General features: G+C 45.7%; 76 protein-coding genes. 48 read left to right on the top strand and 28 right to left on the bottom strand.

Annotated features, from left to right (window positions below; all coding sequences use genetic code 11):
* Positions 1–137 precede the first annotated feature (137 nt).
* Positions 138–1886, top strand: coding sequence for a tetratricopeptide repeat protein (locus tag ACFFJH_RS17985; RefSeq protein ID WP_390214345.1), 1749 nt, complete (start codon positions 138–140; stop codon positions 1884–1886).
* 226 nt (positions 1887–2112) lie between these two features.
* Here the strand turns inward: ACFFJH_RS17985 and ACFFJH_RS17980 are convergent, their stop codons facing one another.
* Positions 2113–3708: a sigma 54-interacting transcriptional regulator gene (locus ACFFJH_RS17980; protein ID WP_390214344.1), complete on the bottom strand. Its 1596-nt coding sequence runs from the start codon at positions 3706–3708 to the stop codon at positions 2113–2115.
* Between the two features lie 538 nt (positions 3709–4246).
* On the opposite strand from ACFFJH_RS17980, the gene ACFFJH_RS17975 reads away from it, so the two are divergent.
* The 5 genes from ACFFJH_RS17975 (at position 4247) to ACFFJH_RS17955 (ending at position 13639) form a co-directional block, all read left to right on the top strand.
* On the top strand, positions 4247–5689 hold the full coding sequence (locus ACFFJH_RS17975) for an NAD(P)/FAD-dependent oxidoreductase (protein ID WP_390214343.1): 1443 nt from the start codon (positions 4247–4249) through the stop codon (positions 5687–5689).
* Positions 5690–6074: 385 nt separating this feature from the next.
* Positions 6075–9506: a DNA polymerase III subunit alpha gene (gene dnaE / locus ACFFJH_RS17970; RefSeq protein WP_390214357.1), complete on the top strand. Its 3432-nt coding sequence runs from the start codon at positions 6075–6077 to the stop codon at positions 9504–9506.
* Positions 9507–9513: 7 nt separating this feature from the next.
* Positions 9514–10806, top strand: a complete 1293-nt coding sequence (locus ACFFJH_RS17965) for an O-antigen ligase family protein (RefSeq protein ID WP_390214342.1) — start codon at positions 9514–9516, stop codon at positions 10804–10806.
* Between the two features lie 32 nt (positions 10807–10838).
* A complete protein-coding gene (gene msbA, locus ACFFJH_RS17960; RefSeq protein WP_390214341.1) occupies positions 10839–12575 on the top strand; it encodes a lipid A export permease/ATP-binding protein MsbA in 1737 nt (578 codons plus the stop codon).
* A gap of 14 nt (positions 12576–12589) precedes the next feature.
* On the top strand, positions 12590–13639 hold the full coding sequence (locus ACFFJH_RS17955) for a M28 family peptidase (RefSeq protein WP_390214340.1): 1050 nt from the start codon (positions 12590–12592) through the stop codon (positions 13637–13639).
* 35 nt (positions 13640–13674) lie between these two features.
* Here ACFFJH_RS17955 and ACFFJH_RS17950 read toward each other — a convergent pair whose 3' ends face one another.
* The 3 genes from ACFFJH_RS17950 to ACFFJH_RS17940 form a co-directional block, all read right to left on the bottom strand.
* Positions 13675–14514, bottom strand: a complete 840-nt coding sequence (locus tag ACFFJH_RS17950; RefSeq protein ID WP_390214339.1) for a substrate-binding periplasmic protein — start codon at positions 14512–14514, stop codon at positions 13675–13677.
* 525 nt (positions 14515–15039) lie between these two features.
* A complete protein-coding gene (locus ACFFJH_RS17945; RefSeq protein WP_390214338.1) occupies positions 15040–15813 on the bottom strand; it encodes a substrate-binding periplasmic protein in 774 nt (257 codons plus the stop codon).
* 161 nt (positions 15814–15974) lie between these two features.
* Positions 15975–17807, bottom strand: coding sequence for a DUF885 domain-containing protein (locus tag ACFFJH_RS17940; protein ID WP_390214336.1), 1833 nt, complete (start codon positions 17805–17807; stop codon positions 15975–15977).
* Positions 17808–18112: 305 nt separating this feature from the next.
* On the opposite strand from ACFFJH_RS17940, the gene ACFFJH_RS17935 reads away from it, so the two are divergent.
* The 5 genes from ACFFJH_RS17935 to ACFFJH_RS17915 all read left to right on the top strand — a co-directional run bounded on the left by ACFFJH_RS17935 (position 18113) and on the right by ACFFJH_RS17915 (position 24926).
* Positions 18113–19318 carry a serine hydrolase gene (locus tag ACFFJH_RS17935; protein ID WP_390214335.1) on the top strand — a complete coding sequence of 402 codons (1206 nt, stop codon included), beginning with the start codon at positions 18113–18115 and terminating at the stop codon, positions 19316–19318.
* A gap of 172 nt (positions 19319–19490) precedes the next feature.
* Complete coding sequence (locus ACFFJH_RS17930; protein WP_390214333.1) at positions 19491–20867, top strand: HlyD family secretion protein; 1377 nt, start codon at positions 19491–19493, stop codon at positions 20865–20867.
* A gap of 189 nt (positions 20868–21056) precedes the next feature.
* Complete coding sequence (locus tag ACFFJH_RS17925) at positions 21057–21431, top strand: hypothetical protein (protein ID WP_390214332.1); 375 nt, start codon at positions 21057–21059, stop codon at positions 21429–21431.
* Between the two features lie 247 nt (positions 21432–21678).
* Entirely contained in the window at positions 21679–22596 is a 918-nt protein-coding gene (locus ACFFJH_RS17920) for a retroviral-like aspartic protease family protein (protein WP_390214331.1), read from the top strand.
* Positions 22597–22802: 206 nt separating this feature from the next.
* On the top strand, positions 22803–24926 hold the full coding sequence (locus tag ACFFJH_RS17915) for a peptidase domain-containing ABC transporter (RefSeq protein ID WP_390214330.1): 2124 nt from the start codon (positions 22803–22805) through the stop codon (positions 24924–24926).
* 43 nt (positions 24927–24969) lie between these two features.
* Here the strand turns inward: ACFFJH_RS17915 and ACFFJH_RS17910 are convergent, their stop codons facing one another.
* The 7 genes from ACFFJH_RS17910 to ACFFJH_RS17880 form a co-directional block, all read right to left on the bottom strand.
* A complete protein-coding gene (locus ACFFJH_RS17910) occupies positions 24970–26430 on the bottom strand; it encodes an N-acyl-D-amino-acid deacylase family protein (protein ID WP_390214329.1) in 1461 nt (486 codons plus the stop codon).
* A gap of 77 nt (positions 26431–26507) precedes the next feature.
* Complete coding sequence (locus tag ACFFJH_RS17905; protein WP_390214328.1) at positions 26508–27812, bottom strand: amino acid deaminase; 1305 nt, start codon at positions 27810–27812, stop codon at positions 26508–26510.
* A gap of 24 nt (positions 27813–27836) precedes the next feature.
* Positions 27837–29153: a sugar MFS transporter gene (locus ACFFJH_RS17900; RefSeq protein ID WP_390214327.1), complete on the bottom strand. Its 1317-nt coding sequence runs from the start codon at positions 29151–29153 to the stop codon at positions 27837–27839.
* Between the two features lie 726 nt (positions 29154–29879).
* On the bottom strand, positions 29880–30653 hold the full coding sequence (locus ACFFJH_RS17895; RefSeq protein ID WP_390214326.1) for an SDR family oxidoreductase: 774 nt from the start codon (positions 30651–30653) through the stop codon (positions 29880–29882).
* A complete protein-coding gene (locus ACFFJH_RS17890; protein ID WP_390214325.1) occupies positions 30654–31838 on the bottom strand; it encodes a hypothetical protein in 1185 nt (394 codons plus the stop codon). It lies immediately after the preceding gene.
* A gap of 187 nt (positions 31839–32025) precedes the next feature.
* Entirely contained in the window at positions 32026–32418 is a 393-nt protein-coding gene (locus ACFFJH_RS17885; protein ID WP_390214323.1) for a RidA family protein, read from the bottom strand.
* Positions 32419–32515: 97 nt separating this feature from the next.
* Positions 32516–33526 carry a 2-dehydro-3-deoxygalactonokinase gene (locus ACFFJH_RS17880; protein ID WP_390214322.1) on the bottom strand — a complete coding sequence of 337 codons (1011 nt, stop codon included), beginning with the start codon at positions 33524–33526 and terminating at the stop codon, positions 32516–32518.
* A 512-nt stretch (positions 33527–34038) separates the two neighbouring features.
* Between ACFFJH_RS17880 and gcvA the strand changes: the two genes are divergently transcribed.
* The 3 genes from gcvA to ACFFJH_RS17865 all read left to right on the top strand — a co-directional run bounded on the left by gcvA (position 34039) and on the right by ACFFJH_RS17865 (position 39124).
* Positions 34039–34923: a transcriptional regulator GcvA gene (gcvA, locus tag ACFFJH_RS17875; protein WP_390214321.1), complete on the top strand. Its 885-nt coding sequence runs from the start codon at positions 34039–34041 to the stop codon at positions 34921–34923.
* Between the two features lie 181 nt (positions 34924–35104).
* Positions 35105–35503 (top strand): hypothetical protein, encoded by a 399-nt coding sequence (locus ACFFJH_RS17870; RefSeq protein WP_390214320.1) that lies wholly within the window; start codon positions 35105–35107, stop codon positions 35501–35503.
* A gap of 228 nt (positions 35504–35731) precedes the next feature.
* On the top strand, positions 35732–39124 hold the full coding sequence (locus ACFFJH_RS17865) for a TIM-barrel domain-containing protein (protein ID WP_390214319.1): 3393 nt from the start codon (positions 35732–35734) through the stop codon (positions 39122–39124).
* A gap of 207 nt (positions 39125–39331) precedes the next feature.
* On the opposite strand, the gene ACFFJH_RS17860 is transcribed toward ACFFJH_RS17865, so the two are convergent.
* Positions 39332–41419: a S9 family peptidase gene (locus ACFFJH_RS17860; RefSeq protein WP_390214318.1), complete on the bottom strand. Its 2088-nt coding sequence runs from the start codon at positions 41417–41419 to the stop codon at positions 39332–39334.
* A 420-nt stretch (positions 41420–41839) separates the two neighbouring features.
* On the opposite strand from ACFFJH_RS17860, the gene ACFFJH_RS17855 reads away from it, so the two are divergent.
* Positions 41840–44656, top strand: a complete 2817-nt coding sequence (locus ACFFJH_RS17855) for a M16 family metallopeptidase (protein ID WP_390214317.1) — start codon at positions 41840–41842, stop codon at positions 44654–44656.
* 115 nt (positions 44657–44771) lie between these two features.
* Here ACFFJH_RS17855 and ACFFJH_RS17850 read toward each other — a convergent pair whose 3' ends face one another.
* Together ACFFJH_RS17850 and ACFFJH_RS17845 are read right to left on the bottom strand one after the other, a co-directional pair.
* Positions 44772–45443: a hypothetical protein gene (locus ACFFJH_RS17850; protein WP_390214316.1), complete on the bottom strand. Its 672-nt coding sequence runs from the start codon at positions 45441–45443 to the stop codon at positions 44772–44774.
* 149 nt (positions 45444–45592) lie between these two features.
* The gene (locus ACFFJH_RS17845; protein ID WP_390214315.1) at positions 45593–46834 is read right to left on the bottom strand and encodes a CaiB/BaiF CoA transferase family protein; all 1242 of its coding nucleotides are present in this window, start codon (positions 46832–46834) and stop codon (positions 45593–45595) included.
* A 42-nt stretch (positions 46835–46876) separates the two neighbouring features.
* On the opposite strand from ACFFJH_RS17845, the gene ugpQ reads away from it, so the two are divergent.
* The 7 genes from ugpQ (at position 46877) to ACFFJH_RS17810 (ending at position 55724) form a co-directional block, all read left to right on the top strand.
* Positions 46877–47629 carry a glycerophosphodiester phosphodiesterase gene (gene ugpQ, locus ACFFJH_RS17840; protein WP_390214314.1) on the top strand — a complete coding sequence of 251 codons (753 nt, stop codon included), beginning with the start codon at positions 46877–46879 and terminating at the stop codon, positions 47627–47629.
* A 191-nt stretch (positions 47630–47820) separates the two neighbouring features.
* Complete coding sequence (locus ACFFJH_RS17835) at positions 47821–48141, top strand: hypothetical protein (RefSeq protein ID WP_390214313.1); 321 nt, start codon at positions 47821–47823, stop codon at positions 48139–48141.
* Between the two features lie 217 nt (positions 48142–48358).
* Complete coding sequence (gene alaS / locus ACFFJH_RS17830) at positions 48359–50971, top strand: alanine--tRNA ligase (RefSeq protein WP_390214312.1); 2613 nt, start codon at positions 48359–48361, stop codon at positions 50969–50971.
* 320 nt (positions 50972–51291) lie between these two features.
* Positions 51292–51519 (top strand): sulfurtransferase TusA family protein, encoded by a 228-nt coding sequence (locus ACFFJH_RS17825; protein ID WP_390214311.1) that lies wholly within the window; start codon positions 51292–51294, stop codon positions 51517–51519.
* 391 nt (positions 51520–51910) lie between these two features.
* Entirely contained in the window at positions 51911–52663 is a 753-nt protein-coding gene (locus ACFFJH_RS17820) for an electron transfer flavoprotein subunit beta/FixA family protein (protein ID WP_390214309.1), read from the top strand.
* 92 nt (positions 52664–52755) lie between these two features.
* On the top strand, positions 52756–53685 hold the full coding sequence (locus ACFFJH_RS17815; RefSeq protein WP_390214308.1) for an electron transfer flavoprotein subunit alpha/FixB family protein: 930 nt from the start codon (positions 52756–52758) through the stop codon (positions 53683–53685).
* A 248-nt stretch (positions 53686–53933) separates the two neighbouring features.
* Positions 53934–55724, top strand: coding sequence for an acyl-CoA dehydrogenase (locus ACFFJH_RS17810; RefSeq protein WP_390214307.1), 1791 nt, complete (start codon positions 53934–53936; stop codon positions 55722–55724).
* A gap of 230 nt (positions 55725–55954) precedes the next feature.
* Here the strand turns inward: ACFFJH_RS17810 and ACFFJH_RS17805 are convergent, their stop codons facing one another.
* The gene (locus ACFFJH_RS17805; RefSeq protein WP_390214306.1) at positions 55955–56374 is read right to left on the bottom strand and encodes an NINE protein; all 420 of its coding nucleotides are present in this window, start codon (positions 56372–56374) and stop codon (positions 55955–55957) included.
* 254 nt (positions 56375–56628) lie between these two features.
* Between ACFFJH_RS17805 and rpsP the strand changes: the two genes are divergently transcribed.
* The 6 genes from rpsP to ACFFJH_RS17775 all read left to right on the top strand — a co-directional run bounded on the left by rpsP (position 56629) and on the right by ACFFJH_RS17775 (position 60658).
* Positions 56629–56880, top strand: a complete 252-nt coding sequence (gene rpsP, locus ACFFJH_RS17800) for a 30S ribosomal protein S16 (RefSeq protein WP_390214304.1) — start codon at positions 56629–56631, stop codon at positions 56878–56880.
* A complete protein-coding gene (rimM, locus tag ACFFJH_RS17795; RefSeq protein ID WP_390214303.1) occupies positions 56881–57483 on the top strand; it encodes a ribosome maturation factor RimM in 603 nt (200 codons plus the stop codon).
* A gap of 50 nt (positions 57484–57533) precedes the next feature.
* Positions 57534–58289, top strand: a complete 756-nt coding sequence (gene trmD / locus ACFFJH_RS17790; protein ID WP_390214302.1) for a tRNA (guanosine(37)-N1)-methyltransferase TrmD — start codon at positions 57534–57536, stop codon at positions 58287–58289.
* 161 nt (positions 58290–58450) lie between these two features.
* Entirely contained in the window at positions 58451–58825 is a 375-nt protein-coding gene (gene rplS, locus ACFFJH_RS17785; RefSeq protein ID WP_390214301.1) for a 50S ribosomal protein L19, read from the top strand.
* 86 nt (positions 58826–58911) lie between these two features.
* Positions 58912–59607 (top strand): CoA pyrophosphatase, encoded by a 696-nt coding sequence (locus ACFFJH_RS17780; protein ID WP_390214300.1) that lies wholly within the window; start codon positions 58912–58914, stop codon positions 59605–59607.
* 91 nt (positions 59608–59698) lie between these two features.
* Positions 59699–60658, top strand: a complete 960-nt coding sequence (locus tag ACFFJH_RS17775) for a CobD/CbiB family protein (RefSeq protein ID WP_390214299.1) — start codon at positions 59699–59701, stop codon at positions 60656–60658.
* A gap of 133 nt (positions 60659–60791) precedes the next feature.
* Here the strand turns inward: ACFFJH_RS17775 and ACFFJH_RS17770 are convergent, their stop codons facing one another.
* From ACFFJH_RS17770 to gloB, 3 genes are all read right to left on the bottom strand, one after another.
* A complete protein-coding gene (locus tag ACFFJH_RS17770) occupies positions 60792–61367 on the bottom strand; it encodes an elongation factor P (protein ID WP_189344834.1) in 576 nt (191 codons plus the stop codon).
* 146 nt (positions 61368–61513) lie between these two features.
* The gene (gene earP / locus ACFFJH_RS17765) at positions 61514–62683 is read right to left on the bottom strand and encodes an elongation factor P maturation arginine rhamnosyltransferase EarP (RefSeq protein WP_390214298.1); all 1170 of its coding nucleotides are present in this window, start codon (positions 62681–62683) and stop codon (positions 61514–61516) included.
* Positions 62684–62859: 176 nt separating this feature from the next.
* On the bottom strand, positions 62860–63681 hold the full coding sequence (gene gloB, locus ACFFJH_RS17760) for a hydroxyacylglutathione hydrolase (RefSeq protein ID WP_390214296.1): 822 nt from the start codon (positions 63679–63681) through the stop codon (positions 62860–62862).
* A gap of 44 nt (positions 63682–63725) precedes the next feature.
* On the opposite strand from gloB, the gene ACFFJH_RS17755 reads away from it, so the two are divergent.
* Positions 63726–64454 (top strand): class I SAM-dependent methyltransferase, encoded by a 729-nt coding sequence (locus ACFFJH_RS17755; protein WP_390214356.1) that lies wholly within the window; start codon positions 63726–63728, stop codon positions 64452–64454.
* On the top strand, positions 64441–64878 hold the full coding sequence (gene rnhA, locus ACFFJH_RS17750; protein WP_390214295.1) for a ribonuclease HI: 438 nt from the start codon (positions 64441–64443) through the stop codon (positions 64876–64878). Before ACFFJH_RS17755 ends, rnhA begins: the two co-directional genes overlap by 14 nt.
* A gap of 214 nt (positions 64879–65092) precedes the next feature.
* Here rnhA and tal read toward each other — a convergent pair whose 3' ends face one another.
* Positions 65093–66028: a transaldolase gene (gene tal, locus ACFFJH_RS17745; RefSeq protein ID WP_390214294.1), complete on the bottom strand. Its 936-nt coding sequence runs from the start codon at positions 66026–66028 to the stop codon at positions 65093–65095.
* A gap of 40 nt (positions 66029–66068) precedes the next feature.
* The gene (gene selD / locus ACFFJH_RS17740; protein WP_390214293.1) at positions 66069–67136 is read right to left on the bottom strand and encodes a selenide, water dikinase SelD; all 1068 of its coding nucleotides are present in this window, start codon (positions 67134–67136) and stop codon (positions 66069–66071) included.
* A 436-nt stretch (positions 67137–67572) separates the two neighbouring features.
* Between selD and ACFFJH_RS17735 the strand changes: the two genes are divergently transcribed.
* The gene (locus ACFFJH_RS17735) at positions 67573–68784 is read left to right on the top strand and encodes a cation:proton antiporter (RefSeq protein WP_390214291.1); all 1212 of its coding nucleotides are present in this window, start codon (positions 67573–67575) and stop codon (positions 68782–68784) included.
* Positions 68785–68865: 81 nt separating this feature from the next.
* On the opposite strand, the gene ACFFJH_RS17730 is transcribed toward ACFFJH_RS17735, so the two are convergent.
* Positions 68866–70302: a DEAD/DEAH box helicase gene (locus ACFFJH_RS17730; protein WP_390214290.1), complete on the bottom strand. Its 1437-nt coding sequence runs from the start codon at positions 70300–70302 to the stop codon at positions 68866–68868.
* A gap of 700 nt (positions 70303–71002) precedes the next feature.
* A complete protein-coding gene (gene fabI, locus ACFFJH_RS17725; RefSeq protein ID WP_390214289.1) occupies positions 71003–71785 on the bottom strand; it encodes an enoyl-ACP reductase FabI in 783 nt (260 codons plus the stop codon).
* 1200 nt (positions 71786–72985) lie between these two features.
* Here fabI and ACFFJH_RS17720 point away from each other — a divergent pair.
* The 5 genes from ACFFJH_RS17720 (at position 72986) to ACFFJH_RS17700 (ending at position 77154) form a co-directional block, all read left to right on the top strand.
* Positions 72986–73654, top strand: a complete 669-nt coding sequence (locus ACFFJH_RS17720) for an energy transducer TonB (protein ID WP_390214287.1) — start codon at positions 72986–72988, stop codon at positions 73652–73654.
* Positions 73655–73746: 92 nt separating this feature from the next.
* A complete protein-coding gene (locus ACFFJH_RS17715) occupies positions 73747–74628 on the top strand; it encodes a MotA/TolQ/ExbB proton channel family protein (RefSeq protein ID WP_390214286.1) in 882 nt (293 codons plus the stop codon).
* 111 nt (positions 74629–74739) lie between these two features.
* Positions 74740–75171: an ExbD/TolR family protein gene (locus tag ACFFJH_RS17710; RefSeq protein ID WP_390214285.1), complete on the top strand. Its 432-nt coding sequence runs from the start codon at positions 74740–74742 to the stop codon at positions 75169–75171.
* A gap of 12 nt (positions 75172–75183) precedes the next feature.
* Entirely contained in the window at positions 75184–75612 is a 429-nt protein-coding gene (locus ACFFJH_RS17705; RefSeq protein ID WP_390214284.1) for an ExbD/TolR family protein, read from the top strand.
* A 291-nt stretch (positions 75613–75903) separates the two neighbouring features.
* Positions 75904–77154 (top strand): hypothetical protein, encoded by a 1251-nt coding sequence (locus ACFFJH_RS17700; RefSeq protein WP_390214283.1) that lies wholly within the window; start codon positions 75904–75906, stop codon positions 77152–77154.
* Between the two features lie 253 nt (positions 77155–77407).
* Here the strand turns inward: ACFFJH_RS17700 and ACFFJH_RS17695 are convergent, their stop codons facing one another.
* Positions 77408–78853 (bottom strand): transglycosylase SLT domain-containing protein, encoded by a 1446-nt coding sequence (locus tag ACFFJH_RS17695; RefSeq protein ID WP_390214282.1) that lies wholly within the window; start codon positions 78851–78853, stop codon positions 77408–77410.
* A 454-nt stretch (positions 78854–79307) separates the two neighbouring features.
* Here ACFFJH_RS17695 and ACFFJH_RS17690 point away from each other — a divergent pair, with 454 nt between their 5' ends.
* Positions 79308–81041 carry an amidohydrolase gene (locus ACFFJH_RS17690; RefSeq protein WP_390214281.1) on the top strand — a complete coding sequence of 578 codons (1734 nt, stop codon included), beginning with the start codon at positions 79308–79310 and terminating at the stop codon, positions 81039–81041.
* Positions 81042–81125: 84 nt separating this feature from the next.
* On the opposite strand, the gene ACFFJH_RS17685 is transcribed toward ACFFJH_RS17690, so the two are convergent.
* The gene (locus ACFFJH_RS17685) at positions 81126–82955 is read right to left on the bottom strand and encodes an ABC transporter transmembrane domain-containing protein (RefSeq protein WP_390214280.1); all 1830 of its coding nucleotides are present in this window, start codon (positions 82953–82955) and stop codon (positions 81126–81128) included.
* A gap of 139 nt (positions 82956–83094) precedes the next feature.
* Positions 83095–85737 (bottom strand): S9 family peptidase, encoded by a 2643-nt coding sequence (locus tag ACFFJH_RS17680; RefSeq protein WP_390214279.1) that lies wholly within the window; start codon positions 85735–85737, stop codon positions 83095–83097.
* Between the two features lie 257 nt (positions 85738–85994).
* Between ACFFJH_RS17680 and ACFFJH_RS17675 the strand changes: the two genes are divergently transcribed.
* From ACFFJH_RS17675 to ACFFJH_RS17665, 3 genes are all read left to right on the top strand, one after another.
* Positions 85995–86948 carry a DUF808 domain-containing protein gene (locus tag ACFFJH_RS17675; RefSeq protein WP_390214278.1) on the top strand — a complete coding sequence of 318 codons (954 nt, stop codon included), beginning with the start codon at positions 85995–85997 and terminating at the stop codon, positions 86946–86948.
* A 230-nt stretch (positions 86949–87178) separates the two neighbouring features.
* Positions 87179–88126 (top strand): ABC transporter ATP-binding protein, encoded by a 948-nt coding sequence (locus tag ACFFJH_RS17670; RefSeq protein ID WP_390214277.1) that lies wholly within the window; start codon positions 87179–87181, stop codon positions 88124–88126.
* Positions 88123–89307: an ABC transporter permease gene (locus ACFFJH_RS17665; RefSeq protein ID WP_390214276.1), complete on the top strand. Its 1185-nt coding sequence runs from the start codon at positions 88123–88125 to the stop codon at positions 89305–89307. Before ACFFJH_RS17670 ends, ACFFJH_RS17665 begins: the two co-directional genes overlap by 4 nt.
* Before the next feature lie 111 nt (positions 89308–89418).
* On the opposite strand, the gene ACFFJH_RS17660 is transcribed toward ACFFJH_RS17665, so the two are convergent.
* From ACFFJH_RS17660 to xseA, 3 genes are all read right to left on the bottom strand, one after another.
* Entirely contained in the window at positions 89419–90336 is a 918-nt protein-coding gene (locus ACFFJH_RS17660) for a M28 family peptidase (protein WP_390214275.1), read from the bottom strand.
* A 190-nt stretch (positions 90337–90526) separates the two neighbouring features.
* Positions 90527–91105, bottom strand: coding sequence for a superoxide dismutase [Fe] (gene sodB / locus ACFFJH_RS17655; protein WP_390214274.1), 579 nt, complete (start codon positions 91103–91105; stop codon positions 90527–90529).
* Between the two features lie 143 nt (positions 91106–91248).
* Positions 91249–92616 carry an exodeoxyribonuclease VII large subunit gene (xseA, locus tag ACFFJH_RS17650; RefSeq protein ID WP_390214273.1) on the bottom strand — a complete coding sequence of 456 codons (1368 nt, stop codon included), beginning with the start codon at positions 92614–92616 and terminating at the stop codon, positions 91249–91251.
* Between the two features lie 921 nt (positions 92617–93537).
* On the opposite strand from xseA, the gene ACFFJH_RS17645 reads away from it, so the two are divergent.
* The 8 genes from ACFFJH_RS17645 to ACFFJH_RS17610 all read left to right on the top strand — a co-directional run bounded on the left by ACFFJH_RS17645 (position 93538) and on the right by ACFFJH_RS17610 (position 100960).
* On the top strand, positions 93538–94143 hold the full coding sequence (locus ACFFJH_RS17645) for a MotA/TolQ/ExbB proton channel family protein (RefSeq protein WP_390214272.1): 606 nt from the start codon (positions 93538–93540) through the stop codon (positions 94141–94143).
* A 4-nt stretch (positions 94144–94147) separates the two neighbouring features.
* The gene (locus ACFFJH_RS17640) at positions 94148–94594 is read left to right on the top strand and encodes an ExbD/TolR family protein (protein ID WP_390214270.1); all 447 of its coding nucleotides are present in this window, start codon (positions 94148–94150) and stop codon (positions 94592–94594) included.
* Positions 94595–94699: 105 nt separating this feature from the next.
* Complete coding sequence (gene lpxK / locus ACFFJH_RS17635; RefSeq protein ID WP_390214268.1) at positions 94700–95743, top strand: tetraacyldisaccharide 4'-kinase; 1044 nt, start codon at positions 94700–94702, stop codon at positions 95741–95743.
* A complete protein-coding gene (locus ACFFJH_RS17630; RefSeq protein WP_390214267.1) occupies positions 95724–95900 on the top strand; it encodes a Trm112 family protein in 177 nt (58 codons plus the stop codon). Before lpxK ends, ACFFJH_RS17630 begins: the two co-directional genes overlap by 20 nt.
* A gap of 14 nt (positions 95901–95914) precedes the next feature.
* Positions 95915–96661 (top strand): 3-deoxy-manno-octulosonate cytidylyltransferase, encoded by a 747-nt coding sequence (gene kdsB, locus ACFFJH_RS17625; protein ID WP_390214265.1) that lies wholly within the window; start codon positions 95915–95917, stop codon positions 96659–96661.
* 210 nt (positions 96662–96871) lie between these two features.
* A complete protein-coding gene (adk, locus tag ACFFJH_RS17620; RefSeq protein ID WP_390214264.1) occupies positions 96872–97528 on the top strand; it encodes an adenylate kinase in 657 nt (218 codons plus the stop codon).
* A 278-nt stretch (positions 97529–97806) separates the two neighbouring features.
* On the top strand, positions 97807–99981 hold the full coding sequence (locus ACFFJH_RS17615; RefSeq protein ID WP_390214263.1) for a sodium-translocating pyrophosphatase: 2175 nt from the start codon (positions 97807–97809) through the stop codon (positions 99979–99981).
* Between the two features lie 223 nt (positions 99982–100204).
* Positions 100205–100960, top strand: a complete 756-nt coding sequence (locus ACFFJH_RS17610) for a 3-hydroxyacyl-CoA dehydrogenase (protein WP_390214262.1) — start codon at positions 100205–100207, stop codon at positions 100958–100960.
* Positions 100961–101035: the final 75 nt, after the last annotated feature.

The following is a 101035-nucleotide window of genomic DNA, read 5'->3' as shown; positions in this document are numbered from 1 at the left end:
AACAGTGCGAACAGGCAAAAGCTATTTGCATAAGCCATCCCCAAACACACGCAAATAAATCGGGCTCGTCCAACAAACGGTTCAGATCGTGGCCGCTTCGCGTCACGATCTAACCTTACTCGTTAGAACCTAGTGGGGTGGTACGCATTTTGGATTTTGGTTTGGCGACACAGGCTGATCGTGATGCCACCACCTCTTTAGTGCAATCTGATCCACAGGGAACGATCGCCTATATGGCGCCGGAACTTCTGACCGGATCGAGTTTGCGTCCTATCTCTGATGTGTATGCAATTGGAGTAATTTTTTATGAAATGCTGACTGGGACGCGACCATTTTCCAAGCTTTCTGGTCTGCCTTTAGCCGCCGCCTTAATGCAGTCGAATTCAGATCAATGGCCTTGGCCCGATCATTTGCCATTTTCCTTGCGACAACTGGTTCGATTAATGACTGCTCGTCAGGTCGATCAACGGATAGCTAGTATGCAAGAGGTGGTGGTGCAATGCAATTACCTAGCAGCCCTAGATCCGCCTTCTTTGAGTTCTATGTCTTTGGATTTGAAATCATTGAAGTTGGCCGCATTGCCAGATCCCAGACCTCGTGAAATTGATTGGCAACAATGGCGTAAGCCAATCAAAAGATTAGCTTTGCTTGCTGCAGTTCTACTTGCTTTGTTTGGCGTTTGGTATTCGCAACCGTATTGGAAGCAAATTAGCGCCAATCTTCAGCCTTATTCTGAAGCACAAGAGATGCAAAATGGTTTGCAAGCTTTGGCTTATGCCGATCAACAAGATCGATTAGATGAGGCGGAACAACACTTTCAGAAGATTTTATCGCGCTCTCCTGAGCACGCGGCAGCGACGGCGAGCTTGTCACTTATTTATAGCTTCCGATATGCGAATGCCGGTCAGGATACCGTTTGGTTACAAAAAGCGGAGGCAAATGCTCAACGAGCATTAAAATTGAACGACTTTTTGGCCTTAGGTCATATTGCTAACGCTAAAGTGTTTTCATTGCGCGATCAGTACTCTCAAGCGTTGGCGGAACTGGAGCGTGGCTTAGCCCTAGACCCTAATAGTTATCTGGCTTGGAATTTAAGAATAGAGGTGCTCATTCGTGCCAAGCGTTTAGATGAGGCATTGCAATTGGCTAGTCAGGCCGCACAACGTTTTCCACAAGAGCGTCTATTCCCTGAGCAGTTAGGTCAAGTGTACGCGTTACAAGGCAATTACAAGGCGGCGCTAGATGCCTATGATTTGAGTATTAAATTAAAACCAGATGCCAGTTCTGCCTACATAGCCAGCGCACAAATTATGGTGAAGCAAAACAGGGTTGATGATGCGGTCAATATTTTGCAGGCTGGCCTCAAGTTGCGTTCAGGAGCAGAATTGGCCACCGCTTTAGGTAATGTGCTGTTTGGGCGAGGTGACTATGTTGGCGCTGTAGCCGCTTTTGAGAGTGCGGTGAGTGGAGATAAAGGCAATCCCAATGATGATGTAGGCTGGGCCAAATTAGCAGACACCTTGTCTTGGTTGCCTGGTCGCAGTGAGGCTGCCAATAAGGCGTATGACAAGGCGCGTGCTTTGCTACAAATTCGTTTGAATCAATCACCAAGCAATGTTGACTTGTTGTCGCGCATGGCTTTATATGCGGCAAAGTTAGGTGATAATACCGAGAGTTTGAGTAAGTTACAAAGAGTCATTGCGCTAGCGCCAGACAACCCAGAAGTGCAATTTCGCGCAGCAGTCAGCTATGAAATATTAGGAAAGCGTAATGAGGCATTATCGGCTTTAGCAAAAGCCAGACATTTAGGTTATTCCAGTAAATTGATTGAAGCTGAGCCCGAACTGTTAGTCTTGCGTCGCGATCCTAAATATTTGCAGCCTTAGTATTAACTTTAATTTGTCGCGTTTTGTGCCAGATAACTTTGAATATGTGGCGCAATTGAAAAAAGCCAGTTATGTGTTATCCATAACTGGCTTTTGTTTTTTGTATGGCGTTCATGGCTTAAAACTTCAGCGACACTTTTATTCGGAGGCTAGCTTTGCGTTAAGCACGATCGTTTGTATTTCGAGCTATTGGTTCAGATTGGCCAGATCGTCTAGGTGGGCCAGATTAAGCAATCCAGCCCAGACCTTTTAAATGACGTCGTAGCGCTTCGCTTGGTGTCTTCAAGCGCGATGCGCAGAGTTCAACGTGTTTATTGGCAAGTTCAAATTGGTTTTGGATTTCTTGCGCAGGTATCTGTTCTATACGACGAATTTGGCTATTATTTTCAATTAATTTATACATAGATGGTCGAGAAATACCCAGATCATCGGCGGCGTATTGTATCGTCCAGTTATGCCTCTCCATCGCGTCCACGACATCCTGCTCGGTCAAATCACGTAATTTCTTGCGCTCGGTAGGCGCATAGTCGCTTGTTGCTTGGTTTAGCTTGCTGGGTGTGACGATGCTTACAGCCGCAGTTGGTGAAGCATGAGGTGCCGTGGGAGCTATAGTTTGTGGTTGGCGCAATTCTACACTTGTGGCCATCGCCATTTTGGGACGCTCAACGATGTTGGCTAGTTGAGGGAATTCTCCCATTTGGATGGAAAGCAGCGCACGTTTAAAAACATTTCCCATTTGACGAATATTGCCAGGCCAATCGAAATTGAGCATGTCGTTGATCAAGGAGTGTGGGATCTGTGTCGCATCAACGCTACTGATAGAGTTATTTTGCAGTAGATGTCGAATCAGTAAACCGATATCTTCGCGACGCGCTCTTAGCGGCGGGATGCGTATGATGAAACTTTCCAAACGACGCAATAAGGCATGATTGAATGAGTCATCGTACAAATCTTGATCGGTTGCGGTAATCAAGCGTGCACTAGAGCGGGCGTCGCGAGTTGCGCCCAAGGGGCGGTACTCTCCATTCTCCAATACTCGTAGCAGCATAGGTTGTACGGTGCTTGGTGTATTGCCTATTTCATCTAAAAATAGTGTTGAATTTTGTGCTTCGCTAAAAAAACCATCGCGTGTGGTTTGTGCACCGGTGTAAGCGCCGCGTGTTGCACCAAATAAATCCGCCGCCGCTAAGGATTCATTTAAGGCCGCCATATTGACCGACACCATTTTATGCGTATTGCGCTTACTTAAATTATGAATACCTTGAGCGGCAACTTCTTTACCTGTTCCTGTCTCACCTAGCAATAAAACGGTATTGTCACTAGTTGCCGCGAGACGGATTAAATCGCGCGTTTGAATGGCACTGCTGCCTACACCCAGAAAGCCATCCACCGGATTGTATTTCGGCAGACATCGCATCCAATGTATGCAAACGAACACGGCCCGTCCTAAACAGAGGATAGCGCCAGCTTCGATTTGCTCGGCACTGAGGTAGGTAATATCTTGAATTTCTTTGCCATTGACTTCGACCACCATGCGGCTATTGGGTGGGCAAATTGTAATGCCATCACTGCCATCGCGCACGATGCGCACAGGGTCTCTTGATATCCCGCCATGGCCTATTGGTAAGGCATCACCATTAATTTGCTGAAAGCTAGGAATAAAACGACTCAGTTCAATAACCCCGGCTTCGGTACCGCCTATATATTGATCGCCAATTCGAGCCAGATCAGGATGCCATGCGATCGTCAGCGCCAATAGGTGGCGATTATTTTGCGTGCTCAACGCAATCGGTGAAGTGATCGTGTAATCAACAGTGCTCATTGCATGTGCTAAATCAATGTTAGTCAGTGGTAGGTAAAAATTTACATGTAAAAAATTTTTTACATGAAAAATATTTTCTCGCCTATTTGGATGAAACTTGTGAATCTGATGTGATGCGATTGCGTATTATGGCTTAAGCATAGGATTTATATAACTGGTTTCTGCAAAAAAAATACTGTGCAGCCTACATTATTCAGAAACCAAGCGCTTAAGCTGATGTCAGGACGATGGCGCACCACTTCGTGGTCGTGTTATGTGTCACATCGACTCCCAATTAGCATTAACAGGTATCAACGCCGAGGTGTTTTGTAAAATACCCACCGTTTTGATATCGCTAAAATCCCATGGTGATAAATTGGTATTCATTTTCATGACACCACATTTTATCCAGATCATAAGCATATTGCATACCATTAGATTAAAAAACGATAACTTTTTACACGAAAACGAGCTGGCACGCGAATTGCTGCTATGAAATTCACAGTTGGTTTTATCGAATGTTGATGCTTTGGTCGGCTTTCGCAGTTAAAGGTTCATCATGGATACTTCTTATTATTCTCACCTAGATAATCTCTCATCGGCTAAACAACTCGATGTGTTAATTCTTGGCGGCGGACCTGCAGGTGCTTCAGCAGGGTTGAATTTATTGAAACGCGGTGACTTGAGTGTAATGATGGTTGAGCGTGGTGATTACACGGAAGCGAAATTTGGTGAGTCATTATCTTCTAGTGTCCGTTCCACTTTGGAGTATCTGGGAGTATGGGACGCATTTTCAGCGACACAAGATTTGGCGCCGTTTTACACTAATGTGAATTGGGGAAGTGGCGTGCAAAGGCAGATCGGCTATATGTTTACGCCGAATGGTGGCGGATGGCGTCTCGATCGTTTGGCCTTAGAGCGTTTATTGGCGGATAATTTTGTCGCTCGTGGTGGTGAGTTATGGTGTGATAGCCAAGTCGTGACTTGTGTACGTCAAGCAGAACGTGGTTGGCAGGTGGAAGTAAAGCGTGGCAATCAAGAAACGCAGACTGTCTTTTGTAAATACATTATTGATGCCTCGGGGCGTCGAGGCGTGATGCGCACCAATTTAAACCTAGCTTTGACTGTGTATGATCGTTTAATTGGAGTAGGTTGTATCGGCGAGCTGTCTACAAGCCGTCCCGCTATTATGACAAATCCAATAGAAAATCAAATTGTGGCTTGTGAGTACGGCTGGTGGTACATCTCACCTATGTCGAATAATCAAGTCTCGGTAGTTTTGATGAGTGATCCCGATATTGTGAACAAGTTACAGGCCTGCCATCCAGATGTTTGGCGCGCGTTGTTAGCTAACGTAAGCAATATTAGTGAATCGATACAAACCGCGAAATTTAGCGAGAAACCACGTTCTTTTCCTTGTTACTCTTCCTACTTAAATGCAGCAGGAGGCAAAGATTGGGTCGCAGTTGGTGATGCGGTTGCCGCTTATGATCCTATTTCTTCCTCAGGTATTCCACGCGCATTAGCGAGCGGCATACATGGTGCATTTATCGCAGTTGATAGCTTGTTCTCTAATGGGGAATTGCTAACTACCTATGCTCAGGCGATAGAGCAAGAATTTAAGCAATATTTGCAAACTCAATGGCAATACTATCAACGAGAAACGCGGTGGACGGAGTCTGTTTTTTGGGCTAGACGTAGAGCGGTCATAGGTATTTCTAAAGAATCCAGCGTGCGCGCAACACATGTTTATGAGCCAAGAATTACTCGTCCTCCTATACATTTAAAAGCGAACGAAGCCTATGATTTGTGGCTGCTCTGCCAAGTTGGAAAGTCTTTACGACAAATTATTACCGAGTTTTCCCGTCATTACATGTACTTGCCAGAGTGTAAAATTATTTTGGGGCTACAAGAATTAATTGAATCCGGCTTCTTAGAAATATTGATCGAAGAGGAAGAAGACTGCGTATTTTTTAATACTGATCGCTTATATTTTAACTAATTTATGCAACACGACTAATTTACCTACAGCACGCTCAGCTGAGACGGCATTTCGCTTGTTTAAGCAGATTTGCTGTGGGACCTCTAAACCTTGTTGATGCGTTGATTCTGGCTCTCCCCCTGAATTTGACTGCATATTGGGTACGAATTGGCTACTAATTGGCCACTTATTGGCTACCTAAGACCAAGTTAGGGTTTTTGTGGTGTCATGTTGCAGCTTTTTATTCAGTGATATCTCACTCGCAGGTTTGCACTCCAAGCCTGCTGCAACACGGTAAAATAGCGGGATGAATACAGAACTCGCTACCAACTCTCAAATTCCCTCCGAGGCAAATAGTAAGCCATCTTCTCCTGCAACTGCCTTCCCCCAGTTTGTACATTTGCGTATGCATTCCGAGTACTCTATCGTGGACGGCTTGGTGCGTATAGATGACGTGGTTAAGGCTGCTGCCAAGGATAAACAGCCGTCATTAGCGTTGACTGATTTGGGTAACTTATTTGGCTTAGTTAAATTTTATAAAACGGCACGTGGTAAAGGTATTAAACCTATTGCAGGATGTGACGTCTGGATTACGAATGACAACGATAGAGATAAGCCATCACGTCTTTTGTTGCTGGTGAAATCGCGCCATGGTTACTTGCGTTTGTGTGAATTATTGGCGCGCGCGTGGCTAGAAAATCAGCATCGTGGTCGTGCCGAGATTAAATTTGAATGGTTACAAGAGTTATTTGAAAACGACAGCGAACAAGGTCTGATCGCTCTCTCTGGAGCGCATTTTGGTGATGTTGGAATTGCGATCGATAATGCGAATTTAGATCTGGCTGAGCGCAATGCGCGGCGGTGGGCAAGTATCTTCCCCAATCATTTCTATATTGAGATTCAACGTGCAGGTCAGCCGAATATGGAGGCACACGTCAAGCAAGCCGTGAAACTTGCACAGCGTTTGAGCTTGCCGGTAGTGGCGACACATCCGATTCAGTTTTTGAATAAAGAAGATTTCACCGCACATGAAGCACGCACCTGTATTGCCGAAGGTGAAATGCTGGCAAATGGGCGACGTGCACGCAAATTCAATGACCAGCAATGTTTTAAGTCGCGTGAAGAGATGTTGGCTTTGTTTGCCGATATTCCGGGCGCATTGGCCAACTCAGTGGAAATTGCCAAACGTTGTAATTTGAAATTAGAGCTTGGTAAACCGAAGCTGCCAGATTTTCCAACGCCAGAAGGCATGACCATTAATGATTTTTTGGTCTGTGAAGCGAAGCGAGGTTTGGAGTATCGCTTAGAAAATTTATTTCCGAATCCAGAAAAGCGCGAGCAAAATCGCGAGCGCTATGAAGCACGTTTGAAGTTTGAAACCGACACCATTATCAAAATGGGTTTCCCCGGCTATTTCTTGATCGTTGCAGACTTTATTCAATGGGCAAAAAATAACGGCGTACCTGTCGGCCCTGGTCGTGGTTCTGGTGCGGGTTCCTTGGTTGCGTATGCGCTATTGATTACCGATCTCGATCCTCTGCAATACAATTTGCTGTTCGAACGTTTCTTGAATCCAGAACGCGTCTCCATGCCCGACTTTGATATTGACTTCTGTCAGGAAGGTCGTGATCGTGTAATTCAATATGTGAAAGATCGTTACGGCAAAGAAGCGGTATCGCAGATTGCCACCTTTGGAACGATGGCGGCTAAGGGCGCGATTCGTGACGTTGGTCGTGTGCTCGATTTTGGTTATATGTTTTGCGATGGTGTCTCAAAACTAATTCCCTTTAAACCGGGCAAACAAGTCACTATCGCAGAAGCCATCGTGGAAGAACCTCTACTGGCTGAACGTCAAGAAAACGAAGAAGAGGTGAAAACCCTGCTTGACTTAGCGCAGCAAGTCGAAGGTATCACGCGTAACATCGGTATGCATGCGGGTGGTGTGTTGATCGCGCCGGGCAAACTCACGGATTTTTGTCCACTCTACACCCAGGGCGGCGATTCTGGCGTGGTCTCGCAATACGATAAAGATGATGTCGAAGCCGTTGGTCTGGTGAAGTTCGACTTTTTGGGTTTGACCACTTTAACGATTTTGGATCGTGCGGTGCGCTATATCAAAATGCTCGATCCAGCGATGGCGGATTTTGATTTATCTAAATTGCCGCTTGACGATAGAGCTTCTTACGAACTTCTCACTAAAGCAAAAACCGTCGCTGTCTTCCAGCTGGAAAGTCGCGGCATGCAAGGCATGTTGAAAGACGCACGTCCCGATCGCTTTGAAGACATTATCGCGCTGGTGGCCTTGTATCGTCCAGGTCCTATGGATTTGATTCCTGACTTCTGTAAGCGTAAGCACGGTGAGAAGTTTGATTATCCCGATCCGCGTACTGAAGGCATTTTGTCCGAAACCTACGGCATTATGGTGTATCAGGAACAGGTTATGCAGATGGCGCAGGTGGTTGGTGGTTACTCACTCGGTGGCGCGGATTTATTGCGTCGTGCGATGGGTAAGAAAAAGGCCGAAGAGATGGCGGAACATCGCCAAATTTTCCGCGATGGTGCGGCCAAAGATGGTCTACCACAAGAAAAAGCCGATGAAATTTTTGACTTGATGGAAAAATTCGCAGGCTATGGTTTTAATAAATCCCATGCTGCGGCTTACGCGCTTTTGTCTTATCACACTGCGTATTTGAAAGCCCATCATCCCGCCGCGTTTATGGCAGCCAATATGTCGCTGGCGATGGATGATACGGATAAGGTTAAGATTTTGGTTGAAGATGCAATTGATGTCTGCAAGCTGAAGATGTTAGCGCCAGATATTAATCTATCCGATTATCGCTTTATGCCAGTGGGCGAGGCGGGTAAGAAAGCCACCCAAATTCGTTATGGTTTGGGTGCCGTCAAAGGCTCTGGACAAAATGCGATTGAGAGTATCGTCGCAGCTCGCAAGAATGGCGGACCGTTCACTGACTTGTTTGATTTCTGTAAGCGCGTTGATAAACGCCAAGTCAATCGCCGCACTATTGAATCATTGATACGCGCTGGTGCGATGGATTGTTTGAAACAAGATCGCGCAGTGCTATTGGCAACGGTGGATTTTGCTTTGACCGTTGCGGAGCAAGCAGAAGCTTCTGCGAATCAAGTTAGTTTATTTGGTGACGACGATGACATGATTCCGCCGCCAGAGTATGTGCAGGCGGAGCATTGGTCTGATCGCCAGCGTTTGCTCGAAGAAAAACAAGCGCTCGGTTTCTATTTATCAGGTCATTTGTTCGATGCGTATGCACCAGAAGTGCGGCAGTTTATTAAAACAACTTTAGCGAAAGTCGAACCTTCACGCGATTTACGTCTGATTGGCGGTGTGATTGCCGGTTTGCGCACTCAGATGACCCAACGTGGTCGTTTGTTGATCGTGACTTTGGATGACGGTACCGCGGTAGTTGAAGTGACCGTGTACGGCGAGATGGCCGAAGAATTCAAAGGCATTTTTAAAGAAGACGAATTTCTTGCGGTGATGGGAAAAGTGTCGGAAGACCGCTTCAATGGTGGCCTGCGTATCACCGCCGAGCGCGTGATGGATATCGGTCGCGCCCGCGTACAATTTTCTCAGGGTTTGCGAGTTAAGCTTGATGCCAGTGCTGATACGAAAAAACTAGCAGAGATTTTGCAGGCACATTTGAATAGCGAGGGTTGTCCAGTCTTGATTGATTATGCCAATCGCACAGCGGCTGCCGAGTTATATTTATCCGATGCTTGGCGCGTGAATCCTGATGATCAATTGCGTAAAAAACTCGGTGATTGGTTGAGCCCAGCCAACGTGAAGATCGAATATAACTAATATGCCCATGCTAAAAAATATCGAGAACCCAGTGTGGCGTCAGCAATTACCGGCGCAGATTTTGAGCTACTTACCACTGACGCTGTTCTTTCAAGTGGGTTTGATGTACGCGGGACTCGTTTTGTTTTTATTTGCTTGGTGTTTATCTGGGGATTGGCAGAATAAGTGGACACGCATAAGATCATCCGCCTTACTTTTGCCAGTCTTTGCCTTAAGTTTGGTATCGGTACTGATCAGTCTGATTCATCCTCATCCTGTTGGTGAATTCGCATCTGCTTTTTCGCACTATCAGACATATTGGTTCGTGTTTCCCATGTTGAGTGTGGGAAGTGGTGTGTGGCAGCAAAAGGCGATCCGGAATTTTTTCTTAGGTGCACTGATCGCGGCGAGTTTGTTTTATCTGAATAGCTTGGGTGCGTTGCCTGATATTAAACTGTTTAAGAGTTATGTTTTGTATGAAGGTAATAAATCCATATTACTGGGTTTGTTATTAGCGATAGCGGCTGCGTGGATGTTGCATGAATGGCGCTTGCGTAAAAATTTTACGCTGTGGCGTGCATTGAGTTTTGGGTATGTGTTAATTGCCTTGGTGTTATGCACCAAATCACGCACGGCGAGCTTGCTGTTCGTATTATTGTGTGGCTTGCTGGTATTTCGTAATTTTAGTTTTCGTTGGTGGCAAATTGGCGCAGTCGCGGGTCTGTTGTTTTTGACGGCTTTTTCTATTTCACGTGTTGCGCAATTACCCGCGCCAGTCACTTGCTTGGCGAAAGAGATGCACGATGTTTATAAGATGAGCGGCGTACAAATTTTGCTGAATCGCGGTATCTGTACCGTGCATCAAGTGCGTGATTTCGGCCAGACCAAGCAGGTGAGCGAAGATGGCATGCGCTTGGAGTTGTATATGAATACTTGGCAAATGATACTGCAAAGTCCATGGACAGGACATGGCGTTGGTAATTGGCTGCCCATGTACCAACAAAAAGCGCAGGGGCAGATAAGTGAAAAAATGACGACACCTCACAATGATTATTTATTGTATTGGTTTGAACTCGGACTCGCTGGTTTGGTGGCGCTGTTAACGATCTGGGGCACACAACTCCGTATCGCTCGTCAGATGTCGGCTAAAGTGCAAAGCGAACATGCAATGTTATTGGCGATGCTCACTTTAGGCATGATGTTTGCCGCCTGTTTTAATGCTATTTTGCGTGACGGCGTGTTTGCGTTTGCGATGTTGATTTTGCTCGCGATACCTCTAGCGAGTATCGACCATCATGCAGTGCGTCGTTCTTCTAATTGAGTTAGAAACGAATAAGAATTAAGTAAAACCACATGGCTAAACTAAACACCTCGATTTTGAAACGGCTTTGGGCTTCTGTGACCCAATATCGTGCTTATTTGGTTCTCACGGTGCTGACCATGTGCGGTACGGCATTGACTGAAGTGGCTTTGCCTTGGGGGCTAGGTAAGTTGCTCGATCATGGCTTCAAAGGAGAGCAAATGGATTTTCCTTTGTGGTACGTTCCAGCGATTTTGCTCGGCATCTTTGTGATCCGCGGTGCTTGTACCTTTACTACCAGTTATTTGATGAGCCGAATTTCGGTCAATCTCTTGAACGAACTACGCGCCAAAGTCTTCGATAAATTATTGCATGTACCTGTCGGCTTTTTTCACGCCGAATCGAGCGGGCGCATTATTAATACGATTATGTTTGAAGCGCAGCAAATCGTCGAAATGGTCAAGGTGTCGATTACCACGCTGTTTCGTGATTCGTTGACGGTCGCTGTGTTAATGGGTTATCTGATTTGGTTAAATTGGAAGTTGACCTTGGTTACCTTGATTCTCATTCCTGGCATGACATTTCTGGTGCGAGGCGTGAGCAAACGCCTGCGTAAGTTGAATCATCAATCTCTAGAAGTCAGTGGAGAACTGACGCAAGTGATAGAAGAGACGACACGCGCCCATCAAGTGATCCGTATTTTTGGCGGACAACAATACGAGCAACAACGCTTTGAAGCTAAGAATAAAAAACTAGGTTCATATACGATGAAGAGTACGGTGGCGGTTTCCTTTACCACACCGTTGACTCAAATACTGGCCTCAGTCGCCGTCGCGATCGTGATCATGCTAGCGCTGGCACAAGCCCGCAAAGACGCCAGCACGGTGGGTGATTTTGTGACTTTCATTACTGCCATGATGATGTTATTGACCCCACTCAAACGTCTGGCTGATTTGAATGGTCCCCTGCAACGCGGCATGGCAGCGGCCGAGTCGGTATACGGCATGGTGGATGCAATTCCTGAAGTGGAGGGCGGTCAGCTGATTCAGGGGCGTGCCACAGGTCAATTGGAATTTAAACACCTGAATTTCACTTACCCAGGACAAGAGCAGCCCGCGTTGACCGATATTAATTTACAAGTGCAGGCTGGCGAAACGATAGCGCTAGTTGGTATGTCGGGTGGCGGTAAGACGTCCTTGGTCAATCTGGTCCCTAGATTTTATGAGCCCGATAGTGGTCAGATTTTGCTAGATCATGTTGCGCTGAGCGATATTTCGCTTCAAAGTTTACGGCAACAGATCGCTATGGTCAGTCAGAATGTGATTTTATTTGACGATACGATCGCTGCCAATATCGCCTATGGTGATCCAACGCCTGATGCTGAGCGTATTGCGTATGCGATTCAGGCGGCGCATTTGCAAGAAGTGGTGGCTGATATGCCGGAAGGCAGTAACACCATGATCGGTGACAATGGTATGCGTTTGTCTGGTGGGCAGCGTCAACGCCTAGCGATCGCCCGCGCTATATATAAAAATGCGCCAGTGTTAATTTTAGATGAGGCGACTTCTGCATTAGATAGCGAATCAGAACGCGCGGTGCAAGCCGCATTAGATGAGTTGATGCAGGGGCGCACCACGCTGGTTATTGCACATCGTTTGTCAACTATTGAACGTGCAAGCCGAATTGTGGTCTTAGTGGAAGGGAAGATTGTTGAAATAGGTACACACGCTGAATTATTGGCGAAAGACGCTGCCTATGCGAATCTTTATCGTTTGCAGTTTGCCGTATAAATTAGGGAGTTTGCATGTTCAAGTCGTCTGGTTCTTGGCTCTTACCATTTTGCACTGCCGCCGTTTTTTCTGTCTCTGCGAACGCGTCCCCGTTCGACAATAATTTGGGCAGCTCAAAAAATCTCGTGCAATCTAGTGTTGTGCAATTCAGTGTTCCGAATATCGCGCATGCGATGCAGCGCTTTACTCGTGCCCCGCATCCAATGGCAAGTAGTGAACAGAAGAAGCTGGCAGCAGAGATTAAAGCGGATTTGGTGAAGCAAGGATGGGACGCGCAGATTCAAAAATTTAAAACAAAAATTCCTAATGTCGCGCACGATAAGTTAGGTGGTAAAGATAAAAATGCCGCACCAGTCAAAGAGGTCGAAGGTGAGAATATCCTTGCGGTCTCTAAAGGCAGTGAGCGTTGCATGCTGGTGATAGGCGGACATTACGATACCAAGATTTATAAAGATTTCAAATTTGTTGGTGCCAATGATGGTGGCTCTTCCACTGCAGCGATGCAGGAGTTAGCACGTGTGATTAGTCAGATTCGTAAGCAAGAATCATCCATGAAAGCGGCGATGCCTGAGAGCGGTCGTTTTCTAGATTGTAGTATCGCTTTAGCTTTTTTTGACGGCGAGGAAGCCACTTTGCCGGAATGGAGTGACGGTGATCGTTTGTTGGGCATACAAGATAATATCCACGGTTCACGCGCATTTGCAGCCACATTAGAACGTAAATTTGATGGCATTAGCTATCAGAATTTACCTGTGAAAGCTGTGTTGGTACTGGATATGATAGGACACAAGAATCAAAATTTATTCATCACCAATGGTTCTCACCCGCTGTTAGCGCAAAAATTATTGTCGCAAAAAACGACTACTAAAATCGCGCTGGCGAATGTGTCGATAGAAGACGATCACCTACCGTTCGCGCAGCTTGGCCTGCCTTTTTTGCACATCATAGATTGGACCAATTTGTCAGAGTGGCATACGCCTAAAGATAGCTTGGACATTATTTCGAATCAGCATATTGCTGATTTCGGCGATATGCTGGTGCGCTTCTTAAAACAAAAACGCTAATAAATCACAGCTTTGGCCTATCCTTATCATAGGGGCTACGATCTCCCTAGATTGAGGATGCGATTGATTTCTCCGTTTTTCTTGCCGCGAGTCAGCGCGATGTTAATCCGTTTTATCAATTCGCCATATTTATGTAAGCTCACTGCAAAATGTAACTCATCAATACGCAGAGGTTTGCTGAGTACCGTAAAATCGGATTCAGAAGCATCCAATACATGTGAGCGATCTACGTTTTGCATATGGTGTAGCAGGGCTTCGACTTCATTTGAATTGCTTTGCCTTGCGCCAAATAACATCGCGTCCATGCGCTTCATTGCGAGCTTTTTTAATCGTGCCACATGTGATGCGGTATCTTCTTCTACGGTAAATACATCGTTCTTCTTTTGGTCAAATTCGTCACCGTAACTGACTCCGCGCATCACACCGATAGTCTTGCCTTTTAAGTCATCGATATTCGAAAATGGAAAAGTATTCGTTTTGCGCGTTACTATCCACACATAGTTCGCATAAATCGGATCGGAAAAGCGCATGGTTTCTAAGCGCTCGCTATTTTTTGAAAGACCAAAGCCGATACCATCCCCGGTTTTGATCTGGTTGATTAGGCGCGCCATGGGATAGTATTCAATCTTAAAACTGACATTCGCTTCGCGTTCTAAAAATAGTAAGAGCTGACGAATATCTTCTTTGATCGGTATCACATCGCCTTTGTCGTTACGTAGTTCGCGTATCAGTAAATTGACTTTTTCAGGCATCGCTGCGCGGCAATCAGCGCTAAGATGAAAAGTGAAGAAGACCAGAAATAGAGAAATCAATAGCCCACAGTACAGTTGTCTGCCTATTCCTTGGTACATCGGTGAGAGAAGGATTTTGTACACAGGCGGCAGTCTTCCTTAGATGGTTTTTTTACGCAGAGTGCATGTCCTAAAAGGATTTGGTCTAATTGCTTGGTGATACCTATTTCTGTAAGAAAAGTATAGCGCTGTTTGAGTAGATGTCCAACGTATTTGCAGTGGCTCGTTAAACACAGATTTTATTGGTGGGTCCCCAATCTTACTTATACGATCTCGATGACGGTAGCTGTTCTCAGCTTGTGCCTTAATGAAAATCAGGATTACTTCAGGGGGAGGGGCAAAATTACTTAGATGCAAAAAAAAAAACGTCATCGCAAGCAAAGCTAGGATGACGAAAAAGGGAGGTTGAAACAATGCCTAGCTGCCTGATAAGGACTTACACTAGTATTGAGACGAGTCTAGTTTGCTTATCTTTCCAGTATTGGGCAATAACTTTGGGACAGACGGCGGTATTTAAGGGCTGAACCGTCGATTTCTTGGATTAAAATTGGGACTTGCTGGTGATGAGCTATAAGTCACAACACTAGTAAGCAGCCAATCGGTCGTTGACTACCTATAGTTATCCAAAACTCTTTGATAGCTGCCGTTGGCGCGAGCTTTTTTTAGACCTTCATTAAATTGGTCTCGCAAGCTAGCTTGATGAAACGCGACTGCATAGCTAGTTTTTGATTTAATTAAATCGTGATAGGTGAGTGGAACGCTGGTATCAAACTCTTTGCTCAATAGATTCTTGTAATGTTCAAAAATGTTTTTGTCGATAATAATTAATTGCACCCGATCAGCCCAAAACATTTTGTTCTGGCTTAATTGATTAAACGCCTGATTATAATTTTTCGGAAAAATACCATTCGCATCTGGACGGTAGTCCATCTCAAAGTCTGGCCCCAAATTGCGCCAGCCGTCTTGCCAGATGATGAAGCTGTAATGTTTTAACTCACTGAGTGACTTGAGTCTAATATCATGCTTTGCTTTGCTAATAACGATGTTTTGAAAATCAAGATAACGATCAGAGAAAAAAAGTTTTTCATCATTGTTTTCTTGTACCGTTGTGGCGCCATCGATTTCTTTCTCTTTGAGCGACTTTAGCATGCGTATCTTAGGTATGTTGACGACTTTGATGGTATGACCAGCATTGCCCATAATAAGCCTGACTAAATCGAGCTCTATGCCTGCATCTTGGCCGTTTTGTCGAAAAAAGTAGGGTGGACGATCACCGGCGAATGCAATCGTTATCTCTCCTGCATGCACATTGTCTGAACTTAGCGCGGCAATGCCAAGCAAAACTAAAACACTGTGTAGTAGATAATGAAAAATCGCTCTCATGTTTTGACCATGTCTGGTGAAGGGAAAACGTAGTGACTGGTTTCGCATTTATGAGTGGACAAGTAATTTGTATAGTGAAATCACTTGTTTTGTCCAAATTCGTCAATGTTTCCGTCACAGCTGCAGCTATAGTTACTACCACCCTAAGTTTTCTTCATCAATTACTTATTTTTTGCAATCCAGTGATCTACTTGCGCTTCTAGTATAGGCATGGGTAAAGTGCCGTCACCAATTATGACTTCATGAAATTTTGCGAGACTGAATTTATTGCCTAAGGCTTGTTCTGCTTTAGCGCGTAATTCCAAAATTTTTCGTGCGCCAATTTTGTAAGCTAAGGCCTGGCCAGGTAACACCATATAGCGTTCGATTTGGTTTTTAGCCCTTGCTTCACTATAGCCTAAATTTTTTTGCATGTAGCTAATTGCCTGCTCGCGTGTCCAGCCTTTGGCATGCATACCCGTATCGACGACCAAGCGCACTGCGCGCAATAATTCGTCATTCAAATGCCCAAAATAGTATTCAGGATTGTCATACAGGCCTAACTCTTTACCCAAAGTTTCAGAGTACAAAGCCCAGCCTTCGGTGAATGCTGCGCTATTGAGATTTTCCGTATTAAATTTTCGGTACAAAGGTAAGTCAATTTCTTTCAAAAGCGCTGCATGTAAATGATGTCCAGGTTGGCCTTCGTGTAAAAACAAAGTTGCCATACCCACTCGGCTGTATTTTTTAGGATCGTTCACTACCGGCCAGAATATACCTGGCACCGAGCCATCCGCGGCGGGCGGTGTGTAGTGATCTGAGGCTGTGGCGCGGCTCAACTCTGGTTCCAACTGTAACTCTAATTTTCCTTTGGGTAGTAAGTTGAATAATTCAGGTAATTTGGCGCGTACTTTGGCATCGATTTGACGATAGGCTTCGAGCACCTCGGCATCACTGTTAAAGGATTTGAATTTGTCTTGCGCTTCGACCCACTGCGGTAAGTCAATCGCCGGTCCTGTATAGCCCAAACGTGGTCCGAGTTCAGTCCATTGTTGTTGGATACGTGCGACTTCTTGTAAGCCCAGTGCGTGAATTTGTTCGGGTTTTAGATCCGTGGTGGTGTGGTCTTTGATACGCATCTGGTACCAAGCTGCACCGTTTGGTAAAGCATTGTAGCCAGTGCTCTCACGTCCCGCTTTTAGGTAATCTGTCTCTAAAAAATGCAGTAATTGGGTCAAGGCAGGATTGAGTTTGGTTTGTATAGTTTGTTGATACGCCTTGGTCAGTCTTTGCTTATCCTCAACCGAAAATTGCGCTGGAAAATGTTTGATAGGCGTGTAGTAAATACTTTGTTCTGCTGTCTTTGCAGCGAGCTGTTGGAATTGCGGCAGCATGGCGCGCGTGATTGATTTGGGATGCACAATGCCGCGTCGTATGCCTTCTTGCATATTGGTTTTGGCTTGCGCTATCCAAGCTGGTAGAAGCTCTAAACGTTTTAAATAGGCATAGTATTGCGCAACCGTCGTCAGTGGCTGTGCGCCATCACCACTGGCAAAATTGGCTAAAGTACTGGGGACGTTATCCATCTGATTGATAGGTAACAGATGTTCAGGGAAGTGTTCAAAATGCAGCGCACTCTCCAATTCAAACGCCAGCAAATCATAATTGAGCTGATCTTTTTCTGCCAAATGATTGCGTTTGATCTGTTTTAGTTGCTTCTGCATTTTATGCATCAAGGCAAATTGTCTAGCGCGATTTTGTGGTGCGATATTGATACCGAGTTGATCGTTGAAGCGGCCATCGCCATTGATGGTAGCGAACTGTAGTGGATCGAATTTAACGCGCGCGGTGTAAAACGCATCAGCCAACTCAGCGAGTTGTTTTTTACTTTTGATGACCTCTTGTACTGGTATGACATCGGCAGCAGTTGCCATATGAGTTTGGGTTAGTAACATACCGCTGGTGACTAAGGCTAGGGTAAGGCTGCTGACGGGTAATATTTTCTTGAATGGCATGGACATTTCCTATGAAATTTTACGTTGCGCTATTTTCCTTGCTTGCCTATTTAATATTTTCTAATTGCAAAGAAATCTGAATCAAGAATACCGTAGTTTATAACGGTCAGGTGTCAAAACCTTCAAATGGAGGAGATTCCTACAACAGCGAGGTTGATATTGATTAATTTATGGAAGTGAATCGTCGTAAGTAGGCGTAAATGGGTGTAAATGAGTGTGTTGCCCTGTAATGATTTGTAAAAAGTTATATTAGACAGCCTTGAGTGATTTAACTTTTAGTGATGTTAACCATTCTTGGATTCATCATGCATACATCAACACGGTCCCAACTCAGCGCCTTTTTGTCCTTCCATTCTGCGAACGTATCACGCACCGCAATCGCTCAAAAACGCCGTAAAGTATTGACCACCATGTTGGGCGCTGGCTTAAGCGCAATTATGTGCAGTGCTTGCGGTGGCAGCTCTAGTGCCAGCCCCAATTCCAGTGCCAGTAATAGTAATGTAAGCGGTGTCGCCACTGGTGGTGTATCAAGTTGTTCTGTCCAACAATTGGAAGCGGATATGAATAATCAGTTGGCGCAATTGTCAACAGATACCGATTTCTCATTCGCCGTAGAACGCGACGATGGTCGTCGTTATGTGTATCAGCGCGGCAGTTCGCGTATGCAGACTTTGTATGAATCGGCATCGACTTCGAAGTTAGTCAGTGCAGTGATTATTTTGCGACTGGTTGAACAAGGCTATTTGAAACTAGAAGATAAACCGCAAGATCGCATCAGCACTTGGCCGATAGCGGCGGGTTCGTCCTTAGCAGCAATGAATCTGGCGAATCTACTCAGCTTCACCTCGGGTCTTACCGAAGAACCACTATGTATCAATGCGGGATTTATGAATTTTGAATCCTGTGTGAATACGATTGCGAACGCCAATGCCAACAATCAAATGTTGCCGGGAACGGGATTTTATTACGCCAGCACACATCTGCAAGTCGCCGGTCTAATGGCGATCAAAGCGCGCGGAGTGGCTTCATGGCAAGAGGTGTTCAGCGAATTTAAGCAGCAGACTGGCTTATTTAAAAATGCGACTTATGATTTACCGTCGCTGAGTAATCCTCGTTTAGCAGGTGGTATGCATTGGACTGGCGACGAGTATTTAGATTTTCTCTCTGCGCTTAAAAAAGGCAAACTTCTCAATCCCAACTCCATGGCGCAATTGTTGACGGATCGTACTGCTGCAGCAAAATTAGTTTACTCACCTGCTGCCGCTTTGGGGGAAGTTTGGCATTATGGATTTGGCTCTTGGCATGAGTGCCAAAGCAGCAGTTTCAATTGCAGCCCCGCAGCCCGCATCTCCAGCCCTGGCGCTTACGGCGCCTATCCATTTTGGGATAGAAATAAATCCTATGTTGGTATCTTAGCGCGGCAAGGCAGCTTAGGCACTTTCACTCAAGGCGTTGCGCTAGAGCGTGCGATACGACCCAAGGTGGAGGCTTGGGTGGCTTGTGGCACATAAGATCGCATTGATGTGCTAAATCCATCTGCCAAATAATATTTATAAATTAATAAATTTAAAGAATATTATATATATTTTCTGTTTGTTGTATTTAAATCTATTTTTCAGCTTGTGCTCGTGCTTTAATTCATAAAATGAAATATTTTTTTGAATTAATTGGGCGGGCAAAAAAATGAGTTTCAAAGAAAACACAGAACCTTCAAGCGAGGTTTGTAGGGGAGATACTAGCCCACTATTTCGCCCAGAAGTCACCGCAGCACTTGGCAGTCAATGGATGGGCGCCATTCGCTTGGCGCAACCAATTTCAGCTTGGTTAATCGCGGGCGTAGCGATGTTAGTCGCCATCGCCCTGATCGCTTTCCTGAGTTTTGGCAGCATGACTAAGAAAGCGCGAGTCACCGGTATCACGGTGCCGACTGCTGGCAACATCAGTATCGCTGCGCCTAACGCAGGTATTTTGACACAAAGCCATGTGAAAGAGGGCGAGGTAGTTAAAACTGGGCAAGTCTTATTCACACTTTCTACCCTAAGACAAAACAGCCAAGGTGAGATTACTGCACTAATCGCTCATCAATTGCGCGCTCGTCAAGACACTTTGATTAGCGAGCAGCGCCTGCGCGAAACTGCAACAAACGACAAAAAAATCGCTCTACAGCAGAGACAGGCCAATCTACAAATCGAATCCGATCAAATCGATCAAGAAATCGATCTCGCCAAACGTCGTTTAAGTTTGTCGCAACAAAGCATAGAGAAATTCCAAACCCTACAAAATAGCGGTTATGTGTCCGCCGCCCAGACCCAACAAAAGCAAGAAGAGAATATCGATCTTGCGACGCGACTAAGCAATCTCCAGCGCAATAAAACCCAGTTGCAAGCAAATCAGGTCAACCTCCAATCCGAAATTAATACGCTAGCCAATACGTTGGCGACCGAACTAGCGCAGCTTGCGCGCGCCAAAGCTGGCTTACAACAAGAGATCGCCGAAAACAATAATCGTCACTCCAGCCAAATCATCGCGCCACAAGCGGGCATGATCACTGCCATTACCAATCAAACCGGACAGAACATCAATGGCGGACAAGTGCTCGCCACCCTCATTCCAGCGGTGGATGTCAGTAATGTGACTAATGCGCAAGATCAACACGCGCTGGAAGTGCATCTGTATGCCCCAAGCAAAACCGCAGGCTTTGTCAGTGCGGGCCAGCAAGTTCTGATTCGCTATAACGCCTACCCGTATCAGAAATTCGGACTGCAATCCGGCACAGTAATCGATGTCAGCAAAACCCCATTCGCCCCCAACGAATTACCACAACACCTAGCCAGCACCATCCTAAGTAATGCCCAACAAAATATCCTAGGTTTTAACAGTAACGAAGCTTTGTATCGCATCAAAGTTCAGCTCAAACAGCAAAGTATCAACGCCTATGGAAAGGCACAAGCGATCAAGCCAGGTATGACCTTAGAAGCCGACGTGGTGCAGGACAGACGCAAGATTTGGGAGTGGATCATAGAGCCAGTGTTGGCGGTAACGAGATCGGCTGCGCCGTAAAGTGAAGATAAAAATCTAGCGTATGAAATGCCAGCCATTGGCGCTAGTAAAGATTTGCAAGTGAGTGAGCATCAGCCCACTCACCGCAAAAAACCGTACACAGGTATTCGACACCTTGTACGGAGGCAGTAAAACTCATCGGTATAGGATCGATGGGTTCAACTTAACCATGTATAGGAGTAACACAAAATGCGTTTAATTTCAAATGAAGAGTTAGTGTTGGTAGGTGGTGGATCGACCAAAACAACTAAAACTCGAGCTGTATATACGCCGATGGGGGATTTTGCAGGTTATGAGGAGTATGACGATGGTGTACAAGAGGTCGAAATAATAGGTAATAGAATGACCGATGCTGAGAAAAGTGCATATGATCTACGTCAGTATTGCGATGCGCTGGCGCGGGAGGGGTTCAACAATATGAATGTCACTTCGGCTGTTCCTAGCGGGGCCTATGGTGGGGAAGCGGGAGGCAAAGTCGCGCTTGGTTCGGTTGAAATTAATTTGAAAGGAACAGGTTCACGAACTATTCCTGGAGCTTCAGCTACGGGACCTTGCAGACCGTAATTAGCATTTTGTTGGAGAACCGAAGGCGACGTCTAGGTTCTCCAGTCGCTTATTGGCATGGCAATTTGAGAAGGTTTGTCTTGCTAGGTTGGTAGATGGGTGCACATAGAAGTCCCAATCCTCTTTTAGTTAAGCGCATGGATACTTGCCGATAAGATGATTTTTATTTGTCACTATAAAGAATTATTTGGCAGGTGTATTCTAAAAATTAATTTGGATAAAGAGATATTTTTTCTCTCAAAATATAATGAAATTATTTAAAATTTTTACTTTATCGGCGATTGCCTTGGTTCTTATGTCAAGGGTGTCTTTCGCGATGGATAGATGCACTTCTGTACCGACACATTCATTGCCTATTAGTTACCAAGATGGCCATTTATTACCTTTGGTCAAGGGGACGATAAATGATAAAGAAGTTACGATGCTTCTTGATACAGGGGCAGCTTGGACTTCGTTTGTACCATCGGGTGTAAAAAAATTATCGTTATTCAGCATGGCGGTTGACCATAAAATAAGAGGCACCGCTGGTGAGTCATCGGCATCTATCACAAAAGTTAAAACATTCGAATTTGCTGGAATAAAAAACGAGAATCCCTATTTTTTTGTCGTACACAATCTAGGATTTGATCCATATTTCGATCTTATTTTAGGCGCGGATTATCTTCTAAAGAAAACTATTGAGATTAATGTTAAAGAGGGAAAAGTGTACTTTTACGATAAATTCGATTGTGATATTAATGTTTTCCGTCGAAAAAAAACAGAGTCATTTGCGGTCAAATTTTTTGGTCTGACTGAAGATAATACCAAACCAAAATTTACCGTTACGATCGGACCGCACACATTTACGGCAATTATTGATACCGGGGCATCTAAGTCAACGATGCTCATTAACACCGCGCGAAAAATTGGCATACCTATTGATTTTAAATCAGCAAAAAATATTGATTGGGTTTCTGGCGTTGGGGGAGACGTTAGAGCGATGTCTATTGGTATAACAGAAGTGAAAATTGACAATCATATTGTCGATCAAAAAGGTTTTTTTGTAAAAGACAATCCTATCTCTCCAGACTCCGATGTGACTGATATTATTCTCGGACTGGATTTCCTTAAGAAATATTCAGTGATTTTTGACGTAAAGGCACAGAGCATTATTTTTGTTAAATAGATTGCTTTGGGATCACACGTCATTGTGTTCTATCGAGTGTTTTATTCTCCGTCAAAATTACTACGAACCATAAATTGCATAAGTGCTCGCCTGCAACTTTGAAAAAATAAATGCATAAATAAGGTCAATGAGATCGGTTCTTTAACGCGTAATGATTTTGACGCACCTACTGTTAGATGCTTGTGCTTCGGAAATAAATAATGGAAATGTCACCAATTCTCCAAACTGAGTCCTCAGAATGCGGCCTAGCTTGTCTCGCCATGATTGCCAGCCATTTCGGTCACCACACCGATCTCGCTGATTTACGTCGTCAATTTTCCATTAGCCTAAAAGGTGCAACGTTGGCGCAATTGATGCGTCATGCCTCGTCTATGCACTTGAATTCTCGTCCACTGCGTTTGGAATTGGATGAACTCAGTGAACTAGCTTTGCCTTGCATTTTGCATTGGAATTTGAATCACTTTGTTGTCCTGAAAACAGTCAAAAAGGATTTGCGTGGTCGCGTGACTTTGATCTTGCTTGACCCAGCGGTGGGGGAGCGTAAGGTATCTTTAGAAGAAGCTTCACAGCACTTTACAGGTGTGGCATTGGAGCTGAGTCCTAATCCTGAATTCAAAGCGAAAGATGAACGCAAACAAGTCAACCTGCGTGATTTGACTGGGCCGATTATTGGTTTGCGGCGGGCGATAGTTCAGGTCTTGGCGTTGGCGTTTGCTTTGGAGATATTTGCGATCGTTGCGCCTTTGTTTAATCAGTTTGTGATTGATGATGTGATTGTCAGTGGAGATAGAGAATTGTTGGTGGTCTTGGTGTTTGGTTTCGCTTTACTGATGGTCACGCAAACCGCAATCGGGCTGGCGCGTAGTTGGTTTCTCATGCGCTGGAGTATGGATGTGAGCATGCAATGGTCGGCGCGCGTGTTGGCGCATTTGGTGCGTTTACCCGTTAGTTATTTTGAGAAGCGTCACTTGGGTGATGTGGTGTCGCGCTTTGGCAGTATCGGTGCGATTCAAGGCACGTTGACCAGTATGTTTTTGGAGACGGCGCTAGACGGATTAATGGTGCTGATGGCGCTAGGCATGATGGTGATGTATAGCGTTAAATTGACTCTGCTGGTGGTGGCTGCGGTGTTTATTTATGCATTATTGCGTTGGGCGTTTTATCAGCCGTTTCGTGAGGCTTCGCAAGAGCGTTTGGTGTTGTCGGCCAAAGAGAGTAGCCATTTCTTAGAGACTATGCGCGCGATTACGCCTTTGAAATTATTTGGCCGCGAAACCGAGCGTTTGGCACGTTGGCAAAATCTGAAAATGGACGTGCAGAATCGCGATATCAAGACGCAAAAAATGTCGATCTTGTTTAGCGTGAGTAATACTTTTATCTTTGGTATTCAAGGACTATTGCTGTTTTACATCGGTGCTGGTTTAGTGATGGAAAACGCATTGACGGTCGGTATGTTGATGGCGTTTTCCAGTTATGCGGGGACTTTTACAGGACGTATTTCTAACTTAATTGGTCTATTCGTCAGCTACAAAATGCTGAGTGTGCACAGTGAACGTTTGGCCGATATCGTCTTGGAAGAAGCTGAAAAAGACGCTGCGATAGAGACCGATGTATCAAGAATACAGGCCAGTATCACGCTGAAGAACGTGAAGTTTCGTTATGCCGATGGCGAGCCTTGGGTATTAAACGGTGTGAATTTGACGATACCTGCAGGACAAAGTATTGTCTTGGTCGGCCCTTCAGGCTGCGGCAAAACGACCTTGTGCAAAATTATTTTGGGCTTGCTTAAACCGACCGAAGGCGAAGTCTTAATCGATCAGATTCCTATCACACAATTGGGACTAAGTGCTTACCGCCGATTAGTAGGAACCGTGATGCAAGAAGATGTTTTACTGGCAGGATCGATCAGTGACAATATCGCTTTTTTTGATAGTCATAGCAATCAAGCCAAAGTCGAACTATGCGCACAAGCTGCGGCTATTCATCAGGATATTGTGGCGATGCCTATGGGCTATCAAACCTTGGTCGGCGATATGGGGAGTAGTTTGTCGGGTGGACAAAAGCAACGCGTCTTATTGGCACGAGCCTTGTACAAACAACCTAAAATCTTAGCCTTGGATGAAGCAACCAGTCATCTAGATATCGAGAATGAGCATAAGGTCAATCAGGCATTGGCGCAATTGTCGCTCACTCGCATTATGGTGGCGCATCGACCCGAGACGATCAACGCAGCCGAGCGTGTCGTGATGTTGAAAGATGGCTTGGCGGTGGAGGTGCGTGCCGCATTGAATTCTCTTGCAAGAAACGATGAGGCTGAATTAGTCGCCTAACTAACTAGTACATACATACAACGGGCTACTAATTCAGCGTCTATTAGACAGCAAAGCGTTCGCTCTCCCTTTCTAAAAAACGCCCAGTTCTGACAGCGTTGACCTTGCCGTCAGCCAAGGCAATCGCACCATTCACCAAGACCCAGCGTATCCCTGTCGCTGCTTGCTTGGGCGAGGCAAAAGTTGCTTGATCGGAGATCGTTTTGGGATCAAATACAACCAAATCTGCCCAGCAGTTGAGTGCAATTCTTCCACGCTGTTTTAAACCAAAATGATCGGCAGAGAGTGTGGTCATGCGCCGTACTGCTTCAGCTAAGGTGAAGAGTTTTTTCTCGCGACCGTAGTGACCTAAGACGCGTGGGAATGCGCCCCATAGGCGGGGATGGGGATGGCTATCGTGCGGCAATCCATCCGAACCTATCATGGTATGGGGATAGCTCAGAACTCTTTCCACGTCGTCTTCACGCATCTGAAAATACACAGCACCAGCGGGATGTAATCGACGTGCAGCTTCTTTTTGATCGACTTGCCATTCATCTGCGATGTCCGCGAGATCGCGGCCTTGCATTTCTGGATGCGGCTGTGAAAAACTGATCATGATACGAATCACACCATCGACATAATCTGGATCGAGAACCGTGGAGCCGGCGGTGTAAGGATAGGCGTCGAGTCCAACTGCTTGGGTTTTGCGACGTTCAGTGACGTAGGCCAAGGTTTCTGTGGTACGCCCCCAATTCGCTGGGCCTGCGCATTTGTGATGAGAAAGAATGACCGGCAATTGTGCCTCTAGACCTGCATCGCAGGCTTCCGCCAAGGCGTCGAGCACGCCATTGTATTCGTCGCGAATATGCGAGGTGTACACACCTCCCGCAGCGGCGCTGATTTTTGCTAATGCAATGACTTCGGCATTGTCAGCGGCTTTGCTGGTTTGATAGAACAAGCCTGAGCTAAATCCCAATGCTCCTGCATGCATGCCTTCCGCTAACAGATCTTGCATGACTTTGATCTCGTCATTGTTTGCGCCGCGTTGTAAGTCCGCGACCGCATTGACGCGTAGAGTTGAATGTCCGATGAGTACACCCACGTTCACCGCTGGCTGCGCTTGTTTGACCGCTCTCGCATAGTCTTGCACGCTAGCGTAGCGGTAGTCTTTTTGAGTACCGATTAAACTCAGTGGCGCTGGTGGTGTTTTATCTGCCAACCATGGTGACAAACTGATGCCGCAATTGCCCGTGATGACAGTCGTTACGCCTTGCGTCAATTTCGGCAACATCGCTGGTGCATCGATGACTTCTCTATCGTCATGGGTATGGACGTCGATGAAACCGGGTGCAACAGCGAGGCCTGTGGCATCCAGAATTTCATCGCCATGCAAACTGAGTGCGGGTGCGATCGCGACGATTTTTTGGTCGGCGATCGCAATGTCGGCACGATACGGCGCGGTGCCGCTGCCATCGATGACGTCGGCATTGCGGATGATGATGTCGTAGCTTGGTGTTTGCATGGTTTTTTTGTAGAGCGGGTGCAACCCGCGCAATGATTAATAAAGTTCGGCGGTGCGGGTTTCAACCGCCCTACAGTTTAGAAAAAAGTATTCACCGCCGATTGCACTTGGTAGTCATCATCCACCACTAAGATCACAGGCCATTTATCAAAAGTTGTACAAGGATGTGAAATGCCACAAGCGACCAAATCACCCACTTGCAGACTGGCGCAGATCGCGCTGTCTCTTGGCAAGCGCAAATATGCGTGTTGGTCATTCATTTTTTCTATCTTGCAGCCAGCGGGTAAATCGCATGGCTGTGACTTGTCACCTGGTCTATGCGTTTTTACTGGGAAAGGTAGATCGATATCGTAAGATGCGTCACGCTTACCCATCATCAAGATTGCCAGATCGGGTTCAGGCCGTGATTGCACTATGCTCCAGACTTCTAACGCGGGGCGTAAATTGTCAGCTTTGACCACACTTTCCCGTGTCTGCATTTCTTGCAATAGATGATGATAAAAGCCATGGTCATGGGTGACATAACAGCCGCTGCGTAGAATGGCTGTGACGGGGCGCGAGAGCTGCATGGTTTGCTCGAAGCCTCGCCCTACTAAATCAAAATAGGCTGAGCCACCAGCCGATAACAAAATCTGCTCGCCAGCAAACAAGCCCTCATTATCTGCTTGTTGGGTGAGGGTGATTAAGTCGTTAATAAAGGCTCTCACCGCGATTAAATCTTGATCGCGGTGCTTACCGACCAATAGGCCTTCGTAACCTTCTATGCCAGCCAGTTGCAAGTAAGGGCTCTGATGAATTGCCCGTGCCACCGCTAATGCTTCGTCTCGGTTGCGACAGCCAGTGCGACCGCCCACAAAACCTAGTTCGACTAACAGAGGGAGAGGGCGATCCAAGCCTGCCGCTTGTACTTGCTCCGCCATGCGCTGTACGCCATCCAGCGAATCAGTCAGTGCGAAAAATTCAAAAGCCGGATCTGCTTGCATTAATGCCAGCACCGCTTGCGTATCACTGCGACTGATCAATTGATTCGCGAGTAGTACACGGCGCACGCCGAAGCGATGCGCGACCAAGGCTTGGTTCACGGTCGCGAGCGTAATTCCCCACGCACCGTTTTTTAATTGCATATCAAATAGCTGCGGCGACATCGTGGTTTTGCCATGCGGCGCGAGTACGACCTGCATGCTGTCACAGAATTTTTTCATCCACTGCAGATTGTGCTGCAAGGCGGATTGTTTTAGTACGGCGACTGGGAAGCTAGTGTCAGCATTCAGCACATTCCAATGTTGTTGGGCGATGTCCTTTTGTTGCAAAGGCTGGGTTAATGCGAGGCCTTTGGTGCCGGGCAAGAGGGTTTGTTGATCTAATGTGCTGAGATTTAACATGATGCTGAGATAGAAAGTGAGAGATTATTTCCAACGACTGATTTTGTGGCCTTTGAGTGCGTAGAACAAGATCATGGCATAACATGGCAACATCACCCAGTAGGCATTTTGTGCACCGCTAGTATCAGAGAAATGTCCGTAAGCCATAGGTAAAATCGCACCACCCGCAATGCCCATGATCAGCAGCGCTGAACCCGCTGCTGTGTACTTGCCCAAACCTTCGAGCGCGAGCGGCCACACCGCAGGCCAGACCAAGGCGTTAGCGAAGCCTAACATCGCGAGGAACATCACTGAGTTGGGAACGACGGGTACGCCAGCCCAGCCGACTAAGGCCTGTGCGATGCTGCTGTCGGTGGACGAACTATTGATTACTCCGAGCGCAAAAAATAGACCGCATACTGCCGATAATACGAGTGCATTTTTTTGCGATAAAAATTGGGGAATCGCGAGTGCGCCGAGCAAATAGCCGAGAACCATAAAAGCCATCGTATAGGATGTCAGTTTTAAGAAATGTGCGACACCCAGATGTTGGCCATATAAACCAATGGTATCGCCTGCGATGACTTCTACGCCGACATAAGCGAATAAGGTGATTGCTCCCAACACCAATTGTGGGAATTGTAAAACACCAAAACGCGTCGTGCTGCTTTGTTCTTCATCTTGTAAGTCCAAATCTGGCAAGGAAGAAAAGTGAATAATCGCCATAAAAATCACTAAACCTATCGCCATCACGATATACGGAGTTACCAGTCGCGTGGCAAGATCTGTACGCAAAGCCTCGCGTGCTACTTGATCCATCGCAGCTAGCGCAGCGGTCGAGGTTGACGATTGATCGATTCCTGACAAAATCAATGCGGTGAATACCATAGGCACAACGATGCCAGCGCCTTTATTAAACAATCCCATAATGCTGATACGCATTGCCGCACTATCGCGCGACCCTATGCAAACGATGTAAGGATTAATCGCGGTTTGCATCAGCGTCATGCCAGTGGCGAGTGTGAATAAAGCGAGTAAAAACAGACCGTAATAACTGGTTTTTGCCGCAGGAATAAACATCAAAGCACCGACCGCCATCACCCCGAGGCTCGCAGTCATGCCGTTTTTATAACCTATGCGACTGAGCACCGCAGCCGAGGGTAATGCCATCACGGTATAGGCGATATAGAACGCGAAGGTGACCCACAGTGCTTGAAAGTCGTTGAGGTTACAGACGATTTTAAGGAAAGGAATCAGCGAACCGTTGAGCCAGGTGACGAAGCCGAGGATGAAGAAGAGTAGGGCGATGAAGAACATGGCGACTACGACTTGTTTTGTTGATTGTGGTGCGTTGTTGGTCATGGGGGTTCCGTTTTTTGTTAACTGCTCTCGGTGGGTTGAGAGTGTCTCTTTTGGTATGTTCGTTTTTGTTTCTATAAATCTTGATTTACTTTTATTTTTTGGATTACTGATCGTTCACAGGTCGGGTGTGGCCCGACAGCCACTTACCTTTTTTGCTTCGCCAAAAAAGGTAAGCCAAAAAAGGCGACCGTAGACTCGCCCCTGCGGGGTGCTTACGCTTCGCTCCAGCATAATTTGTGCATCACAAAAAATGGGAAAGTGTTGAAACTCGCTACGCTCAAACAGCAACACTTTCTTATCCATTTTCTGTGAAGCACAAATTACATCGTCTCAAACGGGGGTAGGTCAAAAGCAGAGTCAAAAGCAAGGTCAAAAACAGAATCAAAAGCAAAAACAACGACCTACAACCGCTATTAGAAAAATGGTCGGCGTTCGGTTCTGTATGTTTTGGTGTTGCTGTTGCATTTGACTTTCATCCACTTCTGACACTGCCAATTGTGCGAGACAGAAAATGGATAAAGAAAGCTTCGTTGTCTGAGCGAAGCGAGTTTCGAAGCTTTCCCATTTTTTGTCTTGCACAATTGGGAACCCGAAGGGCAGTGGCAGCGTGGTCGCCTTCTTTTGCTTACTTTTCTTGGCGAAGCAAGAAAAGTGAGTGGCTGTCGGGCCACACCCGACCTACCGACCGATCAGCAAAACTAAGACAAAAACCAAAAACCCAAAACCCTAAATCTCCTCCTGCGTCAATTCCCGAGCAAACACTTGATTCCCCGCCATCAATCCACCATCGACCGGCAACACCACCCCAGTAATTACCCTAGCCGCATCAGAAGCCAAAAACATCACCGCATCGGCAATATCTTCAGGCGTCGCAAAATCTCGCAACGGATACCATTTCTTCAAATCCTCAAACACTTGCGGATTCTTATCCACACGGGCTTGCCAAGCTTGCGTCTTGACTGTGCCAGGGCAAACCATATTCGCGCGTATGCCAAACTTGCCAAACTCCATCGCCAGTGCTTTGGTATAACTGATCAAGCCCGCTTTCGCTACGCTATACGCTGGATGGCCGAATGAAGTCATGCCATTCACGCTGCCGATGATCACGATATTCCCTTTGCCTGCGCGCTGCATTGCTGGGCGTACCGCTTCGACGGTATGAAAAGTCCCATTTAGATTGAGATCCATATCGAACTTCCAGCTTTCTTCTGTCGTGCTCTGCAAGGTCAGCGCCTGTGCTGCGCCAGCGTTGGCGACTAAGACTTGCACCTCGCCGTGCGTCGCGATGACGGTACTTAAAGCTTGTTTGAGTTCGTTAGCATTCGTGATATCGGCTAATACCGCGCTACATTTATCCGCACCTAGTTGCGCGACTAATTCGCCTAATTGCGCTGCTTCACGGTCTTGCGCAAAGACGTGATCACCGGCATCCACAAATGCCTTGCACAGTGCACGACCGATGCCGCCGCAGGCACCAGTGATGAGAATATTACGTGTCATTTAAGAGCGTTCCTTTAAAGTGCTGGCCAAATGATTGAGCTGATATTGCGGTAGCAAGCCATAGTTGTAAAACGCAAAGTCCTTGACCCCCAATGCTTGTATGCCCGTCATCGCTGCGCCCAACTCTGCGCCTTGGTTGAGGTCAGGTAGCCCTGGTCGCAAAATAGCGCGGATCTTTTCTGGCTTTCCGATTTGGCGCAGGCTTTCCCATGCATCAGCAATCGCGCGATTGGCGTTGGGTTCGTAGAAGGGGATTTCGATATAGTCAGCGACTTCGGAAAGCGCCTTGAGATCGCTGCCTTCGGTCCAGCATGCAGATGTAGGTCTTTGTACCGTTGGGATTACAGCGAGTTCACAAGTAGTAGGAATCGCAGCACGAATCGCAGCGACCAATTGTGTGACGCGGTCTTGACGCATGCTGATGAATGCGAGTAAATCAGCATCGCTCAATAAATCTGATTGCGTCCAACTGGCTGCTTGGTCGGCATTGGCGTCAGCAGGTAGTGCTAGATAGTTTTTAATATTCTCTTGAATGCGCGTTTGCAAGGCATCGACGCGTATGCCTTTTTCTTTCGCCGCAGTTTTGCAGGCATCGCAAAAGCACATGCCCAGCATATTGTCTAACCAAGCATTGCTCGCCACTTGCGCAAATTCATGGTGGTAGCCATGTCCATAAGGCAGCCAGCCCGGTGTTTCTAAGACGATGCTACTCAGTTGATGTTGATGCGTGAGATCAGCGCACAGATTAACGGCGTAGTCGAATACCGCTGCTTGCATAGGGCAGAGACTATAGACGTAGCCGTCACCAAACGCATTTTTCACCGTATATTGCGGAAATGCGGCGCCGAGACGAGTATTGTGCAAGAGCACGGTCCAGCCATGTACCTTGACTCTGCCATCTTGCAATAAAGCCGGAAGGACTGCGCGTATCGCGTCGTCGCTATGGGCTTGTGGTTTGATTTCGCCATAGCGCTCGAAATCAGGATCGAAGTAAGTTACGCCATCTTCTGGAAAAATAACGTAGGGTGGATTTTTTGCATGGGGTCGGATAAATTTACCAGCGTGATAAGCGGTCGCTAGGGTCACATCGGTGATACCCATAGCGAGCACTTCATCAACAAATTGGGTGACGCCGATGTCAGCGATGTCCCATGCGTAGGTGTAGAGTGAGCGGTAAGTCGGCATTGAGATGGCGTCCTCTTGACTAATTGGGGTTCAAACTCCCTTCTCCCGTTTGCGGGAGAAGGGCTGGGGATGAGGGGAATTCAGATTCGGATAAGATTTTTTAGTGCGCTTTACTGCTTCTGAACTACCCTCACCCTAACCCTCTCCCGCTTGCGGGAGAGGGGATGTTGTCGTGTTAATTCTGTTTCTAGATTGGCTTATAAGCCGTAACTTCTATCTCCACCTTACAATCCACCATCATCGCTGATTGCACGCAAGAGCGTGCAGGAGGATTGTCGCCAAAATATTCTGTGTAAATACGATTGAAAGTCCAGAAGTCGCGGGTATCATCTAACCATACGCTCACCTTCACGACGTCGCTGAGTTCACATCCAGCTAAGGCTAGTACTTTTTTCACGTTTTCCATGGTGCGGCGGGTTTGTGACTCGATGCCACCGGTTTCGATTTCGCCGTTCTCTTTCATCGCCACTTGGCCTGAGCAAAATACAAAATCGCCTGCGCGTACTGCGGGTGAAAACGGCAAACGTTGCCCGCCTGCGCCTGATGGAATATTGCCGAAACGTGTGATTTCTTTGGACATGTTGTACTCGTAAAAATGATGGTCTTGGATCTGAAAAATAGCCGGTACAAAGCATACTTGCTTGGCACCGGATAGTCGTATCGGTAAATTTCCTTATTTACGCATTCGACTTAATTAAGCCGCGTGCAGTTGCGACTAATATGGCACCTTGTCCTGCTAGATGTGCCTGAGTTTCATCCGACACGACGGTGATTTTTCCTGAGAAGTAATCGTCGTTCTTAATCAAGATCGCCAAGGCTTCTTTCATAATTGGTTTGCCGCAGATCACGACCGGCGTACCTGGCATCATCTTGATTGCTGTGCTGTTTTTTAGCGTCAATAAATCCGCACCGAGGATCGCGCCGAGTAAAAAATTGGCGCGATCATTGCGTTCGTAAATCGTGAATTGATCTAGCGTGCGGACGTTGAAACAAGTGCGACCGAGGCCGATAGTCTGCGCCGATTGTGCACCTGCCAATAGCATTTCTTCATTGATGGAAGTCGCGAATTGGGAATCCAGCGATTGCGCCAAGATCGTATTGTGTGTGATCACATACATCAGTTCACCAGCCAAGGTGGTGACGCAACCCGTGATGCGATTTTTATCGTCGATACAGACAAATTTGGAATGTGAGCCAGGCATGACCATCATCGCTGGACCGGTAATGTCGAGTTGATCAATCACGCTCATGACTTCGACCTCTTCGCCGCGCATCATGTCCATGGCTTCGCAGTTGTGTAAGCCAATATTCTCGACCACATTGCGCACACCAGGTACAAACCAAATCGGCTTAGCGAACACTTCAGGGATCGTGACTGACACCATGCCGCGCGCTAATTGTTGTAGGCCTGCTGGTGCTAATACATGCGGTAATTCAAATAGGCCGACATTAGAACTGATCATGCCTGAGCCTATCACCAGATCGATTTGCTCAGCACTGACTTGCGCAGCGTCCAATGTTTTATTGATCGTATCGCGCACGCCATTTTGTAGTTTTTCACGATTACCCGTGATGGCGGTATCGCGCACACCAACTTCGCATGCTTGATGCGCGAGTACATCGCCGTCCTGCCACAGCGTGACACGGGTGTTGGTCGTGCCTGTATCGATAGTAATAATATGAGTCATGTCAAATAAGACCTAAGTGAAATTTTGGGTGACGCACGGATGAAGTCAATTTAATGTCATTCGAGTGCATGTTTGCGAACACGGCTTGCCCATTGTTTATTTGCTTGTTTGTTATCTGTGTAAAAAATAAAGCGTGAATGCGCAACAAGAACTCGATTGAACGCTGCGATGCCATTCAACTTCAACTGATTGGTCGCAGCTTAACGGGCTAGGGCGGGCTGAGCAAGCGAGGAATATTTGAGATGTCATTAAAAAATATTTGAGGAGTAAATTTTAATTTACTGATTAGTTTGATAATTGAATCAGGAATTCTTGGGGAAATCTAGGGAAGCCTTGGCAAATTCAGCATCTTTACGTTTAAGAACGATTTTCGAAATCGAAAAATAATGGTCAAAATGTTAGCACTATTAGGCGAAAACAGGGCTGCGTCTGAACAACAATTAAATTTCAAGCTTTCATTAAGTTTTATTAAATGAACTTCTGATATGGTATCGTTTTTCAATGAGGGTACTATGTCCAAACGTCTTCCACCATTAAACGCATTAAAGGTTTTTGAAGTCGCTGCGCGACGCTTGAACTTTACGCGCGCGGCGGAAGAGTTGCATGTGACGAATGCGGCGGTCAGCCATCAGATTAAATTGTTGGAAGATTTTTTAGGTTTGGATTTATTTCAGCGCAGTAATAATGTGTTGAAACTGACCGAAGCGGGTGAGCGTTATTTGCCACGCATACGCGAAGGCTTCAAGATTTTCCAGCAAGCGACAGATACGCTGCTCAATGACAATAATGTTCTATTACGTGTCGGTGTGCCGCCCTCGTTTGGTTCTAAATGGTTGGTGCCACGTCTGTATCGTTTTTTAAACCGTCATCCCCAAGTACGGGTTGAAATTGTCTCGGAAGTGGATCGTAGTTATCGTGATTGTGATATTTCGATTGATTTTCGACGTACCCAATTTGCCGATTTTCGGATCGAACCTTTCATCGTGACCGAAGTGTTTCCCGTCTGCAGTCCTGCGATCGCTAAGACACTGACCACGCCAGCGGACTTGAGTAAGCAAACCTTGCTACACGAAGTCAGTGCGATGAATGATCCTGATTATCCCAGTTGGCAGTCTTGGTTTTCAACGCTAGGAGTGAACGATAAAGATGTGCGCAAAGGGCCGCTGTTTACGCTGGCATTGATGGCATTGCAAGCCGCGATTGATGGGCAGGGCGTCGCACTCGGGCAGTCTTTACTCGTCGAATACGATATTGCTGCAGGCCGCTTGGTCAGACCATTTAATGTCGAAACACCGCTACGTCTCGATTACTACTTAATTTACGCTGCAGATATGAAAGAGAACGCCGCCTTCCTCGCGTTCCATCAATGGCTGATTAGTGAAGCGCAGGCGCGATAATGTAGTTCGTTGCATGCGACGTGAAAACCTCTCAACACAGAGACACGGAGCACAGAGTTAAGAAAAAAAACGAGAAAGGCAAATCAATCAAAGATTTTCCTTGCCCTCTCTGCGCCTTTGCGGTTAGCTCTAAGTCTTTGATTTTAGTTTTTTCTAAGACGCCAAGTCTTAAATATTTTTTATGCCCCTATTTCAAAAAGATGTGCTGTTATTGAACAGCGAACAAGCCTTACTCGAAACTTTTGGCGCAGGCATTTCCAAGGATCAGTTACGACAAGCCCTATGTTCAACGATTTTGAATGTGAGTTTTTCTGGAGAGTCTGCGACACATCGTTGTGTCGTGTTCGCTTTGCCAAAGAGTGCAGACCAAATGTCTGCAACGCGGGCGCAATTCGATGAACTTGCGTTTTTCGGTGATAGTCAACAATGTCTCAATCTGGCATTGGCTTGCGCCAAACAAGCAGAAAAAATTGTGGTGATAGGGACGCGTTCACGTGAGAACGTCGCGCGTATGACTCAGCACTATGTGCATCGTTTGTGTGGCCCTCAAGTTTCTAAGCTGAGAAAGCTGGACGTTTAGATTGATTTGACGAGTACAGAAAAAATCTCGCTGTTGATATTTCGTGTTTGTCTTTACAGTTTATCGCTCGCTGCTGTTAAGTTCGCGTCAAAAAATGTAGGGTGGGTGCAACCCGCGCCGTTCGTCCATCGAGCGACTGAGCAGCGCGGGTTGCACCCGCCCTACGAATTCGTTTAACTAAATGATAGTGAGTTTAAGACTCTTCACATTCTTTTACTGAGTTTAATCATGTCCCTAACAACCTCCTTATTTACACGAAGCGTAATGCAAGCTGCAATCGCTACGGTATTTGCTGCAAGCCTTGCCTTACCAGTCAACACATATGCAGCAGCAGTCGGCAATTTGCGCCAAATTGAAACACTTGCCAACGCCAGCAGCGTGAAGATAGCCACTGACAAAGGCCATTTGCTGGAAATCAGTTTGCTGCGTCCTGACATGTTTCGCATATGGGCAGGCAGCGATGGCAAGCTAGTAGGCGCTGGCGACAAGGCTGCGCCTATTGTTCTGAAAAGAGATTACAGCAAGGTCGATTATCAGCTCAGTGATAAAGGCGAGTATCAATTAATTCAAACCAGTAAAATGGCTTTGCGCATCTACAAAAAGCCTTTGCGTTTGGCTCTGTATAAAGTCGATAACAAAACTTTGTTATGGCAAGAAATGCAGTCGCTCGACATCGCGGAGAAAAGTAGTTTTCAAACCTTATCGACCACGCCAGATGAAGTGTTTTTTGGTGGCGGTCAGCAAAATGGTAGCTACGCATTTAAAGGAAAGACCTTAGAAGTTTCTTACTCTGGCGGTTGGGAAGAAAACGATAGACCAAGTCCCGCACCGTTTTATATGAGTAACAAAGGCTATGGCGTATTACGTAATACTTGGAGTAATGGCAGTTACGATTTTCGTGCGAATGATTTCATCACCACCAGTCACAATGAAAAGCGTTTTGATGCCTACTACTTTGTTGGCGACAATGTGAAAGACGTGTTGAATGCTTATACCGAATTAACTGGGCGCGCCAAGATCTTGCCACGCTGGGCTTACGAATATGGCGATGCAGATTGTTATAACGATGGCGACAATAGCAAGAAGCCCGGCACCGTGCCAAAAGGCTGGAGCGATGGTCCAACCGGTAAAACGCCAGACGTGATTCAGTCTGTTGCGGCGAAATATCGTGAACACGATATGCCAGGCGGTTGGATCTTGCCAAATGATGGTTATGGCTGTGGTTATACCGATCTCGAAGGCGTGGTCGCTGGATTGAAGAAATATGGTTTCCGTACAGGCCTCTGGACCGAAAACGGTGTCGATAAAATTAAATGGGAAGTCGGCACAGCGGGTACGCGTGCGCAAAAGCTCGATGTTGCTTGGACTGGCGCGGGTTATCAATTCGCACTCGATGCTAATCAAGCGGCAGCGCAAGGGATTTTAGATAATTCGAATTCACGACCCTTCTTGTGGACGGTGATGGGCTGGGCAGGGATGCAACGTTACGCAGTGACGTGGACGGGTGATCAAAGTGGTAGTTGGGATTACATACGTTGGCATATCCCGACGATAATTGGCTCTGGTCTGTCGGGGCAAGCCTATGCGACTGGCGATGTCGATGGTATTTTTGGTGGAAGCCCAGAAACCTTCACACGTGATCTGCAATGGAAAGCCTTTACCCCTGTACTCATGGGCATGTCAGGTTGGTCGCAAAACTCACGCAAACATCCTTGGGCATTTGACGAGCTGTATCGCAGTATCAATCGTGATTATCTAAAACTCAAAATGCGCTTGATGCCGTATATGTACACGCTGGCGCATGAAACTGAACAAACCGGCGCACCCTTGGTACGGGGTTTGATGTGGGATCATCCACAAGACCCGAACGCGAATAACGAAGCTTACAAATATCAATTCTTTTTAGGAAAAGATTTGTTGGTGGCGCCTGTGTATCGCAGTCAAGCTGCCAGCAAAGGCTGGCGCAAAGGAATTTATTTGCCGCAAGGGCAGTGGATAGATTATGCCGATGGGCGCGTGCTGGATGTTGGCGCGCAGGGTAAGGTGATTGATTATCAAGTGAGTTTGGATCGGTTGCCGGTATTCGTCCGGGCGGGCGCAATTTTGCCTATGTATCCGAGTGCCTTATACGATGGTCAGGTCGCGAAAGATGTCTTAACTTGGGATGTTTATCCGTACGGTGAATCGACTTATACCTTGTATGAAGACGATGGTGAGACACGTCAATATCAGCAAGGTGAGCAGAGTACGCAAAGCCTACGCGTGAGCGCACCGCAGGGTATAGCGGGTGACATCACCTTGCAACTTGATGGTGTTCAAGGTCAGTATCAGGGCATGGCAAAAACACGCGTACAAGAATTCCAAATCCATACGCGAGTGAAACCACAGCAAGTATTTTTACAAGCTCAAGCATTAGCTGAAGCGAAATCGCGTGCAGAATTTGACGCCGCAAATGTGGGAACATGGTTTTACGATGCCGCGCAAAAGTACGGGGTGGTCTTGGTAAAAACCGCCAAGCTTGATATCCGTCAATCTGTGCAAGTGCGTTTGGCAATCGCAGCGACCGCAAGCCTCGCGTCGACCGCTGATTATCCCGCTGCATCTGCCACTGGTGATGTGGTAGCGGCAGATACTTTGATCGTGTTAAATCGCCCAGCCGAAGAACCCGGTCATCCTTTGGAAAATGCCTTCGATGGCAAGCCGGGAACTTGGTTTAGAACTTTGCGTGATCAATCGCAAAAAACCGGTGCGCATGAATTTACTCTAGCTTTGGGTGAGCGCCGCATGATCAAAGGTTTTGAAATCGCTCCACGTAATGACAAACATTGGGAAGCAGGTCAGGTCAAAGACTTTGAAATATATCTGGCAGATAGCAATGGCGATTGGGGCAAGCCGATTTTTACCGGACGCTTGAAAAAACAAGAGGCGAAGCAACGCGTTGAATTCGCAGCGAAAGCGGGGCGTTTGTTCAGATTCCGTATTTTGAGTACGCATGATCAAGATGAAGGTGGCAATGCGCAAGATCCTATGGTTTTAACTAGTAACGATGCCGCGACTGCGCCACGTGCTTACAATGCCTTCACGCCTTTGGCAGTGCCGCCGATTACTATTTCTGAATTCGCATTGATTGAGCAGCAGGCACCTGATTTACCAGCATTGCAATTGTCTTTGTCGGATCAGACTGCGCTGCTAACCAAAGGTGTGCAAAAACAAAGCCCTGTGCTGAAAGACAAAGTCAACAGCAAAAAGCCAAGTAATGCAGAAGGTATGATGCAAATGAACGGCCTGAAATTCCGCAAAGGCTTGGGTGTGGTTGATGCCAGTGACATCACATATCGTCTGCAAGGCAACTGGCAAACTTTCCGTGCTGATGTTGGGATAGATGATGCTTGTCGTGACAATGGCGGTTTGCAATTCCAAGTCTATGGCGATGGTCGATTGTTGTTTGATAGTGGTTTGATTGTTGCGCCCGCAGTGGTTAAACCTGAATTGGATATTCGGGGGATTGAGGTATTACGTTTAACAACGACTGGAATAAAGAAGAAAGCCAGCGCAGCGGTTTGTGCAAACTGGGCGAATGCGACGGTGATAGGATTTAGTGGCGATAAAGTGGGTCAATAAAGTAGGTTAATAAACTACGCCAATAAACTGCAGCTGGTGGAGAGGAAAATATATTGCACCAGTGATTTTCCGCATGGATCATAAGTGGTTTGAATACTTTTCCTTTCTTATTTAAAAAGCTGGATCAAAAGAAACAAAGGGAGCATATGAATGGCTCCCTTTGCTTTTCTGGATTTCCTAACTACTTTTTAAATTGATGTAAGTCGATTATCTAGGTAAATATTTTCCCATCCAGTCCAACACAGTGTGATGCCATAACAGTGAATTTGCTGGCTTCAAGATATGATGATTTTCATCTGGAAAAGTCAGTAATTGACTATCAATGCCACGACGTTGCAAAGCGGTGAATGCACCGAATGATTGCGTACTTGGAATACGGAAATCCATTTCACCTTGGGTGACCAACATTGGTGTTTTCCAGTTTTTGACATGACTCACTGGATTAAATTTTTCGTGTTTAGCTGGAACGTCGTAGTAAGTACCGCCATTCTCCCATTCGTTGAACCAGAGTTCTTCAGTGGAGTAATACATGGCGCGTGTATCAAAAACACCAGCGTGATTCACAATACACTTGAAGCCATCATTCCAGTTACCAGCGATCCAGTTCATCATGTAGCCACCATACGACGCGCCAAGCGCACAGGCGTTTTTGCTATCGACCCATGAAAACTGTTTTGCCGCAGCGGCCATACCCAGTTTCAAATCGACCAAAGGTTTACCGCCCCAATCTTGGCTGATGGAATCGGTAAAGCCTTGACCGTAGCCGAGTGAGCCGTGGAAGTCGATAAATACGACGGCATAGCCAGCGCCCGCATACGTTTGTGGATTCCAGCGGTAGCTCCAGTTATTCGCGAAACTACTTTGTGGACCGCCATGTACGATAAATGCGACAGGGTATTTTTTACCAGCTTGTGCATTCCACGGTTTCATCACATAGCCATATACTTTTTCGCCTTTTGCGCCCGCATAGCTAAATTGTTCGTATTCCCCAAAACGCACATCTGCCAAGGCTTGTTTGTTGACGTCAGTCAGTTGTTTCCACTTGATTTTGCTAATATCCGTGGAGTAGAGTTGCGCGCCCGAGCCGAGATCAGCTTTAGCGATCACCGCCGTTTTGCCGCGTACATCGTAACCAGCGACCGATCCTTTATCGCTTAACGCACTCACTGCACCGCTGTTGGCATCGATTGCAAATAAACGTAATTGGCCAAGATCAAACGCACTGGTGTAGAGGGTTTTGCCATCTTCTGACCAAGTCAGATTGGTCGCAGAGCGATCCCATTTTTCTGCCAACGTACGTTTCTTGCCGGTTTTGACATCCATCAACATGATCTGGAAACGATCAGCTTCGAAACCTGGGCGTTTCATGGCTAGGTAAGCAAGCGTATTGCCGTCCGGTGAAAACACAGGTTTAGCATCCCAAGCTGGATTATCTGCAGTCAGATTTTGTGGCGCGGAGCCGCCAGCGGCAGGGACTTTAAATAGATCAAAATTGGTTGACCAAGATTCAGTTTTGCCAGCGACACGAGCGGAAAACACCACAGTGTTACCGTCCGCTGTGAAAGCATAATCTTCTTGATCGCCATCCGGTTTGGAATGTACATCGGCTTCTAATGCGCCAGATAAACTGACAGGCGTTTTGCTGGCGACATGATTCGCATCCAAGCTGGCTGAGTACAAAACGTTACGACGGCCATCTGCCCAAGTATCCCAATGACGGATAAACAATTTGTCATGGATTTTGCCAGTCGCTTTGACTTTGGATTTCGCTTCTAATTTATCCTTAGTGCATGTCAAATCCGCGCAATCGCGAAATACTTCGATGGACATAGCGATGCGATTTTCAGTTGGCGCGACCTTGAAACTTTCTACATCGAGTGGCAAGTCAGTGACTTTTTGTGCTTCGCCACCAGCGACAGGTAAGCGCCACACTTGACCACTACCAGACCGGCTAGAAATAAAATAAATTGCATCGCCTTTGGCTGACCATTGTGGGCCGGAGTTATTGCCTTCGTTGTTACTAGTAAGGTTGGTGAGTTTTTTCGGTGTAGGAGCGGCATCTGCTAAATTGATCATCCACAAATCCCAGCGACCACGATTTTTTTCTAAATCGGTCGTGCGTTGTGCATAGACGACCAGCTTGCCATCGGGTGACACGACTGGACTAGCAACGCGTTCCATTTTAACTAAATCTTCGACGGTAAAGCCGCGCTGCTCAGCAAATGCCGCGGAACTCATACCAATACTAGCTAAAGCCATGGCGGCCGCACTTAAAACAACATTTCTTATTTTCATATCTTCTCCTGTGGGAATACTTGCTTACTTGCTCGCTTGCAATGAATCGCGCAATGAATCGTGTAATGGCTGATGCAAGATGCAGCATTTTAGCCTTATGCCAGATTAGTGGATGTGAAGTTTGCTTAAATTATTGATTTTGTCTAAGGAAAAGTGCGAATTACTGAGAGGGCAGAATTTTGAATTGGTAGTAAAGCTCAAAATAGGCGTGATTCATTAAATTCATCCCGTGTTATCTCGATTTCGTCCCTGAATAAACTATTTTGATCTGATGCTAACTCGACCTATGATATTTTTGATATGCTGAATGCTTCGTTTTTATTGAGCGAACGATAAGAGATTTATTATTTTACATAAGGCAATAATTGGTCGTTTTCTGCGATTTTTAATTGTCACAACATTTCTACCAATGGGAACACTATGAAACTTAAACCCGTATGTCTCGCCTGTGCATTGGCGTTTGGTTCTGCTTCTTTATCTTTGTCTGCTTTTGCCCAAGACGCAAAAGCACCTGTAGCAAAAGCATCCGCAGCGAAACCGGCAAAAGCCGCAAAAGCTGCTCCGGCTACAATTTATACCTCGGTTGAAGGCATTACTGAATATCGTTTATCCAATGGCTTGCGCGTGTTGTTAGCGCCTGATGCTTCTAAGCCAACCACCACAGTCAACGTGACTTATTTGGTGGGTTCACGTCATGAAAGCTACGGCGAAACAGGGATGGCGCATTTGCTTGAGCATTTATTGTTCAAAGGAACTAAAACCAGCGGCAACTTGATGGATCAATTGAGTAAGCGCGGTATGCAATTTAACGGTACGACTTCATTTGATCGCACCAATTATTACGAAACTTTCCCTTCCAGTGACGACAATTTAGCGTGGGCATTGGAGATGGAAGCGGATCGTATGGTCAATTCCAAAATTGCTCGCAGCGATTTGGATACTGAGTTTTCCGTAGTTCGTAATGAGATGGAAAGCGGTGAAAATAATCCTATTCAAGTGCTGTGGAAACAATTAAGCGCTGCGACATTTGACTGGCATAACTACGGACATAGCACGATCGGTGCGCGCGCTGACGTGGAAGGTGTGAAGATTGAAAATCTGCAGGGTTTTTATCGCAAGTTCTACCAGCCTGACAATGCGGTGTTGATGGTCGCCGGTAAATTCGATGAGAAAAAAACCTTGGCAATGATAGAAAAGAATTTTGGCGCTATCGCAAAGCCGGCTCGTGTTTTAGAAAAGACTTGGACTCGCGAAGCACCGCGTGATGGCGTTCGTGAAATCACTGTACGTCGCGTCGCGGATCAACAATTAGCTGCGGTGCTGTATCCAACCGCAGCGGGTAGCGACAAAGATGCTGCAGCGCTGTCTGCCTTGGGCGAGATTTTAGGCAGTGCACCAAGTGGTCGTCTGCATAAGCAATTGGTCGAATCCAAGCAAGCGGTTGGTGTGATGAACATCGTGTTCCGTTTAGCAGAGCCAGGTTACAGTATGTATGTAGCTGCGCTGAGTAAAGATCAAAACATTGATGCTGCAAAAAAGACCCTGATTAGTGTGGTTGAAGGTTTAGAAGCAAATCCAGTGACTGAAGCGGAATTGAAATTGGCCAAAACCAATCTTTTGAATGCTTTGGAAAAGATCATGAACGATCCACAGCGTTTATGCGTGAGTATGTCAGAATCGATGGCTCTGGGTGACTGGCGCATGTTCTTCTTGCAGCGTGATCGTATTGAAGCTTTAACGGTCGCAGATATCCAACGCGTCGCAAAAAATTACTTTAAAGAAGATAACCGTAGTTTTGGTCAATTCATACCAGTGGCCACACCAAATCGCGCAGAAATTCCTGAAGTCGCTGATGTCGCGAAGTTAGTGGATGGTTATAAAGGTCGTGCCAAAGTAGAAGCTGGTGAAGCCTTTGATGTCAGCCCTGCAAATATCGACAAACGTACCGAGAAATTTAGTTTGGCAAGCGGTACGAAAGTGGCCTTGTTAAGTAAAAAGACACGTGGCGAAACCGTGGTTGGCCGTTTCACTATGCATTATGGTGACGAAAAATCTTTGAATGGCAAAATGGTTGCCGGCGACTTGGCTGCGGATTTATTGATGCGTGGTTCCAGCAAATTTTCTCGCGCGGAATTAGATACTAAATTATCTGAATTGAAAGCGAAATTAACGGTCGCTGGATCGGGTCAAAACATGACTTGGAGTTTTGAAACAGTACGCGCTAATTTGCCTGCTTTGTTAGATGTTATGCGCGAGGTTTTACGAGCACCGACTTTCCCGCAATCTGAATTTGAATTGTTAGTCAAAGAAAATATCTCCGCATTGGAAGCGTCTCGTAACGAGCCTCAGACTGCGGCGGCAGATGCTATCAAACGTAAGCAAAATGCGCCGTATCAAAAAGGTGACCCACGTTATTCTGCTCCTATCGACGAGGCAATTCCAGCTTACAACGCAGCGAAGTTAGACGATGTGAAAAGTTTTTACAATACGTTCTATGGTGCGAATAATGCAGAGCTCTCCTTAGTTGGTGACTTTGACGCGGCTCAAGTGAAAGCGAAATTGGCCACTGTCTTTGGTGATTGGAAGAGTTCAGTGCCTTTCACTCGCGCACCGAGCTTAAATACAAAAGCAGAAGCCGCCAGCGTTAAGATCGAGACGGCTGATAAAGCAAATGCTTTCTATTTAGCTGAAATGCCATTTGAGCTGAATGATCAATCGCCAGAATATCCTGCTTTATTAGTGGCCGATACCGTTCTCGGTGGTGGAATTAAATCACGCTTGTTTGGTCGTATTCGTCAAAAAGAAGGCATTAGTTACGATGTTGGTAGTGGCTTATCCGTACCTGCACTCGACAATAATGCGAGCGTCTCCTTGTATGCCATCTACGCACCACAAAACCTCGAGAAATTGCAAAATGCAGTGAAAGAGGAATTGGCCTTATTTGTGAAAGACGGTATCTCCGCGACAGAATTGGCTGATGCGAAATTGGCGATTGCACAAACTAACGCAGTACGTCGTGCGCAAGATGCAGGTCTGGCCGGTAGTTTGCGTGCCAAATTGTTCTTGAACCGTAGTATGGCATTTGATGCGGACGTAGAAGCGAAGATCGCTGCCTTAACGTTGGATCAAGTCAACGCAGCGATTCGTAAATTTATTAAGCCAGAAAATATCGCCCATTATTATGCGGGTGATTTTGCTGGTGCGGCTAAAAAAGCAGCAGCGGCAGCAGCGAAGTAATTGGTAAGATCAAGTTCTAGTGCAAACAAAAACGCGGTGTGAGAAATCACACCGCGTTTTTTATTGGAAACCGTAGAAACTACCGCTAACAGTTTTGAATGATTTTTGGCGCCACTTACATAATTACTAAACGGCCATTTTGATTCGACACTCGGACTCTGTCACCAACCCTGAACTGCCCTGGATTATCCATTAACACAGCCTGTGTTCTGCCGTTGGCAAGGCGCAAAGTAATCTCAGTACGTGTTACTTGTTCTGAGGAAGAACGATCAACTTCGTTCCCGATCAGACCGCCAATAATAGCGCCGCCGATGGTCGCTGCAGCACGATCACCGTCGTTGCTATGGCTACGACCATAATAGCGACTATTGCCGCGACGATCATAGCGTGAGCTGCTATAGCTATGATCGTCACCACGTGCTAATTGATTGCCGATAATGCCGCCTAAAATAGCGCCAACGACTGCGCCACCGCCACCGCTATCGTTACCACGGCGAACTTGGGTAATATTGCGGATGCCAACGATTTGGGCGATATCGGAATTGTTTTGGTAAGCAGAATTGTAATTGTCCTGATAGGCGTAGTTATCTTGATACTGGTTTGCCGAAGGCGCGTTTTGATCTCGATATACTTCTTGGTATTGACCAGAAGTTTGGTTGGCATATTGATTACTGTACGTATCGTTCGCGTTATAATTTCTTGCTGCTGAACTGTGGTAACGATGTACGACACAGCCAGTTAATTGGCTGAGTACCAGTGCTGCTGCAATGATGACAAATTTTCGCATGATTTTTCCTAAGAGAGTAGCAGAGTCGCGGAATAGTGGCGTGGTGCGATAAGCCAACAACGCGCTCGCGATCAGCGTAGTTGACGCTGATCTCTTGCTTACCTCTATGTGAACTTACACAGTATTGCGAGATGCTCCGTGCGGTCTCTTTAAATAATCCCAGCGGCTTTTAAGCTAGCAATTTTTTCATCGTCAAAATGAAGTAAGCTACGCAAACACTGTTCGGTGTGTTGTCCTAATAATGGCGGTGCTTGTTCATATTGCACGGGTGTTTTGGAGAGCTTCATTGGGCTACCAACTAAGCGTACGGCGCCGGCACTCGGATGTGGTATTTCTACCTGCATTTGACGTGACTGTACTTGTGGGTCGTGAAATACCTCGTCTAAATTATTGATAGGGCCACATGGCACGCCAGCTGTTTCTAGCACCATGATCCATTCTGCTTTTGTTTTCGTTTTTACCATGTCAGCCAGAATCGGAATTAGCACTTCGCGATGCTGTACTCTTAAAGGATTAGTTTGAAATCGCGCATCGTTGGCTAATTCTTCGCGACCACCTAGTTGTACGAATTTGCGATATTGTGCGTCATTGCCCGCGGCCACGATGATATGCCCATCTGCTGTGGCGAACGTCTGATAAGGAACGATGTTCTGATGAGCATTACCCCAGCGCTGCGGTGCTTTGCCAGTTTGTAGATAATTCGCTCCCATGTTGGCCAACATGGCGACCTGAACATCAAGTAGTGCCATGTCTATGTATTGACCTTCCCCGGTTTTGTCTCGATGCGTAAGGGCGGCTAATACGGCAATCGTAGCATACATACCCGTCATCAAATCAGTGATGGCGACGCCCGCTTTTTGTGGCCCACCGCCTGGTAAATCATCGCGCTCACCGGTTAAAGACATTAAGCCGCCCATGCCCTGAATAATAAAGTCGTAACCAGCGCGCTGGGCGTATGGGCCATCTTGTCCAAAGCCAGTGATGGAGCAATAAACGATGTCGGGTTTGATCTGCTGGAGCGCGGCGTAATCTAGGCCATATTTTTTGAGTTGGCCGACTTTATAATTTTCTAGTACGACATCTGATTGCAGTACCAAGGCGCGAATAATTTCCTGACCTTCGGCTGTGGAAATGTCGACAGTCATTGCTTGCTTACCTCGATTGGCTGCTAAATAATAAGCGGCTTCGCTGGTGTTGTTGTCCGTGCTATCTTTCAGGTAAGGTGGTCCCCAACTGCGGGTGTCGTCGCCAATGCCGGGACGCTCAATTTTAATGACTTCTGCCCCTAGATCAGCCAAATTTTGTGAGCACCAAGGACCAGCCAGAACGCGCGTCAAATCTAATACGCGAATATGTCCTAATGCGGTCTTGTGTTGTGGGGAGTTCTGCATATATGCTGTCTTCATTTCACTGAATTGTTGAGGGAGTATTCGATGTGGCCTTATCCTAAAATCGTAGCGCACCGCGGAGGCGGTAGTCTGGCACCAGAGAATACTTTGGCTGCGATGCAATGTGGCTTAGATTATGGTTTCCGTGCGGTCGAGTTTGATGTGATGTTATCAAAGGATGGCGTGCCTGTGCTTATGCATGATCCTGATTTTGGTAGAACGGTCACTGGAATTGGCTCGGTGGCGACGACTTTGGCGCAAGATTTATTGCAGATGGATGCGGGTTCTTGGTTTGACGCTCGCTTCGCGCAAGTGCGTGTGCCTAGCTACGAAGCGGTTTTCTTGTTTTGTCAGACGCATCAAATTTGGATGAATGTGGAAATTAAACCCGCGCCAGGTTTTGAAAAAGAGACAGGGCGAGTGGTCGCTAGTTTGACGCAGGAATTATTGAAAACGCTGGACCTTACGACAGCTCCTCCCTTATTTTCTTCATTTTCTTTCGACGCTTTGCTGGCGGCAAAACAGGTCGCGCCTGAAATTGCTCGCGGCTACTTATTAGATGATTTTGAACCAGACTGGCGACATGCTTTGCAAACACTGGACGCCGTCGCTTTGCATACGAACCAGAAAAAGCTTACGCCCTCTTGGGCGAAGGAGATTAAAGCCGCTGGTTACGGGCTATTTTGTTATACGGTGAATGCTCCCGAGCGGGGGCGCGAAATTATGTCTTGGGGTGTGGATGGATTTTGTACTGACCGCATCGATTTGATTACCGCTGACTTTGCAGAGCATGTTTAAGGCTGTTTAAGGCTGTTTGAGTGTGCTTAAGTGTGCTTTAGCGCATTTTAATGCGCTTACAAATGCTTACTTTCCTTACAAAAATTGGGTCATCATTTACTCATCAGTCGCGTTATAGTTTTCATCAGCACGATGCTGAGGTAAAAAGTCTTTGAATCGCATAGCGTTACATTAATTAAAAAGGAAAGAAAATGAATAAGAAAAACATTGCATTGTTACTGGTAGCTGCATTAGTGATGCCAGCATTTGCTCAAACTACTGCGACACCTCATGTCGCTAAGCGTCAAGCAGCTCAACAAAAGCGAATCGCTGAAGGCGTGCAATCCGGTGAGTTGACGGCGAAAGAAACGGCACATTTGGAAATGCGTGAAGCCAAGATTCAAGCTGATAAAAAAGCGGCTAAAGCAGATGGTGTGGTGACCGATGCAGAACGTGTCAAACTGCAGGCGGAACAAAATCGCGCTAGCAGAAAAATTTATAATAAAAAGCATAATGTAAGGAGCGCGCAATAGTTGCATTTGCTTCTTGCAAAATATTGGATAAGTTTCAATTCGATCGATCTTGGGATACTTGTAGTATCCGCTGTGAAATAAGTCAAAACCCGCTGGAGTGTGCGCACTAGGCGGGTTTTTTGTTTTTACGATAAAAATGCCTGCGTCTTCACGTATAATCAAAGGTTAAATTCACTTTTTGCATGGCCTTTGCCTTTACTTTGCCTTTAAATACACTATGAACTCGTCAGAAATTCGCGAAAAATTCCTCAAATTCTTTGAATCTAAAGGACACAGTATCGTCCGTTCTTCCAGCTTGATTCCTGGCAATGATCCAACTTTGTTGTTCACCAACTCAGGTATGGTGCAATTTAAAGACGTGTTCTTAGGACAAGATAAACGCAATTACACGCGCGCCACGACAGCGCAGCGCAGTGTACGGGCCGGTGGTAAGCATAACGATTTGGAAAACGTAGGCTACACAGCACGTCACCACACTTTCTTTGAAATGCTGGGCAACTTCTCCTTTGGTGACTATTTCAAACGTGATGCGATCAACTACGCATGGGAATTGTTGACCGTTGATTACGGTTTGCCAAAAGATAAATTGACGGTCACTGTTTATCAGGAAGACGACGAAGCCTACGATATTTGGAAAAACGAAATTGGTGTTCCAGCCGAGCGCATCATTCGTATCGGCGACAATAAAGGTGCACGCTATGCATCAGATAACTTCTGGCAAATGGCGGATACTGGTCCATGTGGGCCATGTAGCGAAATTTTCTATGATCACGGCCCAGAAATCTGGGGTGGTCCTCCAGGTTCTCCTGATGAGAACGGTGATCGTTTTATCGAAGTATGGAACCTCGTTTTCATGCAGTTCAATAAAGATGAACAAGGCGTCTTGCATCCATTGCCAAAACCATGCGTTGACACAGGCATGGGCTTGGAACGCATTGCAGCGGTCTTGCAGCATGTGCATTCCAACTACGAAATCGATACTTTCCAGGCTTTAATCAAAGCAGCGGCGCGCGAAACTGGCTGTGCTGATTTGAATAATAACTCGCTGAAAGTGATCGCGGATCATATCCGTTGCGCAGGCTTTTTGATTGTGGACGGCATCATTCCTGGTAATGAAGGCCGTGGTTACGTCTTGCGTCGCATTACACGTCGCGCTTTGCGTCATGGTCATAAATTGGGCCAAACTAAGCCATTCTTCTACAAATTAGTCGCTGATTTGGTCAAAGAAATGGGCGTGGCCTATCCTGAGTTGGCAGAATCAGGTGAACGCGTTGCACAAGTCTTGAAGCAAGAAGAAGAACGTTTCGGCGAAACGCTCGAGCACGGCATGAAAATCCTCGAAGCGGCACTCGCTAAAGACAGTAAAAACCTCGATGGCAATACCGCGTTCACGCTATATGACACTTACGGTTTCCCATTAGATTTGACGGCCGATATTTGCCGCGAACGCGGTGTAGTGCTCGACGAAGCCGGTTTTGACGCAGCAATGGCGAACCAAAAACAAATGGCGCGCGCTGCAGGTAAGTTCAAAATGACGACAGCGATTGAGTACAACGGTGCCAAATCGAAGTTTGTCGGCTACGAGCAATTGAGCTATGACAGTAAAGTGATTGCGCTGTATGTTGATGGCGCAGCGGTTCAGAAAATCGAAGCAGGTCAAGCTGCGATCGTGGTTTTGGATGTGACACCGTTTTATGCGGAATCCGGTGGGCAGTGCGGTGATGCAGGTGTGTTGCAAGCAGCGAATGGCGTGGCTTTTGACGTTGCTGATACACAGAAAATTCAAGCCGATGTATTCGGTCATCACGGCACTTTGAGCGCAGGTAGCTTGGCGGTTGGCGATGCGGTTAGCGCACAAGTTGATAAAGCTTTGCGTGCACACACGATACGTAATCACTCCGCAACGCATTTGATGCATAAAGCTTTGCGCGAAGTCTTAGGCGCGCATGTGGCGCAAAAAGGTTCTTTGGTTGACGCTGAAAAAACGCGTTTCGACTTTAGCCATAATGCACCGATGACCGCAGACGAAATTCGTCAAGTGGAAACGATCGTCAATCGCGAGATTTTGGCGAACGTGGCGACGCAAGCACAGTTAATGTCATTTGATGACGCGGTAAAACACGGCGCTATGGCTTTGTTTGGCGAAAAATACGGTGACGAAGTACGTGTTTTGGATATTGGTACTTCACGTGAATTGTGCGGTGGTGTGCACGTACATCGCACTGGTGATATTGGCTTATTCAAAATCGTTGGTGAAGGCGGTATTGCAGCCGGTATTCGTCGTGTAGAAGCAGTGACGGGCGAATTCGCGTTTAATTTGGTCCAAAATATGGACGCGAGCATCAGTCAAGTTGCGGCAACGATGAAAGTGCAGCCAGAAGATATCGCTGCGCGCTTAAACCAATGGCAAGAGCAAATGAAGTCATTGGAAAAAGAAGTCGCTGCATTGAAATCAAAATTGGCTGCGAATCAAGCCGACGCCATGTTGTCACAAGCGCAGGATATCAACGGCGTAAAAGTTTTAGTAGCAACTTTGGATGGTGCTGATGCGAATGCTTTGCGTGATTCTGTCACACGCCTGAAAGATCAATTAAAAACGGCGGTCGTTGTCTTGGCTTCTGTGATTGATGGCAAGGTGAGTTTGACGGCTGGTGTCAGTGCCGATTGCACCGCTAAAGTCAAAGCCGGTGATTTGGTGAACTTTGTCGCACAACAAGTCGGTGGTAAAGGTGGTGGTCGTCCTGACATGGCGCAAGCAGGTGGTACCAATCCAGAAGGATTGCCAGCGGCTTTGGCGGCGGTTCCTGCATGGTTGGCGGCGAAATTGTAAGCCAAAGCGTTCTTTGCTGCGCTTTGGCTGCGTTATGGAAAAATTGTGAAATACTTGAGAAATCTGTGAGCGTAAGTAGCGCTAGTCGTATAAATGACATAAGCGGCACAAGTAGCACAGCTAATTAAGTATTTTCTTGTATTCATTGCAATTGTTGTTACAGTGAATATAGCTAGCAACAAAAGTCAAAGTAAAAGTAAATCATGTTTTGCGTGTTGCGTTGCACAATTCTCCAAAATTTCCGGTAGAATTCCTGCATTAAGTTTTAGCAGTTCAAAGTTTTCTCAGAAGCTATTATTACTCTTGTAACAGGTCAAATCATGCAATTCAATAAAGAACTGGATGCCCGTGGATTAAATTGCCCGCTTCCTATCTTAAAAGCTAAAAAGGCTTTAGCCGAAATGATTACAGGCGAAGTATTGCGTGTGATTGCGACTGATCCTGGATCAGTACGCGATTTCAAAGCCTTCTCCAAACAAACTGGCAACGAGCTTTTATCGCATATAGAAGTCAGTAATGAGTTCGAGTATTTCTTGAAGCGTAAGTAATCTCAAGCCTTTGTTCAGGTCTCGGTCCAAGTTTCTGTGAAAGAGCGACATGCTTTAGAACTGACTTTATTAAGTGTTTGAATTAAGTGTTTGAAATAAGCTCAAAATGACAAAATCTTAAAAAACCACAAATATTTTTGTGGTTTTTTTTTATCAAAACACAGGGATTTCATAGAGGAATTCGTCAGTTTTCATAAAAAAGAACGAACGTACTAAAAATGCAGACGCGTTTCCTGTTAACATCTATAATCATCTACTTTACGTTTACGTCAATTCGCGAAAATTAATTTTTCCAACTGGTCAGTGAACGAGAGTATAAGCAACAGTATTCTTAAGTTTTATATTCGGTTTTTATCTTATTTATCCTAGTAAGCACAGTAAAGGCAAAACTATGAAAGTCTTAGTACCAGTTAAGCGCGTGGTTGACTATAACGTTAAAGTCCGCGTCAAATCCGATGGTTCTGGCGTTGATGTAGCGAACGTCAAAATGTCTATGAATCCATTCGACGAAATCGCAGTGGAAGAAGCGACCCGTTTAAAAGAAGCTGGTGTGGTAACGGAAGTGGTCGCCGTTTCTTGTGGCGTTGCTCAATGCCAAGAAACCTTGCGTACAGCGATGGCGATCGGTGCTGATCGCGGTATTTTGGTTGAAACGGATGAAGAGTTGCAGCCATTGGCAGTCGCAAAATTGTTGAAAGCTTTGGCTGACAAAGAGCAACCACAATTGATCATCTTAGGTAAGCAGGCAATCGATGATGATTGCAATCAAACTGGTCAAATGTTGGCGGCGTTGTTGGGCTGGCCACAAGCGACTTTCGCTTCTAAAGTCGTGGTCGCAGACGGTAAGGCGACAGTGACACGCGAAGTGGATGGCGGCTTGGAAACTTTGAGCCTGACTTTGCCAGCAATCATCACGACGGATTTGCGTTTGAATGAGCCACGCTATGTGACTTTGCCAAACATCATGAAAGCGAAAAAGAAAACTTTGGATAACGTCAAACCAGCCGATTTGGGTGTGGACGTGACTTCTCGCATCAAGACTTTGAAAGTCGCAGAGCCAGCAAAACGCTCTGCTGGCATTATCGTGCCTGACGTTGCGACATTAGTCAGCAAATTGAAAAACGAAGCCAAAGTGATCGGCTAAATTTTTTTATTTGAAAACTTTTTCCTTATTCATTTCAATCAAATTTTTAAGCAAATTCATTTGTGAATTTGCGGAAACTAGTGGAAAACATCATGACTACACTCGTCATCGCTGAACACGATAATGCTTCCTTGAAGGGAAGTACCTTGAACACAGTTACTGCTGCTGCGAAATGCGGTGGTGACGTACACGTATTAGTTGCTGGTCACAATGCGGGCGCTGCTGCGCAAGCGGCTGCACAAATTGCTGGCGTGAGTAAAGTTCTGCACGCAGATGCAGCGTATTTCGCTGAAGGCTTGGCAGAAAATGTCGCTGAGCAAGTTTTGATAATTGCTTCTGGCTACACCCACATCTTGGCACCAGCAACAGCCTACGGCAAAAACATTTTGCCACGCGTTGCAGCCAAACTCGATGTAGCGCAAATCTCAGAAATCACGAAAGTAGAATCTGCTGATACATTCGAACGTCCAATCTACGCTGGTAATGCTATCGCTACTGTGCAATCGACAGATTCCATCAAAGTAATCACAGTTCGTACAACTGGTTTTGATGCAGCTGCAACAGGTGGTTCTGCAGCCGTTGAATCTGTAGCTGCGGTAGCCGATAGCGGCAAGTCAGCATTTGTTTCTCGTGAAGTTGCAAAATCTGATCGTCCAGAATTGACAGCGGCGAAAGTCATCGTCTCAGGTGGTCGCGGTATGGGTTCTGCCGACGCATTCAAAGTGCTGGAGCCATTGGCTGACAAACTCGGTGCAGCAATGGGTGCATCTCGCGCGGCGGTGGACGCTGGCTATGTGCCTAACGATTGGCAAGTCGGTCAAACAGGTAAGATCGTTGCACCAACGCTGTACATCGCGGTTGGTATTTCAGGCGCGATCCAGCATTTGGCAGGGATGAAAGATTCCAAAACTATCGTAGCGATCAACAAAGATCCAGAGGCACCGATTTTCTCCGTAGCAGACTACGGTATTGTTGGTGACTTATTCGAAATCGTGCCGCAATTGGTAACGGAATTGGGATGAGTTTAAAAACATGCGGACACGTTATTCCCGCGCAAGCGGGGATACATGTTTGCTCAAGTCAGTGTGTTAAATTTGGATTCCTGCTTTCGCGGGAATGACGGTTCAAGATGCGTGAAAATGTTGGAAAATCACGGTGACATTGACGCAAAGAATTCGTAAGCCGAAGAGGGCGCAGAGAAAACTTGGGTAGTCTCTGCGCCCTTTATGCTTTTGCTGCAAGAAAATTAATTTTATTATTCGGAGATTGTATGAGCTACGTTGCCCCATTAAAAGACATTTTGTTTGTCATGAATGAATTGGCGGGTCTTGCTGATGTGAATGCCTTACCTGGCTGTGAAGATGCGACGCCTGAAACGGTGGAAGCAGTGTTGGAAGAGAGTGCGAAGTTCACCAGTGAAGTTATTGCTCCTTTGAATTGGGCTGGCGATCAAGAGCCCAGCTATTGGAAAGACGGTCAAGTTTTCACTACCAAGGGCTTTAAAGAAGCTTTCAAGATGTTTGCTGAAGGTGGCTGGCAGGGCATGCAACATCCTACTGAATTTGGCGGTCAGGGTTTGCCAAAATTGGTGGCAACGCCTTGTATGGAAATGCTGCACGCAGCGAATTTGTCTTTTGCTTTGTGCCCATTATTAAGTGACGGTGCGATTGAAGCTTTGTTGACAGCTGGTAGCGATGCCGATAAAGCCACTTACCTCGAAAATTTGGTCTCTGGTAAATGGACAGGTACGATGAATTTGACCGAGCCACAAGCGGGTTCCGATTTAGCGATGGTGCGCACACGCGCAGTGCGACAAGGTGATGGTACTTATAAGGTTTTCGGTACTAAGATTTTCATCACCTATGGTGAACACGATATGGCAGAAAATATCGTGCATTTGGTCTTGGCTCGTACGCCAGATGCGCCAGAAGGCGTGAAGGGTATTTCCCTCTTTATCGTGCCGAAATTCTTGGTCAATGCCGATGGTAGTTTAGGTGCGCGCAACGATGCACACTGTGTTTCTATCGAACATAAACTTGGTATCAAAGCTAGCCCAACTTGTGTATTGCAATTTGGTGACAATGGCGGTGCCATCGGTACTTTGGTTGGCGAAGAAAATCGCGGTCTCGAATACATGTTCATTATGATGAACGCTGCGCGCTTTGGCGTTGGTATGCAAGGCATCGCAGTGGCAGAGCGTGCTTATCAAAAAGCCGTTTCTTACGCAAAAGATCGCGTGCAATCACGTGACTTGGCAGGCTCTCCAGGTCCTGTAGCGATTATTAACCATCCAGATGTGCGTCGTATGTTGATGTCCATGCGCGCGCAAATCGAAGGTGCACGTGCTTTGGCTTATGTGGCCGCGGCGATGAGTGACAAAGCGCATCATGCGGGTGATGAAGCGGTACGCAAACAAAATCAAGCTGCCTACGAATATCTGGTGCCTATCGTCAAAGGTTGGTCGACCGAGATGTCTTTGAACGTGACATCAACGGGCGTGCAAGTGCATGGTGGTATGGGCTTCATCGAAGAAACAGGCGCAGCGCAATACTATCGTGACGCACAGATTCTGACGATTTACGAAGGTACGACCGCGATTCAGGCGAATGATTTAGTTGGTCGTAAAACAGCACGTGATGGCGGTGCGGTGGCTAAACATTTCATAGCACAAATTCGTGCAACGCAAGCGGAATTGGCTGCAAGCAGTCATGTCGATTTGCAAGCTATCGCTAAGCAATTGGCGCTCGGCGCAACTGCATTGGACGAAGTGGTCAACTTTGTGGTTGCCAACTTCAAGTCAGATATCAAAGCGGTATTCTCAGGCAGTGTGCCTTATTTGAAATTGGCAGGTGTTGTGTTCGGTGGTTGGCAATTAGCTCGTGCCGCGCAAATCGCACAGCAGAAATTGCAAGTGGGCGAAGGGGATGCCAGCTTTAATCAAGCTAAGCTGGCGACAGCACGATTCTTTGCGGATCATGTATTAAGTGCAGCGACGGGATTGCGTTCTTCTATCGTTGACGGCAGCGCGGGTGTTTTAGCTTTGAGTAATGAGCAGTTTTAAGTTGCAAGACTCGGCAATGACCAAATTGGGCATTGCCGAGGTCACAGAATGAAAGTAGGTCGCTTTAACTGCCTTCACTAAATGACGAAAAAATGGCGCGATGTCGATAGACTCGCGCCATTTTTGCATTCAACTTTTAAGACTTTTGCGCTAATAAGGTCGGCATATCGAGTCCAGCCTTGAACGGTGGTAGCGCTAGTATAAAAGCGAACTTGTCATATTGACATTATTTAACCGTATGCACCACCCGTGTAGAGCAAGTCAAATCCACGTGCTAAGACGAACAATAGAGAAATAGCACCGAGGCCTACGCTAAAAACCAATAACAGAGCCAGTGGCCAAGAAGAGTCGCTCGTCCGACCAGAATGGGGATTGAATTGTGCATCCCAATGTTCATCTGATTTCAGGCCAAGTACGAGACACATCAAAATACTGATGAGAAACGAGATCATCCACGGTCCATAGGTGATGAAAAAATTTAGATTGAAGTACAGTTTTGATAGCAGGAAAGAAATTGGCAGGCTGATGCAATGTAACCATGCAAATTGATCGCGTTTGCCGTATAAATAAAATCTGTGTCCACCAATACTGCCAAACAAGAGGCAAATAAGGACGGCTAGCGTTTTGTTCTTGTGTTTACTTGTTGTCATTTTGATTTTTTTGATGCTCTCGAGGAAATAGGGATTTTATCGGATTTGTCGAGCCTCATTCAGTTTCATCTTGAGAAAAAGGAGAAATGCCGAGTAAATTTAAAATCCTTTATCGCCCGCTGGAAATTAGCGACAAAAATCGGGTACAATGCTTGGTTTTACAAAGCCAATATTCAATAGTTCTTGCGGAAAATCTGCTTTACGGGCTATAATTTGCGGCTTTTTCCGTCCTTTGACAATTTTTTGGAAATATTATGGTCGTTATTCGTTTAGCTCGTGGTGGTGCAAAAAAGCGCCCTTTCTACAATATCGTTGCAACTGATTCACGTAATCGTCGTGATGGTCGTTTCATCGAGCGTATCGGTTTTTACAATCCAGTTGCTACTGGTAATGCTGAAGAAGTTCGTATTGCTGCTGATCGTTTGGCTTACTGGCAAGGCGTTGGTGCACAATTGTCGCCAGCCGTTGCACGTTTGGCTGCACAAGTAGCAAAAAAAGCAGCTTAATTGCCTGCTCCAATTGATGTAGAGCAGGCAGTGCTGCAAGTCTCTGCAAATCAATCTGCTCCTGAAGATCTAGTCATAGTTGGCTATGTCTCAGGAGCATTTGGTCTTCAAGGGTGGGTGAAAATTCGTCCGTACTCGACGACTGCAGATGCCTTGTTGGACGCGCCTTCATTCTGGTTGGAAAGTGCGACGCAAGCGGGCCATGCTTCAAGTTTGCGCGAACACAAGCGTTTGAGTTCAAAAGTACATGGCGAAGATATCGTTGCAAGATTGGGTGAGGTTGCAGATCGCACTGCTGCCGAGGCTTTGAAAGGAAGTGTCGTCAAAGTGTCGCGTCAAGCCTTTCCTGCCTTAGAGCAAGATGAGTTTTACTGGGTCGATTTGATCGGTCTGTCAGTTCAGAATTTGCAAGGTGAGAGTCTTGGTGTTGTCCGAGCCATGATGGACAACGGTGCGCAATCCATTTTGCGTGTTGCAGGTAGTAATGTGCCTGAGGCCGAATTGATGAAGCATGAACGTTTAATTCCCTTTGTTGATCACTTCATTAAAGAAGTTGATCGTGAGGCGAAGAAAATCATCGTTGACTGGGGCATCGATTATTAAAGCAGAGTTTCTTGGAATTGATCGATGTTCGTTTATTTGGAGCGTAATGAATGCAATTTGATGTCATTACGTTATTTCCAGAAATGTTTGCCGCGATTACGCATTCAGGTGTGACGCGTCGCGCATTTGAGCAAGATAAATGTGCTTTGCAGTTTTGGAATCCTCGCGATTTCACCACAGACAAACATAGAACCGTCGATGACAGGCCGTATGGCGGTGGTCCTGGCATGGTGATGTTGGCTAAGCCTTTGCAAATGGCGCTGCATGCAGCAAAGGTGCGCCAGCAAAACTTAGGGTTGGTAAAGCCTCAAGTGCTTTATTTGTCACCGCAAGGCAAGCCTATGAATCACACGCGTGTGATGGAATGGGCGGCGCGAGACGGTTTAGTCTTGTTATGTGGTCGTTATGAGGCTGTCGATCAACGCTTATTAGATAGCGAAGTCGATGAAGAAATTAGTCTTGGCGATTTTGTATTATCCGGTGGTGAATTGCCAGCAATGGCTTTAATGGATGCGGTGATACGTCAATTACCTGGCGTTTTACATGACGAAGCTTCGGCGGTTGAAGATAGTTTTGTGAATGGTTTGTTGGATTGTCCGCATTACACTAGACCAGAAGTTTTTGAAGAGCTCAGCGTGCCCGCTGTCTTATTAGGTGGTAACCACGCAGAGATCGCAAAATGGCGACGTCAGCAATCTTTATTGATAAGTTGGCAGAAACGCCCAGAATTAATTGAGCAAGCGCGCAAAGCGGGTTTGCTAAGTAAGGCGGATGAGCAGTTTTTAAAATCGCTCAATCCTAAGTAAAGAATTCGCGACTTTCTGTGCGAGTAAGCATGCAGAAATTGTGCATGTGTTTAGCGTGGGCTGAAGAAGTAATCAGCTCACATGTTTAATCCCATCCTCTACTGAGCAAAGTAGCGTAAGCGAACATAGGCGTCAGCAAGATGGTTATTGGAGTGATAAAAATGGATTTGATCCAAACATTAGAGCAAGAAGAAATTGCTCGCTTAGGTAAAAACATCCCTGACTTCGCACCTGGCGATACAGTGGTTGTTAACGTTAATGTAGTTGAAGGTACGCGCAAACGTGCTCAGGCTTACGAAGGCGTAGTTATCTCTCGTCGTAACCGTGGTTTGAATTCGAACTTCATCGTTCGTAAAATTTCTTCCGGTGAAGGCGTTGAACGTACATTCCAATTGTACTCACCATTGATCGCTTCTATCGAAGTGAAACGCCGTGGTGACGTACGTCGCGCTAAGTTGTACTACTTGCGTGACCGTTCTGGTAAATCTGCTCGTATTAAAGAGAAATTACCAAATCGCAAAGCAGCAGCTGTTTAATTGCAGCTATGTTGGTTTTGTGAGTGTTGAAGAAGGGGTGCCAATGGCATCCCTTTTTTGTTTTATCCATCTTATTGGCAATCGTCGTGGCTACCCCCTTTGATCCTCAGATATTAGCGATTCATTCTTATGCAGATGAGCCGGTTTTGCCGTCCGCTAGAATTTCTATTGATTTCTTGCGCCATAGGTTTCAACGGAATGTTTTTTGGTCGCCTGAAAATACAGAGGAATCGAGTTTATTTGGCGGCGATACTTTTAAACCAGCCTCAGTGTTAATGCCTATCGTCGCACGCGAGCACGAGCTGCAAGTATTATTGACGCAAAGAGCGGCTCATCTACATCACCATGGCGGTCAAATCAGTTTTCCTGGTGGTCGAGTTGATGCAACAGATACATCGCCAGAGCACACCGCATTGCGCGAAGCGCAAGAAGAAATAGGTTTGTCTGGAAATCAGGTTGAGATTTTAGGGCGCTTGCCACAATACTATACTGGAACCGGATTCGTCGTGACGCCTGTGGTGGCGCTTGTGCATCCCCCTTATAAATTTCGCTCAGATCCACTCGAAGTCGCATCGATTTTCGAGGTGCCCTTGGCTTATTTAATGAATCCGCGCCATCATCAGCGTCGACAGTTTGATTTTCCGGACGGACGTGGCTCACGCAGTTTTTATGCTATGCCATATCAAGAATATTTTATCTGGGGTGCGACCGCCGGTATGCTCCGCAATTTATTTCATTTTTTGCGCGCTGATCTGCCTGATCTAGCTGATCTCGCTGATTAAGGCTGCTATCTACTTCATAAACGGCGCAAATCAGTTTACACTGGAACACTTTTCTAAGTCATTCCTCCACAGGGAAGTTTGCAGACTCACTATGACATTTCTCTCCATACTCTTCGCACTCTTGATCGAGCAACTTAAGCCACTGAGAGTGGATAATCCCGTGTATACCCAGGTTCAGCAATTTGCGATTAAAGTCGAGAATTGGTGCAATGCAGGTAAAGCGCATCATGGTCGTACTGGATGGTTTATTGTGGTCGGGGCTCTGACAATACCGACGGCCTTGGTGTATTGGTTATGCTTGCGTTTGAATCCATTTGCGGCGTTTATCTGGAATGTCATTATTGTGTATCTGACTTTGGGATTCCGTCGCTACAGCCATTATTTTACTTCGATACAAATTGCCTTGAATTCGGGCGATGAGGACGCTGCACGCAAGCATTTGTCGGATTGGATCAATAAAGATTGTTCTAGTATGGACGCGACCGACATCGCGCGTAGTGCGGTTGAGCGGTCTTTGATTGCCTCGCATCGCAATGTGTTTGGTGTGTTTTTTTGGTTCTTAATGCCGGTGGGGCCCGCTTGCGCCGTGATGTATAGGATGTCTGAGTTTTTGTCGCGTGAATGGTGTGAACCTGAACACATGCAGAATGAAGAATTTGGTCAATTTGCGAAAAAAATATTTTATTGGATAGATTGGGTGCCCGCGCGATTGACCGCAGTTGCGTTTGCAGTGGTGGGTAATTTTGAAGATTCGATTTATTCGTGGCGTAATTATGCCAGTCGTTGGACTGATGAATTACTGGGGATTATTTTGGCGGCTGGTGGTGGGGCGATTGGTGTTCGTTTAGGTGAACCAGAAACTAAAGCCCTAGTGGTGTTGAATGCAGATGCCAGTGCTGTTGATGTCGATAGCTTGGAGATGGAGGCGCAACCGGGTGTTGAGGCTAGTCCGCGTGCGTTGCAAAGTGCGGTAGGCTTGGTTTGGCGTGCTTTATTATTGTGGATGCTCTTGTTGCTGCTCCTGTCTTTTGCCGTATGGTTGCCCAACTAATTGTTTAGCCATAAATATTGTGTAAAAACGCCGATGAAAATTTCATCGGCGTTTTTTTATTTATGTTGCAAAATGAAGGCGTAAAAAAACCTCGATCAATTGCTGCTGATCGAGGCTTTATAGAGCGGTAGAATTAGTTACGAACTACGCGCTTGTATTCGTTAGTACGTGTATCGATTTCGATAATATCGTCTTGGCTGACGAATAATGGTACTTGCACGATATGGCAATGAGCTTCAATTGCGTTCTCGATTTTTGCTTCTTTCAATACGTTGCCAGAAGTGTTGCCTTTAACAGCTGGCTCAGAGTAGATCACTTGGCGAGCGATTGTTGTTGGCAATTCTACGGAAATAGCTTTGCCATCATAGAAAACTGCTTCGCATTCCATGCCGTCTTTTAGGTAATGCAATGCATCGCCCAAGTTTTCTTCTTCGATTTCATACTGATTGTATTCTGCGTCCATGAATACAAATAATGGATCTGCGAAGTAAGAGTAAGTAACTGGTTTTTTGTCCAATACAACAACGTCAAATTTGTCGTCGCCGCGGAAAACGTTTTCCAATGGGCTGTTAGTCAGCAAGTTTTTCATTTTCCACTTGTAAGTGAAGCCAGTGCGGCTAGAGCCGTTGACGTCGGAGCGGAGAACGATCATAGGCTTGCTGTCGACCATAATAATGTTGCCGACGCGGATTTCTTTTGCTGGTTTCATAGTAAATAGAGATAAAAGTAGGTTGCTTAAAAATCATCTGTTGCCTACTGGGCTATTCTTAAAATAGTTTCCTGCAAGCTTACGTTTGATTGAATTGAAAATACACTAAAAATTAACCGCACATTTTAACCTATTTTTGAGTGCATTTATCGTTTCGTGTTGACGAAGCTCAATAAATTTGATGCTAAATCACCATTTGCATTCATTTGCTCTAGCCAGCCTTGGCTTTGAATTTCTATGGTCGCCAGATCCTTGCTCATATTCGACCACAGGTCTTGCCAATTATCGCCTGTATGTACCTCATTCCATGCGAGAGACAATGTTTTGCTGCTATGGGTAGTAGCAAGATGTGTTTGTAGAAACGCGTTTAGTTTTTTGTGATGTAAATTCTCGTCTTGTGGGTAAATATGCCAAATGAAAGCTTTGGCTGCCCATTGTGCTCGTACGAATGAATCTTCACCACGTACAAAATTGAGATCGCACGACCAAAGCAATTTGTCGTAATCTGCTTGCGGCATAAAAGGGATGATGCGCACCGTTAAAGCGCCTCGACTATAGTGATTGCCGACAGTTGGGGTTTCACCTAAAAAATTTTGTATTGCCTCAGTCACAACGCCATCAGGTACTAGGCATAAAATCGGCTTTTCTTGAGATGACCAAGCCGCAAATAACGCAGCCACAGGCGCATGTGGGTAGCAAAATAAGGAAACTTTGAGCGAGGAAATTTCTGCAGGCAAAACGCCGAGTTGCTCAAAAAATTGCGCCTTAGTTTGCAGGTTGTTGGACGGATTCGTCAGAAAGTCGCGCCGCTCTTGGTCCAATGTACGCTCATGGATTAGTCCTCCCGTTTTTGCGTTAAAACCTGGGAAGAAGAAATATTTGGTCAGCGAAAATGAGGGATGTGGCGAAGGTAGAGTATGGCATCCTTCCACCCATGCTTCAGCGCTTAGCCCCTCCAAATTGATCCAAACTGGGGGACGTTCACATTGCGCCATTGATGCGATATACCCGGGCGGGATATCACATGCAAAAAATTCGATGACGATATCCGCAATCTCCGCTGGCGTGAAGCTAGCATCTTGATTTTGCCAATATTGAATTCGTATGCCATCCAGGATTTGTGTTTCCAGATTGGTAGCTACTTCAGGGCAAATTCTTTGAAAACTGATTAGGTCGTCTACCCACAATTGCACGTCAATCTGATGTTCTTTGTGTAGCTGTCGCGCTAGTCGCCAACAAATTCCTATGTCTCCATAATTGTCTACGACTTTACAGAACAGGGCTAAAGTAGTTGTTGCGGCTTGTGGTGAAGGCATAATGAAAACGGATTGGATGAAGCATTTTAAAGACGTTTGTTAGCATCAACACGCTTTAATGTGAGAAATCTTTGTTACCGAAAATAATTCAGATGAGTTATCTGGGATAGAGATCGTGGCGTACTCCATGAGGCTCGCTATGATTTAGCCTTCGCCACGTACTCGTCCAGATAGCTTTAACGATAATTATTTTTCCATTCGCGCAAGGCAGCAAAATTACTTGCATCGTCTTGATTGGCTAAGATTTTTCCTGTGCTGACAAGGCGATTTTGTACGCTAGTTTCACGTATTCGCAAGAAGGGATTAGTTTGTTTTTCCAGATCAATCCGGCTCGGAACAGTCGGGATATTGAGTTCGCGTTTTTTTTGTTCACTTTGAATGCGCGCGGCCAAGACTGAGTTGTCGGGTTCAACTTCCTGTGCGAAGCGCAAATTGGACAAGGTATATTCGTGCGCGCAATAAACTGCCGTATCGTCAGGCAGGGCAGCAAGGCGATCTAAGGAATTGAGCATTTGTGCAGGTGTGCCTTCGAACAATCGTCCGCAACCGCCTGCGAACAAAGTATCGCCGCAAAATAACCAAGCCTGCTGTGGCGCATAATAAGCGATATGACCTAAGGTGTGACCCGGTACCGTGATAACTTCCAATTGCAAATTAAGTGCCGCAATAGAAACTATTTCACCATCGTTTAATGCATAAGTGATGCCGTCTATGCCATCGTTGGATGGCCCATAAACAGGCACCTTAAATTTTTCTACTAAAGCAGGTACGCCGCCAGTATGATCAGGGTGGTGATGGGTCAATAGAATGGCGCATAATTGCAAATGATGTTGAGTTAATGCTTGTATTATCGCTTCGGCATCGCCGGGATCGACTACGATGGCGTGTGAGCCATTATGTGCGAGCCATAGATAATTGTCGTCAAATGCAGGTACAGTCAATATACTTAAGGGCTGAGTCGTCATGATTGCTAAAGTGAAGTGAAGAAGTGAACGCATTAAATTCTACGCAAGTGCCCATTATAGACCTAGGTGAGTGGTTGATGCAGCCGGAGGGCGGCTATATCCGAGCTTGGGAGCAGACACAGTTCGATTTGCTAACGGCCGATATTTTTGGTTTTCATGCTTTGCAATTAGGTTTGCCTGAGCTTCCTGCACTGGCTGCAAGTCGTATGCCGCATCGCTGGCAAACTGCCAGTAAAATTCCTGAAAAGAAATCTGCTTTGTCACAACAAGTGGTTTTGGTGCATGATTTTGCCGAATTGCCATTTGATACTCAAAGTATTGATCTGATTGTCTTGCCACATGTTCTCGAATTTGCCGCCGAGCCGCATCAAATTTTGCGCGAGGTTGATAGAGTTTTGATTCCCGAAGGGCGCATCATTATTAGCGGTTTAAATCGTACGAGTCTGTGGGGCGCTCGGCAATTATTGGGGCGTCGAGCTGGACATCATTTTTTACCCGAGGAAGGTGAATTTATCAGTCCTCATCGTTTAAAAGACTGGTTGAAATTACTGAGTATGGAAGTGAGTCAGACTCGATTTGGCTGTTATGCGCTTCCTGTACGAAATGCACAATGGCTAGAAAATTCTCCGTGGATGGAGAGCATGGGACGACGCTGGTGGCCTTATCTGGGGGCGGTGTATATGTTTGAAGCAGTTAAGCGAGTACGCGGCATGCATTTGGTTGGACCTGCATTGAATCGAAAAAAAGTAAAACGTGGCAATGTGGTGCCCGTGACGAATAAAATTAAAGAACATGGACAAAATTAAGATTTATACAGATGGTGCTTGCAAAGGAAATCCCGGCGTTGGTGGTTGGGGTGCTTTACTTATCGCGGGAAACAAGGAAAAAGAATTATTTGGTGGAGAAAAAGACACCACCAATAATCGCATGGAATTAATGGCGGTGATTCAAGCTTTAGGTGCTTTAAAACGCCCCTGCGAAATTGCTTTGCATACAGACAGTCAATACGTATTAAAAGGAATTACTGAATGGATAGAAGGTTGGAAAGCCAAAGGCTGGAAAACAGCGTCTAAAGCACCGGTCAAAAATGTCGATTTATGGCAGGCATTGGATGCGGCAAAAAACATTCACAAAATTGAATGGATATGGGTGCGCGGCCATGCTGGTGATGCAGGTAACGAGCGAGCTGATCTGTTGGCGAATCGAGGCGTTGAATCTGTGTTGCACTAATTCAGTTTGACTGGGACGGAAGATCGAGGGTATCGCGTGAACTGCTGCTGGTGCGGGATATTGCATTCACTAAGCACGCTCTGAAGTTTTTCCTTTGGAGCAGAAGTTTTAAATGAATACGACCTACATAATTCAGATATTTTTGCGAAAAAATCGCATGAATCAGCTACATCATGCGATTTGTTATGCTTAAAAATGATTCTTAAAGCCTATGTCAGCGCATGTTTTCAATGATTTGTTCTAGTTTGATAGTGTCCGCGCAAAACAGACGTATGCCTTCTGCTAATTTTTCAGTCGCCATCGCATCTTCATTGAGTGCGAAGCGGAAGGATTTCTCGTTAATATCCAATTTTTGTAAGTCGCTTGCTACTGCAGCTTCTTTATTTAATTTGGCACTGACGGCGTTTGTCGAGTCGCTGAGCTTTTGTAAAAGGTCAGGGCTGATCGTTAACAAGTCGCAACCGGCCAATTCTAAAATTTGTGAGGTGTTACGGAAGCTGGCGCCCATGATTTCGGTTTTGTAGCCGAATTTGCGGTAGTAGTTATAGATCTTTTTGACTGATAACACGCCAGGATCATCCGCACCGAAAATTTCTTGCCCAGTTTGTTTTTTATACCAGTCATAAATACGACCGACAAAGGGCGAGATTAATTGCGCACCTGCTTCGGCACAAGCGACTGCTTGAGCCAAGCTAAACAGCAAAGTCATATTGCAACGTATCCCATCTTTTTCTAAAATTTCTGCCGCGCGTATGCCTTCCCACGTCGATGCGATCTTAATCAAAATACGTTCGCGCGGAATGCCTGCGGCTTCGTATAAAGCGATTAGTTGGCGTCCTTTCGCAACGGTTGCTTCAGTATCAAATGAGAGACGAGCATCCGTTTCGGTAGAGACACGACCCGGTACGATCTCAAGAATTTTTAGACCGAAGCTAATTAATAATTGATCGATGATTTCATCGGTAGATTTGCCTGCATTTTTAGCCACAGCTTGTGCTAGCAAGGGTTGGTATTCAGGCTTTTGTACGGCTTTTAAAATCAATGAAGGATTGGTTGTCGCATCACGTGGCGTATAGGCTTGCATGGATTGAAAATCGCCAGTGTCAGCTACCACGGTGGTGTATTGCTTTAGTTGTTCGAGTTGATTCATGATGTCGATGAATAAGTGTGAGTAAATTGAGGTAAAAGATTTAGTCGGACAATACTTGAATTTGCGCAGGACCGGCGACGATTTCGCCTATCACTGCAGCGTCTTGAAAATCGTTCTTATGAAATATTTCCAATACTTGTGCCAGGCCTTCAGGGGCACAAGCTACCAACAGTCCTCCGGAAGTTTGTGGATCGCTTAATAAGACCTGAGTGATGGCATCTTCGTGGCTAAAACGCACATCGTCGCAATAAGAGGCGAAATTGCGGGCTGAAGCGCCAGTGATATAGCCTGCGGTAGCTAGTTCTTTGACTTGTGGTAAAAGTGGAATATCTGCGATACGTAGTTTGGCACCGACCTGGGCGCCGCGGCAGATTTCCAATAAATGGCCGAGTAAGCCAAAACCAGTCACATCCGTCATGGCATGCACGGTCTCAAGTTGTGACAGCTTTTGTCCGGGTTTATTCAATTTGGTCGTACTGGCGATCATGTTGGCGTAGCCATCTGCATCTAATTTTTGTTTTTTTAAGGCGGCGGACAGAATACCAACGCCTAAAGGCTTGGCTAACACCAGTTGGTCGCCGATACGCGCATTAGAGTTGCGCTTTACTTTAGATGGATGGATTAAACCCATCACGACTAAGCCATAAATTGGTTCAATGGAATCAATGCTATGGCCTCCCGCGATAGGAATACCTGCTTCGCGACAAATGCTTTCACCGCCTTCGATAATTTTTCCAATGACATCAAGCGGGATCTGGTTGATAGGCATACCCACTAAGGCGAGAGCCATTATTGGCGTGCCACCCATCGCATACACATCGGAAATCGCATTCGTTGCAGCAATGCGACCGAAATCATATGGATCGTCGACGATAGGCATGAAAAAATCGGTGGTAGCAATTAATGCCTGTTCATCATTAAGCTTATAGACTGCGGCATCATCCGAGGTCTCAATCCCGACCAACAATGCGCCGGGAACGGGAAAACCCGTGGATTTTTTTAGAATTTCAGCTAGTACACCTGGCGCAATTTTGCAGCCGCAGCCACCACCATGAGACAAGGAAGTCAATCGAATTGGGTTCAGATTGTTACTGGTGTCATGGCTCATGGATTTCTCGAAAGAAGCTTAAAAAGTGTCGCGCACTATTGCCACGCGTGGGCAATTAACTGTAACGCAATTATAGATAGTTTGTGGGCAGATTGATTATAGAATACTGCTGCGCTACCGAGGCAAAAGAAATGGCACGGAATGATGTTTATTCTTGGCTCTCAGCATACAAGCATTAAGTATGGCGAGGGCTAGCCAGCTAAGTTAACTCCGTATCAGCTATCGACCGGCTCGGTGCAAGCTTGGTATCAACCTTGATACGATTTGATTTTTTAGAAATTAAATTGCATTTAAAAATAAATGCTGATTAAATATGGATAGACATGGAATCGTTTCCATTTATTTTTCAGTATAGGAAATCCATCGATTTTGATTCAGAGTCATCACGGTAATTATTTTAATAGCTAACATTCACTAATTTGGAGGGGATATATCTATGCACCAGGGAATGACAACCACTGAGATTTTTTTGTTGGCAATGCTGTTGATTTTCTCCATTCCCTATTTGATATGGCGTGTGTTTAAAACTGATTACTATGCACCTCTGGTAGTAGTTCAAATTATTACTGGTATTTTGCTTGGACCTGGTGTGTTGGGTGCCGTTTTTCCGGAGTATTATCAATTCGTCTTTAATCCAGCGGTCATTCAATCTTTAAATGGGATTGCTTGGTGGGCGGTCATGATTTTTGTAATGATCGCGGGTATCGAGTTAGATCTGGTTCAGGCGTGGGAGCATCGTTTTGAAAGTGGTGTTACCGCTGGTTTGGCTTTAGGTATGCCTCTGTTGTTTGGTTCGGCTGTGGCGCTCGGTATGCTTGGATTTGTTGGTTGGATAGGGCCGGGTGCACAAAGCTGGCAGTTTGTTTTAGGCATTGGCATGGCGTGTGCCGTGACTGCTCTGCCTATCTTGATTTTGTTGATGGAAAAACTAGAGATATTGCGTCAGCCTATGGGACAGCGTATTTTGCGGTATGCCAGTGTTGATGATATTGCGATTTGGGGAGTGCTCGCTTTGATTATGTTGGATTGGGATAGAGTCACGCGCCAAATTGGGTTTTTGCTGGTGTTCGCAGTTGTCACGATATTTTATCGTCGCGTCATGATTCGTTTGCAGGAGCGAGATCGTTGGTATGTTGGTTTAATTTGGTTAGCCATTTGTAGTTTTGGTGCTGATTGGGCAGGTCTGCATTTTATGGTTGGAGCCTTTCTGGCTGGTGCGGTGATGGATGCGCACTGGTTTAATCAAGAAAAAATGGATTTGATGCGTCACCACGTCTTGTTGGCGATTATGCCGGTATTCTTTTTGAGTACAGGTCTGCGTACCAATTGGGCGATGGGCGGCTCTGCCGTATTTATTGTTGGGGTGGTGCTCTTGGTCGCGTCTGTGAGCGGTAAATTAATCGGGGTACAACTGGCCGGTAAGATTTTGAAATGGGAAAAAGGGGAGGCAAGTATTATTGGTTGGCTATTGCAAACCAAGGCTTTGATTATGATTATTTTTGTGAATATCTTGCTCGATAAAAAAATCATTACCAGCGAGACTTTCACCGCGCTGTTGCTGATGGCAATTGCTAGCACGATGTTAACGGTACCTGTCGTTGCGCCTAAATTGCAACGCATGCGAGAGATTATTTTTAGATCCAAATAGTAGATTGTACGTCGATAAACAATGAAAAAGCGACCCATCATCAGGTCGCTTTTTCAACTCTATTGAGCTACAGCCTATAGATTAACGATCACCGAAGCTGCGACGATTGCCGTTAGCATCACCAAAACGTGATTTTGCAGCACCGCCAGCGTAGCCGCCACCTTCACTACGTGGTGCGGCGTTAGGTTTGCTGAAACTACGTTGACCAGGTTTACTATTGCCGAAACTATTGCCTGTTTTTCGTTTGTCACCTGGTTTCCAGCCACTTGGTTTGCGTGCCGGTGAACGCATCGCAATTGCGCTTTTCTTTGGCTCAAAACCTTCGATAACATCAACAGGAATCAACTGTTTAGTAAAACGTTCAATACGTTTTACGTTAATACTTTCTGCATGGTTTACCAAGGAAACGGCCAAACCTTTACGTCCAGCGCGACCAGTACGACCAATACGGTGAACATAATCTTCAGGGAACTTAGGTAAATCATAGTTAAACACATGTGTAATACCAGGAACGTCAATGCCACGAGCTGCAACATCGGTAGCAACTAATACACGTACTTGCCCACGGCGCAGTGAATCTAAGGTGCGATTGCGAGCGCCTTGATGCATATCTCCATGCAAAGCGGCGGCAGCGAAACCTGCAATATTGAGACGATCAGCAATCGTATCCGCATCGCGTTTAGTAGCAGTGAATACGACTGCCTGATCCAATGATTGATCACGTAATAAGTGGTCTAACAAACGGTTTTTGTGTGAGAGATCATCAACGAAGTGGACTTTTTGTTGGATGTTTTCGTGTTTAGTAGCAGAGCTAGCGATTTGAATGATTAATGGTTCATTAGTAATGCGACGTGCCATACTACCAACGACGCCATCTAGCGTCGCAGAGAACAACATGGTTTGACGATTTTCTGGCGTTGCTGCAACGATTTTTTCGATATCCTCGATAAAACCCATATCGAGCATACGATCAGCTTCATCCAATACCAAAATTTCTAATTCTGAAAAGTCAATTTTTCCCGATTCCATGTGGTCAATTAAACGACCTGGAGTAGCAACTAAGATTTCTGGATTGCGCGATAACAATTGCATTTGTTTCGGGTAAGGCATACCACCCAAAATCGAAACCGCTTTTACACGACGTGAGTACGCACTGTACTTGTCTGTTGCCGTGGTTACTTGTAACGCTAATTCTCGGGTTGGGGTTAGTACCAGCATTTTGGGTTTTGCAGCCTGAAAACGTGGACGCTCTCCACGTGAACGTGCGGATTGCCGTTCTTGGTTTGGTGTTTTGCCATTCGCAACATTCAGGTTTTCGGAAGCTGCTGCAAACTTGTGTAATGCAGGCAGCATGAATGCGGCGGTTTTGCCAGAGCCAGTTTGCGAGGATACCAGCAAATCACGACCCGCTATCGCGGCAGGAACCGCTTGTGCTTGTACCGCTGTTGGAGTTGTATAGCCAGTATCAGCAATTGCGCGCAGTATGGAAGTGTGGAGGCCTAGTGATTCAAAAGTCATTTAATCTATCTTTCGTTGTAATTCAGACAGCCTAGTAAAGCAAACATGGCTTTGCACAGCTTTTGGCTATACAGCAGACGCTTGCGTTTAAATACGCCCTGAATAAATTAGCGCTAAGCTAAAAACTTAGCGCGCTAAAAAGCAGCGTCAACCAAACGAAATGAACAAAGAAAACCAGTACCAAGATGGTACGAATGAGGTATACGATGAAATTTCGGCACAAAAGCTTTGCGCCGGGACGATGTCTATGTGTGAAACCAGACATACAGGGCGGGAGGGCTTTACATTGCGGTATCAGTAATGACGATACGCAAGGGCTACGGTGCTACTTGTTACTTATTTTTATCAAGCAATACAAATGAATATTTATATTGCGGTGCAAAAATGAGACTATACAGGAAATTTCTCGTGACTGCACTAGATTATTGATCTAGTTCAAGTTTCTTAAATAAACGCCCGGGGGGGGAAGTGCTTTTATGATTGAATATCATCGACACAGAAATTATATTTTTCCGCTTGTAATTGGATGAAGAGTCAGTGAGATTTCTGATTTGATAGTCGATGAGTAAAAAATGGTAAAGAAGCTGAAAGTTGGAGAAAAATGGTGATTTCTACTAAAACTTTCAGCCCTAATATTGTTCGAATTACTTAAATACCTAATTCGTTTTAATTACTTTAAATGCCGTGGATACCGCAAATATTAATCTGGTGTCAGACCCATTACGTGGGAGAAACCACCATCAACATAAGTGATTTCGCCCGTGATGCCGCTAGCTAATGGTGATAGTAAGAATGCAGCGGTGTTACCAACTTCTTCTATCGTAACGTTGCGGCGCAGAGGTGCGTGCTCTGCTACGAAGCCTAATAATGTACCGAAATCTTTAATGCCACTAGCAGCTAAAGTTTTGATAGGGCCGGCAGAAATACCATTTACCCGTATGCCTTTTTTCCCTAGATTTTCAGCTAGGTAGCGTACGCTGGCTTCCAAAGATGCTTTCGCTAAGCCCATGGTGTTGTAGTATGGAATAGCGCGGATTGCGCCTAAATAAGATAAGGTAAGTAAAGAAGAATTTTCATTCATCATTGGCAAAGCAGCTTTTGCCAACGCTGGAAAACTATACGCTGAGATGTCGTGTGCAATACGGAAAGCTTCGCGTGAAAAACCATCTAAAAAATCGCCAGCAATGGCTTCCCGTGGCGCAAATCCAATCGCATGTACAACACCATCTAGTTTTTCCCATGATTTTCCAAGATCCGTGAAGACAGCCGCAATTTGCTCATCACTGCTGACGTCGCAATCAAACACCAACTCACTATCAAATTCTTTAGCAAATTCAGTGATGCGATCTTTGAATCGTTCGCCCACATAAGTGAATGCCAATTCAGCGCCTTCGCGACGACAAGCTTGGGCTATGCCATAGGCAATTGATCGGTTTGACAGCAAACCAGTTATTAGAATTTTCTTGCCTTGCAAAAATGCCATATCAACTCCAAGGGGTTACCGTGAAAAAGTACTGTTTTTATGCCAAGTCATCAATTAATCAGACTAAGCAGCGAACTATACCGCGAACTGTGCCGATTTCACACTAAGGTTTAAGACGAAAATGTCCGCTATCTTTTTAGACTTCATACAACTGTTTCGTGCAGCTTACTCAAAACAAAATACCTGAACTTAAGGTGCTTATGTTCGTTATCGCCCTTGCATAGAGTGATTCATGCAGTTATCTACATGCGCTCAAACAGAATGTAAAAGGTGATGCGCAGAAAAACATGTCAGATGCGGAATTTACTGACAGGTCGGAATTGTAGTTGCTCAGGCTGGATAGGGCAAATAATAACTAAGCTTGTTTGTTTGATCGCTTATTTGCAGGAATAAATATATCTATTTAAGGTAAATTCTGTTGCGGTGCGGAAATAATTGTACGTTTACCGTAATTGGGGATTTTTTTCAAGTATTTTTGAAATAGTGATGCATTTCAGCAAATTTCACACGCTTGAAGTATTTCCTATTAGAATCATCTTCACATCAAGCTAAATCTAAGGCATATTTGCCCTGTTTTTTTGTGGCAAATGATTTGTTTGGCAAGGCAAAACAAAGAACTTGGTTTGCAGTCCGTAGTTAATAGGCGCAAAGAAAGAATTGATCGCTTATCTTCATGCGGATCCTATGTTGCATAGCAGCATAGAAGCGGCTTCCATTCTCAGCTTTGTTTGTGTCAAAATAAGCGCTGTTTTTCGAAAAGATTTAAAAAAAACAATGTTTTATCAAGAGCTATTTGGGGTTTGTTTGTCGAATATCAAGTGATAAAGCAGCCGCTTCAATTTTGTGGTGCCTTTTAAAGATATAGAGTTGTTTTTGTGTTTGTATTCTTAAGTATTGCGTGTCGTGTTATTTAAGCCACTTTGAATACACATTACTTGTTGTTCTTAGGAGTAGCATATAAAAACGGCTAAACGATTTGTAAGTAAATAAATACCCACATGAGTATGTTGAAACCATGTTTCTGACAGTTCAGCGTGAGTATGGTGGGGCAAGCGTCATACTTCTAGTTTGTCGTAATTAGCGGATATTGCTTATTTAGTTGTTTGGATCGAGTGTAGAGTTTCGTGAAAAGCAAGCGGTAATCTGATTCGCTGGACGTTTGAACCTAATTGAAATTGTTGTGGTATTGGAGGAGTAGGTATGGATTTTTCAGGACGCCAACAGGAACCGGGAAAGAAATTTTTTGGTTTGGGTGTGGTAATTGTTTTTCACATTATTCTTGGCTGGGCGTTAATGAACGGCTTAGGTAGTAAGTTAGTTAAGTTTGTTCAAAAACCGATGGAAGCTGTAGTGAAGGAGACACCTCCGCCGCCACCGCCACCACCAGATACGCCACCGCCGCCGCCGCCTAAGCTGATGACGCCGCCGCCACCGTTTATTCCTCCTCCAGAGGTTCAGGTTGCGCAGCAGGCACCATCACCAAATGCGATTTCTACCGTGTCGAACGTAAAGCCTGAAAGCAATACGATGACAAAAACAGCAGCACCTGTGACTGAAGCGCCCAAAGCGCCTGCAGCACCAGTATATGTAGCTGCGAAAATCGATTTTGAACAAGCTGGCTGTAAGCCAGAGTATCCACGAGCTTCGTTGCGTAATGAAGAAACAGGTGTAACCACTCTGTCTGTGACTACAGGTGCAGATGGATCGGTGACAGCAGTAAATATTGTCAAATCTAGTGGTTTTAGAGGTCTTGATAATGCAGTTAGGGCGCAATTGTTAGCTGGTTCTTGCAGAAATAAACCAGGTACGATTGACGGTAAGCCTCAAGAAACTACGACTCAAGTTCAATACGTTTGGAAGCTTGATTAAAACAGAGCCAACATGCAACAAGAGTCATAAAAAAAGTAACGTTTTACTCACAACCAACGTAAGTATTAAATTTTTTTAAAGGAAGTATCTACATGAAAACCCGCGCTAAAGTAAGCACATTCCTGGCGGCAATTTTATTTGCATTAACAGCCACAATGACAACCGCACCTGTATTTGCACAAGAAGCATCTGCATCCGCATCTGCAACGACAGAAGCTGCTGCTAGTGCTCCTGAAGCAGCGCCAGCTCCTGCCGCAGCAGCTGATGCATCTTTACCAGCTGCAGAACCAAAAGCGCCAGTAGAAGATCCGTACAGCTTGGCACATTTGATTAAACATGGTCATTTGGTCGATCAAATTACACTGGCAATTATGGGTTTGATGTCTATGTTCAGTTGGTACATTTTGATTACTAAAGTGATCGATTTGGCTAAATTGAGCGGTCAAGCTAAAGAGGCTCGTAAATTCTGGAAAGCAGCAAATGTGTCAACAGGTTTGTCTACTCTGAAAGAAGGTAGCCCATACCGTTTCATCGCTGAATCTGGTTTGAATGCTAGCGAACACCATGAAGGTGCTTTGTTAGAACAAATCGATTTGAACTCATGGGTAACTATGTCTATTCAACGTTCCGTTGATAAAGTTCAAAGTCGTTTGAGCGAAGGTTTGACGTTCTTGGCTACTGTAGGTTCTACCGCTCCATTTATTGGTTTGTTCGGTACTGTTATGGGTATTTACAACGCCTTGGTAGCGATCGGTAGCTCAGGTAACTCTTCCATCGATAAAGTTGCGGGCCCAGTTGGTGCAGCTTTGATCATGACGGCGATTGGTTTGGCGGTAGCGGTTCCAGCAGTTTTGGGTTACAACTACTTGTTGCGTCGTAACAAGTCTGTTATGGAAGATATCCGTGCATTCGGTGCTGATTTGCACTCTGTAGTATTGTCTGGCGCGATGAGCAAAGCTGCTGCAAATAAATAATCTAGGTAATTAAGACGACTATCGTTTTTATTATTTCAATTCTGTCCCGTCAAGTAGGTACTTGTATTTACTTGACGATCAGTGAATAGAATTAACCGAAGAGAATCAATTATGGCAATGCAAATCGGCGGTGATGACGGTGAAGACCAAGTCAACAGCACCATTAATACCACGCCTCTCGTGGACATTATGTTGGTGTTGCTGATTATCTTTATCATCACTTCACCCGTAGTCTTAAACTTGACAAAAGTTACTCTGCCTGCAGAGAAAAATGATCCTTACAATCCTGATGCCAAAAACGTGATTATTACAGTCAATAAAGACGGTGATATTTACTGGCAAGGTTATCGTACTCCAATTGCTTCTGACGACGAGTTGTTTGAAAAAATGTCGAAAGAAGCGGTAAAAGTGCCGCAACCTGAAGTGCATATTCGTGGCGATCAAAATGCTCGTTATGAATCAATCGGTAAAACGATTTTGACAGTGCAACGCTCAGGTATCGCAAAAGTTGGTTTCGTTCTTGAACCACCACCAAAAAGCTAATAGGAGAATCGCATGGGCATGAATATGAGCTCCGGTTCTGGTGGTGATCCAGAACCAATGATGGAAATGAATATGACACCAATGATCGACGTTATGTTGGTCTTGATCATCATGTTTATTACGACATTGCCAATCGCTAATCACGCGGTCAATTTAAATATGCCGCAAAACACCAATCAGCCACCGCCAGATACGCCACCAACCGTGGTGAAAATTGACGTGGACTTCGATGGAACGATGACTTGGAATGGTGAAGTAGTGAACCGTTCACAGTTGGATGATCGTTTTGTTGCAGCTGCTGCGATGAATCCGCAACCTGAGATTCATTTGCAACCAAATCGCTTGGTTGCATATCGTTCAGTTGCTGCGGTCATGGCATCTGCGCAAAGTCGTGGCATTACCAAGTTGGGTATGATTGGTAACGAGCAGTTCTTGAAATAAAACCTTCGATTTGAATTGGATTTTTTCTTTAATTCAGATTGATGTTTACGAAAGAGGGCGGGGATTTCCCTGCCTTTTTTTGTATTATGAGGTATGCTTATTCGGCTCAAACTTAAATCGTTTAGATAATTATGTTATCTAGCGTTTGGGATGAGTTAAGTCACCTAGTGACTCATTAAGTGCATCACTTAATGAGTCACTAGGTGAGAGAGTTTAGTGATTGCACTTGGGCAAACTATCTAAGTTTGTTAAGCTTAAATTTATTAATTTTTGTTGATTGAGAGATCAAATATGAAGCACCTACGATTATCACAACTGGCAATTTTCATCGCTGCTATTGGTTGTGCAACAGTTCCTGAGTTAACGGGTGTTGCAGGCAATACGGCTTTTGCTCAAGAAACGATGCGCGCTGAAGTCGGTAAAATCGTGCAACAAGCGGGCGACTTATACAAAGCAAAAAAATTCCGCGATGCGCTTGCTAAATTGCAAGAGACAGATCGCGTAGGTAATAAAACAGTCAATGAAACTTTTACTATTGAACGTATGCGTTTATCAGTGGCTTCAGCTGCAGGTGATAATGACGCTGTGATACGTTCTGGTGAAATTATCGTAGCGGCAAATAAATTGCCAAGCAAAGACCAATTACAATTGATTTTGGTGTTGGCGAACTCTTATTTCAAAGCGAATAATTACGCAAAAGCAGCAAAAATGTATGAGCGTTATTTCAGTGAAGGTGGTACTGATAGTTCAGCGCGTCAATACATGATTCAGGCTAAGTCTTTAGGTGGCGATAGCGCTGGTGCTTTAAAGGAAACCAAAGCTGAGATTCAGGCCGCAGAAAAAGCCGGCCGTATTCCAAGTCAATCGACTTTGGAAACTTATGCTTATGCGGTTCAAAAGAGTGGTGATAAAGCAGCTTACTTGGCTACTTTAGAAAAGCTCGTGATGTATTATGGCAAGAAAGAATATTGGGTAAATCTGCTGAACAGTGTAGAACGTAAGCCAGATTTTTCTAGCCGTTTGACGATGGATTTGTATCGTTTGAAATTGGCAGTCGGTCAATTAACTAAGACCAGCGATTTCATGGAAATGGCTCAGATTGCGATTCAAGATGGCAACTCAGCTGAAGCCTTGAAAATCATTGATCAAGGGTACAAAGCTGGTATCTTGGGAACAGGACCAGAAGCAGCGCGCCATGGCCGTTTGAAAGATTTAGCAAACAAGCGCTTGGCCGAGTCCAAAGCGGCTCGAGCTGCCTTAGAAGCGGATGCATTGAAAAACAACGATGGAATGGCTTTGGCTAACCTCGGTTTTGCCTACGCAACTGGCGGTGAATATGACAAAGGTATTAGCTTGATGGAACAAGGCGTCAAAAAAGACAACTTGAAACATCCTGATGACGCTAATCTGCACTTGGGCATCGCTTATTTGATGGCCGGTAAAAAAGCTGCTGGTTTGAAAACTTTGAAATCAGTTCAAGGTAAAGAAGGCACAGCCGATTTAGCCCGTTTCTGGACCATTTATGCAAATCAAGCTAAGTAATTAGCTAAATAATGAAGTTTGCGTAAGTGATCAATCTAAAAAGTGACTTTACGGTCATCTGATAAGTGAGCAAGAAAAAAGCAGCCATATGGCTGCTTTTTTCTTTGGCGCATATCGCTATGCATGTCGCTGATCTCAGAGAGAGTTTCTAGTTTATATCGAAGATGTGATTGCTTATACGCAGTTTGTTAGCATCTGGCTAGCCCAGTCACTAATTCTAACCGAGTAGCTTAAGTAATTTCAGTGATACTTTTTAAGTCTTTTGTGGACGTTTTTTGTTATTACTGTTGGCTGCCAATCGCTTTACATCTTTCTTTTCTTGGGCAACTACTTGTTTGCGTGAAGCGTTTTTTTCACCATGCTTTTGAGTTGTTTTCGTGGAGGACGCCAGGTGTCGAGTCTTGGCTTTTATAGGAATTTGTAAAGCTAATTTCATTCCAGGGGAAACTTGATCTTTACGCAGATGATTCCATTCCTTGATATCGGCAACGCTGAGTTTATGGCGTTTTGCGATCGACGCTAAATTATCCTTTTTGCCGACTTTAACGTAAATCTTGCGCGTGCCTGCGTATCCTTTTTCTATCGTCAGTTGCGCTTGCTCTGCTACTTGCGTAGGGATGTTTTCCTCACTAGAGCGCGCAGATTTTGGAACTAAAATAGTGGAGCCTGCTTTAACGTACATCTTGGCTGGGATCGCATTGACGTCTCGAACTACATCCGGTTTAAATCCAAAACGGGTTGCTAAAGCTTCGATGCGTTCTGTTTTGTTCACGTTCAGTGTCGTCCATGAAGAAAGAGGCCCTTTCCACGTCATTAGATTGTTTTGAAACATCTCAGCATTTTCTACTGGTAGCAAAATAGTTGTGTTGTTGCTGCCTGTAATTACTGGACGGTTAAATTGTGGATTGAGCGCTTTGAATTCACTGATCGGTAGCTCTGCCAGTTTAGCGGCTAGAGTGACATCGATATCTCGATTTTTTTTGATACTGGTAAAGTAAGGTACGTTATCTAAGCGTGGCAGGTCTATATTAAAAAGCTCAGGATGGCCAATGATGTTTTTGACTGCTTGCAGTTTGGGAACATAATTCTTGGTTTCATTTGGCATGTGTACCGACAAACTATCGAAGTCGATAGGTAATCCCAGAGCTTGTTGCTTCTTGATCGCACGTTGTACCGAACCTTCCCCCCAATTGTAAGCAGCGAGCGCTAGTTGCCAATCGCCAAACATGTTGTAGAGTCTTTGCAGGTAATCAAGTGCTGCTTCCGTGGAGTCTAATACTCCACGTCGGTCATCTTTAAAGATGGTCTGTTTAAGGTTGAAATCTCGCCCAGTCGCAGGCATAAATTGCCACATGCCTGAGGCCTTGGCCGACGAAATCGCTTGTGGGTTAAAGGCGGATTCAATGAAAGGCAGTAAAGCCAGATCAGTTGGCATACCTCGTTTATCTAGCGCTTCGACTACATGATATAAGTAACGCGACCCACGTTGAATGATGCGCTGTAAATAATCAATTCTTGAGCTATACCAGTTTGTTTGTACATTGACTAACTGATTTTCCAAATTAGGTATGGCGTACCCGTTGCGTATCCGACTCCATAAGTCAGATTCTGTGATGCTTAATGCTTCCTCGTGATTTACAATTTCTACCGATTCTGATTCGACAGTTGGACGCGGTTGTGTAAGACCTGTTTCACTCAAATTTTTTGATAATTTTAGTGTTTCAGTATTTTGTGCGTAGCTACTACTGCTAAAAAGGCCTAGGGCAGCGATAGAAGAAAAAGTGAGGGTACTGAGACAGTAACTAAATCGTTTCATAATGAAAAGAGAATCGATACAATCGACTGTGAGGTGGGCAAGAGCGAAGTGTACGCAAACGTGTATTTCATGGTCAAGGGAAAATTACATGGATTTTTAGTAAATTGAAAAAGTTTGGCTAGTTTGAGTAGCCGCTTTTGCCGTGGTGAAACTTATAGGAGCGGGAACTTTGTTTCTAGCAAGTTTGTCTGTTCTTAGACCGCCTTAAGATAAGTATTTTGCTAGAAAGAGCTTGTAGTGTCTTAGTGTGGTGCTTTGATGATGCCAAGAATAGAAATTAAGCGCCAAGAACTAAAATTAAAATGTAACTTTACATACACCAAATTGGGAGTGAGACATGACGCAGAACCGAAAACAGAACGAAAAACAAAGAAGGCCAGTTCAAAAAAAGGGAGTCAAGCTGATACGCTCAGTTGCTAAAGCCGGCCTAATCAGCCTAGTCAGTGTGTCCGCATTAAGCCTTCACGCGAGCGCCCAGACACTTTTTGTTAAAGCCAATGGCTACACATTGAATCATAAAAATCAACTGCAGCGCTTTGATGCGATGTTGGTTGATGACGCAGGCAAGGTTCTTGCGGTCGGAACGCAAAAGCAATTGGAGAAAAAATTTGCCAATCATAAACAAATTGATTTGGCAGGTAAAACGGTATTGCCGGGTTTGATTGATGCCCATGGGCATATATTCAACCTAGGACAGGCTGAAAGCCAATTAGGTTTGCGCAGTACAAACAGTCTGGCTGAGGCGCAAACTGCGATAGCACAATATGCGGCGAAATTCCCGCAACAGCAATGGATTTTGGGCGGCGAGTGGAATCAAGCCATTTGGAAGCTAGGACGCTTCCCAACAGCGCAAGAAATCGACAGCGTGTTAGCTGATCGACCTGTGTGGTTACGCCGCGTTGACGGCCATGCGGGTTGGGCTAATAGTAAGGCGATGCAATTGGCGGGTATCAATCTGGAAACCCCAGACCCAGTCGGCGGCAAAATTGAGCGAGATAGCAAAGGACAGGCAACAGGTATTTTCGTCGATAGCGCGATGCATTTGATCGAACGAGTTATTCCTGCCAAGAATGAGGCTGAGCGTCGCTTAGCCTTAGATGCCGCTTTAAAGCAAATGCGCAGTGTAGGCTTGACCAGCGTGCATGATGCTGGTGTCGATGCACAGGCCGATGCTTTGTTTCGCGAGTATGCCAATAAGCATAGCTTGACGACGCGGGTGTACGGCATGATCAGCGGCGTTGATCAATTTTTTGATAGCGTTTCAAAGCAAGGGCCTTTGTTGGGAATGGCGGATGACCGTTATGCATTGCGCGCCGTGAAATTGTATTCTGATGGTGCCTTGGGTAGTCGCGGTGCTGCATTGTTGGCACCATACAGCGATGCTCCGCATACTAAAGGGCTATTGTTTTCTGCCGACAAGGACATGCAAGCAATGGTGCAAAAAGCAGCGGCCCGTGGTTACCAAGTCAATGTGCATGCCATTGGTGATGCGGGAAATCGTCAGGTAATCGGCAGCCTTGCGACGATACCAAAAGCACAGGATGCCAGTGTGTTGCGGCATAGAATAGAGCACGCTCAAGTATTGGAACTGAGTGATATCCCGCGCGTCGCTCAGTTGAAGATTATTCCGTCTATGCAGCCTACCCATGCAACTTCCGATATGAATATGGCGGAAGATCGTGTCGGAAAGCAGCGCATTAAAGGCGCTTATGCTTGGCGTACATTCTTAAAGCAAGGTTCTCCGATTCCATGTGGATCTGACTTTCCTATCGAAAGTCCAAATCCGTTTTGGGGTATCTATGCGGCTGTTAGTCGGCAAGATTTTGATCAAAAACCAGTGAAGGGTTGGTATCCAGAGCAAGCCATGACGGTTAAAGAAGCATTCCGTTGCTTTACACTGGACGCAGCTTATGCAGGACATCAGGAAAAAATCCTAGGTAGTCTAGAGCCTGGTAAATGGGCTGATTTTATTGTGATTGATCAGGATATTTTTAAAGTGCCAGTCAAAGATTTGTATAAAACTCAGGTTTTACAGACCTGGTTGGCGGGGCAACAGGTTTATCGCAAATAGTCGATTGATTAGAAACCTTGATACAAAAAACGCACTCGATCTTGAGTGCGTTTTTTATTGCTCTTACATTTTTCTCTTTGCGTCCTAGGTCGAGCTAGGCTCAGAAATATGAAATTGCAAAGACGCCAAATTAGCATACACGCCTGCCTGTTTTATTAAACTGGCGTGAGTGCCAATTTCTACCACTTGGCCGTGTTTCAATACGATGATTCTATCGGCTCTTTGTACGGTGGCCAGTCTATGCGCAATGATGATCGTCGTACGTCCTTGCATGGCGCTTTCTAAGGCTTGCTGCACCAGTCGTTCTGATTCTGCATCTAAGGCGCTTGTGGCTTCGTCTAGCAGCATCAGACGAGGATTTTTTAAGAGCGCTCTGGCGATTGCTATCCTTTGTTTTTGCCCTCCTGATAAGCGCACCCCGCGCTCTCCTAAGAAAGATTGATAGCCCTCGGGCAGGCGCTGAATAAATTCATGGGCGGCGGCCATTTTTGCCGCTTGTATAACGTCCTCATCACTCGCATCCACTCTGCCATACCGAATGTTTTCCATCGCATTGGCTGAGAAGATCACGGTGTCTTGCGGCACGATCCCTATCGTATCTCGTAGCGTGTGAAGATCGAGGTCTTGAATATTCACACCGTCCATGCAGATACGACCTTGCTGCGGGTCATAAAAACGTAGCAGTAACTGGAACAGGGTGGTTTTTCCTGCGCCAGAGGAGCCAACTAAGGCCACTGTCTCACCTGGTTTGATCTCCAGATTGATATGGCTTAACGCTGCTATTTGCGGACGCGAAGGATAATGGAAGACAATATCTTGGAGTGAGACTCTGGCGCCGTGTGCATCTTCAAGCGGCAATGCCGAAGGTGCTGACGGAGAAATAATTGGGGATTGTACTGACATTAGTTCGAGCAAACGTTCGGTTGCGCCAGCCGCACGTTGCGCTTCGCCGAGCACTTCGGATAAAGCACCTATGGCACCTGCAACGATGGACGCATATAAAATGAATTGGCCTAGTTTGCCGCCTGACATTTCGCCCTGCATGACCGATTGTGCGCCTAACCAAAGAACAAATACGATAGCGCCAAAGATCAAAAGTATCGCGATCATGGTTAACAGTGATCTCGCTCGTATGCGCCGCATTGCGGTGCTAAAAGCATGCTCTACCGTGTCTGCAAAACGCCGCGCCTCGATGTGCTCGTGGGTATATGCTTGTACCGTTGGCATGGCATTCAAAATTTCCCCCGCCACTGCGGAGGCATCTGCGATTCGGTCTTGTGAGTCGCGAGACAACTTACGCACGCGTCGACCAAATAAAATGATGGGCAGGATGACCAGCACCAACATCACGATGATGATGGAGGAGAGTAGCGGGCTGGTGATAAACAGCATGACCAGACCACCGACGAATAATAAAATATTCCGCAAGGCTAGGCTGATGCTGGTTCCTACCACGGCCTGAATTAGAGTCGTATCAGTCGTCAGGCGAGATAGTATCTCGCCAGTTTGTGTGGTTTCAAAAAACTCTGGGCTTTGTGTCACTACGTGTGCATATACGGCATTGCGTATGTCGGCGGTGACACGTTCGCCTATCCACGACACCATATAAAATCGGGCGGCGGTTGCAATTCCTAAAACGACAGCAACACCGAATAAGGCTAGAAAAGTCAAATTCACGTGCTCGATGCCGTGTGTGCCACCATCACTGATTTTACTAAATCCCATGTCTATCATTTGACGAAAAGCGTAGGGAATCGTCAAGGTTGCGCAAGCAGCGATGATCAACGCGATGCCTGCCAAAATGAATTGACGGCGATATGGTCGTAAGAAGGGAAGTAAGCCTACCAGAGTTGCGAGGCTGCTGCGCTCAGCGCTATTTTTAATCGTGTTTGTGGTAGAGGTATCGGTGCTCATAAAGATCTACTTTAAATAAGATGAACTATTGTCGCAGTTTTTTGAAGGCTCTGTTTTGCTATCTGATTTTCCCTCGGTAATAAAAAAAACGGTATGCATTGATTGGCATACCGTTTCTTGATCGCATCGCTTGAAATACTTATTTCGCTTTACCTAAATGCTGTAGAAAGAAGCTTTCATATTTTTTATGCCAAGCTTTGGGCTTGACCGCCCCGCCCATGCCGTGTTCACCATCTGGGTCGAGAAATAAATCGACCAAACTCTCTTTACCGTTTTCGAGTAAAGCGCGATACACGTTAACTGTGTCTTGGTACAGGACGTTTGGGTCTTGCATGCCATGTACCAACATCAACGGTTTTTTCAAGCCTACGGTCAGTGGTAACAGCGAATAGCGACGTAAATTTGGTTTACTACGATCCACTTTGCCGATGGTGCGACCGCTGTACCAGCTATTATAGTTTTCCCATTCTGTCGGACCCGCACCGGCGATACCGGCAGCGAAAACGTCGGGACTGGTGTACATCGTGTATTGGGTTTGGAAACCGCCAAAACTCCAACCCGTCAAACCTATGCGTTTGCCATCTACACCCAATTTTTTCTGCATGTATTTTGCTAGGTCCTCTAGGTCCTCGGTCTGAGGTTTACCGGCTTGCTCCCAGTTCGCATCACTAAATTTACGACCATAGTTTGAATGACCGCGTGGATCGACTGCGACCGTAACATAACCGTGTTTCGCCGCCATATACATACCAAACAAATAGGCGGTGGGTTGGAAGCTATCGGTTTCGATGATGTGACGATCTCCTAGTGGCCCACCATAGGTGTACACAATTGCAGGACGGTTGTCGCCACTGCTCCAGTTTTGTGGTTTGAAAGCATAGGCTTCAATTTTGTCACCATGACGATTAGTGAAGCTAAAGCGTTCGGGTTGAATTAAGTTGACGGCATTCCATTTGGGATCATGGCTATCAGTTAGTGTCTTACTACTGACTTTGCCATTGGCTTGTAGATCAAGAAGTTTCAATTCAGGTCGGCTCGACCATTGTCCCGCGACGCTGGCTAATTTTTGACCGCTTTCGCTCATCGCGCTAGTACGGTGGAAATCGCCGCTTTGCCCTAAGGCTTGCATCTCACCGTTTGCAAGAGTGACTTTGAATAGATTCATCGCAGCGAAATCATCGCGATTGGCCATGACAAACATCGTGCTGCTATCTGGGCTGAATCCCAGTATTTGATGGGCTTCAAAATCACCTTTGAGTATGGGTGTCGCTTTACCAGTCGCGGTGTCAATGCGGTAAGGCTGGCGATAACCAAGCTCATCTAATACGGCGATCAATTGTTGACCATCGGGTGTGAATTGCGGTGATACGACATCCACCACTTCGTGTCCGACTTGATTCCGGCGTTCAAAGACGATTTTTGGTTTCGCATTGTCGGCGCTATTGCCCACATAAATGCGCAGTAGTTCTTTTTCGCGTTCCCAAGTCGAGAATGTATATTGAGTACCATCTTTGCTGAAAGCGACACGACTCATTTCGAACCAAACATCACCACCGTCATTGGTGAAAACCGGCTGCGGTTGGCGCATAGAATCTTCGCTGACTTTGCGTATATATAAAGCTGATGCGGGAACCGTACGTTTGTCGTCCGACACCTCGCGACCGACTTTCTTGGCAGTGGCAAAACGTTCACTATAATTCATGATCTCAACCTGACGACCTTGCGGTGCTTTGCTCGGGTCAGCGGGGGCTGCGTTGGCGGTGATGGCCATCCATTGCTTATCTTCACTTAAGATCGTGCTGGCCAGTGAGTATTTTTTCTCGACATCTTCAGCATGTATCAATTCAGGATTTAGTTGGCGTAATGTGCCATTGCTAAAGCTGGCGGCATAGATGCGTTTGTCATCCATGTACAAGTAGCCGTTGTCATCCGCAGTGTAAGACAGAATGCGTTCGACTTTATCGGTTTTAGTCAGTCGTTCAATTTTCCCTGTTGCAGCCTGTAAGCGGAATAGATCACCGCGATATTGAAAGATTAGTTCTTGTGCTTGTTTTGCCCACACCAAGTTTTCTATGCCTGGATACAGGTCATTATTTTTAAGTTTTTCTTTGCTGAGTTTTTTCTTTAACTCGTCGCGCAATTCCCATAATTCTTTTTCAGCTTCTTTTTTCTCATTTTCGGCTTTGCTAATGGCTGCCGTATTTGTATTGGTGCCACCTGCCGCTTTTTCTTTTGCTGCTTCGGCCTCTTTTTCTGCCTTCAGGGAGGCCGCTTTACTTTTCTTCTCAGCTAATTCACGTTTCAGTTCTTCGATAGCGGCACGCTCCCATTGCAAGAGATCGACTTTCTCACCACGTAAATAGGCTGCTTGTGCTTCCGCTTTGGCTTGACGTTCGTTTAGTTCTTTTTCTTTTTGTTTTAGTTTCTTCTCAAAACGATCCCAGTCTTCTGGCGCATCATAGGTTTTCATGACGGCGGGCGAAGTGATGCGACTGGTTTTGCCGGTTTCTGTATCGTGAATATACAAATCATTGCCTTCTTCACCGAATGGATTCCAAGCGTAGGCAAGATAGCGTCCGTCACTGCTAAAACGTAGTTGGCTTGCCGCTTTACCCGCATAGGACTGGGCGCGATACAGTTGTTCCAAGCTTAATTCTGACGGTTTCAGTTTAGCCACAGGTGCTGATTTTGCTCTAACTTGCGCTTGTGCCAGCGGACTACTCAGCGCAAATACGCTGCTGTAGATCAAAGCGATACTGATAGCTAATGTTTTTTTTCTCATACTGACTCCCTAGTGTATTCTCGGCGCTAATGGCACCGTTGCTAAAATGTGTAAAAATAGACTAGAAAGTACTCAAAAAGTTCCACCACCTAGATCAAATCTCAGGCAATGGTGATCAAGCCAAAATTTCACCAAGATAAATTGCTAGAAGCTAGTTAATTTGTAACGTAGAATTTTGTTTTTTCTTCGAGCGCTCGGATTTTGAATGAAGTAGATGCAGAGCGGAGAATATCCTTTTATTTACTAAGAAAGTTTTTATGCCTGGTGCAAGCCTTTTAACCTTACTCGACGATATTGCAACTGTTCTTGATGACGTGGCGCTGATGACCAAAGTCGCCGCCAAAAAAACTGCAGGTGTATTAGGTGATGATCTGGCACTGAATGCCGAACAAGTGAGTGGTGTCAGAGCAGAACGGGAGTTGCCCGTGGTGTGGGCGGTCGCTAAAGGCTCGATGAGAAATAAAATGATCTTAGTGCCGCTCGCCTTGCTATTAAGTGCTATTGCACCTTGGGCGATTATGCCCTTGCTAATGGTAGGTGGCGCGTATTTGTGTTTCGAAGGATTTGAAAAACTGGCGCATAAATTTTTGCACAGTGAGGCCGAAGATGAAGCCCATCACACCGAATTAGTACATGCGTTGACGCACGAAGAAGTGGACATTGTGCAGTTTGAAAAAGACAAAATCAAGGGCGCAATTACGACCGATTTTGTGTTGAGTGGTGAGATTATTATCATCACTTTGGGTACTGTCGCGCAGTCTGCTTTTTCAACTCAGCTTGCTGTATTGGCGGGTGTGAGTATTTTGATGACCGTAGGCGTTTATGGCTTTGTCGCGCTGATCGTGAAGCTTGATGATATGGGTTTTTATTTGCAGCGTAATCGTGAAGCATCTTGGTTGCGTGCGGTACAGCGCCGTATTGGTGATGGCTTCGTCGCTTTTGCACCGCGCTTGATGAAAGCATTGACGGTGATTGGTACGGCCGCCATGTTCTTGGTGGGCGGTGGAATTTTAAGTCATGGCGTACATGCGATTAGTGAGTTTTCTCATAGTATAGCGAGCGCTGCAGCTAGCGTACCTGTGGTTGGTTCGGTACTGGAAAGTGTTGTGCCTAGTATCGCTGATGGTTTGGTCGGCGTTGTGGCTGGTGCTTTGGTCTTATTGCTGGTGCTTGCTGTAAAGCGCGTGTTACCACGACGTGCGCAATCCTAAACTATTGCTCATGGTACTTGTGCAGAATGGCATCGGCGAGACAATCATTCCGCGTCGATGTCCGTTTTCAATACTGATAACTCGTGTTTAATGCCGCGAGCTTCGTCTTTGGTCAGCTCTCGCTGTTCTTTTTCTTTTTGTGTCACTACAGTTCATACCAGCGCCGATTCGCTACATATTCATGGAGCGAATCATGGGGAGCGTTTGTTTCCACTACATGGAGTTTTTTTATGATCAGTTTAGAAGTCAGTCAGGTTGAAAAAGCGTATAGCACGGTTAAAGCAGTGCAAGGCTTGAGTTTTACTGTGGCACCTGGACAGATTTTTGCTTTGCTAGGCCCGAATGGGGCAGGTAAATCTTCATTGATACGTATGCTAGTAGGCTTGACGCAAGCTGATGCTGGTGAAATTCGTGTATTCGAAAATGGTATTCGAATTGAGAAAATTCCTGAGACGAGTTTTGCTTATTTGCCAGAAGATCGCGGCTTGTACCCCGATAAAAGCGTCACTGACAATTTGACCTATATCGGTAAATTGCGTGGCCTGACAAAAGCAGAAATTACCAAACAATTGGCGTTTTGGCTTCCGCGTTTAGATTTGGAGGAGAAAGCTAAAGACAACTTGAGTAAACTGTCCAAAGGCAATCAACAAAAAGTGCAGTTAATCAGTTGCCTGATACATCAACCCAAACTCTTAGTGTTAGATGAACCTTTTTCAGGTCTCGATCCTATCAATCAAGAACATGTGCTAACCATCTTAAATGAGATGAAGCAAATGGGCACGACGATTGTATTAAGTGCTCATCAGATGGCATTGGTGGAACGTCTGGCGGATTCCATGTTACTACTCAACAAAGGACAACAAGTCGCATCGGGTAGCTTGGCGCAGGTAATAGAACAATTGAGTCCGGAAAAATTTTATCAACTGCGATTTGCCGTGCAGGTCTCATTGGACGAATTGCAATTGTGTTCTGCGATTGAGAGCGCGCAGCAGCAAGAGGAAAACGCCTACTTGTTGCAATTGCGTGTAGGTGCCAGCGTGAATCAATTATTGCAGCAAGTGATGCCTTTGGCGGAAGTGAAAGACTTTAGTCGTGTCCAACCGAGTTTGCACGATTTATATTTGACCGCAGTACAAAAGCATAACGTTAACCAAACCCTGTCAGGAGACATAGCATGAATGTCTGGAATATCGCCCTGTTTGAATTCAAACGTTATTTTAAGTGGAAGCAGGAAATTATCTCTATCGTTTTGATGTTTGCAGGCATATGTTTTTCTATGGTGTGGCCACATCTGAAAGCGGCTTTAGATAAGGATTATCAAGTCGCCGTAATGGGGGACTTCGCGCCGCCCAAATTGAGTGGTTTTCAGTTCAGCGTTGTGAGCCCATCGACCAAAGCTGAAGTTCTTAAAAATATTGGTGAGACTTGGCATGCGGTGATAGAAATTGAGGGTAAGGGAGAGCAAGAGCGTCTGCAATTAACCGTGAAAGAGAAAGCCAGCTGGCAAGCCAAGTTAAAAACGAGTTTGCAAAACTGGCAGCAAGAACGTCAAATCGCATCGCTGCCTCTGACCGACTTACAGCGCAAACAAATCACTGAATTGCCCGACATTAAAACCGTGATGCTTAAGCCAGAGAAAGATGATAAAAACGAGAAGGGGCGTACGCTGGTGAGTGGTGCTTTATTGTTTTTATTGACGATAGGGATTTTTTCGGGCTTTGGTTATTTGTTCACCGGTATCACCAGCGAAAAACAAAATCGTGTGACTGAACAGTTGTTAACGTTAATCACACCAGCGCAATGGATAGAGGGAAAAATTTTAGGCATTTCTCTGTTCTGTTTTAAAACCATGTTCAGTTATGGCTTGTTATTTTTCTTGTTCATTCAAGGCGTGGCGGTGATTTCAGATAAACCTGAAGTATCGCTTCCAATCGGCGCTTTTGAATTGTTGACGACCATTTTGTTTGTGATACTGGGAATGTTATTGGTTAACAGTTTTATGGCCGCATTTGCCGCAACCATCGACGACCCTAACCATTCTAGTCGCAGCATCATGATGTTTCTTCCTGCGATACCGGTCGGATTGGCCTATAGCGGTATCGATAATGCAGAAGGCATGATGATGCAAGTATTGAGTATTTTTCCATTGACATCGTTCGCTGCGATGCCACTGCGTATGGCACACACCGATGTGCCGATGTGGCAGTGGTTCTTGTCCGTCACCTTGTTGGTAGCCTGTTTGTGGTGGTTTAAATCCGCCGCGACTCGCGTATTTACGATGGGGATACGTATGTATGGAAAAGAGCCAAGCTGGAAGCAATTGGCGGAGACGTTTTTCTTCCCAGTTAAACATCACTAATAGAGCGACACCGCAATAAAAAACGGCACCGTATTGTATCGGTGCCGTTGTTTTGTCAGCGTTTTTCAGCGTTCAATTGACGCTTTTATTTACGCTTCCTTTACTCTGCCTTTACTCTTTCCGTACAAATTTTTGGTCTATGAGTTGTACCGCTTTTTGTACGATTTCTATTGCGCCGTCAAAGAACTTAGCATTCACTTTGTCAGCACTATCACTAGGCTTGTGATAATCAGCATGGTCCTCTACGCCGAAATATAAATGTGGGATGCCTGCTTTAAAAAAAGCATAGTGATCGGATTGTGAAGTCCAGTCATTGCTGCCTTGTTCTGGTCTGTCGTGGTCAAATAAAAGTTTGATGCCTTGCGTGCCATTTAACTCTTGCAGTATCGGTTTTAGGCTAGGATTTTGGTAAGTACCACTGGCATACAATTCGTTTTTATCGCCACGAGCAATCATATCGAAATTGATATTGGCAGTGATGTCTTTGGGAGAGATCCAGGCTTGCTTTACAAATGCGTGTGCGCCTAATAAGCCGCGCTCTTCACCATCAAAAAAAGCGTAGACCATGTGATGCTTCGTTGCTTTCCCTTTTAAACTTTGCGCTACCGCTAACACGCCTGCGACACCCGAGGCGTTATCGTCAGCACCTAAATAAGTTTTGTCGTTTTTGATGCCGAGATGATCGTAATGGGCAGAAACGACAAGAAACTTCGCTGCTTTATTTTGCTCTGCATATTGACACGCCAGAATATTTTTTCCTTGCGTGCTTTGCCCTGATTTACTTACCGAAAAATCTTGTACATAACTCGCCCCGCACGGTTTTAGACCTATATCCGCAATACGTTTTAGCAGATAATCACGGGCGAGGGCGCTGCCGGCGCTCCCCATTTCACGTCCTTGCATTTTATCGCTGGCCAGAGTTTGTAGGTCTTGCATGGCTTGTGAGCTTGGCGTTTGGGCGAGACAAGTTGCGCTGGCTAACAAGCCGCAAAAGCTTAGTGCTAAACGGATTTTTTGATGAGTAGACATAGTCAATTGATGAAAGAGAAAGAAGAAGCTTAGTGTGTTGTGATCGTAATTAGTTCAACGATCAGCGCCTGCAACTTGCCTGCATCACTAAAACCTTAATGGGTTAAACAAGCAAAAAAGCCTGCGAACCTAGTATTGGTGTCGCAGGCTTTCTGAAAAAATTCAGCAATGAATTTACATGGCGCTAAGCTTAAGCCAAATTCGCCGCAGCAAATTCCCAGTTAACCAAGGCCCAGAATGCTTCCAAATATTTTGGACGTGCATTGCGATAATCGATGTAGTAAGCATGTTCCCACAAATCGCAAGTGATTAATGGTGTGTCGCTAGTCGTCAATGGCGTAGCAGCGTTTGACGTATTCACGATATCTAAAGTACCGTCAGCTTTCTTGACTAACCAAGTCCAGCTAGAACCGAAATTACCGACGCATGATTTGGTGAAGGTGTCTTTGAATGCATCAAAAGAACCCCATTTTGCGTTGATCGCGTCAGCCAATGCACCGGTTGGAGCACCGCCGCCATTTGGTTTTAAGCCATTCCAGTAGAACGTGTGATTCCAGATTTGAGCTGCATTATTGAAAATGCCAGCAGAAGATTTTTTAACGATTTCTTCTAATGTGGCGTTTTCAAACTCGGTGCCCTTGATCAAATTATTCAAGTTAGTGACATAAGTTTGATGATGCTTACCATAGTGGTATTCCAAAGTTTCTTGAGAAATATGGGGCGCCAATGCGTCGAGGGCGTATGGCAATGCTGGCAAAGTATGTTCCATGGCAGATCCTGATAGGGTTAATTGAAAAAAGTGCGTCAAAAGTGTACCAAAAATACGGTTTTCGATTCAAATCACTTGATGCCACTTGGGTGAGTAGAGTGAATCAAAAGCGTCATTGTAAGCCTTTGTCCAAATGCTTGCAGCTAATGCGCAGCACGAGGTGTTTTTACCTGAGTAATTTGAAATTCTGTGTTATCGGCGGCGGTGCGCAGATTGAGCGTATTTCCCGGCTTCAATTGTTGTCCGCTGCGTATCAAGCTACCATCTTCGTCCCGAAGAATGGCGTAGCCACGCTCTAAAGTGCGCTGGGGATTGAGCAGTTCTAATTTGGTTTTCCAATTCTCCAAACTGACTTTTTGTTTTTGCAATTGATGTCTCATATCGCTACACATTTGATGTTGAAGATGACTCAACTTATTTAATCCAGGTTGGGCTTGAGGCTTATATTGTTGTAGCTTGCTTTGGGACTGCATGAGCTTGGCTTGCGCCAGTTGCAAGGGTTTATAGGCAGAAAAACGTAGGCGCTGCGCACTATGTATGATTTGCAGGCGTTTGTTTTCTAGGGACGCGACCGGGCTCTGTAAACGATGAGTAAGCCAGTCCAGATTTTGAGATTCGGTATTTAATTGGCGGCGCATTTGTTTTTGCATTAAATTCTGCCAATGTGCAATGGCAGCGATCCAATCGACCGTCGCTGTTGTTGCTATTTCCGCCGCCGCAGTCGGTGTGGGCGCTCGCAAATCGGCAACGAAATCACTGATCGTAAAATCAGTTTCGTGTCCGATGCCACTAATGATAGGCGTCTCGCAATGTGCTATGGTGCGCGCTACGACTTCTTCATTAAACGCCCATAAATCTTCAATGCTACCGCCGCCACGACAAACAATCAGGAGATCACATTGTGCATCGGCATCGGCTTGTGCGATGGCTGCGGCAATTTTATTGCCCGCGCCTTCTCCTTGTACTGGACAAGGGTAAATAATGATATGGATATGGGGAGCGCGTCGTTGCAAGGAGGCAAGTACATCGCGCAATGCGGCTGCTTTGGGGCTGGTGATGATACCTATCGTTCGGACGAAGTCGGGTATGGCTTGTTTGCGTTCTGGTGCAAATAAGCCTTCCTCCGATAAACGAGTTTTTAGTTGTAAAAAAGCCTCGTATAAATTACCTACCCCGGCACGACGTATTGCTTCCACATTAATTTGATAGTCGCCGCGTGGGGCGTACAAACCAACCAAGGCGCGTACTTCGACTTTGTCACCTTCTCGTGGCATAAAACCCGCATATTGCGCTCTGCCACGAAACATCACAGCCCTTACTTGCGCCGCGCTATCCTTGAGTGTGAAATACCAATGTCCAGAGCTGGCGCGGGTGAAATTAGATATTTCACCGGAAATCCAAGTTAATGGGAAACTTCGTTCCAGTAATTGAGCAACAGCTTGATTCAGCGCCGAAACTGGCAGTATCGTCTCGGTTTTTATTGGGTTTTGTGTGAAAAGATCTGATGCCATAAGTCGCCTGCGAGTAAAGCTGTCCACAAGTAAGAGAAAAGAGGCGCAAGCATGTCATGAGCGCTGTTGAATGTCAAAAAGAATGGAGGATTATTTTGTAACCCTATGATTTTTATGGATTTATTTACTTTAAGTTGATGTCTTAAGTGTGAATTAATGTAAATTTTTGTGATTCCAGTTCGCTAAATAAGAAAAAAATTTGTGCTTATGCACAAAGTTATCCACAGGAAATTGTGCTGAAAACACAAAAAGTGCTGTTTGGAAATTAAACTGAACTCTGCCACATTTTGTAGCACAACTACAAAACCTAATAAAATCATCGACTTAGAATTGTGTCCTGTCTTTGTTCACAAAGATATCCACAATTTGTGTGCAAAACTCAGCGAAGTTTTCCACACAACACCTAATTTGTTGATTTAATCTAGCAAAAATAATCATTAATTGCTTTCGACAATGCTTTGCTCAAATTTGTTGCAGGTGATTTTTATCTTTTTAAATCAAAGACTTAAGTTTGTGTGCAGTGTTTGTGCACAAAGTTCTCCACAGTTTGTGTGTAAAACTTTTGAGCGGTGGATAAAGTACTTAATTAGGGTTTTTTAGCGAGTGCTTAATTTTGAGGCGGTATTGCTAATTTATTTAAAATCAAGGACTTAGAATTTAGCCCCAAGGATATCCACAATCTTGCTCACAGAATCTGTGCAGAACTGTGGATTACCTGTCTTTAGCTATTATTTACCTATTTTTTCTTCCTAACCAGAGATTCTTGTTGATCTTGCCGAAAATATTCACGGGCTGCTACTTGCCCACAGTCGGACAACACGATACATTGCGGGCTGAGCTTTTATTCATAGCTATTGGTAACAATTTATAGTTTTACGTCTATTCAGGTTTTATTTAGATTTTTCTGGCAAGGAGTTTCATTTGTTCGCGATTATTCAGGCGGCTGGTTGGCCGATTTACTTCTTACTGGTGGCATCGATTGTCGCTTTGGCTTTAATTATTGAGCGGACTTTATCTTTGAGAAGGCAGAGAATCTTGCCTAAAACTTTGTTGGAAGAAGTGATTCGTGTTTACCAAAGCGGCAAAATCAAGCAAGAAGTGATTGATCAACTCGCTACAAATTCTCCTTTGGGTCGAGTTTTGGCGGCAGGTTTGCGTAATGTGAACGCACCGCGTGAAGTCATGAAAGAATCGATAGAGGAAGCCGGTAGTGCGGTGGCTCATGAGTTAGAGAAATTCTTGACGACCTTGGGTACGATTGCCTCTCTCGCGCCGTTGATGGGCTTGTTCGGTACCGTGGTTGGGATGATAGAAATTTTTGGCTCGCAAAATGCCTCTGGTGCCAATCCTGCGCAATTAGCACATGGTATTTCGGTTGCTTTGTACAACACTGGCTTCGGTCTTTTGATTGCTATGCCTGCCATGATTTTTTATCGTCATTTCCGCGCTCTGGCTGACAGCTTTGTAGTCGAGATGGAGCAGCAAGCGGTGAAGTTTGTCGATATCGTTCACAGCACGAGAAAGTAGTCGTATGAATTTTCGTAAAGGACGGGGCAAAGAAGATCCAGAAATCAACTTGATCCCCTTTATTGACGTGTTGTTGGTGATCTTGATTTTCTTGATGGTGACAACGACGTATAGCCGTTTCACTGAATTGCAGATTACCTTGCCGACAGCGGACGCTGAAAAGGCACAAGAAAAACCTAGTCAAATTGAAATCGGTATTGATGCTCAGGGACGCTATAAAATTAATAGTGAGCCAGTTAGTTTTTTAGATGCGACTAATTTGGCGAATGACTTGAAAAAAGCAGCAGAAGCGATGAACGGCGGTAAAACAGGTGCACCAGACCCCGTCGTGATCATTAACGCAGACCGTGCCGCTACTCACCAATCGGTGATTGATGTTCTAGAGGCGGCGCGTATTGCTGGATTGGCCAAGGTTACTTTCGCGGCTCAGGCCACTTCGACTTCAAAATAAGTCGTTCGCTTATTCAGTTTCTAGTAAGACAGAAAAAGGAGAAATCTTTGTGATTTCTCCTTTGCGTTTGTGCGGAGCCATTAGGCTTGGCGAAGGAGTGTTTTTTTGCGTGCAGCCTTTGAATCATTTTTGATTAGATCTTGGTCACGGCGCGGTATTTTGCCCATATTACTTTGGCCACTTTCAAAGCTGTTTGGTCTTATTCTGAATTTTCGGTTCGGATTGCTCGTGCTCGGCTATCGTTCTCAAACTTCATTGTCGGCACCTGTGATTGTGGTTGGCAATATCTATGTTGGCGGCACAGGTAAAACCCCCATGGTCATCTGGCTGGTAGAACAGCTGCGCCGCTCTGGTTGGACACCCGGTGTTATTTCACGTGGTTATGGCGCACAAGTAGATCAGATTATTGAAGTGAAGACGACATCTCTGGCGACTGAGGTGGGAGATGAGCCTCTCTTAATCGTGCAGCGTACTGGGTGTCCCATGATGGTAGGACGGCAAAGGGTGGCAAGTGCGCAGCAACTGTTGGCGCGCTATCCGCAGCTTGATGTGATTATTTCGGATGATGGCTTACAGCATTATGCGCTCGCTCGCGATGTTGAAATCCTGATGTTTGATCAACGTGGAGTCGGAAATGGTTGGCTATTGCCGGCGGGGCCTTTACGCGAATCGGCACAACGTCGACGCGATTTTACGATCTTGAATTCTGCTAACAAAGAACAGGTTTCTGGCATCGGTGGTGATGTAATACAAATGCAGTTGCGAGCGGATGCCTTGATGAATCTTAAGCATCCAGAGTCACGCCAGTCTTTGAGCGAATTGCAAGGAAAGAAAATACTGGCGGCAGCTGGAATCGGTAATCCACAGCGTTTTTTTGATACCTTAAATGCACATGGCTTGGAATTTGAGACCATGCCGCTCGCTGATCATTTCGCTTTTTCGGCGGATTTATTTCAGCATGTTGATGCCGAAATCATTCTTATCACAGAGAAGGATGCAGTAAAATGTCGCCAAATTGCGGAATTGTGTGACGATCCGCGTATCTGGTTGCTCCCTGTTTCTGCCGAACTTGATGCAGAATTTCAGGAACAATTGCTCAAATTGCTTAAGACGATTTCGGAGAAAAAACATGGATGCACGTCTGCTTGACGTTCTGGTCTGTCCCTTATGTAAAGGCCCTTTAGTCTACGATAAAGCCGCACAAGAATTAATTTGTAAGGCCGATCGTTTGGCGTTTCCGATTCGTGATGGTATTCCTATTATGTGGGAAGATCAGGCACGCGTGCTTGATGCCGATACTCAATAAGCGTCGGTGTTGCTATGAATTTTGTCGCCATTATTCCCGCTCGTCTGGCATCGACTCGTTTGCCAAATAAACCTCTCGCCGATATCGGTGGGAAGCCTATGGTAGTGCGTACTGCCGAGCGGGCTTTATTGTCGGGCGCGTCTCAGGTAGTGGTGGCGACTGACCATGCCGATATTTTTGCTGCTTGTCAGGCGCATGGTATTCAAGTCAAAATGACTCGCAGCGATCATCCATCTGGTACCGATAGAATTGCCGAAGTCGCTGCCGCTATGGGATTGGCGAATGATGCTGTAGTAGTGAATGTGCAAGGCGATGAGCCATTGATTGATCCGACCTTGATTGCCGCGACAGCCGCTTTGGTGAACGCTCAGACGCCGATGGCAACCGCGGCGCATGCAATTCACGATATCAAAGAGTTGTTTAATCCAAATGTAGTGAAGGTGGTGTTGGATAAGTTAGGGCGGGCTTTGTATTTTTCTCGTGCCACGATACCGTGGGCGCGCGATGCTTTTGCTCAGCATCATAATGTGATGCCGGACGGATATCAGGCACTACGCCATATTGGTTTGTATGCATATCAGAATCAATTTTTGCAAGCCTACCCAACATTGCCGATTTCTCCATTGGAACAAATCGAAGCCTTGGAGCAGTTGCGTGTTTTGTGGAATGGCATCGCTATCGCGGTGCATGTGACTGAGCAAAGTCCAGTCGCTGGCGTCGATACGCTAGAGGATTTACAACGTGTCAGAACATTTTTCTGAACTTGTGACAAAAATCCATGTGCTTGCCAGTGGAAAGCGTTTCAAGCGGAAAAATCTGTGGTAAATTTCGTAAAGAACAAAATAAATGACGGTACGCTCGGCGCGTTAGTCAAAATAAAAATAATCGGTAACAAACAAGAATTCAAATGCCTTGCTATCTTCAAAAGAGAGCAGGGCTTACAGTATATTAAACTCGTCTAGGAAATAAAAATGCGTCTTATTTTGTTGGGAGCACCCGGAGCAGGCAAGGGCACGCAAGCCAATTACATTAAGGAAAAATTTGGTATTCCACAAATCTCAACTGGTGACATGTTGCGTGCAGCGGTGAAAGCCGGAACACCATTGGGTGTGGAAGCAAAGAAAGTGATGGATGCGGGTGGACTAGTATCCGACGACATCATTATTGGTTTGGTCAAAGAGCGTTTGAAACAAGATGATTGCGCGAATGGCTATTTGTTTGATGGTTTTCCAAGAACCACGCCACAAGCAGATGCGATGAAAGATGCAGGCGTTGCGATTGATTATGTTTTAGAAATTGACGTGCCGGACAGCGCGATCATTGAACGTATGAGTGGTCGTCGCGTACATCCTGGTTCAGGCCGTACTTATCACGTGAAATTTAATCCACCCAAAGTCGAAGGTAAAGACGACGAAACCGGTGAAGATTTAGTTCAGCGTGATGATGATAAAGAAGAGACCGTACAAAAGCGTTTGGCGGTGTACCATAATCAAACCGAAGTTTTAGTCAGTTACTACGGTGATTGGGCAAAATCGGGTAATCCTGGTGCGCCTAAGTATCGTAAGATTGCAGGCGTCGGGGCGGTTGATGCCATACGCGACGCGGCATTCGCGGCGCTCTCAGAATAAAAAAAGCGGACCTTGTGTCCGCTTTTTTTTCGTCTTTCACTGCTTGAATTGTCGGTATTTTTTATTTACATTCTTTAATTAGTTAGTTAATTTTTTGATGGAGGCTTCCCTTAACAATTTCCTGTATGTTTTTTGTCCCACTACCAGATTCAGTTTTAAAAAAACAAAATGTCAGTTGTTTTATTTCGCTTATTTCTATAAACGGTGTGATGCGTGCTAAGTGGCGCTAAGTCAAAAGCTGAGCGCAATCAACATCAACAAAAATTGGAGGCGTCAACATGGTATTAAGTCTGTGGATAGTTGTAGCGTGTGGAGTACTTGCAGTACTTTACGGTTTAATTACAAGAAGTTGGATTTTGAAACAGGATGCGGGGAATGCCCGTATGCAGGAAATTGCGACAGCGATTCAAGAAGGCGCCGCCGCTTATCTGGCGCGTCAATATAAAACTATCGCGATGGTAGGCGTCGTTTTATTTATCGCGATTGCGGTCTTGCCAGGCTTGGGGCCAGTGACCGCAATTGGTTTTTTAATCGGCGCCGTCTTGTCAGGTGCTTGCGGTTTTATCGGTATGAATGTCTCAGTGCGCGCCAATGTGCGTACTGCGCAGGCAGCTACGAAAGGAATCAACCAAGCCTTAGACGTGGCATTTAAAGGTGGGGCAATCACCGGTATGTTAGTTGCGGGCTTGGGTTTACTTGGCGTTGCATTATTCTACCTGTACCTAAGTAATAGTAATGCTGGTGGCATGTCTCAGCACGATGTGATTAAACCTCTAATTGGTTTAGCTTTTGGTGCGTCCCTGATCTCTATCTTTGCCCGTCTTGGTGGCGGTATTTTTACCAAAGGTGCGGACGTCGGTGCTGACCTAGTAGGTAAAGTCGAAGCCGGTATTCCCGAAGATGATCCACGTAACCCTGCCGTGATTGCCGATAATGTTGGTGATAACGTAGGTGACTGTGCTGGTATGGCTGCCGATTTGTTCGAGACTTATGTGGTGACATTGATCGCAACGATGTTGCTCGGTGCTTTGATGGTTACGAGTGCGGTGACTGAGGCCATTGTATACCCGTTGATGTTGGGTGCAGTATCGATTCCTGCTTCTATTGTTGGCTGCTCACTGGTTAAACATACCCCCGGCAAAAAAATCATGTCGGCACTATATAAAGGCTTATGGTGGGCTGCTGGTTTGTCTTTAATTGGTTTCGTTGCTGTTACCTATATGCTGTTTAAAGACGATGTGATGCGTCAGCAGATGTTGGTTTCCGCTGTCGTCGGTATCGTCTTGACAGGCTTGATGGTCTACATTACTGAATACTATACGGGTACGGATTTCAAACCAGTTCGCCATATCGCCGAAGCCTCAACTACAGGGCATGGAACGAATATTATCGCTGGTCTCGGTGTCTCGATGAAATCAACTGCGTACCCTGTATTGGCAGTGTGCGTGGCGATTTTAGTGTCGTATAAGTTTGGCGGTGGCTTGTATGGTATCGCGGTTGCCGCGACATCCATGTTATCGATGGCGGGAATTATTGTTGCGCTAGATGCCTACGGACCGATTACTGATAATGCTGGTGGTATCGCAGAAATGTCAGGTATGGACGAGTCGGTGCGCGCCATTACTGATCCACTCGATGCGGTTGGTAATACGACTAAGGCAGTGACTAAAGGTTATGCGATCGGTTCTGCTGGCCTGGCAGCTTTGGTGTTATTTGCCGATTACACCCATGCTTTGAGCTCAGTCGGACTTGATGTGAAGTTTGATTTGTCCGATCCGCAAATCATTGTTGGCTTGTTTATCGGTGGTCTGATTCCCTACTTGTTCGGTGCGATGGCGATGGAAGCGGTGGGACGTGCGGCAGGCGCGGTGGTGGTGGAAGTGCGCCGTCAATTCCGAGATATTAAGGGCATCATGGATGGTACTGGCAAACCGGAATACGATAAAGCGGTCGATATGCTGACAGCATCTGCCATTAAGGAAATGATTTTGCCTTCCTTACTGCCAGTCGCCGTACCTATTTTGGTGGGTTTGGCGTTAGGTCCTGCGGCTTTGGGTGGAATGTTGATGGGGACGATTATTACAGGCTTGTTTGTGGCGATTTCTATGACAACTGGCGGTGGTGCATGGGATAACGCCAAGAAATACATTGAGGATGGTCATTTCGGCGGCAAAGGTTCTGAAGCTCATAAGGCGGCGGTGACGGGTGATACCGTTGGTGATCCCTACAAAGATACGGCCGGTCCTGCGGTGAATCCTTTGATTAAAATTATCAATATCGTGGCCCTGTTATTGGTGCCTTTGTTTCCATTACTTCCTTGGTTGAAAGCGCCAGCCCAGCCAGCGCCGGTTATTTCACATAAAGCGGACGTATTGCCGCAAATCGAAGCACCAGTTGGTTTGGATGTGGTGAAAGTGAAAGCGGCTTCCGCTAGCGAAGCGGCATCTAAGTAAATACGCGACAGCATTAGAGTTGTCGTTGAGTTGTCGTTTAAGAGGAGGCAGTGATTGTGATGCAATCACTGCCTTTTTTATTGTTCGCGTATTTTTTACTTTATACAAAGAGCGAAAAGCGAGATAATTGACGTTTACGTTAACGTCATAGTATCTGGCTAGTAGTTTACCGCTTGATGCTTGGCGAATTTCTTATTCAACTAATTTTGTAACCGAGGAAAGTATGCAAATTCAAAACAATGTATTCATTATCACGGGCGGCGCATCGGGTTTGGGCGAGGCAACAGCGCGCATGATTACGGCTAACGGTGGCAAAGTTGTGATTGCTGACGTGCAGGTTGAGGCAGGTCAAAAACTGGCCGCTGAATTAAATGCGACTTTTGTTAAGTGTGATGTTACCCAAGAGGCGGATGGACAGGCGGTCGTTGCTGCAGCAACTGCGGCAGGCACGCTGCGTGGTTTGATTAACTGTGCAGGTGTTGCGCCCGCAGTAAAAACAGTGGGTAAAGATGGTGCACATCCATTGGAAATATTCCAACGCGTCGTGAATATCAATTTGATTGGTACTTTCAATATGGCACGTTTAGCAGCGGAAGCCATGAGTAAAACGGATGCAATCCAGGATGAACGCGGCATCATTATCAATACCGCTTCTGTGGCCGCTTTCGACGGTCAAATGGGGCAAGCCGCTTACGCTTCATCTAAGGCAGCTGTGGTTGGCTTGACCTTGCCTATGGCGCGTGATTTATCTCGTAACGGAATTCGTGTGATGACGATTGCGCCAGGTATTTTTGAAACGCCGATGTTGTTAGGTATGCCGCAAGAAGTGCAAGATGCTTTGGGCAAAATGGTTCCATTCCCATCTCGCTTGGGTAAACCAAATGAATATGCGCAGTTGGCGAAGACGATTATCGAAAACATGATGTTGAACGGTGAAACTATCCGTTTAGACGGTGCAATTCGTATGCAACCAAAATAAACTCCAAATTTCGCTCCAAAAATCACAGTTTCTAGCTTTCTTGCAGACATTTGTCTTGTACGCGAATACACTAGA

The organism is Affinundibacterium danionis (genome assembly GCF_042432465.1).
In the GTDB taxonomy this organism is placed as follows: Bacteria; Pseudomonadota; Gammaproteobacteria; order Burkholderiales; family Burkholderiaceae_D; genus Undibacterium; species Undibacterium danionis.
This window is presented reverse-complemented; position numbering and strand designations above follow the sequence as displayed.

Coding starts and splice junctions, on each gene's coding strand:
- ACFFJH_RS17870 (WP_390214320.1), top strand. CDS start 35,105: ATGCCCCTATTTCAAAAAGATGTGCTGTTATTGAACAGCGAACAAGCC.
- ACFFJH_RS17805 (WP_390214306.1), bottom strand. CDS start 56,374: ATGACAACAAGTAAACACAAGAACAAAACGCTAGCCGTCCTTATTTGC.
- ACFFJH_RS17700 (WP_390214283.1), top strand. CDS start 75,904: ATGAAGCACCTACGATTATCACAACTGGCAATTTTCATCGCTGCTATT.
- ACFFJH_RS17965 (WP_390214342.1), top strand. CDS start 9,514: ATGCTAAAAAATATCGAGAACCCAGTGTGGCGTCAGCAATTACCGGCG.
- rnhA (WP_390214295.1), top strand. CDS start 64,441: ATGGACAAAATTAAGATTTATACAGATGGTGCTTGCAAAGGAAATCCC.
- ACFFJH_RS17890 (WP_390214325.1), bottom strand. CDS start 31,838: ATGCCGACTTACCGCTCACTCTACACCTACGCATGGGACATCGCTGAC.
- trmD (WP_390214302.1), top strand. CDS start 57,534: ATGCAATTTGATGTCATTACGTTATTTCCAGAAATGTTTGCCGCGATT.
- ACFFJH_RS17940 (WP_390214336.1), bottom strand. CDS start 17,807: ATGCCATTCAAGAAAATATTACCCGTCAGCAGCCTTACCCTAGCCTTA.
- ACFFJH_RS17680 (WP_390214279.1), bottom strand. CDS start 85,737: ATGAGAAAAAAAACATTAGCTATCAGTATCGCTTTGATCTACAGCAGC.
- ACFFJH_RS17640 (WP_390214270.1), top strand. CDS start 94,148: ATGAATTTTCGTAAAGGACGGGGCAAAGAAGATCCAGAAATCAACTTG.
- xseA (WP_390214273.1), bottom strand. CDS start 92,616: ATGGCATCAGATCTTTTCACACAAAACCCAATAAAAACCGAGACGATA.
- ACFFJH_RS17845 (WP_390214315.1), bottom strand. CDS start 46,834: ATGCAGAACTCCCCACAACACAAGACCGCATTAGGACATATTCGCGTA.
- ACFFJH_RS17865 (WP_390214319.1), top strand. CDS start 35,732: ATGTCCCTAACAACCTCCTTATTTACACGAAGCGTAATGCAAGCTGCA.
- ACFFJH_RS17770 (WP_189344834.1), bottom strand. CDS start 61,367: ATGAAACCAGCAAAAGAAATCCGCGTCGGCAACATTATTATGGTCGAC.
- ACFFJH_RS17880 (WP_390214322.1), bottom strand. CDS start 33,526: ATGACTCATATTATTACTATCGATACAGGCACGACCAACACCCGTGTC.
- ACFFJH_RS17905 (WP_390214328.1), bottom strand. CDS start 27,812: ATGTTAAATCTCAGCACATTAGATCAACAAACCCTCTTGCCCGGCACC.
- ACFFJH_RS17730 (WP_390214290.1), bottom strand. CDS start 70,302: ATGACTTTTGAATCACTAGGCCTCCACACTTCCATACTGCGCGCAATT.
- ACFFJH_RS17820 (WP_390214309.1), top strand. CDS start 51,911: ATGAAAGTCTTAGTACCAGTTAAGCGCGTGGTTGACTATAACGTTAAA.
- sodB (WP_390214274.1), bottom strand. CDS start 91,105: ATGGAACATACTTTGCCAGCATTGCCATACGCCCTCGACGCATTGGCG.
- ACFFJH_RS17815 (WP_390214308.1), top strand. CDS start 52,756: ATGACTACACTCGTCATCGCTGAACACGATAATGCTTCCTTGAAGGGA.
- ACFFJH_RS17955 (WP_390214340.1), top strand. CDS start 12,590: ATGTTCAAGTCGTCTGGTTCTTGGCTCTTACCATTTTGCACTGCCGCC.
- msbA (WP_390214341.1), top strand. CDS start 10,839: ATGGCTAAACTAAACACCTCGATTTTGAAACGGCTTTGGGCTTCTGTG.
- ACFFJH_RS17945 (WP_390214338.1), bottom strand. CDS start 15,813: ATGAGAGCGATTTTTCATTATCTACTACACAGTGTTTTAGTTTTGCTT.
- gloB (WP_390214296.1), bottom strand. CDS start 63,681: ATGCGTTCACTTCTTCACTTCACTTTAGCAATCATGACGACTCAGCCC.
- ACFFJH_RS17860 (WP_390214318.1), bottom strand. CDS start 41,419: ATGAAAATAAGAAATGTTGTTTTAAGTGCGGCCGCCATGGCTTTAGCT.
- ACFFJH_RS17825 (WP_390214311.1), top strand. CDS start 51,292: ATGCAATTCAATAAAGAACTGGATGCCCGTGGATTAAATTGCCCGCTT.
- ACFFJH_RS17975 (WP_390214343.1), top strand. CDS start 4,247: ATGGATACTTCTTATTATTCTCACCTAGATAATCTCTCATCGGCTAAA.
- ACFFJH_RS17915 (WP_390214330.1), top strand. CDS start 22,803: ATGTCACCAATTCTCCAAACTGAGTCCTCAGAATGCGGCCTAGCTTGT.
- ACFFJH_RS17925 (WP_390214332.1), top strand. CDS start 21,057: ATGCGTTTAATTTCAAATGAAGAGTTAGTGTTGGTAGGTGGTGGATCG.
- alaS (WP_390214312.1), top strand. CDS start 48,359: ATGAACTCGTCAGAAATTCGCGAAAAATTCCTCAAATTCTTTGAATCT.
- earP (WP_390214298.1), bottom strand. CDS start 62,683: ATGCCTTCACCACAAGCCGCAACAACTACTTTAGCCCTGTTCTGTAAA.
- ACFFJH_RS17935 (WP_390214335.1), top strand. CDS start 18,113: ATGCATACATCAACACGGTCCCAACTCAGCGCCTTTTTGTCCTTCCAT.
- ACFFJH_RS17810 (WP_390214307.1), top strand. CDS start 53,934: ATGAGCTACGTTGCCCCATTAAAAGACATTTTGTTTGTCATGAATGAA.
- ACFFJH_RS17755 (WP_390214356.1), top strand. CDS start 63,726: ATGCAGCCGGAGGGCGGCTATATCCGAGCTTGGGAGCAGACACAGTTC.
- ACFFJH_RS17710 (WP_390214285.1), top strand. CDS start 74,740: ATGGCAATGCAAATCGGCGGTGATGACGGTGAAGACCAAGTCAACAGC.
- ACFFJH_RS17835 (WP_390214313.1), top strand. CDS start 47,821: ATGAATAAGAAAAACATTGCATTGTTACTGGTAGCTGCATTAGTGATG.
- ACFFJH_RS17775 (WP_390214299.1), top strand. CDS start 59,699: ATGACATTTCTCTCCATACTCTTCGCACTCTTGATCGAGCAACTTAAG.
- ACFFJH_RS17665 (WP_390214276.1), top strand. CDS start 88,123: ATGAATGTCTGGAATATCGCCCTGTTTGAATTCAAACGTTATTTTAAG.
- ACFFJH_RS17715 (WP_390214286.1), top strand. CDS start 73,747: ATGAAAACCCGCGCTAAAGTAAGCACATTCCTGGCGGCAATTTTATTT.
- ACFFJH_RS17895 (WP_390214326.1), bottom strand. CDS start 30,653: ATGACACGTAATATTCTCATCACTGGTGCCTGCGGCGGCATCGGTCGT.
- ACFFJH_RS17685 (WP_390214280.1), bottom strand. CDS start 82,955: ATGAGCACCGATACCTCTACCACAAACACGATTAAAAATAGCGCTGAG.
- ugpQ (WP_390214314.1), top strand. CDS start 46,877: ATGTGGCCTTATCCTAAAATCGTAGCGCACCGCGGAGGCGGTAGTCTG.
- fabI (WP_390214289.1), bottom strand. CDS start 71,785: ATGGCATTTTTGCAAGGCAAGAAAATTCTAATAACTGGTTTGCTGTCA.
- ACFFJH_RS17980 (WP_390214344.1), bottom strand. CDS start 3,708: ATGAGCACTGTTGATTACACGATCACTTCACCGATTGCGTTGAGCACG.
- ACFFJH_RS17720 (WP_390214287.1), top strand. CDS start 72,986: ATGGATTTTTCAGGACGCCAACAGGAACCGGGAAAGAAATTTTTTGGT.
- ACFFJH_RS17885 (WP_390214323.1), bottom strand. CDS start 32,418: ATGTCCAAAGAAATCACACGTTTCGGCAATATTCCATCAGGCGCAGGC.
- ACFFJH_RS17615 (WP_390214263.1), top strand. CDS start 97,807: ATGGTATTAAGTCTGTGGATAGTTGTAGCGTGTGGAGTACTTGCAGTA.
- ACFFJH_RS17855 (WP_390214317.1), top strand. CDS start 41,840: ATGAAACTTAAACCCGTATGTCTCGCCTGTGCATTGGCGTTTGGTTCT.
- ACFFJH_RS17735 (WP_390214291.1), top strand. CDS start 67,573: ATGCACCAGGGAATGACAACCACTGAGATTTTTTTGTTGGCAATGCTG.
- kdsB (WP_390214265.1), top strand. CDS start 95,915: ATGAATTTTGTCGCCATTATTCCCGCTCGTCTGGCATCGACTCGTTTG.
- ACFFJH_RS17930 (WP_390214333.1), top strand. CDS start 19,491: ATGAGTTTCAAAGAAAACACAGAACCTTCAAGCGAGGTTTGTAGGGGA.
- selD (WP_390214293.1), bottom strand. CDS start 67,136: ATGAGCCATGACACCAGTAACAATCTGAACCCAATTCGATTGACTTCC.
- ACFFJH_RS17630 (WP_390214267.1), top strand. CDS start 95,724: ATGGATGCACGTCTGCTTGACGTTCTGGTCTGTCCCTTATGTAAAGGC.
- rpsP (WP_390214304.1), top strand. CDS start 56,629: ATGGTCGTTATTCGTTTAGCTCGTGGTGGTGCAAAAAAGCGCCCTTTC.
- rplS (WP_390214301.1), top strand. CDS start 58,451: ATGGATTTGATCCAAACATTAGAGCAAGAAGAAATTGCTCGCTTAGGT.
- adk (WP_390214264.1), top strand. CDS start 96,872: ATGCGTCTTATTTTGTTGGGAGCACCCGGAGCAGGCAAGGGCACGCAA.
- ACFFJH_RS17660 (WP_390214275.1), bottom strand. CDS start 90,336: ATGTCTACTCATCAAAAAATCCGTTTAGCACTAAGCTTTTGCGGCTTG.
- ACFFJH_RS17920 (WP_390214331.1), top strand. CDS start 21,679: ATGAAATTATTTAAAATTTTTACTTTATCGGCGATTGCCTTGGTTCTT.
- ACFFJH_RS17610 (WP_390214262.1), top strand. CDS start 100,205: ATGCAAATTCAAAACAATGTATTCATTATCACGGGCGGCGCATCGGGT.
- ACFFJH_RS17900 (WP_390214327.1), bottom strand. CDS start 29,153: ATGACCAACAACGCACCACAATCAACAAAACAAGTCGTAGTCGCCATG.
- ACFFJH_RS17690 (WP_390214281.1), top strand. CDS start 79,308: ATGACGCAGAACCGAAAACAGAACGAAAAACAAAGAAGGCCAGTTCAA.
- dnaE (WP_390214357.1), top strand. CDS start 6,075: ATGCATTCCGAGTACTCTATCGTGGACGGCTTGGTGCGTATAGATGAC.
- tal (WP_390214294.1), bottom strand. CDS start 66,028: ATGAATCAACTCGAACAACTAAAGCAATACACCACCGTGGTAGCTGAC.
- ACFFJH_RS17670 (WP_390214277.1), top strand. CDS start 87,179: ATGATCAGTTTAGAAGTCAGTCAGGTTGAAAAAGCGTATAGCACGGTT.
- ACFFJH_RS17910 (WP_390214329.1), bottom strand. CDS start 26,430: ATGCAAACACCAAGCTACGACATCATCATCCGCAATGCCGACGTCATC.
- ACFFJH_RS17705 (WP_390214284.1), top strand. CDS start 75,184: ATGGGCATGAATATGAGCTCCGGTTCTGGTGGTGATCCAGAACCAATG.
- gcvA (WP_390214321.1), top strand. CDS start 34,039: ATGTCCAAACGTCTTCCACCATTAAACGCATTAAAGGTTTTTGAAGTC.
- ACFFJH_RS17675 (WP_390214278.1), top strand. CDS start 85,995: ATGCCTGGTGCAAGCCTTTTAACCTTACTCGACGATATTGCAACTGTT.
- ACFFJH_RS17850 (WP_390214316.1), bottom strand. CDS start 45,443: ATGCGAAAATTTGTCATCATTGCAGCAGCACTGGTACTCAGCCAATTA.